At 59.7% G+C, this 115,343-nt stretch carries 106 protein-coding genes and 1 pseudogene (1 of these 107 only partly in view); 68 read left to right on the top strand and 39 right to left on the bottom strand.

The window, feature by feature from the left end:
• The first annotated feature begins 30 nt into the window (after window positions 1-30).
• The 3 genes from B1722_RS20525 (at window position 31) to B1722_RS20515 (ending at window position 3,676) form a co-directional block, all read left to right on the top strand.
• A complete protein-coding gene (locus tag B1722_RS20525) occupies window positions 31-1,089 on the top strand; it encodes a PA0069 family radical SAM protein (RefSeq protein WP_086794113.1) in 1,059 nt (352 codons plus the stop codon).
• Window positions 1,090-1,327: 238 nt separating this feature from the next.
• Window positions 1,328-2,059 (top strand): carbonic anhydrase, encoded by a 732-nt coding sequence (locus B1722_RS20520; protein WP_041074767.1) that lies wholly within the window; start codon window positions 1,328-1,330, stop codon window positions 2,057-2,059.
• A gap of 90 nt (window positions 2,060-2,149) precedes the next feature.
• Window positions 2,150-3,676: a SulP family inorganic anion transporter gene (locus tag B1722_RS20515; protein WP_086794111.1), complete on the top strand. Its 1,527-nt coding sequence runs from the start codon at window positions 2,150-2,152 to the stop codon at window positions 3,674-3,676.
• A gap of 134 nt (window positions 3,677-3,810) precedes the next feature.
• Here B1722_RS20515 and B1722_RS20510 read toward each other — a convergent pair whose 3' ends face one another.
• Entirely contained in the window at window positions 3,811-4,443 is a 633-nt protein-coding gene (locus B1722_RS20510; protein ID WP_027610219.1) for a hypothetical protein, read from the bottom strand.
• A 370-nt stretch (window positions 4,444-4,813) separates the two neighbouring features.
• On the opposite strand from B1722_RS20510, the gene coxB reads away from it, so the two are divergent.
• From coxB to B1722_RS20490, 4 genes and pseudogenes are all read left to right on the top strand, one after another.
• Window positions 4,814-5,941, top strand: coding sequence for a cytochrome c oxidase subunit II (gene coxB / locus B1722_RS20505; protein ID WP_041074770.1), 1,128 nt, complete (start codon window positions 4,814-4,816; stop codon window positions 5,939-5,941).
• An 82-nt stretch (window positions 5,942-6,023) separates the two neighbouring features.
• Window positions 6,024-7,607: pseudogene (gene ctaD, locus B1722_RS20500) on the top strand (cytochrome c oxidase subunit I); the annotation flags it as partial.
• 246 nt (window positions 7,608-7,853) lie between these two features.
• A complete protein-coding gene (locus B1722_RS20495; RefSeq protein ID WP_041073722.1) occupies window positions 7,854-8,405 on the top strand; it encodes a cytochrome c oxidase assembly protein in 552 nt (183 codons plus the stop codon).
• 25 nt (window positions 8,406-8,430) lie between these two features.
• Window positions 8,431-9,318 (top strand): cytochrome c oxidase subunit 3, encoded by an 888-nt coding sequence (locus tag B1722_RS20490; RefSeq protein WP_041073720.1) that lies wholly within the window; start codon window positions 8,431-8,433, stop codon window positions 9,316-9,318.
• Between the two features lie 7 nt (window positions 9,319-9,325).
• On the opposite strand, the gene B1722_RS20485 is transcribed toward B1722_RS20490, so the two are convergent.
• Entirely contained in the window at window positions 9,326-9,529 is a 204-nt protein-coding gene (locus tag B1722_RS20485) for a twin transmembrane helix small protein (RefSeq protein WP_041073718.1), read from the bottom strand.
• Window positions 9,530-9,600: 71 nt separating this feature from the next.
• On the opposite strand from B1722_RS20485, the gene B1722_RS20480 reads away from it, so the two are divergent.
• Genes B1722_RS20480 through B1722_RS20460 form a run of 5 tightly spaced genes read left to right on the top strand, consistent with a single transcriptional unit; the run spans window position 9,601 to window position 13,509 of the window.
• On the top strand, window positions 9,601-10,341 hold the full coding sequence (locus B1722_RS20480) for an SURF1 family protein (protein WP_041073716.1): 741 nt from the start codon (window positions 9,601-9,603) through the stop codon (window positions 10,339-10,341).
• Window positions 10,307-10,900 carry a hypothetical protein gene (locus tag B1722_RS20475; RefSeq protein WP_086794109.1) on the top strand — a complete coding sequence of 198 codons (594 nt, stop codon included), beginning with the start codon at window positions 10,307-10,309 and terminating at the stop codon, window positions 10,898-10,900. Before B1722_RS20480 ends, B1722_RS20475 begins: the two co-directional genes overlap by 35 nt.
• A 10-nt stretch (window positions 10,901-10,910) precedes the next feature.
• A complete protein-coding gene (locus tag B1722_RS20470; RefSeq protein WP_041073712.1) occupies window positions 10,911-11,990 on the top strand; it encodes a heme A synthase in 1,080 nt (359 codons plus the stop codon).
• On the top strand, window positions 11,978-12,877 hold the full coding sequence (gene cyoE, locus B1722_RS20465; RefSeq protein ID WP_047297465.1) for a heme o synthase: 900 nt from the start codon (window positions 11,978-11,980) through the stop codon (window positions 12,875-12,877). Before B1722_RS20470 ends, cyoE begins: the two co-directional genes overlap by 13 nt.
• Window positions 12,874-13,509, top strand: a complete 636-nt coding sequence (locus tag B1722_RS20460; protein ID WP_007962772.1) for an SCO family protein — start codon at window positions 12,874-12,876, stop codon at window positions 13,507-13,509. The genes cyoE and B1722_RS20460 overlap by 4 nt, the downstream gene beginning before the upstream one ends.
• 279 nt (window positions 13,510-13,788) lie before the next feature.
• On the opposite strand, the gene B1722_RS20455 is transcribed toward B1722_RS20460, so the two are convergent.
• The 3 genes from B1722_RS20455 to B1722_RS20445 form a co-directional block, all read right to left on the bottom strand.
• A complete protein-coding gene (locus B1722_RS20455) occupies window positions 13,789-14,559 on the bottom strand; it encodes a MetQ/NlpA family ABC transporter substrate-binding protein (RefSeq protein WP_086794107.1) in 771 nt (256 codons plus the stop codon).
• 78 nt (window positions 14,560-14,637) lie between these two features.
• Window positions 14,638-15,312, bottom strand: coding sequence for a methionine ABC transporter permease (locus B1722_RS20450; RefSeq protein WP_041073706.1), 675 nt, complete (start codon window positions 15,310-15,312; stop codon window positions 14,638-14,640).
• Window positions 15,312-16,319, bottom strand: coding sequence for a methionine ABC transporter ATP-binding protein (locus tag B1722_RS20445; RefSeq protein WP_041073705.1), 1,008 nt, complete (start codon window positions 16,317-16,319; stop codon window positions 15,312-15,314). Before B1722_RS20445 ends, B1722_RS20450 begins: the two co-directional genes overlap by 1 nt.
• 260 nt (window positions 16,320-16,579) lie before the next feature.
• Between B1722_RS20445 and katE the strand changes: the two genes are divergently transcribed.
• A complete protein-coding gene (gene katE, locus B1722_RS20440; protein WP_041073703.1) occupies window positions 16,580-18,721 on the top strand; it encodes a catalase HPII in 2,142 nt (713 codons plus the stop codon).
• A 76-nt stretch (window positions 18,722-18,797) separates the two neighbouring features.
• Here katE and B1722_RS20435 read toward each other — a convergent pair whose 3' ends face one another.
• Genes B1722_RS20435 through B1722_RS20420 form a run of 4 tightly spaced genes read right to left on the bottom strand, consistent with a single transcriptional unit; the run spans window position 18,798 to window position 21,597 of the window.
• Complete coding sequence (locus B1722_RS20435) at window positions 18,798-19,511, bottom strand: PA5502 family lipoprotein (RefSeq protein WP_086794105.1); 714 nt, start codon at window positions 19,509-19,511, stop codon at window positions 18,798-18,800.
• A 37-nt stretch (window positions 19,512-19,548) separates the two neighbouring features.
• A complete protein-coding gene (znuB, locus tag B1722_RS20430) occupies window positions 19,549-20,337 on the bottom strand; it encodes a zinc ABC transporter permease subunit ZnuB (RefSeq protein WP_041073699.1) in 789 nt (262 codons plus the stop codon).
• The gene (znuC, locus tag B1722_RS20425; protein WP_041073697.1) at window positions 20,330-21,115 is read right to left on the bottom strand and encodes a zinc ABC transporter ATP-binding protein ZnuC; all 786 of its coding nucleotides are present in this window, start codon (window positions 21,113-21,115) and stop codon (window positions 20,330-20,332) included. Before znuC ends, znuB begins: the two co-directional genes overlap by 8 nt.
• Window positions 21,115-21,597 carry a Fur family transcriptional regulator gene (locus B1722_RS20420; protein WP_041073695.1) on the bottom strand — a complete coding sequence of 161 codons (483 nt, stop codon included), beginning with the start codon at window positions 21,595-21,597 and terminating at the stop codon, window positions 21,115-21,117. Before B1722_RS20420 ends, znuC begins: the two co-directional genes overlap by 1 nt.
• 66 nt (window positions 21,598-21,663) lie before the next feature.
• On the opposite strand from B1722_RS20420, the gene B1722_RS20415 reads away from it, so the two are divergent.
• Window positions 21,664-22,584 carry a zinc ABC transporter substrate-binding protein ZnuA gene (locus B1722_RS20415; RefSeq protein ID WP_086794136.1) on the top strand — a complete coding sequence of 307 codons (921 nt, stop codon included), beginning with the start codon at window positions 21,664-21,666 and terminating at the stop codon, window positions 22,582-22,584.
• A 127-nt stretch (window positions 22,585-22,711) separates the two neighbouring features.
• On the opposite strand, the gene B1722_RS20410 is transcribed toward B1722_RS20415, so the two are convergent.
• Window positions 22,712-23,665, bottom strand: a complete 954-nt coding sequence (locus tag B1722_RS20410; protein ID WP_041073691.1) for a homoserine kinase — start codon at window positions 23,663-23,665, stop codon at window positions 22,712-22,714.
• A gap of 62 nt (window positions 23,666-23,727) precedes the next feature.
• On the bottom strand, window positions 23,728-24,024 hold the full coding sequence (locus tag B1722_RS20405) for a DUF2782 domain-containing protein (RefSeq protein WP_041073689.1): 297 nt from the start codon (window positions 24,022-24,024) through the stop codon (window positions 23,728-23,730).
• 74 nt (window positions 24,025-24,098) lie between these two features.
• Here B1722_RS20405 and polA point away from each other — a divergent pair, with 74 nt between their 5' ends.
• Window positions 24,099-26,903 carry a DNA polymerase I gene (polA, locus tag B1722_RS20400; protein ID WP_086794103.1) on the top strand — a complete coding sequence of 935 codons (2,805 nt, stop codon included), beginning with the start codon at window positions 24,099-24,101 and terminating at the stop codon, window positions 26,901-26,903.
• 410 nt (window positions 26,904-27,313) lie between these two features.
• Here polA and yihA read toward each other — a convergent pair whose 3' ends face one another.
• Window positions 27,314-27,958: a ribosome biogenesis GTP-binding protein YihA/YsxC gene (yihA, locus tag B1722_RS20395; RefSeq protein WP_086794101.1), complete on the bottom strand. Its 645-nt coding sequence runs from the start codon at window positions 27,956-27,958 to the stop codon at window positions 27,314-27,316.
• Window positions 27,959-28,149: 191 nt separating this feature from the next.
• On the opposite strand from yihA, the gene B1722_RS20390 reads away from it, so the two are divergent.
• From B1722_RS20390 to B1722_RS20360, 7 genes are all read left to right on the top strand, one after another.
• Entirely contained in the window at window positions 28,150-28,455 is a 306-nt protein-coding gene (locus tag B1722_RS20390) for a cytochrome c5 family protein (RefSeq protein ID WP_041073683.1), read from the top strand.
• Between the two features lie 32 nt (window positions 28,456-28,487).
• Window positions 28,488-29,099: a cytochrome c gene (locus B1722_RS20385; RefSeq protein ID WP_041073681.1), complete on the top strand. Its 612-nt coding sequence runs from the start codon at window positions 28,488-28,490 to the stop codon at window positions 29,097-29,099.
• 200 nt (window positions 29,100-29,299) lie between these two features.
• Window positions 29,300-29,941: a thiol:disulfide interchange protein DsbA/DsbL gene (locus B1722_RS20380; RefSeq protein WP_007962741.1), complete on the top strand. Its 642-nt coding sequence runs from the start codon at window positions 29,300-29,302 to the stop codon at window positions 29,939-29,941.
• Window positions 29,942-29,955: 14 nt separating this feature from the next.
• Window positions 29,956-30,834, top strand: a complete 879-nt coding sequence (locus B1722_RS20375; protein WP_047297455.1) for an endonuclease/exonuclease/phosphatase family protein — start codon at window positions 29,956-29,958, stop codon at window positions 30,832-30,834.
• Complete coding sequence (locus tag B1722_RS20370) at window positions 30,831-32,897, top strand: diguanylate cyclase (protein WP_086794099.1); 2,067 nt, start codon at window positions 30,831-30,833, stop codon at window positions 32,895-32,897. The genes B1722_RS20375 and B1722_RS20370 overlap by 4 nt, the downstream gene beginning before the upstream one ends.
• Before the next feature lie 101 nt (window positions 32,898-32,998).
• Window positions 32,999-33,778, top strand: a complete 780-nt coding sequence (locus B1722_RS20365; protein ID WP_086794097.1) for an N-acetylmuramoyl-L-alanine amidase — start codon at window positions 32,999-33,001, stop codon at window positions 33,776-33,778.
• Between the two features lie 76 nt (window positions 33,779-33,854).
• The gene (locus B1722_RS20360) at window positions 33,855-35,468 is read left to right on the top strand and encodes an EAL domain-containing protein (RefSeq protein ID WP_174377010.1); all 1,614 of its coding nucleotides are present in this window, start codon (window positions 33,855-33,857) and stop codon (window positions 35,466-35,468) included.
• Here the strand turns inward: B1722_RS20360 and B1722_RS20355 are convergent.
• On the bottom strand, window positions 35,465-37,255 hold the full coding sequence (locus B1722_RS20355; RefSeq protein ID WP_086794093.1) for a KinB sensor domain-containing domain: 1,791 nt from the start codon (window positions 37,253-37,255) through the stop codon (window positions 35,465-35,467). The genes B1722_RS20360 and B1722_RS20355 overlap by 4 nt on opposite strands.
• Window positions 37,256-37,265: 10 nt before the next feature.
• Window positions 37,266-38,612, bottom strand: coding sequence for a sigma-54-dependent response regulator transcription factor AlgB (algB, locus tag B1722_RS20350; protein ID WP_047297450.1), 1,347 nt, complete (start codon window positions 38,610-38,612; stop codon window positions 37,266-37,268).
• 426 nt (window positions 38,613-39,038) lie between these two features.
• Between algB and B1722_RS20345 the strand changes: the two genes are divergently transcribed.
• The 5 genes from B1722_RS20345 (at window position 39,039) to B1722_RS20320 (ending at window position 43,490) form a co-directional block, all read left to right on the top strand.
• A complete protein-coding gene (locus tag B1722_RS20345; protein ID WP_086794091.1) occupies window positions 39,039-39,323 on the top strand; it encodes a hypothetical protein in 285 nt (94 codons plus the stop codon).
• Window positions 39,324-39,395: 72 nt separating this feature from the next.
• The gene (locus tag B1722_RS20340; protein WP_003177151.1) at window positions 39,396-39,560 is read left to right on the top strand and encodes a DUF1328 domain-containing protein; all 165 of its coding nucleotides are present in this window, start codon (window positions 39,396-39,398) and stop codon (window positions 39,558-39,560) included.
• 2 nt (window positions 39,561-39,562) lie between these two features.
• Window positions 39,563-40,027: an inhibitor of vertebrate lysozyme family protein gene (locus tag B1722_RS20335; RefSeq protein WP_041073666.1), complete on the top strand. Its 465-nt coding sequence runs from the start codon at window positions 39,563-39,565 to the stop codon at window positions 40,025-40,027.
• A gap of 700 nt (window positions 40,028-40,727) precedes the next feature.
• A complete protein-coding gene (gene gltP / locus B1722_RS20325) occupies window positions 40,728-42,059 on the top strand; it encodes a glutamate/aspartate:proton symporter GltP (protein ID WP_041073664.1) in 1,332 nt (443 codons plus the stop codon).
• 201 nt (window positions 42,060-42,260) lie between these two features.
• Window positions 42,261-43,490, top strand: coding sequence for a nucleoside recognition domain-containing protein (locus B1722_RS20320; protein ID WP_041073662.1), 1,230 nt, complete (start codon window positions 42,261-42,263; stop codon window positions 43,488-43,490).
• A gap of 139 nt (window positions 43,491-43,629) precedes the next feature.
• Here B1722_RS20320 and B1722_RS20315 read toward each other — a convergent pair whose 3' ends face one another.
• From B1722_RS20315 to B1722_RS20270, 10 genes are all read right to left on the bottom strand, one after another.
• Complete coding sequence (locus B1722_RS20315) at window positions 43,630-44,253, bottom strand: ABC-type transport auxiliary lipoprotein family protein (RefSeq protein ID WP_086794089.1); 624 nt, start codon at window positions 44,251-44,253, stop codon at window positions 43,630-43,632.
• Window positions 44,250-45,188, bottom strand: a complete 939-nt coding sequence (locus B1722_RS20310) for an MlaD family protein (protein WP_041073659.1) — start codon at window positions 45,186-45,188, stop codon at window positions 44,250-44,252. The genes B1722_RS20315 and B1722_RS20310 overlap by 4 nt, the downstream gene beginning before the upstream one ends.
• A 1-nt stretch (window position 45,189) precedes the next feature.
• Window positions 45,190-45,993 (bottom strand): ABC transporter ATP-binding protein, encoded by an 804-nt coding sequence (locus B1722_RS20305; RefSeq protein ID WP_041073657.1) that lies wholly within the window; start codon window positions 45,991-45,993, stop codon window positions 45,190-45,192.
• A complete protein-coding gene (locus B1722_RS20300) occupies window positions 45,990-47,138 on the bottom strand; it encodes an ABC transporter permease (protein WP_086794087.1) in 1,149 nt (382 codons plus the stop codon). Before B1722_RS20300 ends, B1722_RS20305 begins: the two co-directional genes overlap by 4 nt.
• 54 nt (window positions 47,139-47,192) lie before the next feature.
• Entirely contained in the window at window positions 47,193-48,221 is a 1,029-nt protein-coding gene (locus B1722_RS20295) for a DUF5924 family protein (protein ID WP_086794085.1), read from the bottom strand.
• A gap of 237 nt (window positions 48,222-48,458) precedes the next feature.
• Window positions 48,459-49,853 carry a pitrilysin family protein gene (locus B1722_RS20290; protein ID WP_041073651.1) on the bottom strand — a complete coding sequence of 465 codons (1,395 nt, stop codon included), beginning with the start codon at window positions 49,851-49,853 and terminating at the stop codon, window positions 48,459-48,461.
• A 163-nt stretch (window positions 49,854-50,016) separates the two neighbouring features.
• On the bottom strand, window positions 50,017-51,675 hold the full coding sequence (locus tag B1722_RS20285; RefSeq protein ID WP_086794083.1) for a Na/Pi cotransporter family protein: 1,659 nt from the start codon (window positions 51,673-51,675) through the stop codon (window positions 50,017-50,019).
• Between the two features lie 308 nt (window positions 51,676-51,983).
• Window positions 51,984-52,751, bottom strand: a complete 768-nt coding sequence (locus B1722_RS20280) for a TerC family protein (protein ID WP_041073648.1) — start codon at window positions 52,749-52,751, stop codon at window positions 51,984-51,986.
• 70 nt (window positions 52,752-52,821) lie between these two features.
• Window positions 52,822-54,129: a CitMHS family transporter gene (locus B1722_RS20275; protein ID WP_041073646.1), complete on the bottom strand. Its 1,308-nt coding sequence runs from the start codon at window positions 54,127-54,129 to the stop codon at window positions 52,822-52,824.
• 227 nt (window positions 54,130-54,356) lie between these two features.
• Window positions 54,357-54,701 carry a DOPA 4,5-dioxygenase family protein gene (locus B1722_RS20270; protein WP_041073644.1) on the bottom strand — a complete coding sequence of 115 codons (345 nt, stop codon included), beginning with the start codon at window positions 54,699-54,701 and terminating at the stop codon, window positions 54,357-54,359.
• 83 nt (window positions 54,702-54,784) lie between these two features.
• Here B1722_RS20270 and B1722_RS20265 point away from each other — a divergent pair, with 83 nt between their 5' ends.
• A complete protein-coding gene (locus tag B1722_RS20265) occupies window positions 54,785-55,450 on the top strand; it encodes an NAD(P)-dependent oxidoreductase (protein WP_041073642.1) in 666 nt (221 codons plus the stop codon).
• A 61-nt stretch (window positions 55,451-55,511) separates the two neighbouring features.
• Here the strand turns inward: B1722_RS20265 and B1722_RS20260 are convergent, their stop codons facing one another.
• A complete protein-coding gene (locus B1722_RS20260) occupies window positions 55,512-56,462 on the bottom strand; it encodes a LysR family transcriptional regulator (RefSeq protein WP_086794081.1) in 951 nt (316 codons plus the stop codon).
• Between the two features lie 114 nt (window positions 56,463-56,576).
• Here B1722_RS20260 and betC point away from each other — a divergent pair, with 114 nt between their 5' ends.
• From betC to B1722_RS20245, 3 genes are all read left to right on the top strand, one after another.
• Entirely contained in the window at window positions 56,577-58,091 is a 1,515-nt protein-coding gene (gene betC, locus B1722_RS20255) for a choline-sulfatase (protein ID WP_041073638.1), read from the top strand.
• A 15-nt stretch (window positions 58,092-58,106) separates the two neighbouring features.
• Entirely contained in the window at window positions 58,107-59,027 is a 921-nt protein-coding gene (choX, locus tag B1722_RS20250; RefSeq protein WP_086794080.1) for a choline ABC transporter substrate-binding protein, read from the top strand.
• Window positions 59,028-59,220: 193 nt separating this feature from the next.
• A complete protein-coding gene (locus B1722_RS20245; RefSeq protein ID WP_086794079.1) occupies window positions 59,221-60,789 on the top strand; it encodes a SulP family inorganic anion transporter in 1,569 nt (522 codons plus the stop codon).
• Window positions 60,790-60,914: 125 nt separating this feature from the next.
• Here B1722_RS20245 and aroE read toward each other — a convergent pair whose 3' ends face one another.
• Window positions 60,915-61,736, bottom strand: coding sequence for a shikimate dehydrogenase (gene aroE, locus B1722_RS20240; RefSeq protein WP_086794078.1), 822 nt, complete (start codon window positions 61,734-61,736; stop codon window positions 60,915-60,917).
• Between the two features lie 9 nt (window positions 61,737-61,745).
• A complete protein-coding gene (hemF, locus tag B1722_RS20235; protein ID WP_041073630.1) occupies window positions 61,746-62,660 on the bottom strand; it encodes an oxygen-dependent coproporphyrinogen oxidase in 915 nt (304 codons plus the stop codon).
• 163 nt (window positions 62,661-62,823) lie between these two features.
• On the opposite strand from hemF, the gene B1722_RS20230 reads away from it, so the two are divergent.
• A complete protein-coding gene (locus B1722_RS20230) occupies window positions 62,824-63,801 on the top strand; it encodes an NADPH:quinone reductase (RefSeq protein ID WP_086794075.1) in 978 nt (325 codons plus the stop codon).
• A 65-nt stretch (window positions 63,802-63,866) separates the two neighbouring features.
• On the opposite strand, the gene B1722_RS20225 is transcribed toward B1722_RS20230, so the two are convergent.
• The 4 genes from B1722_RS20225 to B1722_RS20210 all read right to left on the bottom strand — a co-directional run bounded on the left by B1722_RS20225 (window position 63,867) and on the right by B1722_RS20210 (window position 67,600).
• Entirely contained in the window at window positions 63,867-64,541 is a 675-nt protein-coding gene (locus B1722_RS20225; RefSeq protein ID WP_086794073.1) for a hypothetical protein, read from the bottom strand.
• A 240-nt stretch (window positions 64,542-64,781) separates the two neighbouring features.
• On the bottom strand, window positions 64,782-65,339 hold the full coding sequence (locus B1722_RS20220; RefSeq protein ID WP_007962683.1) for an L-threonylcarbamoyladenylate synthase: 558 nt from the start codon (window positions 65,337-65,339) through the stop codon (window positions 64,782-64,784).
• Window positions 65,340-65,394: 55 nt separating this feature from the next.
• Entirely contained in the window at window positions 65,395-66,495 is a 1,101-nt protein-coding gene (gene dprA / locus B1722_RS20215; protein ID WP_086794071.1) for a DNA-processing protein DprA, read from the bottom strand.
• A 79-nt stretch (window positions 66,496-66,574) separates the two neighbouring features.
• Window positions 66,575-67,600: a LysM peptidoglycan-binding domain-containing protein gene (locus tag B1722_RS20210; RefSeq protein ID WP_086794069.1), complete on the bottom strand. Its 1,026-nt coding sequence runs from the start codon at window positions 67,598-67,600 to the stop codon at window positions 66,575-66,577.
• A gap of 159 nt (window positions 67,601-67,759) precedes the next feature.
• Between B1722_RS20210 and def the strand changes: the two genes are divergently transcribed.
• The 5 genes from def to B1722_RS20185 all read left to right on the top strand — a co-directional run bounded on the left by def (window position 67,760) and on the right by B1722_RS20185 (window position 72,471).
• Complete coding sequence (gene def / locus B1722_RS20205) at window positions 67,760-68,266, top strand: peptide deformylase (RefSeq protein WP_027610272.1); 507 nt, start codon at window positions 67,760-67,762, stop codon at window positions 68,264-68,266.
• A 57-nt stretch (window positions 68,267-68,323) separates the two neighbouring features.
• Complete coding sequence (gene fmt, locus B1722_RS20200) at window positions 68,324-69,283, top strand: methionyl-tRNA formyltransferase (RefSeq protein ID WP_086794067.1); 960 nt, start codon at window positions 68,324-68,326, stop codon at window positions 69,281-69,283.
• Window positions 69,280-70,590: a 16S rRNA (cytosine(967)-C(5))-methyltransferase RsmB gene (rsmB, locus tag B1722_RS20195; RefSeq protein WP_086794065.1), complete on the top strand. Its 1,311-nt coding sequence runs from the start codon at window positions 69,280-69,282 to the stop codon at window positions 70,588-70,590. The genes fmt and rsmB overlap by 4 nt, the downstream gene beginning before the upstream one ends.
• Before the next feature lie 22 nt (window positions 70,591-70,612).
• Window positions 70,613-71,989, top strand: a complete 1,377-nt coding sequence (trkA, locus tag B1722_RS20190; RefSeq protein ID WP_003220233.1) for a Trk system potassium transporter TrkA — start codon at window positions 70,613-70,615, stop codon at window positions 71,987-71,989.
• A 167-nt stretch (window positions 71,990-72,156) separates the two neighbouring features.
• Complete coding sequence (locus tag B1722_RS20185; protein WP_086794063.1) at window positions 72,157-72,471, top strand: tetratricopeptide repeat protein; 315 nt, start codon at window positions 72,157-72,159, stop codon at window positions 72,469-72,471.
• A gap of 1 nt (window position 72,472) precedes the next feature.
• Here the strand turns inward: B1722_RS20185 and B1722_RS20180 are convergent, their stop codons facing one another.
• The 3 genes from B1722_RS20180 to B1722_RS20170 form a co-directional block, all read right to left on the bottom strand.
• A complete protein-coding gene (locus tag B1722_RS20180) occupies window positions 72,473-72,712 on the bottom strand; it encodes a PilZ domain-containing protein (protein WP_041073615.1) in 240 nt (79 codons plus the stop codon).
• A gap of 110 nt (window positions 72,713-72,822) precedes the next feature.
• A complete protein-coding gene (locus B1722_RS20175; protein WP_047596996.1) occupies window positions 72,823-73,710 on the bottom strand; it encodes a lysophospholipid acyltransferase in 888 nt (295 codons plus the stop codon).
• 40 nt (window positions 73,711-73,750) lie between these two features.
• Window positions 73,751-74,308 carry a DNA-3-methyladenine glycosylase I gene (locus B1722_RS20170; RefSeq protein ID WP_041073611.1) on the bottom strand — a complete coding sequence of 186 codons (558 nt, stop codon included), beginning with the start codon at window positions 74,306-74,308 and terminating at the stop codon, window positions 73,751-73,753.
• An 81-nt stretch (window positions 74,309-74,389) separates the two neighbouring features.
• On the opposite strand from B1722_RS20170, the gene glyQ reads away from it, so the two are divergent.
• The 4 genes from glyQ to B1722_RS20150 all read left to right on the top strand — a co-directional run bounded on the left by glyQ (window position 74,390) and on the right by B1722_RS20150 (window position 78,800).
• Window positions 74,390-75,343, top strand: a complete 954-nt coding sequence (gene glyQ, locus B1722_RS20165; RefSeq protein WP_003187265.1) for a glycine--tRNA ligase subunit alpha — start codon at window positions 74,390-74,392, stop codon at window positions 75,341-75,343.
• A complete protein-coding gene (glyS, locus tag B1722_RS20160) occupies window positions 75,340-77,394 on the top strand; it encodes a glycine--tRNA ligase subunit beta (protein WP_041073609.1) in 2,055 nt (684 codons plus the stop codon). Before glyQ ends, glyS begins: the two co-directional genes overlap by 4 nt.
• Before the next feature lie 4 nt (window positions 77,395-77,398).
• Window positions 77,399-77,938, top strand: a complete 540-nt coding sequence (gmhB, locus tag B1722_RS20155; RefSeq protein ID WP_174377011.1) for a D-glycero-beta-D-manno-heptose 1,7-bisphosphate 7-phosphatase — start codon at window positions 77,399-77,401, stop codon at window positions 77,936-77,938.
• A gap of 82 nt (window positions 77,939-78,020) precedes the next feature.
• Window positions 78,021-78,800: a 1-acyl-sn-glycerol-3-phosphate acyltransferase gene (locus tag B1722_RS20150; protein ID WP_041073604.1), complete on the top strand. Its 780-nt coding sequence runs from the start codon at window positions 78,021-78,023 to the stop codon at window positions 78,798-78,800.
• A gap of 167 nt (window positions 78,801-78,967) precedes the next feature.
• Here B1722_RS20150 and B1722_RS20145 read toward each other — a convergent pair whose 3' ends face one another.
• Entirely contained in the window at window positions 78,968-80,500 is a 1,533-nt protein-coding gene (locus B1722_RS20145) for a HAMP domain-containing sensor histidine kinase (protein ID WP_041073602.1), read from the bottom strand.
• 168 nt (window positions 80,501-80,668) lie between these two features.
• Here B1722_RS20145 and B1722_RS20140 point away from each other — a divergent pair, with 168 nt between their 5' ends.
• Window positions 80,669-81,388 carry a response regulator transcription factor gene (locus tag B1722_RS20140; RefSeq protein ID WP_041073600.1) on the top strand — a complete coding sequence of 240 codons (720 nt, stop codon included), beginning with the start codon at window positions 80,669-80,671 and terminating at the stop codon, window positions 81,386-81,388.
• A gap of 97 nt (window positions 81,389-81,485) precedes the next feature.
• On the opposite strand, the gene gyrB is transcribed toward B1722_RS20140, so the two are convergent.
• Genes gyrB through dnaA form a run of 4 tightly spaced genes read right to left on the bottom strand, consistent with a single transcriptional unit; the run spans window position 81,486 to window position 87,693 of the window.
• Window positions 81,486-83,903 carry a DNA topoisomerase (ATP-hydrolyzing) subunit B gene (gene gyrB / locus B1722_RS20135; RefSeq protein ID WP_007960764.1) on the bottom strand — a complete coding sequence of 806 codons (2,418 nt, stop codon included), beginning with the start codon at window positions 83,901-83,903 and terminating at the stop codon, window positions 81,486-81,488.
• A gap of 5 nt (window positions 83,904-83,908) precedes the next feature.
• Window positions 83,909-85,012 (bottom strand): DNA replication/repair protein RecF, encoded by a 1,104-nt coding sequence (gene recF / locus B1722_RS20130; protein ID WP_003220208.1) that lies wholly within the window; start codon window positions 85,010-85,012, stop codon window positions 83,909-83,911.
• 14 nt (window positions 85,013-85,026) lie between these two features.
• Window positions 85,027-86,130 carry a DNA polymerase III subunit beta gene (gene dnaN / locus B1722_RS20125; protein ID WP_003220202.1) on the bottom strand — a complete coding sequence of 368 codons (1,104 nt, stop codon included), beginning with the start codon at window positions 86,128-86,130 and terminating at the stop codon, window positions 85,027-85,029.
• Between the two features lie 39 nt (window positions 86,131-86,169).
• Window positions 86,170-87,693 (bottom strand): chromosomal replication initiator protein DnaA, encoded by a 1,524-nt coding sequence (dnaA, locus tag B1722_RS20120; protein ID WP_041073598.1) that lies wholly within the window; start codon window positions 87,691-87,693, stop codon window positions 86,170-86,172.
• Between the two features lie 566 nt (window positions 87,694-88,259).
• Here dnaA and rpmH point away from each other — a divergent pair.
• The 26 genes from rpmH to B1722_RS19985 all read left to right on the top strand — a co-directional run.
• Window positions 88,260-88,394, top strand: a complete 135-nt coding sequence (gene rpmH, locus B1722_RS20115) for a 50S ribosomal protein L34 (protein ID WP_003213577.1) — start codon at window positions 88,260-88,262, stop codon at window positions 88,392-88,394.
• A 16-nt stretch (window positions 88,395-88,410) separates the two neighbouring features.
• Window positions 88,411-88,812, top strand: coding sequence for a ribonuclease P protein component (gene rnpA, locus B1722_RS20110; protein ID WP_218191430.1), 402 nt, complete (start codon window positions 88,411-88,413; stop codon window positions 88,810-88,812).
• The gene (gene yidD / locus B1722_RS20105; protein ID WP_080921994.1) at window positions 88,805-89,050 is read left to right on the top strand and encodes a membrane protein insertion efficiency factor YidD; all 246 of its coding nucleotides are present in this window, start codon (window positions 88,805-88,807) and stop codon (window positions 89,048-89,050) included. The genes rnpA and yidD overlap by 8 nt, the downstream gene beginning before the upstream one ends.
• 2 nt (window positions 89,051-89,052) lie before the next feature.
• Window positions 89,053-90,735 carry a membrane protein insertase YidC gene (gene yidC, locus B1722_RS20100; RefSeq protein ID WP_027610285.1) on the top strand — a complete coding sequence of 561 codons (1,683 nt, stop codon included), beginning with the start codon at window positions 89,053-89,055 and terminating at the stop codon, window positions 90,733-90,735.
• An 81-nt stretch (window positions 90,736-90,816) separates the two neighbouring features.
• Window positions 90,817-92,187, top strand: coding sequence for a tRNA uridine-5-carboxymethylaminomethyl(34) synthesis GTPase MnmE (mnmE, locus tag B1722_RS20095; RefSeq protein WP_086794061.1), 1,371 nt, complete (start codon window positions 90,817-90,819; stop codon window positions 92,185-92,187).
• A gap of 551 nt (window positions 92,188-92,738) precedes the next feature.
• Entirely contained in the window at window positions 92,739-94,637 is a 1,899-nt protein-coding gene (gene mnmG / locus B1722_RS20085) for a tRNA uridine-5-carboxymethylaminomethyl(34) synthesis enzyme MnmG (RefSeq protein ID WP_041073592.1), read from the top strand.
• A complete protein-coding gene (rsmG, locus tag B1722_RS20080; RefSeq protein WP_086794059.1) occupies window positions 94,634-95,278 on the top strand; it encodes a 16S rRNA (guanine(527)-N(7))-methyltransferase RsmG in 645 nt (214 codons plus the stop codon). Before mnmG ends, rsmG begins: the two co-directional genes overlap by 4 nt.
• 18 nt (window positions 95,279-95,296) lie before the next feature.
• Complete coding sequence (locus tag B1722_RS20075; RefSeq protein WP_041073588.1) at window positions 95,297-96,094, top strand: ParA family protein; 798 nt, start codon at window positions 95,297-95,299, stop codon at window positions 96,092-96,094.
• Between the two features lie 9 nt (window positions 96,095-96,103).
• The gene (locus B1722_RS20070) at window positions 96,104-96,976 is read left to right on the top strand and encodes a ParB/RepB/Spo0J family partition protein (RefSeq protein WP_007960777.1); all 873 of its coding nucleotides are present in this window, start codon (window positions 96,104-96,106) and stop codon (window positions 96,974-96,976) included.
• Between the two features lie 148 nt (window positions 96,977-97,124).
• A complete protein-coding gene (locus B1722_RS20065) occupies window positions 97,125-97,532 on the top strand; it encodes a F0F1 ATP synthase subunit I (RefSeq protein ID WP_003229783.1) in 408 nt (135 codons plus the stop codon).
• Between the two features lie 16 nt (window positions 97,533-97,548).
• On the top strand, window positions 97,549-98,418 hold the full coding sequence (gene atpB / locus B1722_RS20060) for a F0F1 ATP synthase subunit A (protein WP_007960779.1): 870 nt from the start codon (window positions 97,549-97,551) through the stop codon (window positions 98,416-98,418).
• Between the two features lie 133 nt (window positions 98,419-98,551).
• Window positions 98,552-98,809, top strand: a complete 258-nt coding sequence (atpE, locus tag B1722_RS20055; protein ID WP_003097235.1) for a F0F1 ATP synthase subunit C — start codon at window positions 98,552-98,554, stop codon at window positions 98,807-98,809.
• Between the two features lie 59 nt (window positions 98,810-98,868).
• On the top strand, window positions 98,869-99,339 hold the full coding sequence (locus B1722_RS20050; RefSeq protein ID WP_011336718.1) for a F0F1 ATP synthase subunit B: 471 nt from the start codon (window positions 98,869-98,871) through the stop codon (window positions 99,337-99,339).
• Window positions 99,340-99,351: 12 nt separating this feature from the next.
• Window positions 99,352-99,888: a F0F1 ATP synthase subunit delta gene (locus B1722_RS20045; protein ID WP_007911956.1), complete on the top strand. Its 537-nt coding sequence runs from the start codon at window positions 99,352-99,354 to the stop codon at window positions 99,886-99,888.
• A gap of 21 nt (window positions 99,889-99,909) precedes the next feature.
• Entirely contained in the window at window positions 99,910-101,454 is a 1,545-nt protein-coding gene (gene atpA, locus B1722_RS20040) for a F0F1 ATP synthase subunit alpha (protein WP_041073579.1), read from the top strand.
• A gap of 50 nt (window positions 101,455-101,504) precedes the next feature.
• The gene (gene atpG, locus B1722_RS20035) at window positions 101,505-102,365 is read left to right on the top strand and encodes a F0F1 ATP synthase subunit gamma (protein WP_007954161.1); all 861 of its coding nucleotides are present in this window, start codon (window positions 101,505-101,507) and stop codon (window positions 102,363-102,365) included.
• A gap of 27 nt (window positions 102,366-102,392) precedes the next feature.
• Complete coding sequence (atpD, locus tag B1722_RS20030; RefSeq protein WP_007954162.1) at window positions 102,393-103,769, top strand: F0F1 ATP synthase subunit beta; 1,377 nt, start codon at window positions 102,393-102,395, stop codon at window positions 103,767-103,769.
• A gap of 45 nt (window positions 103,770-103,814) precedes the next feature.
• The gene (locus tag B1722_RS20025; RefSeq protein WP_007954164.1) at window positions 103,815-104,240 is read left to right on the top strand and encodes a F0F1 ATP synthase subunit epsilon; all 426 of its coding nucleotides are present in this window, start codon (window positions 103,815-103,817) and stop codon (window positions 104,238-104,240) included.
• A 117-nt stretch (window positions 104,241-104,357) separates the two neighbouring features.
• Entirely contained in the window at window positions 104,358-105,725 is a 1,368-nt protein-coding gene (gene glmU / locus B1722_RS20020) for a bifunctional UDP-N-acetylglucosamine diphosphorylase/glucosamine-1-phosphate N-acetyltransferase GlmU (RefSeq protein WP_041073575.1), read from the top strand.
• Window positions 105,726-105,886: 161 nt separating this feature from the next.
• Window positions 105,887-106,663, top strand: coding sequence for a DeoR/GlpR family DNA-binding transcription regulator (locus B1722_RS20015; RefSeq protein WP_041073573.1), 777 nt, complete (start codon window positions 105,887-105,889; stop codon window positions 106,661-106,663).
• A 2-nt stretch (window positions 106,664-106,665) separates the two neighbouring features.
• Entirely contained in the window at window positions 106,666-108,498 is a 1,833-nt protein-coding gene (gene glmS, locus B1722_RS20010; protein ID WP_007960788.1) for a glutamine--fructose-6-phosphate transaminase (isomerizing), read from the top strand.
• Between the two features lie 282 nt (window positions 108,499-108,780).
• Window positions 108,781-109,635, top strand: coding sequence for a TnsA endonuclease N-terminal domain-containing protein (locus B1722_RS20005; RefSeq protein ID WP_042556885.1), 855 nt, complete (start codon window positions 108,781-108,783; stop codon window positions 109,633-109,635).
• Window positions 109,632-111,800 carry a Mu transposase C-terminal domain-containing protein gene (locus tag B1722_RS20000; RefSeq protein WP_042556884.1) on the top strand — a complete coding sequence of 723 codons (2,169 nt, stop codon included), beginning with the start codon at window positions 109,632-109,634 and terminating at the stop codon, window positions 111,798-111,800. Before B1722_RS20005 ends, B1722_RS20000 begins: the two co-directional genes overlap by 4 nt.
• The gene (locus B1722_RS19995; protein ID WP_042556883.1) at window positions 111,797-113,257 is read left to right on the top strand and encodes an ATP-binding protein; all 1,461 of its coding nucleotides are present in this window, start codon (window positions 111,797-111,799) and stop codon (window positions 113,255-113,257) included. Before B1722_RS20000 ends, B1722_RS19995 begins: the two co-directional genes overlap by 4 nt.
• A 16-nt stretch (window positions 113,258-113,273) precedes the next feature.
• Window positions 113,274-114,941: a TnsD family Tn7-like transposition protein gene (locus B1722_RS19990; RefSeq protein ID WP_042556882.1), complete on the top strand. Its 1,668-nt coding sequence runs from the start codon at window positions 113,274-113,276 to the stop codon at window positions 114,939-114,941.
• A 382-nt stretch (window positions 114,942-115,323) separates the two neighbouring features.
• Window positions 115,324-115,343, top strand: partial view of a TnsD family Tn7-like transposition protein gene (locus B1722_RS19985; protein WP_232966725.1) — the beginning only. It continues 1,612 nt past the right edge of the window; the window shows 20 of its 1,632 coding nt (coding positions 1-20); the start codon lies at window positions 115,324-115,326; its stop codon lies beyond the right edge, outside the window.

The raw sequence follows: 115,343 nt of genomic DNA, 5'->3' as shown, positions 1-115,343 counted from the left end.
TGTATATGCACACAGTATCGGGGCGTTTTCATGTCTACTCCATTGCCACCGCGCGGTCGCGGCACCGCGACCAACCCGCACAACCGCTTTGCGCCGAACCGTTCGGTGGCCGAGGACGACGGCTGGTATCAGGAAGTGCCCGAAACGCAGAACACCGAGGTGATGATCGAAACCGCGAAAACCATCATTACCCGCAATACCTCGCCGGACCTGCCCTTCGACCGCTCGATCAATCCCTATCGCGGCTGCGAGCACGGCTGCATCTATTGCTACGCGCGACCCAGCCACGCCTATTGGGACATGTCGCCGGGGCTGGATTTCGAGACGAAGCTGATCGCCAAGACCAACGCCGCCCAGGTGCTGGAAGAACAGCTTGGGAAAAGAGGTTATCAGTGCGCGCCGATCAACCTCGGCTCCAATACCGACCCGTACCAACCCATCGAACGTGAACACCGGATCACCCGCCAGACCCTCGAGGTGCTGCTGCGCTATCGGCACCCTGTGACCATCGTCACCAAGGGCTCGCTGATCCTGCGCGACCTCGATCTGCTCACGGAGCTGGCGCAGCAACGGCTGGTGGCGGTGATGATCAGCCTGACGACGCTGGACGATGAACTCAAACGCATCCTCGAACCGCGTGCCGCGGCACCCAAGGCCCGGCTGCGGGCGATCCGGGTGATGCGCGAAGCAGGCATTCCGGTGGGGGTGCTGTGTTCGCCGATGATCCCGATGATCAACGACAGCGAAATCGAAAGCCTGCTGACCGAGGCACATGCCGCCGGTGCACAAAGTGCCGCCTATATGATGCTGCGCCTGCCGCTGGAAGTGGCGCCGTTGTTCGAGGAGTGGTTACAGGCGCACTATCCGCAGCGTGCGGCCCATGTCCTGAGCCTGATCCGCCAGAGCCGTGGCGGCGAGCTCTACGACAGCCGTTTCGGTGCACGCATGCGCGGCGAGGGGCCGTTTGCCGACCTGCTCGCGCAACGTTTCGCCAAAGCCATTAAACGTCTCGGTTTAAACCACCGTGAGGGCTATAACCTGGACTGCACGGCCTTCTGTCCGCCGGGTCGCCAGATGTCGTTGATTTAGCGTCAATTTGCCTATGGTTGCTGGGTTGGAGTCCTTCCGTCGAAATACCTCAGTCACGTTTTTTGTGACCTGGAACACACGTTCTAGAGCGCTTGATTCAGTTTGAGTTAAGTTTCGGCGGCTACCTTGTTCATCGAGTGACTGACGGGTCGGGATGGCCCGGATGTTTTAAACAGCCACTGGCTTCATACCGGAATACACGGGAACGACTCCCCGAATCCGCCAAAGAGGATGAATCATGAGTGACAAGGATAAACAGCCGTTGGCTGCGTCGGCGCAAGCCGTCCCTGGGGCGGAATCCGCCGATGCAGCGCTGCGAACGATCGTTGACGGCTTTTTGCATTTTCATCATGAGGTCTTCCCGCAACAGGAAGAACTCTTCAAGAAACTCGCCACGGCGCAATCGCCACGGGCAATGTTCATCACCTGCGCCGACTCGCGCATCGTGCCCGAGCTGATCACCCAGAGTTCGCCAGGCGATCTGTTCGTGACCCGTAACGTCGGCAACGTCGTGCCGCCTTACGGCCAGATGAACGGTGGCGTTTCCACTGCCATCGAATACGCGGTACTGGCGCTGGGCGTGCAACACATCATCATCTGCGGCCACTCCGATTGCGGTGCCATGCGCGCAGTGCTCAATCCGGACAGCCTGGAAAAAATGCCGACGGTCAAAGCCTGGCTGCGTCATGCGGAAGTGGCGAAGACCATGGTGCATGACAACTGCAACTGCACCGACGAAAAAGAAAGCATGCCGATCCTCACCGAGGAGAACGTCATCGCTCAACTGCAGCACTTGCGTACCCATCCTTCCGTAGCCTCACGCATGGCGAACGGTCATCTGTTCATCCATGGCTGGGTCTACAACATCGAAACCAGCGAAATCAAAGCTTACGACGCGGATCAGGGACGCTTCCTGCCGCTCGACGGCAGCCATCCGATTCCGGTGGCGACGCCCAAAGCGCGCTTCTAAATCTTCCTAAAAATCTGTGTGGTTTGACGCCAGCCGCTGTTTCAGCGGTGCGGCGAAGCCACGCCTGAAGAAAACTTCGGGAGAGTCACCATGCGTGCTGCTCAATTGAAAGCGGTTCTGCCACGGGAGTTGCTGGCTTCGGTGGTTGTGTTTCTGGTCGCCCTGCCGCTGTGCATGGGTATTGCGATTGCTTCCGGGTTGCCACCGGCCAAAGGCCTGATCACCGGGATTATTGGTGGTCTGGTGGTCGGTTGGCTGGCGGGCTCGCCGTTGCAAGTCAGCGGGCCGGCGGCGGGGCTGGCGGTGTTGGTGTTCGAGCTGGTGCGCCAGCACGGGATCGAGATGCTCGGGCCGATTCTGCTGCTCGCCGGTTTCCTGCAACTGGTGGCCGGGCGTTTGAAGCTCGGTTGCTGGTTTCGGGTGACGGCGCCAGCGGTGGTCTACGGCATGCTCGCGGGGATCGGCGTGCTGATCGTTCTGTCGCAGGTGCATGTGATGCTGGATGCCAAGCCGCAGCCCTCGGGCCTGGATAACCTCACGGCCTTCCCCGGCGCGGTGGCGCAAGCCTTGCCGTCGTTTGGCTGGCAGGCCGGACTGCTCGGGCTGGCGACCATTGCGGTGATGTGGCTGTGGGAGAAATTGCGTCCGCATTCGCTGCGCTTCATTCCCGGTGCGCTGCTCGGCGTTGGCCTGGCCACGGGCGCCAGCCTGCTGCTGGCGTTGCAGGTGAAACGGGTCGAGGTGCCGGAGAATCTGGCCGAAGCCATCGACTGGCTGAAACCGGCGGATTTGCTCAGCCTTGCTGATCCAACCCTGCTGATTGCGGCTTTTGCCGTGGCATTCATCGCCAGCGCCGAAACCCTGTTGTCGGCGGCGGCGGTGGATCGCATGCACAGCGGTGTGCGCTCGGACTTCGACCGTGAACTCTCAGCGCAGGGCGTCGGCAACATGCTTTGCGGACTGGTCGGTGCGCTGCCGATGACCGGGGTGATCGTGCGCAGTTCGGCCAACGTCCAGGCTGGCGCAACCACCCGCTATTCGACGATCTTCCATGGTTTGTGGCTGCTGGCGTTCGTGCTGTTGTTGTCGAGCGTGCTGCAAAGCATTCCGGTGGCGAGTCTGGCAGGCGTGCTGGTGTACACCGGTTTCAAACTGGTGGACCTCAAGGCCTTTCGCGGTCTGGGTCGTTACGGGCGGATGCCGATGTTCACCTACGCCGCCACGGCGCTGGCGATCATTTTCACCGACCTGCTGACCGGTGTGTTGATCGGTTTCGGTTTGACGATGTTGAAACTGGCGTTCAAGGCGTCGCGCCTGAAGATCAGCCTGATCGACCTGCCGCAGGACGGTGAGATGGAATTGCGTCTGGTGGGCGCGGCGACCTTTCTCAAGGTACCGGCACTGACCCAGGTACTGGGCAGCATTCCAGCGGGCACAACGGTGCATGTGCCGCTCAACCACCTGAGCTACATCGACCATTCGTGTCTGGAATTGCTGGAGGAGTGGGGCCGGGCGAATGCGGCAAAGGGGTCGAAGCTGTTGATCGAGTCACGTGGGTTGAAGCGACGACTTGAGGGGCGGGTTCGCACAACAACAGGCATCGGCGCTGCCGGTTAAATCCCTCATATACAAATAAACCCTGTGGGAGCTGGCTTGCCAGCGATGGCGGTCTTTCAGTCACTGAAAATGTCGACTGATCTACCGCTATCGCTGGCAAGCCAGCTCCCACAGGAATTTGTGTGGAACGCGGGTTACGCAGCGGGCTGGTCGAGCTCCAGGCCAACGCCCAGGCGGCGGCCCATGCACGGCCAGCGCTTCCATGCAGCACCAGTGTCCGGGCTGCTCAGTTTGTCGCGGTAGGCTTCTACCGATTCCAGCGCAAAACTCTCGTCGTCGAGCATCTCGTCGATGGTGTGATGCACGACTTCATCCAGTTGATTGGCAAATTCCTCACCGAGCAGCTGGTGAGCAATCAGGTTGGCGACCGTCATGTCCAAGGGGATCAGTGGCTGGCCGAGGTGTTTGATGTACAGGTCGTTGACCTCTTCGACAAAGCGGTGCGCCAGATAGGCTTCGTCCAGCAGGCTGTCCAGACCGACCGGCGGCTGGAGGAAGTACTGCTCGGCGATTTTCAGCACCGGTTTGATCTGCGACTCGATTCCCGCTTCCCTGGCAACTTCATTGGCTGCGTCCAGCATGTCTGGTACTTCATCGATATAGGCGGTGACAAAACTCGTCAACGCGTCTTCGCGATTAGCGTCCGGCAACTGAATGGCCGAATGCAGATGAGGCAACTTGGCTTCCAGCTGACGCTTGAGCCGTCCGGTTTCGTTTTCGGTCTGTCGGGCTTTTTGGATCTGCTCGCGCAATGCGGCGGTGTTCATGAAAACTCCAGGGAACAAGGCAATGAAATAGGGAAGACATAACTTAGCTGGCTTACGAAAAATGCTAAGACGCATTTGTCATAATTATTTCATCCTTGATGCAGCAGCGTTATATCGGTTCGCCACCACTCGTCTGCATCCTTCTCTATTCGTGCCCTTTAGCGCAAGTCCCGGCTGTTTCAGAACATTAACGCCACGACATTGCAATTTCCGGCGGCTGTCTATACTCGCCATTGAATGGAGTTAGCTGATGACGCCCGACTGCCCACGCAGCAAGGCCCGGCGATTCAAGTTCGTAGTCTGATGCAGCCGCTCCCTTGCCGAAGGCGTTGCGCCTACGGGATAACAAGAACGATAAGGGGAACCCGCAATGATGCGACATCCACACGTCTGGATGGGCCTCCTGTTGTGGTCGATTTTCAGCCCGGCTCAGGCGGCCTGGACTGTGAATATGGCGCCTGGAGCGACTGAAATCAGTCACGCAGTATTCGACCTGCACATGACCATTTTCTGGATCTGTGTGGTGATCGGGATCATCGTCTTCGGTGCCATGTTCTGGTCGATGATCGTGCATCGCCGCTCGACCGGGCAGGTCGCCGCAAAATTCCACGAAAGCACCACCGTTGAAATTCTCTGGACTGTCGTACCGCTGCTGATCCTGGTGGCGATGGCCGTTCCGGCGACCGCCACCCTGATCCGCATGTACGACACCAGTGAGCCGGATATCGATATCCAGATCACCGGTTATCAATGGAAGTGGCACTACAAATACCTGGGTCAGGACGTCGAATTCTTCAGCAACCTGGCCACCCCCGCCGAACAGATTCACAACAAGGAAGCCAAGGGCGAGCACTACCTGCTCGAAGTCGACAAGCCGCTGGTGTTGCCGGTCGGCGCCAAGGTGCGCTTCCTCGTGACTTCCGCCGACGTCATCCACTCGTGGTGGGTGCCGGCGTTCGCGGTCAAGCGCGATGCGATTCCGGGGTTCGTCAACGAAGCCTGGACGCGCATCGACAAGCCCGGCCTCTACCGTGGCCAGTGCGCCGAGTTGTGCGGCAAGGACCACGGCTTCATGCCGATCGTGGTCGACGTCAAGGAGAAGGCCGACTACGACAAGTGGCTCGCCGAGCGCAAAGCCGAAGCCGCGCAGCTCAAGGAGCTGACCAGCAAGGAATGGACGCTGGACGAACTCAAGGAACGTGGCGACAAGATCTATCACACCACCTGCGTGGCCTGTCACCAGGCTGAAGGTCAGGGCCTGCCGCCGATGTTCCCGGCGCTCAAGGGCTCACCGATTGCCACCGGGCCGAAAGCCGACCACCTGCACCGCGTGTACTTCGGCAAACCCGGCACCGCCATGGCGGCGTTCGGCAAGCAGTTGTCGGAAGTCGATATCGCAGCGGTGGTGACCTACGAACGTAACGCCTGGGGTAACAACAAGGGCGACATGGTCACGCCAAAAGAAGTGCTTGAGCTCAAACAGGCGGAAAGCAAATGAGCCGGTCTATCGCGAACTTCGTGAATCGGTCGGGGCAATGCGCCCCGGCCCGCCCCGTCCACTCACGTAAAGGAGACCGGCCATGAGCGCTGTAATCGATGACCACGGTCATGCCGACCACGCCCACGGCCCCGCCAAAGGCCTGATGCGCTGGGTGCTGACCACCAACCACAAGGACATCGGCACGCTGTATCTGTGGTTTGCCTTCTGCATGTTCCTGCTCGGCGGCACGTTCGCCATGGTGATCCGCGCCGAGCTGTTCCAGCCCGGGCTGCAGATCGTCGAACCGGCATTCTTCAACCAGATGACCACCATGCACGGTCTGGTGATGGTCTTCGGCGCGGTGATGCCAGCGTTCGTCGGCCTCGCCAACTGGATGATCCCGTTGATGATCGGCGCGCCGGACATGGCCCTGCCACGGATGAACAACTTCAGCTTCTGGCTGCTGCCGGCGGCGTTCCTGCTGCTGGTCTCGACCCTGTTTACCGCCGGTGGCGGGCCGAACTTCGGCTGGACGTTCTATGCGCCGCTGTCCACCACCTACGCGCCGGAAAGCGTCACCTACTTCATCTTCGCCATCCACTTGATGGGGATCAGTTCGATCATGGGCGCGATCAACGTGATCGCCACCATCCTCAACCTGCGCGCCCCCGGCATGACCCTGATGAAAATGCCGCTGTTCGTCTGGACCTGGCTGATCACCGCGTTCCTGCTGATCGCGGTGATGCCGGTGCTGGCCGGGTGCGTGACGATGATGCTGATGGACATCCACTTCGGCACCAGTTTCTTCAGTGCCGCCGGTGGAGGTGATCCGGTGCTGTTCCAGCACGTGTTCTGGTTCTTCGGGCATCCCGAGGTGTACATCATGATCCTGCCGGCCTTCGGTGCCGTCAGCCAGATCATCCCGACCTTCTCGCGCAAGCCGCTGTTCGGCTACACCTCGATGGTCTACGCCACGGCGAGCATCGCGTTCCTGTCGTTCATCGTCTGGGCGCACCACATGTTCGTAGTCGGCATCCCGCTGGTGGGCGAACTGTTCTTCATGTACGCGACCATGCTCATCGCCGTCCCGACCGGGGTGAAGGTATTCAACTGGGCCAGCACCATGTGGCAAGGCTCGCTGACCTTCGAGACGCCGATGCTGTTCGCCGTGGCGTTCGTGATCCTGTTCTCGATCGGCGGTTTCTCCGGGCTGATGCTCGCTATCGCCCCGGCGGACTTCCAGTACCAGGACACCTACTTCGTGGTCGCGCACTTCCACTACGTGCTGGTGCCGGGGGCGATCTTCGGCATCTTCGCCTCGGCCTATTACTGGCTGCCGAAGTGGACCGGGCACATGTACGACGAAACCCTTGGCAAGCTGCATTTCTGGCTGTCATTCGTCGGCATGAACCTGACCTTCTTCCCGATGCACTTCGTGGGACTGGCAGGAATGCCGCGACGGATTCCGGACTACAACCTGCAGTTCGCCGACTTCAACATGGTCTCCTCGATCGGCGCATTCATGTTCGGCGCCACGCAGATCTTCTTCCTGTTCATCGTGATCAAGACCATTCGCGGTGGCGCGCCAGCCCCGGCCAAACCGTGGGACGGCGCCGAAGGCCTGGAGTGGAGCGTGCCGTCGCCGGCGCCGTATCACACCTTCACCACGCCGCCGGAAGTNGGCCAAACCGTGGGACGGCGCCGAAGGCCTGGAGTGGAGCGTGCCGTCGCCGGCGCCGTATCACACCTTCACCACGCCGCCGGAAGTGAAATGAAACGCTCCTCTGTTAACGCGACCCCTGTGGCGAGGGAGCTTGCTCCCGCTTGGGTGCGCAGCGCCCAAAAAATCTTTGGGGCTGCTGCGCAACCCAGCGGGAGCAAGCTCCCTCGCCACAAAGGCTCACCCGCACCTTCGAGGGAGGCATGACTCATGGCTGACTCGATCTCGCTGAAAAAACTGGTCACCCGCCTGCTCGGCGTGGTGGTGGCGATGTTTGTCTTCGGCTTTGCCCTGGTGCCGATCTACGACGTGATGTGCAAGGCCTTCGGCATCAACGGCAAGACCGCCGGGCAGTACGAGGGCGAGCAGGTGGTGGACAGTTCGCGGCAAGTTCGCGTGCAGTTTCTGTCGACCAACAACATCGACATGCCGTGGGAGTTCTACCCCAAACACGATGAGTTGACCGCCAACCCCGGTGCGGTCAACGAGATGATTTTCGTCGCGCGCAATCCCACCGACAAACCGATGAGTGCGCAAGCCGTGCCGAGCATCGCGCCGAGCAATGCGGCGGCGTATTTCCACAAGACCGAATGCTTTTGCTTTACCCAGCAGGTGCTGCAGCCGGGTCAGCAGATCGAGATGCCGGTGCGTTTCATCGTTGACCGCGACATGCCCAAGGACGTGAAGCACCTGACGCTGTCCTACACGCTGTTCGATATCACCGCCCGACATCCTCCGGTGGCTGCAAACACTGGCGGTTAAGCGTGCCCGATAAGGAGAACAATAAATGGCAACTCATGAGCACTATTACGTCCCGGCCCAGAGCAAATGGCCGATCATCGCCACCTTCGGCATGGTCATCACCGTGTACGGCCTGGCGACCTGGTTCAACGATCTGAAGGCCGCGCGCCCGGAATCCCACGGCCCGTACATCTTTTTCGTCGGCGGACTGTTGCTGGCGTACATGCTGTTCGGCTGGTTCGGGGCGGTGATCAAGGAAAGTCGCGCCGGGCTGTACAGCCCGCAGCTCGATCGCTCGTTCCGCTGGGGCATGAGTTGGTTCATCTTTTCCGAGGTGATGTTCTTCATCGCCTTCTTCGGTGCGCTGTTCTACGTGCGGCATATTTCCGGCCCGGCGCTGGGGGGCGAAGGGCCGAAAGGCATCGCCCACATGCTCTGGCCGAACTTCCAGTTCACCTGGCCGCTGCTGCACACGCCTGACCCGAAACTGTTCCCGCCGCCCAAAGAAGTCATCAGCCCGTGGGGCCTGCCGCTGATCAACACGATTCTGCTGGTCAGTTCCAGTGTGACCATCACCATCGCCCACCATGCCTTGAAGAAGGGCCATCGCGGCGCGCTGAAAATCTGGCTGGCGATCACCGTGCTGCTGGGCTGCGGCTTCCTCGCCTTGCAGGCCGAGGAATACATGCACGCCTACCACGAACTGGGCCTGACCCTGGGTTCGGGCATCTACGGCGCGACGTTCTTCATGCTCACCGGTTTCCACGGTGCCCACGTGACCATCGGCACGATCATTCTGTTCGTGATGCTGATGCGCATCATGAAGGGCCATTTCGATGCCGAGCATCAGTTCGGCTTCGAGGCGGCGAGCTGGTACTGGCACTTCGTCGATGTGGTGTGGATCGGCTTGTTCATCTTCGTTTATGTGCTTTGAGCACTGATCACCAAGGCGCGTGCGACACCAATTGGCCGCTGTAGAAGCCCCAGGCAATCAAGCCGACGGTGGCAGCGGCCAGGGCCACCCGAACACTCAAGGCGATTACCAGACGATTGGAGCTGCTGTCGTCCTTGACCAGGAAAAACAGGCCGCTGAACAGGCTGATCACCGTGGCAATCAGCAGCACGACAATGGCTGCTTTGAGCATGGGAAGAACTCCGGGGGACAGGCGATGCAGTTGAGTATAGCGATCGCGACGACTGACTTTGTGGCGCGGCCATGAAGCGCTTCCGCCCGGGCGTGATACCGACCGTGGTGGTGGCGCTGTTGCTGCCGTTGCTGGTGTCGCTGGGTTTCTGGCAGCTCGGTCGGGGCGCGGAGAAAACCGCCCTGCTCGCCAGTTACGCCGAACGCCGCGCGGCCGAGCCGATGGCCAGCAGCGAATTGCTGCACAGCGCCGACCCGGCCTTTCGCCGCGTTCATCTATATGGTCAGTTCGATAGCGCTCACAGCCTGCTGCTGGACAACCGTCAGCGTAACGGCAAGGTCGGCATCGAGTTGCTGCAACCGTTTCAGGATCGGGCCAGCGGCCTGTGGCTGCTGGTCAATCGCGGCTGGCTGGCTTGGCCGGACCGCCGCGTTACCCCGCAATTCAAAACCCCGGCCGATGCCGTGAATATCGATGCCTGGGTGTACGTCGCCCCCGGCGCGACCTTCCAGTTGCACGCCGACCCCGCCAGCAGCACCTGGCCGCAAACCGTCACCGCCGTCGAGCCGGCCAAGCTGTGGAAAACCCTCGAACGCGACGGCTTCGCCTACGAACTTCGCGCCGAACCCGGTCCCGCCAGTTACGAGGCCGACTGGCCGGTGGTGGCCATGGGTCCGGAAAAACACCTTGGATACGCCGTGCAGTGGTTCGCCATGGCCACCGCCCTGCTCGGTCTCTACCTCTACCTTGGATTGCACAACGCAAAGGAGAACCACCATGGGAACGGCCATGAATCCACCCAGCATGTCTGAGGCGAAAACCCCGGCCACCAGCCGCCGTGGGCGGATCCAGCTGTTGCTGATTGTGCTCGGCGTAGTCGGCCCGATGATTCTCGCCACCGGCATGTACAAATTGCAGTTCTGGGTGCCGGAAGGCCGCAGCTATCACGGCGAACTGATCGGCAATGGCCAGACCCGCGCCGACCTCGGCGTGCAGGCCGATGAGCAACGCTGGCAGATGCTGGTCACCGCACCGAAGGACTGCGCGGTGGACTGCCAGCAACTGGTGTACCTCGCCCGGCAGATCCAGATCGGCCTCGGCCGGGATGCCGGGCGCGCCAGCCACGCCCTCGCCGCTGCACAGCCGCTGAGCGCCGACTACGAAGCCAAGCTGACCCGCGAATACCCGCAGCTGCAACGCTACCCGCTGGACAGCGCAGCGTTGAGCAAGGCCACCGGCGACAAGGCCACACCGCAACTGTGGATCATCGACCCGCACGGCAACCTGGTACTGCGCTACGAGCCGAGCGTGAAGGGCAAGGATCTGCTCAACGACCTGCGCCACCTGCTGAAACTGTCGAACATCGGATAAGGGCATCGTCATGGCCAAACCTGGATTTCGCCTCGCGCTGTTTGCCACCCTGCTGGCACTGATCGTCGTGCTGCTCGGCGCCTACACCCGCCTGACCCACGCCGGCCTCGGCTGTCCGGACTGGCCGGGCTGCTACGGCTTTATCAGCGTGCCGAAAAGCGAAGCCCAACTGGCCCATGCCGAACTGCATTACCCCGACTCGCCGGTGGTGGCGCACAAGGGCTGGAACGAGATGATCCACCGCTACTTCGCCGGCACTCTCGGCCTGCTGATTGCGATTCTGGCCGGGCGTGCCTGGGTCAATCGTGGTCATCCGGGACAGCCGCTGAAGCTGCCGCTGTTTCTGCTGGCAGTGGTGTTCGCGCAAGCGGCATTCGGCATGTGGACGGTGACGCTCAAGCTCTGGCCGCAAGTGGTCACCGGGCATTTGCTCGGCGGTTTTGCGACCTTGAGTTTGCTGTTCCTGCTGACGTTGAGGCTGTCCGGCGTGCTGCCGGCGCTGACCGTGCCCAAGCGCTTGCAGTATTGGGCGACGGCGGGGTTGTTGCTGGTGATCGGCCAGATCGCGCTCGGTGGCTGGGTCAGCTCCAACTACGCGGCGGTGGCCTGCATCGACTTCCCGACCTGCCACGGTCAATGGCTGCCACCGGCGGACTTTGCCAACGGCTTTCACCTGACCCAGCACATCGGCCCCAATTATCTCGGCGGCCAACTCGACAGCGATGCACGCACAGCGATTCACCTGACCCACCGCATCGGCGCGCTGCTGGTGACGCTGGTGCTGCTCGGCTTGGCCTGGCAACTGAAAGCCGTCGGCATGACACGTTTGGCCGGGCTGGTCGTCATCGCCCTCGCTGCACAAATCACCCTCGGTATCAGCAACGTATTGTTCCATCTGCCGCTGCCGGTGGCCGTGGCGCACAACGCCGGTGGCGCCGCGCTGCTGCTGAGCATGGTGCTGGTCAATTATCACGCGCGCACCAGTCTGGTCCGGGTCAAACAGCCGGTGCTTGCGCGCTGGCGCCTCAGCCCGCGTAAACACGTGGCGGCGCCCATCACCATTAAAGGAGAAACGCCATGGCGCTTCTGATCGGCGAACGCCCCGCGCAAGCACTGTGGCGTGACTATCTGGAGCTGACCAAGCCGAAAGTGGTAGTGCTGATGCTGATCACCTCGCTGGTCGGCATGTTCCTCGCGACCCGCGCCGGAGTGCCGTGGACGGTGCTGGTGTTCGGCAATCTGGGGATTGCGTTGTGTGCTGGCGGCGCGGCGGCGGTGAATCATGTGGTCGACCGGCGCATCGATGCGGTGATGGCGCGCACGCACAAACGGCCATTGGCCGAGGGCCGGGTTTCGCCGGCAGCGGCGCTGACCTTTGCGCTGGTGCTGGCGCTGCTCGGGCAGGCGATGCTGCTGACGTTCACCAATCCGCTGACCGCGTGGCTGACCCTCGCTTCGTTACTCGGCTACGCGGTGATCTACACCGGCTTCCTCAAACGCGCGACGCCACAGAACATCGTCATCGGCGGTCTTGCCGGCGCCGCCCCTCCGCTGCTCGGCTGGACCGCCGCTACCGGCCATGTCAGCGCCGAACCGTTGCTGCTGGTGCTGATCATCTTCGCCTGGACCCCGCCGCATTTCTGGGCGCTGGCGATTCATCGCAAGGAGGAATACGCCAAGGCCGACATCCCGATGCTGCCGGTGACCCACGGCGAGCACTACACCAAGGTGCATATTCTGCTGTACACCTTCGCGCTGCTCGCGGTGAGCCTGCTGCCGTACGTGATCCACATGAGCGGCGTGCTCTACCTCATCTGCGCCCTCGCCCTCGGCGCAAGGTTTCTGCAATGGGCCGTGGTGCTGTACCGTGGCACTCGGCCGCACGCGGCGATCAACACCTTCAAGTACTCTATTTATTACTTGTTCCTGTTGTTCATCGCCCTGCTCGTAGACCACTACTTACTGTTGAACCTATGACTCGAACCCAGAAAACCGTCTTCATCCTCGTCGCCGTGATCGCGCTGATCCTGGGACTGACCGTCAACAAAGTACTGAGCGGCAAGGGCCAGGGCGACCCCACCGCGCTGATCGACGCCGGCATCATCCTGCTGCCGCAGAGCCGCACGTTGCCGGGCGTGACCATGACCAATCAGGATGGCCAACCGGTCGCCATCGACGAGTTGAAAGGCAAATGGAGCCTGCTGTTCTTCGGCTACACCTTCTGCCCGGACATCTGCCCGACCACCCTCGCCCAACTGCGCCAGATCAAGAGCGAGTTGCCCAAGGATGCTGTGGATAAGTTGCAGATCGTGCTGGTCAGCGTCGATCCGAACCGCGACAACCCGCAGCAGTTGAAGCAGTACCTGGGCTACTTCGATCCGCAGTTCGTGGGACTGACGCCGAAGTCGATCGAAGAGCTGCAGAAAGTCGCGAATGCGGTGAGTATTCCGTTCATTCCGGCCGACACCAGCAAGCCGAATTACACGGTGGATCACAGCGGCAATCTCGCGGTGATCGGCCCGGACGGCACGCAGCGCGGGTTCATCCGGGCGCCGCTGAACAACGCCAAACTGGTGGCGCAGCTGCCAGTAATGCTCAACCGTAAATAGCCAAGATCAAAAGCCACCCCTCACCCTAACCCTCTCCCGGAGGGAGAGGGTTAGGGTGAGGGATGCTGACGAAATACGCCGACCTGTAAGTCCTTTGCCGAATCCATAATCGACCCAATCTTTCAGGTCGATGTACAACGCAAGACACCTCGGTCGGCTCCCTCTCCCTCCGGGAGAGGGCTGGGGTGAGGGGCAAATACACAGCAGGTCCAAAACCGAACACTCGGCCACAAAAAAGGGGACGCCATTGGCGTCCCCTTTTCATTGCAGCAATCTGTATCAGAACGCCGGCAATACCGCGCCTTTGTACTTCTCGGTGATGAATTTCTTCACTTCCGGGCTGTGCAGCGCAGCCGCCAGTTTCTGCATCGCGTCGCTGTCTTTGTTGTCCGCACGGGACACCAGGATGTTCACGTACGGCGAGTCGTTGCCTTCGATCACCAGCGCATCCTTGGACGGATCGAGCTTGGCTTCCAGCGCGTAGTTGGTGTTGATCAGCGCCAGATCGACCTGGGTCAGCACGCGCGGGATGGTCGCGGCTTCCAGTTCACGGATTTTCAGGTCTTTCGTGTTCTGTGCGATGTCTTTCAGGGTCGACAGGATGTTGGTCGGATCCTTCAGGGTGATCAGGCCGGCCTTGGCCAGCAGCAACAGCGCGCGGCCGCCGTTGGTGGCGTCGTTCGGAATCACCACGTTGGCGCCGCTTGGCAGATCCTTCAGATCCTTGATCTTGTTCGAGTAGGCGCCCAGCGGCTCCAGATGCACGCCGGTCACCGCCACCAGGCTGGTGCCCTTGGCCTTGTTGAACTCATCGAGGTACGGCTGGTGCTGGAAAAAGTTGGCGTCCAGGCGCTTCTCGGCCACCTGTACGTTCGGCTGAATGTAGTCGGTGAAGACCTTGACCTTCAGATCCACGCCTTCCTTGGCCAGGGCCGGCTTCACGAACTCGAGGATTTCCGCGTGCGGCACCGGAGTGGCGGCAACGGTCAGGGTTTCGGCGTGGGCCGAAAAAGCGGCTACGGCAGCGAAAGCAGCGATCAGTTTTTTCATTCAGCTAACTCCTTTTCAAAGCGCCCGTGTGGCGCCTGCCAGCGAATGGCCGGCTCATTTCTTGATTACAAAAACCGGTTATTTGCGCGAGAAATGCACGACCAGACGGTCGCCGACCATTTGCAGCACTTGTACCAGAATCAGCAGCAACACCACGGTGACGATCATCACGTCAGTCTGGAAACGCTGGTAGCCGAAACGGATCGCCAGGTCACCCAGACCACCGGCGCCGACCACACCGGCCATTGCCGTGTAGGACACCAGGGTAATCGCGGTCACCGTAATCGCGGCGAAGATGCCTGGACGGGCCTCCGGCAGCAAGGCGTTCATGATGATCTGCCGGGTGGTCGCCCCCATCGATTGAGTGGCTTCGATGATGCCGCGATCGACTTCACGCAGCGCGGTTTCCACCAGACGCGCGAAAAACGGAGTCGCACCCACCACCAGCGGCGGAATCGCACCGGCCACGCCCAGCGAAGTGCCGGTGATCAGCACGGTGAACGGAATCATCACGATCAGCAGAATGATGAACGGCAGCGAACGCAGGATGTTCACCGCCAACGACATGAAGGCGTAGAAGCCACGGTTTTCCAGCAACTGACGCGGGCTGCAGAGGAACAGCAGCACGCCCAGCGGCAGGCCGAGCAATACGGTGAACAGCAGCGAACCACCGAGCATCAGCAGGGTGTCGCCGGTGGCCAGCCAGATTTCCAGCCAATCGATGTTTTCGAAGAAAGCCTTGAGCATTTCCATTAACGCAGCACCTCCATATGAACGTCAGCGGCGGTGAAGCGGGCGAAAGCCGCTTCCATGTCGCCACCGGTGACGGCGAGGGTCAATTGCCCGTAAGGAATGTCTTTGATGCGGTCGATGCGACCGGCGAGGATGCTGTAGTCGACCCCGGTTTCCCGGGCAACGGTACCGAGCAACGGCGCGTAGGTCGCTTCGCCCTGGAAGGTCAGACGCACGATGCGACCCGGTACGTGAGCGAAGTCATCGCGCTGTTCGCTTTCGTCGATCTGCTCGCTTTCCTGGACGAAACGCTTGGTGGTCGGGTGCTGCGGATGCAGGAACACATCGGCCACCGAACCTTGCTCGACGATCACCCCGGCGTCCATCACTGCCACCTGATCGCAGACCCGACGGATCACATCCATCTCGTGGGTGATCAGGACGATGGTCAGCTTCAGTTCACGATTGATCTCGGCCAGCAGTTGCAGAACCGACGCGGTGGTCTGCGGGTCGAGGGCGCTGGTGGCCTCGTCGCACAGCAGAATTTTCGGCTTGGTCGCCAGGGCGCGGGCGATGCCGACACGCTGTTTCTGGCCGCCGGACAGCTGCGCCGGATACTTTTTGGAGTGATCAGACAGACCGACCCGCGCCAGCAATTCGGCGACGCGCTGATTGATCTCGCTGCTCGACAGTTCGCCGGCCAGGGTCAGCGGCAGCGCGACGTTGTCGGCCACGGTCTTGGAAGCGAGCAGGTTGAAGTGTTGGAAGATCATCCCGACCTGCTGGCGGAAACGGCGCAGGCCGTTGGCGTCCAGCGCGGTGACTTCTTCGCCGTCGACGATGATCTTGCCGCCGCTGGAGTCTTCCAGGCGATTGATCAGACGCAGCAGGGTACTTTTTCCCGCACCGGAATGGCCGATCAGGCCGAAGACCTGACCGTTTTCAATCGAAAGACTGGTCGGGTGCAGGGCGGGGATGTCCTTACCGGCGACGCGGTAAGTTTTGTGGACGTTTTGAAACTCGATCACGTAGCGAACCTTGTGGGGCGCGTTAGAAAAGGATCAGCGGTTAGCCGGGCGCGCATTTTAGCCTGTCCGTATAGAGGTTCTTAGCATTTATTTCGCAATTAACCTTCGATTTGGCAATAACAAGATCAAAGGTCATAAAAAAGGAACGCTCGTTCCTGCTCATTGGTCACTAGTTCAGCGACTTGAAACCCTGGGTAACCGTGCCCGGAAACGCTCAAGAGTCCCCGTGGAAACGGGGTCAACCGAGGAGTTTACGTCTGATGAGCAGCAAGAAACCTACCACCGACAAAAGCCAGCTGGCCGGAACCGATACCAAGGATCGCGCCAACACCAACGCCAAACTCGACAGCCTGGAGAAGTTTCGCTCCGACGCTACCGGCCAGGCCCTGCGCACCAACCAAGGGGTAAAGGTCGCCGATAACCAGAACACTCTCAAGGCCGGCCCGCGCGGGCCGTCGTTGCTGGAAGACTTCATCATGCGTGAGAAAATCACGCACTTTGACCACGAACGCATTCCGGAGCGCATCGTCCATGCCCGCGGTACGGGCGCTCACGGTTTCTTTCAGGCCTACGAGAACCATTCGGCGCTGACCAAGGCCGGTTTCCTGCAGGACCCGGGGAAAAAGACTCCGGTGTTCGTGCGCTTTTCCACGGTGCAGGGGCCGCGTGGTTCCGGCGATACCGTGCGTGACGTGCGCGGTTTCGCGGTGAAATTCTTCACCGACGAAGGCAACTTCGACCTGGTCGGCAACAACATGCCGGTGTTCTTCATTCAGGACGCGATCAAGTTTCCCGACTTCGTCCACGCGGTGAAACCCGAGCCGCACAATGAGATCCCGACGGGCGGCTCGGCCCACGACACGTTCTGGGACTTTGTCTCGCTGGTGCCGGAATCGGCGCACATGGTGATCTGGGCCATGTCCGACCGGGCGATTCCGAAAAGCCTGCGCAGCATGCAGGGCTTTGGCGTGCACACCTTCCGCCTGATCAATGCCGAGGGCAAATCGCGCTTCGTCAAATTCCACTGGCGCCCGACCGCCGGCACCTGCTCGCTGGTGTGGGACGAGGCGCAGAAGCTCGCCGGTAAAGACACCGACTACCACCGTCGCGATCTGTGGGAAGCCATCGAGATGGGCGACTACCCGGAATGGGAGCTGGGCGTACAGATCATCGAGGAGGAAAACGAACACGACTTCGATTTCGACATCCTCGACCCGACCAAGCTGATCCCCGAAGAAATCGTGCCGATCACCCCGCTGGGCAAGATGACCCTGAACCGCAACCCGGACAACTTCTTCGCCGAGACCGAGCAGGTCGCGTTTTGCCCCGGCCACATCGTGCCGGGAATCGACTTCTCCAACGATCCATTGCTGCAAGGTCGGCTGTTTTCCTACACCGATACGCAAATCAGCCGACTGGGTGGGCCGAACTTTCATGAGCTGCCGATCAACCGCCCCGTGGCACCGTTCCACAACGGCCAGCGCGATGCCCAACACCGCACGGTGATCGACAAGGGGCGCGCGTCCTACGAGCCGAACTCGATTGATGGCGGCTGGCCGAAGGAAACCCCACCGGCGGCTAAAGACGGCGGCTTCGAGAGTTATCCGGAACGCATCGATGCGAACAAGATCCGCCAGCGCAGCGAGTCGTTCAGCGATCACTTCTCGCAAGCACGGCTGTTCTTCAAGAGCATGAGCGAGCACGAGAAGGAACACATCATTGCCGCTTACAGTTTCGAGCTGGGCAAGGTCGAACGTGAGTTCATCCGTGCACGGCAGGTGAATGAGATTCTCGCCAACATCGACCTGGAACTGGCTAAACGTGTGGCGGCCAACCTCGGATTGCCAGCGCCGAGCAAAGGCACGGTCGAGGTGCGCAAGACTTCGTTCGATCATTCGCCGGCGCTGAGCCAGGCGAATCTGCTGCCAGAGGACATCAAAACTCGGAAAGTGGCGATTCTTGCCGCTAACGGCGTCGATGGTGCGGCGATCGATGCGATGAAGAAGGCCTTGGCTGCACAAGGTGCGCACGCCAAGCTGCTCGGCCCGACGTCGGCACCGGTGAAGACTGCCGACGGCAAAGCCCTGCCAGTGGACGCCTCCATGGAAGGCATGCCTTCAGTGATCTTCGATGCGGTGTTCGTGCCCGGTGGCGCGGCGTCGATCAAGGCGTTGAGCGCTGATGGCGTGGCGCTGCACTACCTGCTGGAGGCGTACAAGCACCTGAAGGCGATTGCGCTGCACGGCGATGCCAAGCAGTTGCAGGATCTGCTGAAGCTAGAGGCGGATGCAGGGTTGCTGCAGGGCAAGGATGTGCCGGGATTGACCAAGCCGTTCTTTGCGGCGATCGGGCAGCATCGGGTTTGGGCGCGGGAGCCTAAGGCCAAGGCCATTCCAGCCTAAAGCAAAAGATCGCAGCCTTCGGCAGCTCCTACAGGGTTTACTTGCACCTGTAGGAGCTGCCGGAGGCTGCGATCTTTTAGGGTTTGGCTGGAATCAAGACCATCTGCGCCGGCACGGTGCGCAGGATCTGTTTCTCAATCTTCAACTCGAAATCCGGATTCAATTTCTTCACACGTTTTTTCAGCAACGTCGCCAGCCAAGGGTAATCCTGAGTCCGCGGCGCCTGAATGCTCACAGCGCACTCGTAATTCACCACATCGGCGGCGATCGCATCCAGTTGCCGGCGAAGTTTGCGGCTGTCGTTGATGTTCAACGCCACCGTGGTGCTTTCGGCAGTCGGATCAATGACCTTGGCTTTCGGTTTGGCTTCGGCCGCCAGCAGCGCCGCTTCGGCTTTTTCCAGCTCGGCTTTGCGGGCTTCGGTGATGGCGCCATTGACGCCACCGGTCAGCGCCGGGGCTTTGGGCATCAGGGCACGGGCGCGGCTCAGCGCGGTGGCTGCCGCATTCACATCACCTTTCTGCAATACGATCTGGCTGCGGCGCAAGTAGGCTTCGGCCAGCTGGCGCTGGTATTGCTCAAGGGACTGATCGTTGGGGTTCTGTGCCTGCAAGGCGGCCAATTGGTCTTCGGCGGTGGCCAGTTCGCTGCTGGCCAGGCTTTGCTCCAGCTGTGCGATGGCCGTGGCCCGCGCGTCGGGGGCGTCGGCCACCGGCGGCGTGCTTTGGCAGGCGCCCAGCAGCACGGAAAATGCGACAAGGAGCAGATAACGGGAGGCGAACGGCTTCATTCCTGCGACTCTCTAATTGCGCAAAAAGCGAGCAAGTCTACACCCCTCGACGGGGCAGAACAAAACTCAGCAGAAACAGTGCGGCCGCCGTCACAACGATGGACGGCCCCGCCGGGGTGTCCTTGAACCATGACAGCGCCAGCCCGCCACACACCGCGAGCATGCCCAGCAGGCTCGCGCCCAGCGCCATCTGCTCCGGCGAACGGGCGTGACGTTGTGCCGCAGCCGCCGGGATGATCAGCAGCGAAGTGATCAGCAACACACCGACGATTTTCATCGCCACCGCGATCACCACCGCAATCAACAGCATCAGCGCCATGCGCAGGCCCGCTACCGGCAGACCTTCGACCTTGGCCAATTCTTCATGCACGGTGATCGCCAGCAGCGGTCGCCACAGCGTCACCAACAACACCAGCACTGCCGCGCTGCCGCCGAGGATCCACGCCAGGTCGGTCGGACTGATCGCCAGCAGGTCGCCGAACAGATAGGCCATCAGGTCGATCCGCACTTCATGCATGAAGCTTAGTACCACCAGGCCAAGAGAGAGCGTGCTCGGTGCAAGAATCCCCAACAGCGTGTCGGAGGCCAGCGGTTGACGCTGCTGCAAGGTCACCAGCAACACTGCCAGCAGCAGGCAGCCGACGGTCACCGCGACCGTCGGGCTGACATCCAGCAGAAAGCCCAGCGCCACGCCCAGCAACGCGGCGTGGGACAGAGTGTCGCCGAAGTAGGCCATGCGCCGCCAGACCACAAACGAACCAAGCGGCCCGGCGACCACCGCCAGTGCCAGACCTGCAAGCAGGGCATACAACAGAAAATCAGCCATGCTTGCAGTGGTCTCCGTGAACGTGGGTGTGGCCCGCACCGGGCGCCTTGACCACCGAACCGTGCAGGTCATGGGCGTGGTCGTGATGGTGGTGATAGATCGCCAGGCTCGGCGCATTCTTGCCGAACAGCTCGACGAACGCCGGATCGCCGCTGACCTGCTCGGGATGCCCGGAGCAGCAGACGTGGCGATTCAGACAAACCACCTGATCAGTGGTACTCATCACCAGATGCAAATCGTGGGACACCATCAGCACGCCGCAGCCGTGACGGTCACGCAGGCGAGTGATCAGGCTGTACAGCTCGGCTTGCCCGGCGACATCGACGCCTTGCACCGGCTCGTCCAACACCAGCAGTTCCGGCTCGCGCAACAGCGCCCGGGCCAGCAACACACGCTGCATTTCGCCGCCGGAAACACTTTGCACCGGGCTGTCGATGACGTGTTCGGCACCGACTTCTTTCAGCGCCGCCAACGCGCGCGGGCGGTCTACACCGGGCACCAGGCGCAGGAAGCGCAGCACCGACAGCGGCAAGGTCGGGTCGACGTGCAGCTTTTGCGGCATGTAGCCAACGCGCAGTTTCGGCTTGCGCCAGACGCTGCCGCTGTCCGGCTTCAGCAGCCCGAGTACGGCGCGCACGAGGGTGGTCTTGCCGGCGCCGTTGGGGCCGATCAGGGTGACGATCTGCCCCGGCTCGACGCTCAGCTCAATGTTGTCGAGCACGGTCTGCCCGGCAAACGTGACAGCAACGTGCTGAAGACGGATCAACGGGTTGCTCATCAAGCCCCCTGGCAACCGGCGCACAGGCCGACCACTTCGACGGTCTGCGCTTCGACAATGAACCCGACGTCTTTGGCGCTGTGGATAATCGCGTCGCTGATGGCTTTTTGTTCCAGCTCGATTGCGGCGTGGCACTCGCGGCAGATCAGGAACTGGCCCTGATGCGCATGCTCCGGATGCACACAGCCAACGAAGGCGTTGAGTGAAGAGATGCGGTGCACCAAACCGTTTTCCAGCAGGAAATCCAGCGCGCGGTATACGGTTGGCGGCGCGGCGCGACGGCCGTCCTGCTCGCTCAGTACCGCGAGAATGTCATAAGCGCCCAGTGGCTTGTGGCTCTGCCACACCAGTTCCAGCACCCGCCGGCGCAGCGCAGTCAGGCGCAGGCCTTTCTGGGCGCACAAGGTATCGGCCTCGGTCAGTGCGCTGTGCACGCAATGAGAGTGGTCGTGGGGACGGCTGGCAATCGGTGTAATAGGCATGGGCGGCGACGAGTTTTGATAGAGACGTTATTATGTTACCCGTTCTCGCCTCCTTGAGTGGTCATCGTGTCCCGACTTTTTTCTGTTTTTGTGGCTTTTGTCGCCAGTTTTCTGCTGATCGGTTCGGCTCAGGCCGAGGTCAAGGTTCTCACCAGCATCAAACCGTTGCAGTTGATCGCTGCAGCGGTCCAGGACGGTGTGGCCATCCCGGAAGTGCTGCTGCCGCCGGGTGCTTCGCCGCATAACTACGCACTACGCCCGTCCGACGTGCGCAAGGTGCAATCGGTGGACCTGCTGTACTGGATCGGCCCGGACATGGAAGGTTTCCTGCCGCGTGTGCTGAACGGTCGAACGCTGCCGAGCGTCGCCGTGCAGGATCTGCCGGGCATGAAATTGCGCCGCTTTGCCGAAGACAGCCATTCCCACGCCGAAGACGCCGACGAGCATGATCACGATCATCGTCCGGGTACGCTGGACGCGCATTTGTGGCTATCGCCGGTCAACGCCCGAGTCATTGCCGGGAAAATGGCTGCCGACCTCAGCGCTGCCGATCCGGCCAACGCCGAACGCTATCAGCGCAACGCCAAGGCCTTCGATGAGCGTCTCGATGCGTTGGACGCGCGGCTGAAGCAGCGTCTGACCAGCGTTGAAGGCAAGCCGTATTTCGTATTCCACGAAGCCTTCGACTATTTCGAAGATGCTTACGGCCTGAAACACACTGGCGTGTTCAGCGTGGCCGCCGAAGTGCAACCGGGCGCGCAACATGTCGCCGCGATGCGCAAACGCCTGCAGGAAGTGGGCAAGACCTGTGTGTTCAGCGAACCGCCACTGCGTCCACGCCTGGCGGAAACCCTGGTGGCGGGCCTGCCGGTGAAGCTGGCGGAGCTGGATGCGCTGGGTGGCTATACGCCAGCGACCGCTCAGGGGTATGAGCAGGTACTGGAGAAGTTGGGCAACGATTTGGCCGGCTGCCTGGAATCGTTGTAGCAACGCAAAACCTGTGGCGAGGGAGCTTGCTCCCGCTTGAGTGCGCAGCACTCACAAAAATCAGACTGATTGCCAGAATTTTGGGGCTGCTTCGCAACCCAGCGCGAGCAAGCTCGCTCGCCACAATTTAAAGCGCGAACGGTAGAGGGGTGCTGACCTGCTGCCGCTGCGCCAACCGCAACTCAAATTCCCGTGGATCATGAATCAGCACGTCCTGCCCGGCAAACTGCTCGGCGGCGATCAACCGTGACAGCCAGAACCGCACACAGGCCACGCGCAGCATGGTCGGCCAGAGTTCAGCTTCAGCGGCAGTGAACGGACGCAGCGCCGCATAGGCGCCAAGGAATGCGCGGGCACGCGGACCATCAATCAGGCCATCCTCGTCCGAACACCAGTCATTCAATGCGATCGCCACGTCGTAGAGCATCGGCCCCGAGCAGGCGTTGTAAAAATCGATCAACCCGGTCAGGTGCGTGCCTTCGAACATCGCATTGTCGCGGAACAGATCGGCATGAATGTTCGCCCGTGGCAACGCAAGAATTTTGTCTTTCTGCAGGGTGATTTCATCCAGCGCCTTGTGCAGCAGCGCACGCGGCTCGTCACTCAAGTGCGAGAGGAACTCGTTACCCTCCTCCAGCATCCAGTCCAGGCCACGATCGGTCTTGCGCTTGATCATGCGCTCGCCCTGGGTCGCCAGGTGCAGATGCGCCTGCAACTCACCGACCTGCGCGCAATGCTGGGCGTTGGCGACCTTGATGTGCTTGCCGGACAGCCGTGGTTGCAGCAGCGCCGGCTTGCCCTTGAGCTCACGCAATGCCACGCCGTCAGTGGTGCGCAGCGCGTAGGGCACCGGCAGATCAGCCTCGTGCAACACGTCGAGCAGGTCGATGAAGAACGGCATTTCCTGCACCGGCCCACGTTCGACCAGGGTCAGGACGAATTCGCCCTGCTCCAGGCTGATAAAGAAGTTGGTGTTTTCGCTGCCGGCGGCGATCCCCTGGAAATCAAGCAGACGGCCAAGCCCGTAAGGGGCAAGAAAGGTTTCCAGCTCTGGCCGAGCCAGGGGGGTGAACACAGACATGGTTAAAAACTGCTCAGTTCGGGCGCCGCGATCAAGCGGCGCCGATTAAAAAGTCAGGAATCTTACTTCCAGGTAAAGATTTCCCACGACGGAATCAGCATATCCGGCTGGTCGGAACGGATGTAGTTCACGTCCGAACCATCGGCGCGCACCAGGAAATACGGTTTGCCGCCCTTCGGCGTGACCTTGATCGCATACACGAAGCCACTGCGGCTGTATTCCTGAATGACCTTGTCGCCCTCGGTGTGCGTGTTAATGGTAACTTCCGGCTCCTTCGACGGCGCATCATCCGCCGCCATCGCGGCCAATGGTGAGACAGCAATCAAACCGACCAGCAGCAAGCGATTTAACGTACGCATGATAACCTTGTCCCTTTGTCGTCAACGGTCCCGCTATTCTAGCGCCGGGCCCGCCGAAAAGGTTGATTCTGCTCATGAGCCAAGCCCCCCTCGTCCTGGTGGACGGTTCGTCTTACCTGTACCGCGCTTTCCATGCACTGCCACCGCTGACCACCTCCAAAGGCCTGCCGACCGGTGCGGTCAAAGGTGTGCTGAACATGCTCAAGAGTCTGCGCAAGCAGTATCCGGACAGCCCGTTCGCCGTGGTTTTCGATGCCAAGGGCGGGACGTTTCGCGATGAGATGTACGCCGAATACAAGGCCAATCGCCCCAGCATGCCCGACGACATGCGCGTGCAGATCGAGCCGCTGCACCAGAGCGTGATTGCTCTCGGCTTCCCGCTGTTGTGCGTGGAGGGCGTCGAGGCAGACGACGTGATCGGCACCCTCGCCCGCAGCAGCGCGGCAGCCGCTCGCCCGGTGATCATCTCCACCGGCGACAAGGACATGGCGCAACTGGTCGACGGCCACATTACCTTGGTCAACACCATGTCCGGTAGCTCGATGGACGTTGAGGGCGTAAAGGAGAAATTCGGCGTCGCTCCGGAGCAGATCATCGATTATCTGGCACTGATGGGCGATTCTTCCGACAACATCCCGGGCGTTCCCGGCATCGGCCCGAAGACCGCGTCCGGCCTGCTGGTCGGCGTTAACGGCGGCCTCACCGAGCTTTATGCAAACCTCGACATCGTCCCGACCCTGCCGATTCGCGGGGCCAAGACTCTGCCGGCCAAGCTTGAAGAGCACAAGGAGATGGCCTTCCTCTCCTATCAACTGGCTACCATCAAGGTCGACGTGCCGCTGGACATTGGCCTCGATGACCTGCAAATGGGCCCGGAAGACCCGGCCAAGCTCTACGAGCTGTACACCCTGCTGGAATTCAAGAGCTGGCTGAATGACCTCGATCGCGACGCCAAGCGCCAGGAGCTGAGCGCAGCCGCCGAGCCTGCGCCGGCTGGCGATCTGTTTAGCGCGCCGCCAGCCGAAGTGCCCGCCGCCCCTGCCGAAGCCGCTTACGAAACCATCCTCGATCAGGCGCGTTTCGATGTCTGGCTGGAAAAACTGAACAACGCCAGGCTGTTCGCCTTCGACACCGAAACCACAGGCATCGACGCGCAACAGGCGCAATTGGTCGGTCTGTCGTTCGCGGTGCAGGCCAACGAAGCGGCCTATATCCCGCTGACCCACTCCTACATCGGCGTGCCCGAGCAACTGGATCGCGACACTGTGCTGCGCGCGCTGAAGCCGATCCTGGAAGACCCGAACAAACTCAAGGTCGGCCAGCACGCCAAGTTCGACATGAACATTCTGGCCAACTGCGCCATTGGCGGCGATCAGAGCCAAGGCATCAATGTGCGCGGGATTGCCTTCGACACCATGCTTGAGTCCTACGTACTCAACTCCACCGCCACCCGCCACGACATGGACAGCCTTGCGCAGAAGTACCTGGATCACACCACTGTGAGTTTTCAGGACATCGCCGGCAAAGGCGCCAAACAGCTGACCTTCGACCAGATCGCTCTGGAGCAGGCCGGCCCATATGCCGCCGAAGACGCCGACATCACCCTGCGTCTGCATCAGACTCTGTTTGAAAAACTCAGCGCGATCCCGAGCCTGGCCAGCGTCCTGACCGACATCGAAATCCCGCTGGTACCGGTGTTGGCGCGCATCGAGCGTCAGGGCGCGTTCGTCGACGCCGAGCTGCTCGGCATCCAGAGCATCGAGTTGGGCAACAAGATGGTCGCACTGGAGCGCGAAGCGTTCGAGATCGCCGGGGAAGAGTTCAACCTCGGCTCGCCGAAGCAGCTGGGCGTGATCCTCTACGAAAAACTCGGCCTGCCGGTGCTGAAGAAAACCGCCAAGGGCCAACCATCGACCGCCGAGGAAGTGCTGGCGAAACTCGCCGAAGACGATCATCGACTGCCGAAAGTGCTGATGGAGCATCGCTCCATGAGCAAGCTGAAAAGCACTTACACCGACCGCCTGCCGGAGCAGATCAACCCGCGCACCGGACGTATCCACACGTCGTACCATCAGGCTGTGGCGTCCACCGGACGCTTGTCTTCCAGCGATCCGAACCTGCAGAACATTCCAGTGCGCACCGCTGAAGGCCGCCGCATTCGCCAGGCTTTCGTCGCGCCGAAAGGCTACAAATTGCTGGCGGCGGACTATTCGCAAATCGAACTGCGGATCATGGCCCACTTGTCCAAGGACGAAGGCTTGATGAACGCCTTCCGCAACAATCTGGACGTGCACACCGCCACCGCTGCCGAAGTGTTCAAGGTCGAGCTCAACGAAGTGACCTCCGACCAGCGCCGTGGCGCCAAGGCGATCAACTTCGGCCTGATCTATGGCATGGGCGCGCAGAAGCTCGGCAAGGACATCGGCGTCGACACCAAGACCGCCAAGGCCTACATCGACACCTACTTCGCCCGCTACCCGGGTGTGCGCGAATACATGGAGCGCACCCGTAAGCAGGCGGCGGATCAGGGTTACGTCGAGACCTTCTTCGGTCGACGCCTGTACCTGCCGGAAATCAACTCGAACAAGCCGCAGGAACGCGCCGCCGCCGAACGCACGGCGATCAATGCGCCGATGCAAGGCACCGCCGCCGACATCATCAAGAAAGCCATGGTGGCGGTGGATAACTGGCTGACAGCGTCCGGGCTGGACGCCAAGGTCATCCTGCAGGTACACGACGAACTGGTGCTGGAGGTTCGCGAGGATCTGGTTGAGCAGGTGAGCCAGGAAATCCGCCTGCATATGAGCGAAGCGGCGAAACTGGACGTACCGTTGCTGGTGGAAGTCGGCGTCGGCAACAACTGGGATGAGGCGCACTAAGGCGTCTGGACCGGGCGTTTGCCGCGACACACTGTCGCGGCAAACGCCCGAAATGGCCTTATTTCGAATCGCGCTTGGGCTTATTCCAAAGCTTTTTGAAAAAAATCTGAACTAATCTGACAACTCACTACTCAGAGATACTGAATGGCTGGTGAAGCCCTTCGATGCTCCTATGTTGTGTTAAGTGTTGGCAGATATCTGAACCCCGCCCTAGCGGTTCGGAACTTAAACCCCGGAACTTCTCCCTCCCCATATGAAGTCCGGGGCTTTTTTTGCCCCAAAACTGCCTATGGCGCAGCCATGCTGCGTTAAAAGCGCAACAAAAAATGCTCATTTAGGTCCCCTAAACTCCGCTTTTTTGTCGCACTTTTGCCTTGCCTGGCAGCACCACAGACAGTTTTGAAAATTTCTTATTCAGCTGTTGTTTCCGAACCCTTGTCCGCGAGTTCCATCCAGTCTGCCAACACAGTGTAGGCCTCTTCCAGGCCCATGCGTTTGGGCGCGGAGAACAGCTGGATCGTCACCTGATCACCCCAGCCCTTGCGGATTTCCGACTGCACCTTGAGCAGCGTGTTCTTGGCGGCGCCGTAGGTCAGCTTGTCGGCCTTGGTCAGCAGAATGTGCATCGGCATGCCGGCGGCAACGGCCCAGTCGAGCATCAACAGGTCGAAGTCGGTCATTGGATGACGGATGTCCATCATCAGAATCAAACCCTTCAAACTCTCGCGGCCACCGAGGTACGCCTCGAGGTGACGCTGCCAGTGTTGCTTGAGCGGGATCGGTACTTTTGCATAACCGTAGCCCGGCAGGTCGACCAGACGCCGTTCATCGTCTAGCTTGAAGAAGTTCAACAGCTGTGTGCGACCCGGAGTTTTCGAGGTGCGCGCCAGGCTGGCGTGAGTCAGGGTGTTCAGCGCGCTGGATTTACCGGCGTTGGAACGACCGGCGAACGCCACTTCGAAGCCTTCGTCGTCAGGGCATTGATCGACTTTGGCGGCACTGAGCATGAACGTGGACTGTTGGCACAGGCCGAGGATGGGATTCTTGAGTTGCATGGGATTTCCGATGTGGGCGGCGCCGGGATTGGGCGCGGAACGCGGTGTCGCTTCCGTTTCAGTGACGCCAGTATATAATGCCGCAGATTTTGTGTGTGCTTTGTCCCAGCGAAGGATGAAGTTCACGAGAGCCAAAGACCTTGATTGCGCATCAGAACGCAGAACGCTCTCAACCCTGAAAAGGTCGTTTTATGACGAAATGGCTGCTGGCTGCCGGAGTCCTGATACCGCTTTGCGGCGCACAGGCTACACAGGAACCGGAAGCCGTGTACAACCGTGTTTGTGGTGCCTGTCATTCCGGCCAACTACCCATGGCGCCCGAAAGAGGCGATCAGGCAGCTTGGACGCCGAGGTTGGCGAAAGGTATGGAGACGCTGGTGCAACACGTGACCCAGGGTTTCAAGGCGATGCCGCCGCGTGGTTTGTGCATGGACTGCAGTGCCGAGGATTACCAGGCCATCATCCTTTGGATGAGCGAGAGTAAACCCGGTCCATAACTCTTAACCCTTAGCCGTAGTTGGATTAGCTGATGAACAAATTGATCGTGAGTCTGCTGTTGACCGTGGGAATCTCCGGCATCGCCCATGCTGCAGGTGATGCAGCAGCCGGCCAGGCAAAAGCTGCCGTGTGCGGAGCCTGCCATGGCCCGGACGGGAACAGCATGGCACCCAACTTCCCGAAACTGGCCGGTCAAGGTGAACGTTACCTCGACAAGCAGTTGCATGACATCAAGTCGGGCAAACGCCAGGTTCTGGAAATGACGGGCCTGCTGACCAACCTGAGCGATCAGGACCTGGCCGATATTGCCGCCTACTTTGCCAGTCAGAAGGGCAGCGTCGGCGCCGCCGATCCAAAAATCGTCGCCCGTGGTGAAGCCCTGTTCCGTGGCGGCAACCTGGACAAAGGCCTGCCAGCCTGCACCGGCTGCCACTCGCCGAACGGTGCCGGCAACGCCGCCGCCGGCTTCCCGCACCTGGGAGGCCAACACGCTCAATACATCGCCAAACAGCTGACCGACTTCCGCAAGGAAGAAGGCGGTCGCGCCAACGACGGCGATTCCATGCCGATGCGCACCATCGCACGCAAACTCAGCGACGAAGACATTGCTGCGGTCGCCAGCTACATTCAGGGCCTGCACTAACCGCCCTGCATCGAGCGTTACCGGTGATGGACATCTCCTGCAACGTTAACGCTCGATTAATCCGTCGCAGCAAGTATAAAAAGGGTGGCTTTGGCCGCCCTTTTTTGTGGCCGCTGCCGTTACACTACAGAACTCATGCCCGCCAGGATCTGTCTGAAAACAGGTCGCGCGAGGCGACCAAAATTGTCCAGGAGTAAAGCATGCGTAATCTGATCATCAGTGCCGCTCTCGTCGCTGCCAGCCTGTTCGGCGTGACCGCCCAGGCCGCCGAAGCACCCGCTGCCCCTTATGTCGAACTGGCCAACCCGGTGCCAGTGGCAGAGCCTGGCAAGATCGAAGTCGTGGAGCTGTTCTGGTACGGCTGCCCGCATTGCTACGCGTTCGAGCCGGTGATCAATCCCTGGGTTGAAAAACTGCCGTCGGACGTCAACTTCGTGCGCATTCCTGCCATGTTCGGTGGCCCGTGGGATGCTCACGGTCAAATGTTCCTGACCCTGGAAGCAATGGGCGTCGAGCACAAGGTTCACGCTGCGGTATTCAATGCGATCCAGAAAGAACACAAGAAGCTGACCGACAAGAACGACATGGCTGACTTCCTCGCCACACAAGGCGTGGACAAGGACAAGTTCCTCGCCACCTTTGACTCGTTCGCGATCAAAGGGCAGATCGTCAAGGCGCGTGAGCTGGCCAAGAAATATGAAATCACTGGCGTTCCAACCATGATCGTCAACGGCAAATACCGCTTCGACATCGGCTCTGCCGGTGGTGCGGAAGAAGCCTTGAAGCTGGCTGATCAACTGGTCGCCAAAGAGCGAGCGGCCAACAAGGCAGCTGCCAACTAAGCGCGGTAATCGCCATGCGCCGCTGGGGCACCGAACGCATCGTTGGCCTGCATGATCCACAGGTCAACGAGCATCACCTGGAGTCCACGGGCCTGCCCGCAGACCATCGTCTGCGCTTGCTCAGCTTCAACATCCAGGTCGGCATCAGCACCGAACGCTATCGGCATTACCTGACCCGCAGCTGGCAGCACCTGCTGCCGCACACCGGGCGCTCAGGCAATCTGCAGAAGATCGGCGACCTGCTTGGCGACTTCGACCTGGTCGCCCTGCAGGAAGCCGATGGCGGCAGCCTGCGCTCAGGCTACGTCAATCAGGTCGAACACCTGGCCCACCTCGGCGCCTTCCCTTACTGGTATCAACAACTCAATCGCAACCTCGGCCGGCTGGCCCAGCACAGCAATGGCGTGCTCAGCCGACTGAAACCGTGGGCGATCGAAGACCATCCGCTGCCGGGCCCGAAAGGTCGCGGCGCGATCCTGCTGCGCTTTGGCGAAGGCCCGGAAGCGCTGGTGGTAGTGATGATGCACCTGGCCCTCGGCGCCCGGGTGCGCAGCCTGCAACTGGCCTACATTCGGGACCTGATCGGTGGCTACAAGCACCAGGTATTGATGGGCGACATGAACACCCACGCCAGCGATCTGCTACAACAGTCACCGTTACGCGATCTCGGCCTGCTGGCCCCGCAGATGCAAGCCACGTTTCCCAGCTGGCGGCCGCAGCGATGCCTGGATCATATTTTGCTCAGCCCGACCCTGACTCTGGAAAAGGTCGAAGTGCTGGCCCAACCCATTTCCGATCACCTGCCGGTCGCGGTAGAGATTCGTCTGCCGGGTTCGCTCACGGCCGATGCATTGCCCGCGTTGAGTCCTGCCCCTCGCGGAACCCCTGAATGAGCGACGACGCCCAGCGCTGGAAAGAGAAGTACCTCAAAAGTATCGAACAGCAGGACAAGCTCGAACGGCGCTGGGCCGCCCGGCTCGACTTGCTGCGCCGCGGTCTGGTACGCAGTACGCTGGCTGCTGAAGGCACCGACAAGGTTGTTGATCAGTGCATGAAAGAGATGCGCGACGTGGTGCGCACCGACGACATGGATGCCGGCCTCGCCGCCCTGCTGCCGCGCCTGGAGAAAGCCGTACTCGACTCCGAGCAGCGCCGCGAGACCCGCATTGATCAGGTCAGCACCGCGTTGACCGCGCTGGTTACCCAACTGCAAGCGTTGCCGCTGCCGCGGGAAGTCGCCCAGCCGCTGAAGAAATTCGCCAAGCAACTGGACAGTCGGGTCGGCCAGGCGCGGGAAATGCCGTTGCTGTTGAGCGAACTCAGCGGTTTGCAGGGCAAAGCGTTGAGCCAGCTGGAAACCCCACCCGCGCCGGACCGCCCGGGCTTTCTGCAACGCCTGTTTGGTAATCGCGAAGCCGAAGAAACGCCAGGGCCGCCAGGCCCGGAGCAAGCTCAAGCGCCTGCGCCAATATCAGCGCCGCCCTCAGCCAACACTGAACCTGATGTCGAGCCCGCACAGACGCCAACAGGCGAACCGACTCCGGCACCGGTCAGCGCCGCGCCGCTGTTGCAACCGGCAGAGGCAAGCCCTCAACAGGCACCTGCAGCGCAACCGCAGGCCGAATCGCCTGTGCTTTCGTTTGTGCCGCCGGTCATTGCCATCGAGACGGCACCCGAACCACTGCCTGAACTCAAACCGCCCCTCGAACCTCTGGCCCTGCCGCTTGCGCCACCAGCCCTCACTGCGGCGATCAACCCTGACGAGTTGATCCACCCGGGCGACGCCCCGGCCCCCTTGCTCCTCGACAGCCTGCCCCTGCCGGCCCCGATTGCCCAAGCCTTGGCTGCCATCGATCCGGAGCAGCCCGAGCAAGACATTCTTTACGCCCTGCCCGATTCGCCGGAGCCATCCTACAGCTCGGTGGCCAAACACATCGAAGACACGCTGATCGGGCTGCTCGACGACCTAACCTTGCCAGAGCGCCATCGCCCTCAAGCCGAGGCCATGCGTGATCGTTTGAAAAATGGCCTGAACTGGTACGAACTTCTGCCCATTCTCGACGACCTTGCCACCTTGATGCTGGCAATCACCGACAGCGGCCAACACGAATTCGAAGCCTATCTGCAGCGGCTCAACGAACGCCTAGAAGCATTCCAAAGCAATTTGCAGGCCGCCAGCGAGGGCCATGCCGACAACAGCTCGGCAGCCCGGGCGATGGACACGCAGATTCGCGAGCAAGTCGACGGCTTGCAAACCAGCGTGCAGGAAGCAGCCGATCTGGATGATCTCAAGCGAGTGCTGGAGAACCATCTCGAAGGCCTGCTCGGTACCATGGACCAGCATCAGCAACAACGCGATGCCCGCGAGCAGGAAGTGGCGGCACGTCTCAAAGGCCTGGCCGAACGTGTGGCGCACATGGAGCAGGAAGCCCTGGGCTTTCGCGAACATCTGGAAGAACAGCGACAGAAAGCCCTGATCGACCCGTTGACCGGCCTGCCCAACCGCGCTGCCTGGAGCGAACGGCTGGAACACGAGATCAGGCAATGGCAACAACACGGCAACACCTTGAGCCTGGCGATGCTAGACCTTGATCATTTCAAGCGCATCAACGACAACTACGGCCATCTGGCGGGCGACAAGGTATTGAAAATCATCGCCACGGTGCTGCGCAAACGTCTGCGTGGGGCGGATTTCATTGCTCGCTTCGGCGGAGAGGAATTCGTTTTGCTGCTGCCAGCCACCACGCCGGCCGTCGGCGCCAAATTGCTGGAAACCCTGCGGGCGGCCATCGAAGCGTGTCCGTTTCACTTCAAGGGTGAACGAGTGACGATCACCATTTCCATGGGACTGGCGTCGTTCAAGCCGGGAGAACACAGCGATCTGGTGCTTAAAAGAGCCGATCAGGCGTTGTACCGAGCGAAAAACGGCGGACGTAACCGGGTCGAACTGGGCTGAGCAAGTTGTTCCAATTTGTTTAAATCAGCCCGTCAGGCGTCGATACGCAAGGCAGTACGTTACACTGTTGCATTATTGTCTTGCGCGTACTGCCTTCTGCCATGAAATTTTTTACCCTCCTCGCGTCGCTGCTCGTTCTGGCCGGTTGTGCCAGCGGCCCGCGTTATGACACCAGCCACCCTTCGGCCAATCACGACAGCCGCGTGCAGTTCGTGATCGTGCACTACACCTCCGCTTCCCTCGCCCGCTCGCTGCAACTGCTGACCCACGGCGAAGTCAGCAGCCACTATCTGATCGGCGACGACAAGGGCGGCACCATCTACAAACTGATGGATGAAAACCAGCGCGCCTGGCACGCCGGCGAGAGCCAGTGGCAGGGCCGTACCTGGCTAAACTCCAGCTCGATCGGCATCGAAATCGTCAATCCGGGCTTCAAGGACACGCCGACCGGGCGCCTGTGGTACCCGTACAGCGAAGCGCAGATTCAATCGCTGATCGTTCTGCTCAAGGACATCAGCCAGCGCCAGGGCATCAGCCCGCGCCATATCATTGGCCACAGCGACATCGCGCCCCTGCGCAAACTCGACCCGGGGCCCTTGTTCCCATGGAAACGCCTGGCCGCCGAGGGCCTGGGCGTATGGCCCAATGAACAAGCGGTGGCTCGGCAGCAAGTGCAGTTCAACGCCGAACTGCCAAGCATCAGCTGGTTCCAGGAACAACTGGCGCGCGTCGGTTACGACACCCCGCAGACCGGCGAGCTGGACGTCGCGACTCGCCATGTCCTGGCAGCGTTCCAGATGCACTTTCGCCCTTCACGCTTCGACGGTATACCGGACGCGCAAACAGCAGCGTTGTTGCAGGTCCTCAATCAGACAAAATAATGACGCCCGCCCGACGGTCAGGGCGAAAGCGTAATCAGCAGCTATAACTCATTGGTAATTCTTCGGATATTCCATGATGGTTGCTACCCGAGCGACGCTGCGTAGCTGGTTTTATCGCCCGTGGTTTTTGGCGATGATCGCGGCTGTCTTCAGTGCGGCATTGCTGATAGCCGGCGGAATGTTCGTCGCCATGCGCCAGATCGAACAGAACGAAAGCCAGGAAATGAACACCCAGGGCGAGCGCTTTCTGGCACGCCTTGAGCAGCTGTTCGGACAACTGCGCGAAAGCCTCGATGACCTCGAAGCGCAGCCGCTGCGCAGTTGCGACGAGGAAATGATCGCCACCCTGCAACAAGTCACCTTCAACTATCGCTTCGTCTATGAAGCGGCCTACATGGATGGTGCGCGGATATGCTCCAACCGGCCCCGCCAGGAAGGACTGTCGGTGGTTCGCGCACCGGATATCAAAGGACCGACCTACAGCTACTGGCTCAACACCACCACCGAACCGGATGAAAACCGTGCTGCGCTGATGCTCGGGCGCGGCAATTTTCGCGTGGCGACATCACGCGGGCATTTGACCGACATGGTCGACCTGCCGCCGGACAGCAGCCTGCTGGTGGTGCTGGACCACGGCAAACGGGCGATTCCGGTGCTGGGCACCGCGCAGACGTGGCCACCAACCGAAGCGTGGCCACCCAAAAGCCGCGCGCCCCTGCAAGTCACCCAGTCACGGCTGATCTACCGCATGCCAACCAACAATCCGGAATACCAGTTGGTGCTGATCACCCCGCGCAGCGGCATGCATATTCCCAGCGTCTGGTGGTGGATGGTGCCGATCTGCCTGCTGCTGGGGGCGTTTGTCGGGTTCTTTGTGTTTTTGCTGGTGCGCCAGCGTCAGTCACTGGACGCCGAACTCCAGGGCGCCATTCGACGTGGCGAGCTGCAAGTGTTGTATCAGCCGATCTTCGATCTCGATAGCCGCAATTGCGTAGGCGCCGAAGCCCTGCTGCGCTGGCGTCGCCCGGACGGCACGCTGACCAGTCCCGATCTGTTCATTCCATTGGCGGAAAACACCGGGCAGATCCGGCAGATGACAGACTTTGTCCTGCAACGGCTGCTGGAACAACTGGGACCGGTGCTGCGCGCCAATCCGCAGCTGTACATTTCGGTCAACCTCGCCGCCTGCGACGTGATGGTGCCGCGCATCGGCCAGGTCATGGCCAGGCTGCTGACGCTGCACCGGGTCGCCGCGCGACAGATTGCCTTTGAAGTCACCGAGCGCGGACTGATCGACGTGGTGGTGGCGCGGGAGAACCTGCAAGCCTTGCGCGATGTCGGCCATCAAGTGCTGATCGATGATTTCGGTACCGGTTATTGCAGCCTCGCCTATCTGCAGACGCTGCCGGTGGATTGCCTGAAGATCGACAAGGCCTTCATCGACGCGCTCGGCCATGATGCGGCTAGCAGCGGCGTTGCGCCGCACATCATTCACATGGCGCAGGCTCTGGAGTTGAAAGTGATTGCCGAAGGCATCGAGCACGAAGCGCAAGCCGTGTTTCTCAGCAGTGAGGGGGTCAAGTTCGGTCAGGGCTGGCTGTTCGCCCAGGCCCTGAGTGCGGTGCAGTTCATCGAACTGATCACCCGTGGGCGGCGCCTCACCGGGCGCCGCCTGGACGACGAAGCCTAGACCGCCAGCGCCATGTAGAACTGCGTGCCCTGCCCCGGCCGCGAATAGACGCCCATCCGCCCGCCATGCAGCTGGACGATTTCCTTGCACAGCGCCAGACCCAGCCCGGCGCCACCCTTCTTGCGCCCGACCTGCACGAACGGCTCGAATATCCGCCCCTGCTGACCGTAGGCAATGCCTTCGCCGTTGTCTTCGACGCTAATGATCACCCGTTCGCCATGCCGCCGTGCCTGCAGGCGAATCTGGCCGTCGCGGGCGGTATGGCGCAGAGCGTTGTCGATCAGGTTGTCGAGCACCCGCTCAAGCTGTGCCTGATCGGCCTGCAGACGCGGCAACGGCCCTTGCACTTCGACGCTCAGGGCAATGCCTTTGCCCGCAGCGCAATCGGCGAAGCGCGACTGCGCCTGCTCCAGCAAATCTTCGATGGAGCACGGCGCCAGGGTGAGTTTCTGCAAGCCGTTCTGATAGCGCGAGAAGTTGAGCAAGTCGTTGATCAACTGCATCAAGCGCTGCATCTCTTCGTTGACCGTGTCGAGCAGGTCCGCCTCGCGTGACTCCGGGGGGAACTTCGCACGTTCGCGAAAAAGGCCGAACGCCATGTGCATGCCGGTGACCGGCGTACGCAGCTCGTGGGAGGCGCGCAGCACGAACTCGCTGCGCACGCGCTCGAAGGCGCGTTGCTCGGTGACATCGTGCAGCACCATCACCGCCCCCAGAATATGCCCCTGGATGTGACTGACCGGGGTCAAGCTGTAGGTCAGCAAGCGCGATTCGCCATCGACTTCAATGCTCAAATCTTCCGGGGCGCGCTCAAGGGTGCCGCCGCGCAGCACCAGTTGCAGTTGCGCGTCGAGCTCCGGGCGCTCGAGCGCGGTGCCCAGGCCTTGGCCGAGACGGTCACTGTCCCAACCCAACTGACGCTGAGCCACTGGATTGAGGTGTTCCAGATGCCCTTCACGGTCGATCATCAACAAGCCGTCGTCGATGCTGTCGAGCACCGCCTGCAGGCGTTGCTGACCGGCCAGCAATTCGTCCACGTTAGTCGCCTGATGCTCGCGCAGCGCCTCGGCCATCAGCCCGAAGCGCTTGGTCAGCTGGTTCATTTCCATCGCCGAGGAAATCGGCAGCGTCACTTCGAAATTGCCTTGGCCGATGTTGTCCGCCGCTTTGGCCAGCGCCTCGATGGGCGCGCCAAAACGCCGGGCAATGGCGTGCGCGGTGACGAAGCCGATGATCAGCACCGCCAATCCCACCAGCCCGAGCAGACCGGAGACCAGCAGAGCCCTTTCCCGGGCGTCATGCTGCACTGCGTTGATGTTGTCCAGTGCGTGCTTGTGCTCGGTAATCAAACCGTTGCGCAAGGTGTTGAAGCGTTCCCTGAGGTCGCTGTTGCCACTGAGCACATTGCCCGGATCACGCGACATCTCGAACGCCTGGAGAAAACTCAGGTAGTCAGCCTTGGCCTGGGTAAACCCGTACTGTCGGCCATCACTCTCTGCCTCTTGGGAAATGCCTTCATCCAGCAATTGCAGGTAGTGCTGCTTTGACGCTTCGAACGCGGCCGGGTCGGGCTTTTCGGCCAGCATCAGCACCAGTTGATCGCCGAGGGTCTGGCGCAGTTTGAGCCCCAGGTCGAGGGTCACGAAGTTGCTGCGGATCGTTGCTTCCTGAGTACCGGCCATCTGCATCACGCTGACCAGCCCGAGCAATAGCCCGAGCAAGGCGACCGTGATCAGCGCAGAGATGCTCAGAAACAAGCGAGTGCGCAACTTCATCGCCAGTTTCATCGTCGGGCGCTCACAGGTTGTACTGCTTGCGCTTGCGATACAGGGTCGACGCGTCGATGCCCAAGGTTTTCGCCGCCTGATCAAGGGTGCCTGCCGTTGCCAGCACCGCGCCGATGTGGGCTTTTTCCAGTTCATCGAGGCTCAGCGCGGCACCGACTCGCGGTGCGTTGTTCGCCGGTTGCTCGGCCATCCCGAGGTGGCTGATTTCCACGCGTTCCTGCGGGCAGATGATGCTGGCCCGTTCCACCACGTTACGCAGCTCTCGGATGTTGCCTGGCCAGCGATAACCCAGCAGCGCCTCGCGCGCCTCGTCACTAAAGCCCCGTGCCGGGCGCGCGTACTCTTTGACGAAGCGCGCGAGAAAGCGGTCGGCCAGGGTCAGGATGTCCTCGGCACGTTCGCGCAATGGCGGCAGATGCAGGGTGATCACATTGAGGCGATACAGCAGGTCTTCACGGAAGCGCCCGTCGCGCACCATGTCCTCAAGATTGAGGTTGGTCGCGGCGAGAATCCGCACATCGGCGCGGCGGGTCACTGGATCCCCTACCCGCTCGTATTCCTTGTCCTGAATAAAACGCAGCAACTTGGGTTGCAAAGTTAGCGGAAAATCGCCGATCTCATCGAGAAACAGCGTGCCGCCGTCCGCCTGATTAACTCGACCCAAGGTGCTCTCACTGGCGCCGGTAAACGCACCGCGACTGTGGCCGAACAGCTCGCTCTCCATCAGTTCCGCAGTCAACGACGGGCAGTTGATGGTCACGCAGGATTTTTTCTCGCGCTTGCTCCAGCCATGAATGGCGCGAGCCAGTTCGCCCTTACCTGTGCCGGATTCGCCAAGAATAAGGATGTTGGCGTCGGTACCGGCGACCTGCCGCGCAGTTTCCAGCACGACTTTCATCGCCGGGCTGTGGGAGTCGAGGCCGTCCTTGGGTTTGCGGATCTCGCCTTCGAGGGCTTCCAGACGCGCCGAGAGCTGACGCACTTCCAGTTGTTTGGCGGTGGCCAGGCGCAACTGGTCGGGGCTGCACGGTTTGACCAGATAATCGGCGGCGCCCGCCTGGATCGCGTCCACTGCGGTATCAACCGCCGAGTGGGCGGTGACAATGACCACGCGCATCCACGGCGCCTGAATGCGCATCTGCGCCAGCACGTCGAGACCGTTGTCCTCACCCAGACGCAAATCAAGGAAGCACAGGTCAAACACCTGACGTTGCAACAATGCCTCGGCCTGAGCCGCGCTGTTGGCGGTGGCCACTGTGTAACCTTCGTCTTCGAGGCAGTAACGAAAGGTTCGCAGGATGGCGGACTCATCGTCCACCAGCAGAATGCGGCCTTGATGCTCAGTGGCAGATTCCATTTTTCCTACGCTCCATAGTGATTGATCTTGGGTTAGTCCCGGAAAAATCGGGCAAGTTGCATGGTTGATTCTGAACGATGCGAGCCATAGGAGGGTAGCTCTCTCCTGCCTTAACGGCCAATCCATTGATTTTGTTGAGTTTTTAAACAATCACCGATTTGCAGAGGATTCCCTGCGTACTTTTCTGACATCCAGGACGTGCTCTCAATTCCATAAGAATGAAATCTCCTACGAAATAATCGTGCATTCCGCACGACCGTAGACGACCCATCGTGCAGGATGCGTCCGTCACTGAATTTTAAGTACTCATAAGCTATTGATTTTATTGAATAATTTTCAATGAAAAAACTGGCATGCAGCCTGCAATACCTCATTCAGCCCGGGCAGATTCCACTGCCCCAACCGAATAAGAGTGAGGAACCCAGGATGACTCGCCAACGTGCCGCCCAAGTGCGTATCTCGCCACTGCATATCCAGCAAGGCCTGTTTGGCGTGCTTGCACTGTTGATCACCCTGATCGCCTGCCAGCAATACCTGAGCTGGGAAAACAGCCAGAAGCCTGAGCCGCTGATCTCGATTAAACACAGCACGCAGACGCACTTCAGCGCCGTCAGCAGCAGTCAGGCCGAAAGCGCCTCGATGCGCATGATGGATGTCGATCAGCCGCAGCCGCGGGATCAACTGCCACGTGAAGAGCGCTGGGTTTTCTGACGAACCAACGAATTCGGGCGCCTGGCGCCAGGACACGCAATATCCCTAAATAGAGAAGTAAGGAGAATCACCATGTTGAGTTGGGCAATTACATTCTTGATCATTGCCATCATCGCCGCCGTCCTGGGCTTCGGTGGTATCGCGGGCACCGCCACGGGTATCGCCAAGATTCTCTTTGTCGTGTTCCTGGTGATGTTCATCGCTTCCTTCTTCTTTGGCCGTCGCGGCCGAGGTTAACGATGATTGCGTTAAAGACACTGGCAGCCGCCCTGCTTCTGGGCGGTAGTGCCATGGCGATTGCGGCCAATGATGGCCAGGCGCGGGTCAACGAGCTGCTCAGCTCCGACCCGCAATACCGGGAAACCTGGCAAGGCGTTGTGAAGCATGAAGAGCGCCTCCCGGAATGGGTGATGAACCTGTCCGGTACGCCAGAGCAGCAGATGAATGCCGTGACCGAAGATGGCGACAAGTATCTGGTCGGCCCGCTCTGCGAATCCGCAGACAAGTGCCTCAACCACCGCTTGATCGTAGCGTTCAGCTTCGACAAGAAAGATGCCTACGCCATGCTCGTCGATGTGCCCGAAGGACTGCCGGCCGACAAGTCGCCCACGCGACATGCCACCTACCGCTTCCTCGGCAAACCGAATCAGGGCATGCAGAACCTGCTGATGGAAACGCTGAAGAAAGACCCTAAGTGGTATTGATTCGAACATGAGGGCAGCGCCCCGCTGCCCTTTATTGCGCCTGCCCGAGGAAGGCCGGCGCATGACCAGGGGGCCGGGACGTTCTGACTGTTGCAGGGTCGGAGTGACCTACGGGTACAGGGAGTGCCTGCGCAAGGGCCGGGTCAGGGTAAAAGCTGCGACGCAGGTTCGCCGACCCTCAGCGGCTCGACGGACTTGCGCTGAGCTTTGCGCGATACAAAACATTGATCCAGAGCGTCCTGCTCGCCTTTTTATGGTTCAGACTGCGCGCGAAAACATTTCGCCGTGTTTCCTGGCGACCGTATATCGAGAAAGAGCCCCTTTAAACTGTGGGACTTCTAGTCTGCAAATGTAGGCTTTTTCCTGAATTTTTCGATGAATTCACTCGTTCAAAAAACAACCAACCTAAGCTGAAATGGCCGGTTCACGGCACTTATGCCGGCTGAAATGTCGTAATCGAACCGCTTGGGACGCCAGTTTCATTTAAAAAATCTCATGCCGATTCGGCATAGGGTAGGCGTTTACGGCATTAGACGGCGCAACCTTGCATCGGAATAGTTGCGCCTTTTTTCGCCTGCCGAAGAGCCGTAAATACGCGCTTCGGGGCACCTTATACGGAGGCAGATGCACAGACTTTTCCGCTAAAGAGCGTTCCAGTTGCTGCATGTGCCTGAGTCAAACGCAAGTAAGGGTAAAGATAATGAAGAAGGCAAAACTCAGCCTCGCCTGGCAGATCCTCATCGGTCTGGTTTTAGGGATTGCAATTGGTGCGTTGCTCAACCACTTCAGTGCCGAAAAAGCCTGGTGGATCAGCAACGTCCTGCAACCGGCAGGCGATATCTTTATCCGTCTGATCAAGATGATCGTGATTCCGATCGTCATCTCCTCCCTGATCGTCGGCATCGCCGGCGTGGGCGACGCCAAGAAACTCGGGCGTATCGGCCTGAAGACCATCATCTACTTCGAAGTCGTCACCACCATCGCGATCATCGTCGGCCTGCTGCTGGCCAACCTGTTCCACCCGGGTGCCGGCATCGACATGAGCACCCTGGGCACCGTGGATATCTCCAAGTACCAGGCGACCGCCGCCGAAGTACAACATGAACACGCGTTCATCGAGACCATCCTCAACCTGATCCCGTCGAACATCTTCGCGGCCATGGCCCGCGGCGAAATGCTGCCGATCATTTTCTTCTCCGTACTGTTCGGTCTCGGTCTGTCGAGCCTGCAGTCGGACCTGCGCGAGCCGCTGGTGAAGATGTTCCAGGGCGTCTCGGAAAGCATGTTCAAAGTCACCCACATGATCATGAACTACGCCCCGATCGGCGTTTTCGCCCTGATCGCGGTGACCGTGGCCAACTTCGGTTTCGCCTCGCTGCTGCCGCTGGCCAAGCTGGTGATCCTGGTTTACGTCGCCATCGCTTTCTTTGCTTTCGTGGTGCTGGGCCTGATCGCCAAGCTGTTCGGCTTCTCGGTGATCAAGCTGATGCGCATCTTCAAGGATGAGCTGGTCCTGGCTTACTCCACCGCCTCCTCGGAAACCGTGCTGCCACGCGTCATCGAGAAGATGGAGGCCTATGGCGCACCGAAAGCCATCTGCTCCTTCGTGGTCCCGACCGGTTACTCGTTCAACCTCGACGGTTCGACCCTGTACCAGTCGATCGCAGCGATCTTCATTGCCCAGCTGTACGGCATCGACCTGTCGATCAGCCAGCAACTGCTGCTGGTGCTGACCCTGATGGTCACCTCCAAAGGCATCGCCGGCGTACCGGGCGTGTCCTTTGTGGTGCTGCTGGCGACGCTGGGCAGCGTCGGTATCCCGCTGGAAGGCCTGGCGTTCATCGCCGGTGTCGACCGCATCATGGACATGGCCCGTACCGCACTGAACGTGATCGGCAACGCCCTGGCGGTACTGGTTATCGCACGTTGGGAAGGCATGTACGACGACGCCAAGGGCCAGCGCTACTGGAACTCCCTGCCGCACTGGCGCAGCAAGGAAAAACTGCCGGCTGGTGAAATCTCGAAGCCGTAATGCAAAACCTGTGGGAGCTGGCTTGCCAGCGATGAGGTCGGCACATTCAACATTTATGCTGAATGACATACCGCCATCGCGGGCAAGCCCGCTCCCACAGTGACTGATGCAAGCCTTACCGACAAACCCCGGAGAAATCCGGGGTTTGTCGTTTCTGGCGACCCCGCTATCATTCGCCGCATCTTCCGGGGGATTTGACTGATGCTTAATGGCCTGTGGCTTGGCTTCTTCGTCGTGGCAGCAATATCTGCGCTGGTGCAGTGGCTGGTCGGCGGCAACGCCGGGATTTTCGCAGCGATGGTGGAAAGCATTTTTGCCATGGCCAAACTCTCGGTCGAGGTCATGGTGCTGCTGTTCGGCACGCTGACCCTGTGGCTGGGCTTTCTGCGCATCGCCGAAAAAGCCGGGATCGTCGAGTGGCTGGCAAAAGTGCTGGGCCCGCTGTTCCTGCGGCTGATGCCGGAAGTCCCGGCCGGGCACCCGGCGCTCGGTTTGATCACCCTGAACTTCGCCGCCAACGGCCTGGGCCTGGACAACGCCGCCACCCCAATCGGCCTCAAGGCCATGAAGGCGCTGCAGGAGCTCAACCCCAGCGCGACCATCGCCAGCAACGCGCAGATCCTGTTCCTGGTGCTCAACGCCTCATCGCTGACCCTGTTGCCGGTGACCATCTTCATGTACCGCGCCCAGCAAGGTGCGCCGGATCCGACCCTGGTATTCCTGCCGATTCTGCTGGCGACCAGTTGCTCGACTATTGTCGGCTTCCTTTCGGTGGCGTTCATGCAACGCCTGCGCATCTGGGACCCGGTGGTGCTGGCCTATCTGATTCCCGGCGCACTGATCCTCGGCGGCTTCATGGCGCTGCTGGCGACGATGTCGGCCACGGCGCTGGCCGGGCTGTCTTCGATCCTTGGCAACCTGACGCTGTTCGGCCTGATCATGCTGTTCCTGGTGATCGGCGCATTACGCAAGGTCAAGGTCTACGAGGCATTTGTCGAGGGCGCGAAGGAGGGCTTCGACGTCGCCAGGAACCTGCTGCCGTATCTGGTGGCGATGCTCTGTGCGATTGGCGTACTGCGTGCCTCGGGAGCGCTGGACTTCGGTTTGGATGGCATTCGGCATCTGGTGCAGTGGGCCGGTTGGGATACGCGGTTTGTCGATGCGTTGCCGACGGCGATGGTCAAACCGTTTTCCGGCAGCGCCGCACGGGCGATGCTGATCGAGACAATGAAGACCTCCGGCGTCGACAGCTTCCCGGCGCTGGTGGCGGCGACGGTGCAGGGCAGTACCGAAACCACGTTCTATGTGCTGGCGGTGTATTTCGGTGCGGTGGGGATCCAACGCGCAAGGCACGCCGTTGGATGCGCGCTGCTGGCCGAACTGGCCGGCGTACTCGGCGCCATCGGCGTCTGCTACTGGTTCTTCGGCTGACCACAAGAGCTTCGGGCAACCAATTTCTCTGTGGCGAGGGAGCTTGCGCCCGCCGGGGCGCGAAGCGGCCCTGAAAGATGGGGCTGCTACGCAGCCCAGCGGGAGCAAGCTCCCTCGCCACAAAAGCAATATTGATCGATCAGGGTCTCTGAGGGGCGACTTTCTGGCCTTGATCTACCGCCCACGCAACAACCTTGGCCGTCAGCCGATCACTGGCCTGTCCAAACCCTGCCACCACTGCCGGCACCTGCACATCGCTCAGCGGTTGGCGCTCTTCAAAGCGCCGACTGGCGAGAATCTTCTGATCATAACCGCGCACCAGCAGCGCATCGACGCGCACCACGACGCTGGCCTGATTGCCCTGATACTCGGTCTGAAACGCCTGCAAACTGCCGCCCAGCTCCAGATCCGCAGCGAAGTTGCTGTCATCGGTACTGAGTAGCGTCACCCGACCATCCCGGGCAAAACCATCGAGCAGCCGATTACGCAGCAGCACCGGCGCCGGATCGCTCCAGCGCGAGGCCTTGTAGCTGCTGATCACGTCACCCTGTGGAATCACCGCGATGTTCGGCCGGTTCAGCGCTTCGCTGGCCTGTAGCTTGTTCAGGCGCAGCGACCAGTGCTGGGTCGCCGATGAACTGGCCGAGGCGGACGCTTGCGCGGCGGGCAGGCGATAGACGTCCGAAGGTTCGGCCTTGGGCAGGATCGAGCACGCCGAGAGCAGCGAGAAACTGGCGAGGAAGGCGAAGTGAGTCAGCTTCATGGGGTGAATTCCTTGTTCTTGTCACTGCCCAGCAGGTAGCCGCTGGGGTTGGCCTCAAGGCGTTGGGAAATGCCGCGCAGCGAGGTCAGGGTTTCGCGCAGTTCGCGGATCGCCGGCGCCAGGCCATTGAGGCCCTGCATACCGTTGTCGAGCGAGTTCTGGTTCTTGCTCAGCAGGCCGTTGATGGTGGCGCTGCTTTGCTCCAGCGACTTCATCGCCTGCTCTGCACTGCCCAGCGCCTGCTTGCCCTGATCGTTGAGCAGGCCGTTGGCGTTGCGCATCAGCGCCGAGGTTTGCTCGAGCATGCTGCCGGCTTGCTTGCCGACGCTCGCCAGTTGCTGCATGGCCTGACGCAAGTCGCCGCGCTGATCGTTGATCGAACCGGTGGTCTGTTCCAGATGCGCCAGGGTGTTGCTGACGCGCTCGACGTTCTCCGGAGAAAACATCTGGTTGGCATTGTTCAACAGGGCGGTGACGCCGGTCATCAGGTCGTTGCTGTCGTTAAGCAGCCGGGAAATGGGCGAAGGCGCCGCGACGATGGTCGGCAATTCGCCGTCGTGTCCGCGCAGTTTCGGACTCTCCGGGGTGCCGCCGCTGAGCTGGATGATCGAAGTGCCGGTGATCCCGGCCAGCGCCAGTTTGGCCTGGGTGTCTTCCTTGACCGGGGTGTCACCACCCAGACGAATCCGCGCCAGCACCCGGCGCGGGTCTTTCGGGTCGAGGCGCAGGCTGACCACGTCACCGACCTTGATCCCGCTGTACTGCACAGGGCTGCCCTTGGACAGACCGCTGACCGCCTCATTGAAGACGATTTCATAATCCTTGAACTCGCTGTCGACGCTGGACTTGGCCAGCCACAGACCGAAGAGCAGGGCGCCCGCAACGACAATTACGGCGAACAGGCCGATCAACACATGATGGGCTCGGGTTTCCATGTCAGACCTCGTTGAGCAATTTGGCGGCGTCCAGCGCCGAGCGGCCACGCGGGCCGTGGAAGTATTCGTGAATCCACGCGTCATCGGTTTCCGAGACCACGTCGATCGGGCCGGCGACCAGTACCTTCTTCTGCGCCAGCACCGCCACACGGTCGGTGATGGTGTAGAGCGTGTCGAGGTCGTGGGTCACCAGAAACACGCTCAGGCCCAGCGCATCACGCAGGGTCAGGATCAGTTGATCGAACTGCGCCGCGCCAATCGGATCGAGGCCGGCGGTGGGCTCGTCGAGAAACAGGATGTCCGGATCCAGCGCCAGGGCCCGGGCCAGCGCGGCGCGCTTGATCATCCCGCCGGACAGCGACGCCGGGTATTTGTCCGCCGCCGACAGCGGCAGCCCGGCCAGCGCCAGTTTCACCGCCGCCAGATGCTCGGCGTCGTTGCGGCTCAGACCGGCGTGTTCGATCAGCGGCAGGGCGACGTTTTCGGTCACCGTCAGCGAGGAAAACAGCGCGCCTTTCTGGAACAGCACGCCGAAACGCCGCTCGACCAGTGAGCGCTCATGCTCGGACAGGCTCGGCAGGTTCTGGCCGAAGACTTTCACGTTGCCTTCGCTGGGCCGGCGCAGGCCGACAATGCTGCGCAGCAGCACCGATTTGCCGCTGCCGGAACCGCCGACCACGGCGAGGATTTCGCCCTTGTACAGATCCAGGTCGAGATTCTCGTGCACGCTCTGGCTGCCAAAGCGATTGCACAGGCCACGGACTTCGATCACCGCCTCCGAGGGCGCACGGGGTAAACGACTCACCAGCCCATCTCCATGAAGAACAGCGCAGCCACCGCGTCGAGCACGATCACCACGAAAATCGACTGCACCACGGCGGACGTGGTGTGCGCGCCGACCGATTCGGCGCTGCCACTGACCTTGAAGCCTTCCAGGCAACCAATGGTTGCAATCAGGAAGGCAAACACCGGCGCTTTGACCAGCCCAACCAGAAAGTGCTGAATGCCGATGTCGCTCTGCAACAGCGAGAGGAACATCGCCGGCGAAATCCCCAGCGACACCGCGCACACCACGCCGCCGCCAATGATCCCGCAGAGCATCGCCAGAAACGTCAGCATCGGCAGCGCCACCAGCATCGCCAATACCCGCGGCACTACCAGCAGCTCCATCGGATCAAGGCCGAGGGTGCGGATTGCGTCGATCTCTTCGTTAGCCTTCATCGAACCGATCTGCGCGGTAAACGCGCTGGCGGTGCGTCCGGCCATCAGGATTGCCGTGAGCAGCACACCGAACTCACGCAGGAAGGAGAAGCCCACCAAGTCCACGGTAAAGATCGTCGCACCGAAGCTGGCCAGCACCGTGGCACCGAGAAACGCCACCACCGCGCCCACCAGAAAGGTCAGCAGCGCGACAATCGGCGCGGCGTCGAGGCCGGTCTGTTCGATGTGGGCGACGACGGGGGTGATGCGCCAGCGCTTGGGACGAAACAGGCTGCGGGCGATGGTTTCGAGGATCAGGCCAATGAAACCCAGTATTTGCAAGGTGTCCTGCCAGACCGTTTCCACCGCGCGCCCGATGCGGGTCAGCAGTTGCACGCTGACGCTGACTTCCGGCTCCTTGATCGGCACACAGAAGTCGGTCAGCGAGCGATACACCGTTTGCAGCAGCGCGCGGTCAGCCTGGGAAATCGTGCAGTCAGGATGTTCGGCGGAGCGGCCCAGACGCTCGGAACCGAGCAGCTCCACCAGCAACGAAGCGCCCGCAGTGTCGAGGGCACCGAGGCTGTTGAGGTCGACCACGGTGTTGGCGTCGTACTGGCCGGTCAGTTGTTCGGTCAGGTGCTTGAGGTCGGCGTAATGGGCAAGCGTCCAGTCCCCGGAAACCCGCAGGCGGGCAGGGCTGATTGACGTGTCCAGCTGGGCATTACCGCTCATTGAGCTGCTGATCATAAGCTCCGTGCTTGTTCGGCTATTAAGCGAACTAACGTAATAGCACGAACCGGATTACTTTTCTTTGATCGCTGTGCTGTCTGTCACTTCGAAACGCAACACGCCGATCACCTGACCGTCTTCAGTCAGCACCCGCACCTGCCACTTGCCCGCCGGGTTGCCGGGGAAGTTCTGCTTGTGGGTCCAGGCACGGTAGCCTTCCTTGCGCCCGCCGTGGATGTCGAGGGCGATGCGGTCGACTTCCTGGCCGTTGAACTGCCACACGTGGTAGATCCGCTCATCCAGCCCGCGCGGCGCATTGATGGCGGTGTAGGCGTAGAGGCCGCCATTGCGAATCTGCTCGGCGCTGACCTCGTCGAGGCTGGCGCCAGGCGTGCGGTCCTGCAACTGCGTGCTGATCGCCACGTCGGTCATCCACAGCGTCGCCGGCGGCACCCACGAGCGCAGGGTCCAGCCGACCGCGCCGATGCCGACGGTGATGCACAGAATGGCCAACGCGTTGCGCACGGTGCGGATCGGAAAGATCGACGCCAGACTCGGGAACGACAGCACCACCGCCGTACCCAGTGCCCATTTGAAACTCTGTGCGGTGGTCAGGTGCATGATCACCGGCAGCGCAGTGAGCAGGGCGGCGAACAGGGTCAGGGTGTGCAACGCGAGAAACGCCCAGCGCCGTGGCGCCAGCCATTTGTAATAGAGCGGATCGACAATCGAGATCAGCGCGGCGATGCACAGCAGGCCGGTGAAGATCAGTTGGCCGCTGTTCCACGTAGTCGTGATGAAGAAGAACGGCAGGACGAAAAACAGACTTTCCTGGTGGATCATCTGCGTCGCGTAGCGCAGCAGTGGCTGGGGGATTTCGCGCTTGAAGATGCGCGTGAACAGCCCGGTCAGGGTGTTTTCCAGCATCAGCCAGATCCAGCTGAGCAGCATGATGATGGTGATCCAGCTCGCCAGCCCCTGCTGCCGATCGACCAGAATGAAACTGCCGACCCCGGAGATGAAACCGCCGAGCGCAATCACCCCGGGATAGCGCTTCATCAATTCGAGGATGCGCTGGATCAGGAGGGGGATTTTCTGCATGGTGGCGGTTCACGACTGGATAGGGAAAAACCTCGACAGAGTACCGTCCGCCGGGCGAGGTGGCGAGGCTCCCGGTCAGTAAAGCCTCTTATTTCTGTGGCGAGGGAGCTTGCTCCCGATCGACTGCGCAGCAGTTGCAAAACCTCAGTGCGCGGTGTTCCTGAAACATCTGAGTCGTCGGTATTGGGTCTGCTTCGCAGCCCAGCGGGAGTAAGCTCCCTCGCCACAGGATTCTCTTCATCCTTCGTCTTTGTGTTTGTCCCGGCGGTGCAGGCGCCAGCCGATCAAGATCAACAGCAGAACCCCGAGACCACCGGCAATCAGCCACAAAACTTCATCATCACTGAGCAACGGCTTTTCGATCCGCAGATACCCCGGCTGCAACAGCAACTCGCGCATGGCCTTGTTCGCCGTTTCCAGGGTCACGCCTTGCAACTCGCGGGCAGGGTTGGCAAAGCGTCCGTCCTCGTAATCGCCGAGCGCACTCCAGTAATAGTCGGCCATCGCGCTGTTGCCCTGTACCGCCCAGGCCTGATGGGCGATGGCGGCCTGTTTGATCCGGGCGAAGGTGTCGGGGTCGAGGCCGTTTTTCAGCAGGTCGGCCTTGAGGTCTTCCAGCACCTGTCTGGCCTCGACGAGATCATCGCGATCGACATCGGCGTTGAGGCTCATGAAACCGACCCCGCCGAACACTTCACGCTCGGCCCACGGCCCGTAGGACAAGCCATGGTTCAGGCGAATCTGCCGGTACAGTGCCCAGTCGAGGTAGTCCTTGAGGATGTCGAAAGTCTCGTCGTACTGATCGTCGAGCATCGGCTCCGGCACCAGCCAGTGCAATTTGGCGCTGTCGCCGATGAAGCCGCGGGTAAGGGTGCGTTCATGGGCGGCGCTGGTGCGGATGTCCGGCAGCTCACGGTGCTCGGCCGGATCCACCGCTTCGAGCGCGCCCCAAGTGCGTTCCAGATAGGCCGGCAGCAGTTTGTCGAGTTCGCCGACGACGATCAGCGTCATATTGTTCGGCGCGTACCAGGTCTTGCGCACCTTCTCCAGTTGCTGCTGGGTCAGGTGCCCGACCTCAGCGCGTTGCGGGCATTTCAGGCCCAGCTCCACCGCCAGCTGATTGCTGGCGGTGTGGCCCAGGTCCTGGCGGTCGAGAAAACGTTGCAGACGCGTGTAATGGCCACCGTCCTCGCGCTCGACCACGCGTTTGGCGGCGTTGATCGCATTGTCGTCAATGCGGGTCTGGGTCAGCAGACCGAGCAGCAGGTCGAGCACTTTGCGCTGATTCTTCGCCGGGGCTTCGATGACGAACGTGGTGTCGGCGTTGCTGGTGAACGCGTTCCACTCACCGCCCAACGCCTGCATGCGCTCCTCAAGGCCACCTTCGCCAGTGGCGTCGACGCCGCTGAACAACAGGTGCTCGAGCAGGTGCGGCAGCTCTTTTTCATCGCAATCGAAATCGTCGAGGCCGACGCCGACCACCAGACGAATCGCCACATGCCCGCGTTCAGTGCCGGGTTTGAGCAACAGCTGCAATCCGTTGGGCAGCGCGTAGCCTTCGACCTGAAAGCGATCAACGGCGAAGACGGGCAGGGAACCGAGCAACAGACAGGCGAACAACAGGCAACGCATAACAGGCTTCCGTACGGCTGATTTGGAGATCCGTGTCGCTATTCAGGCCGCTTTCGCGAGCAGGCTCGCTCCCACCTTGAAATGCATTCCCTGTGGGAGCGAGCCTGCTCGCGAATATCTTGCGGCTGAATCAATGTTACTGACTGACCCCAGCCCCAGACGTTCAAGGCGAATGCGTAATGTCGGCAATATCATCCGCTTCCAGCGCTCCGGTATCTGCCGTTTCCAGCACCACGTAAGCACTGCTGCAAAACAGCGAATTCAAGCGCTTCATATCGGCAATCAGCTCCAGGTGCAGCGAACTGGTTTCCAGACTCTGCACGATCTTACGTTGCAAACGGCTGACATGGGCATGGGCCAGACGCCGTTCCTGTGCGCGAAAGCGACGTTTCTCGCGCAACAGCTGACGGGCGCTTTCCTTGTCACCGCTGAGGAACACCGACAGGCCCAAGCGCAGGTTGGCGATCAGTTGCTGATGCAACCCGGCCAGATCCTCCAGGCCTTCTTCGGAAAACGACCGACGCTGGGAAGTTTTCTGCTGCTGCACTTTGCGCAGCATGCGTTCGATCAGGTCGCTGGCCAGTTTCAGGTTGATCGCCAGTTCGATGGTCTCTGCCCAACGCCGACTGTCCTGCTCGCCGAGATCCTCGCGGGGCATTTGCGCCAGATACAGCTTGATCGCGCTGTACAGCGCTTCGACGTCATCGGTCAGTCGGCGCATTTCCTGGGTAATGGCGGTCTGCTTGCCGCGCAGCACATCGAGCATCGCGTCGAGCATGTTGTCGATCAGATCGCCCATGCGCAGGGTCTCGCGGGCCGCGTTGGCCAGCGCCAGGCTAGGTGTCGACAGTGCCGTCAAATCAAGGTGACGCGGCTTGGCGGCGCCGTTGACTTCCGGGCGCTCCGGCAGCAACCAGGCGCACAGCCGCGCCATCGGGGCGACGCTGGGCAGCAGGATCAGGCAGCGCGCGGTGTTATAGAGCAGGTGGAACCCGATGACCATTTCTTGCGGGCTGAAGTCGAGCCCGTCCATCCAGTGCACCAGCGGATCAAGCACCGGAATGATCAGCAACAGCCCGATCAGTTTGTACAGCAGGCTGCCCAGCGCCACTTGCCGCCCGGCCGCGTTCTGCATGCTGGTGCTCATGAACGCCAGCACGCCGCTGCCGATGTTGGCGCCGATCACCAGACCGATCGCCACCGGCAGGCTGATCACACTGGCACCGGCCAGCGTCGCGGTTAGCAACACAGCGGCGAGGCTGGAGTAGGAAATCATCGCGAACAACGCACCGACCAGGGCGTCGAGGAGGATATCGCCGGTCAGCGACGCAAAGATCACCTTCACGCCTTGGGCGTGGGTAATCGGTGCAGCGGCTTCGACGATCAGTTGCAAGGCGAGAATGATCAGGCCCAGACCGATACTGACCCGGCCCATCTGCCCGAGGCGCGTCTGTTTGCGCGACAGAAAGAAAATCACCCCGAGGAAAATCAGCAGCGGCGACAGCCACGACAGGTCAAAGGTCAGCACCCGCGCCATCAGCGCCGTACCGACGTCGGCGCCAAGCATGGTCGCCAGCGCCGGGGTCAGCGCCATCAAGCCCTGACCGACGAAGGAGGTGACGAGCATGGCCGTGGCGTTGCTGCTCTGCACCATCGCAGTCACGACGATGCCGGCGACGAACGCGAGCCAGCGTTTGGACATGTTCTGGCCGATCACATGGCGCAGATTGGTGCCGTACACCCGCAGGATGCCGGTTCGGACGATGTGCGTGCCCCAGATCAGCAGGGCCACGGCAGACAGCAAATTGAGCAGGGTGAGCATGCAGACCCCCTGTAGTAGCAGCGCCCCAAAGGGGCAAGTTGACGGTACCGCGCGGTTTCTACGTTTTTGATACTTAAGCTGTAGTTGGCTAACGGACTGGGCGCCAGCATTGCACAGCTAAAGTGCGGATTGAAACAAAAGTGTCATGAAAACAGCTTTATCCACACCCCGCGCAATCACCCCAAATCCCTGTGGGAGCTGGCTCGCCAGCGATGACGGCAGCACTGGCGACATTGATGTTGCCTGACACGCCACTATCGCTGGCAAGCCAGCTCCCACAGGTTTTGTATTGCTGTCGGACTACCGGGTTACTGCCCCGGCACGTCCTTGCGCAGCTTCACCGGGTCCTGTTGTTTTTTCTTTTTGGCGATCGCGGTGCGCATCTTGATGTTGATCGCTTCCACCGCCAGCGAGAACGCCATGGCGAAGTACACGTAGCCTTTTGGTACATGCACATCGAACGCCTCGGCGATCAGTACGGTACCGACCACCAGCAGGAACGACAGCGCCAGCATCTTCAGCGACGGGTGCTTGTCGATGAACTCGCTGATCTTGCCCGAGGCCGCCATCATCACCAGCACCGCGACGACGATTGCCGCGACCATCACCGGCACATGGGAGACCATGCCGACGGCGGTGATCACCGAATCCAGCGAGAACACGATGTCGATGATCGCGATCTGGATGATGGTGTAGAGGAAGTTGCCGCCCTTGCCCGAAGGCTCGTCGCCGCTTTCGTCTTCGCCTTCCAGCGCGTGGTACATCTCTTGCGAGCTCTTCCACAGCAGGAACAGGCCACCGAAGAACAGGATCAGGTCGCGCCCGGAAATGCCCTGGCCGAACACCACGAACAGGTCGGCGGTGAGGCGCATGACCCAGGTGATCGACAGCAGCAACAGGATCCGCGTGATCATCGCCAGACCCAGGCCGAAGATCCGCGTGCGCTGCTGCATGTGCTTGGGCATGCGGCTGACCAGGATCGAAATCATGATGATGTTATCGATGCCCAGAACGATTTCCAGGGCGGTCAGAGTAAAGAAGGCAACCCAGATTTCGGGGTTGGTCAGCCAATCCATGTGTATTCCTTTGAGCGAGTGTTAAACCATGACGCCAGCAAGCAGCTGGCGTCATGGTGAGTGAATGCCGTTACATCGTGCTGAACAGCGGGAATGTCCCCAGCAGCAAGGCGGCCACCAGTATGCACAGGCAGACCAGCACTGCCCACTTCAGGGTGAAACGCTGGTGGTCACCGAACTCGATACCGGCCAGCGCCACCAGCAGGTACGTCGACGGCACCAGCGGGCTGAGCAAGTGGACGGGCTGACCGACGATCGAGGCACGGGCCATTTCCACCGCGGTGATGCCGTAATGGCTGGCCGCTTCGGAGAGCACCGGCAATACGCCGTAGTAGAACGCGTCGTTCGACATGAAGAACGTGAACGGCATGCTCACCAGCGCCGTGATCACCGCCAGGTACGGGCCGAGGAAGTCCGGAATCACTGCCAGCAGACTTTTCGACATGGCGTCGACCATGCCGGTTCCGGACAGGATACCGGTGAAGATACCCGCAGCGAAAATCAGACTGACCACCGACAGCACGCTGCCGGCATGGGCCGCCACGCGGTCCTTCTGCATTTGCAGGCACGGGTAGTTGACGATCATCGCGATGCTGAACGCCACCATGAACAGCACCGGCAGCGGCAGCAGGCCGGCGATCAGGGTGCACATCAGCGCCAGGGTCAGCAGGCCGTTGAACCAGATCAGCTTCGGACGACGGGCATCGGGGAACTGCGAGACGCTGATTTCGCTGTGGTCGATCTCGTCGCCGATCAGGTGCAGCTCACCCAGACGCGCACGCTCACGTTTGCCGTAGAAGTAGGCAATGATCAGGATCGCCACCACACCGGCAGCCATCGCCGGGATCATCGGCACGAAGATGTCCGACGGGTCGACGTGCAGCGCACTGGCCGCGCGAGCGGTCGGGCCACCCCACGGGGTCATGTTCATCACGCCACCGGCGAGGATGATCAGACCGGCCATGATCCGCGGGCTCATGCCGATGCGGCTGTACAGCGGCAGCATGGCGGCCACGCAGATCATGTAAGTGGTCGCGCCGTCACCATCGAGGGAAACGACGAGCGCCAGCACGGCGGTACCGACCGAAACTTTCAGCGGGTCGCCCTTGACCAGTTTGAGGATCTTGCGCACGGCCGGGTCGAACAGGCCGGAGTCGATCATCAGGGCGAAATACAGAATGGCGAACATCAGCATCACGCCGGTCGGCGCAAGCTTGGTAATACCTTCGAGCATCATCGGGCCGATCTTCGGCGCGAAACCACCGAACAGGGCGAACAGGATCGGGATGATGATCAGGGCGATCAGCGCAGACAGGCGCTTGGTCATGATCAGGAACATGAACGTGATGACCATGGCGAAGCCAAGGAAAGTCAGCATGGGATTACTCCAGGCGTAGCGCGGCTAATTGAGTGAGCGGATCGGAGGGGATCAGCGCAGAACGGGAAGCACGAGACGTACGGGCGGAGTTTCAGCGAGAAGGCGGGCTACAGAGGACATCAGAATCACCATTGTTGTTGTTAATTGGGCCTGACGTGCGAGCGATCACACGCGTTGGCCAACCGGTCTGTTGCCGGTAGTGGCGGCGATCCTAATCGGGCAACCTTTCAGCTACCTTTCGTTGACCGGAAAACAGACAGGTCCAGCGGCCGCATCGCGCCCATCCAGATTGCGTGCTCGGTGTGATCGAGCAAATCGTCGCCGGTGTCGGGGTGAAGGAACACCACCAGGCCCTTGCGATTGAGCGCCAGCCACGGCAATACCTCGCCGATCATCTGCGGGCCGAAGGCCAGCTGGCAGCTCCAGTCAGGGTGCGGGCCGACCGGGCGTTCATGGACGCGGCCCATCTTCAATGGAAACAACTGCGCGGCTTGCTCACACAACGCGCGTGCCTGATCGATGGTATCGGCATCGAAATAGACGTGGGCGTGGTAGCCCTTGATCGCTGGCATTTGAAACCCTCGGAAATCGGTTCGAACCCTGGGCGGTACCCATATGTCACACGCCATACAAGGGATTATAAAAAGGATCAGCCATGAAAAATGCCGAAACCCCGACGGTGAAAGTGGTGCTCTATGGTGCCATGGCCAGCCTGGGCGGTGCGTTGATGGCTGAGTTGCTGCGACGCCAGCACGAAGTCATCACGATTCTCGACGATTTGAACGTACTCGCGCCACGTCCCGGCCTGCGCACCAAAAGCGGCGATTTGTTCGATGCCGAGCGGGTCAAGCAAAGCGTAGCGGGCAGCTCGGCAGTGATCTGTCTGCTTGATGCACCGGGCTTGCCGTTCAGCAGCGACCATGTGGAACGGTCGGTGGTGCTTGGGCCGGTGGAACAAGTGCTGGCGGTCGATGCGCTGGTCGACGGCCTGCAGGCAGCCAATGTTTCACGGCTGTTTCTGGTGGGGAATTTTGCCGTGCTCGACGAGCCGGAACTGGACGACGGCCTGCAACGCCACGCCGCCGAAGAAATCCGCGAAGCCCTGCAAAGCAGTCCATTGCAGTGGACACTGGTGAACGCGCCTCACGGCGTGGCGGGGCTGACTATCGAGCATTTCAGCCAGGTCGGCGGCAATCTTGAGCCGGGGCTGGCGGAGCCGCTGGAACGGCTGAATCGGGTCGCGGTGGGGATTGCCGATGAGCTGCGGCTGAACCTGCATGTGGGGCAGCATGTGAATTTTGTCGCGACGTCGGATACGTAAAAAGATCGCAGCCTGCGGCAGCTCCTACAGGGAATTGCCGCAGGCTGCGATCTTTTTCTATTCACACCGCAATCGAAGGTACCTCCAATCCAGTCAGAGATTCGGCGCTACTGGCCTGTTCGGCCATCAACCAGTCGACAAATTGCTGAATCAACGCGCCCCGGCGTTTGCGTTGCGGCAGCACCACGTAATAACCCAGGCGCGACAACGTGGTCTCGGTGATCGGCCGACACAGCAAGCCCTGGGTCAGCAAGTTATCCACAAGGTGGCGCCAGCCGATGGCCACGCCTTGGCCGCCAATCGCCGCTTGAATCAACAGCGTGTAGTTGTCGAAGCGCAATTGCCCCGGCGCCGGCGGGGTAGTGATGCCCAGTTCGCGAAACAGCCCGCTCCAGTCAAACCAGTTGCTGCTGTTTTCCCCGCGCAAGTGCAGCAGCGGGAACTCCAGCAACGTCTGGGCAGGCAAGGGCAGGGCACGCTCCTTGAGCAGTTGCGGGCTGCACACCGGGAATACTTCTTCGCTGAACAGCCAATGGCTTTCGCCCTGTTTAAAGCGCCCGTCACCAAACAGGATCGCGACATCGATGTCAGTGCGCAGCATGTTGTGGTTGCGCTCGCTGGTGACCAGGCTGACATCGACGTTCGGGTTGGCTTCGTGGAAGCGGTGCAGACGTGGCATCAGCCAGTAGGCGGCGAAAGCGAAATCGGTGGCGACCTGCAATACCTCGTGTTGTTGCTGCGTACTGATCGCACTCAATCCTGCGTCGATATTCTGCAAACCGAGCTGAACCTGCTCGAACAGGATCGCGCCGCCCTCGGTCAGTTCGATGCCGCGATAGATCCGGTCAAACAGTCGTGCTCCCAGCTGTTCTTCCAGACGCTTGATCTGCTGGCTGATCGCTGGCTGCGTGGTGCCCAGCTCAACCGCCGCCGCAGTAAAACTGCGGTGACGGGCCGCCGCTTCGAAAGCGCGCAACAGGTCGAGAGACAGATTGCCGAGGGCTTCATACATAAGCTGTGCTTATCCTAGTCATTGTCCGGCGCGGGCTTTACCCGACAGAGCATGGACTCCATGCTCGATCGCAGCAATGTCGCATAACTGTTCACTATGGAATGCCGCGATCACATGAAGCGCAAGAACATTCTTTTCATCATGGCCGATCAAATGGCCGCGCCAATGTTGCCGATCTACGGCCCGTCGCCGATCAAACTGCCGAATCTTTCGCGCCTCGCCGCCCAAGGCGTGGTGTTCGATGCCGCTTACTGCAACAGCCCGCTGTGCGCGCCGTCGCGTTTCACCCTGGTCAGCGGCCAGTTGCCGAGCAAGATCGGCGCCTATGACAACGCCGCTGATTTCCCTGCCGATATTCCGACCTACGCCCACTACCTGCGCCGCCTCGGCTACCGCACCGCGCTGTCAGGCAAGATGCATTTCTGCGGCCCGGACCAATTGCACGGCTACGAAGAGCGTCTGACCAGCGACATCTACCCGGCCGACTACGGCTGGGCGGTGAACTGGGACGAGCCGGACGTGCGCCCGAGCTGGTATCACAACATGTCGTCGGTGCTGCAGGCCGGGCCGTGCGTGCGCACCAATCAGCTCGACTTCGACGAAGAGGTGGTGTTCAAGGCCCAGCAATACCTGTTCGACCACATTCGCGAGGACGGCGACCAACCGTTCTGCCTGACCGTGTCGATGACGCACCCACATGACCCGTACACCATCCCCAAGGCGTTCTGGGATTTGTACGACGATGCGGATATCCCGCTTCCGACGACACCGGATCCACATTCCCTCGATCCACACTCGCAACGCCTGCTCAAGGTCTATGACCTGTGGGACAAGCCACTGCCTGTGGATAAAATCCGCGACGCACGGCGAGCATACTTCGGTGCTTGCAGCTATATCGATGCCAACGTCGGCAAACTCCTGCAAACCCTCGAAGATTGTGGGCTGATGGAAGACACCGTCGTCGTCTTCTCCGGCGACCATGGCGACATGCTGGGAGAGAAGGGCCTCTGGTACAAAATGCATTGGTTCGAGATGGCCGCTCGCGTGCCCCTGTTGATAAGTGCACCCGGTCAGTTCAAATCGGGCCGTGTCAGCTCTGCCGTCTCCACTGCCGACCTGTTACCGACCTTCGTCGAACTGGCCGGCGGCAGCCTGGAACCGAATCTGCCGCTGGACGGCCGCTCCCTGCTGACGCACCTGCAAGGGCAGGGCGGGCATGACGAAGTGTTCGGCGAATACATGGCCGAAGGCACGGTCAGCCCGCTGATGATGATCCGCCGTGGCGCGTACAAATTTATCTACAGTGAAAGCGACCCGTGCCTACTCTTCGATGTGCACAACGACCCGCGTGAACTCGAAGAACTCAGCCAGTCGCCGCAACATCGCCAACTGTTCGACGATTTTCTCGCCGAAGCGCGGGCAAAATGGGACATGCCGGCCATTCACCGCGAGGTCCTCGCCAGCCAGCGCCGTCGTCGTTTTGTCGCCGATGCCCTGACCATCGGCAAGCTGAAGAGCTGGGATCACCAGCCGCTGGTGGACGCCAGTCAGCAGTACATGCGCAACCACATCGACCTCGACGATCTGGAACGCAAGGCCCGTTATCCACAACCCTGCCAAAACCAATAATGTAAGGGGAAGTCCATGCGCAAGTTATCCACAGCACTGACGATAGGCCTGCTGGCTCTGGGCAGCGCCTCGGCATTTGCCGAGCAAAGCTGCGACACCGTGAAAATGGCCGATCCGGGTTGGAGTGACATCGCCGCGACTAACGCCATCACCGGGTTTCTGCTGGACGGCATGGGCTACAAGGCCAAGGTCGACACCCTCGCGGTGCCGATCACCTTCGGCGGTTTGAAGGACGGCCAGGTGGATGTCTTTCTCGGTAACTGGATGCCGGCGCAGCAGGGCTTCTACGACAAGTTCGTCGCCACCGGCGACGTCACGCAACTGGCGAAGAACCTCGACGGCACCGAGTTCACCCTGGCCGTCCCGGATTATGTGTGGGATGCCGGTGTGCATAACTTTACCGACCTGAACCAATACGCCGACAAGTTCGACAAGAAAATCTACGGCATCGGCTCCGGTGCACCCGCGAACATTTCGCTGCAGGAAATCATCAAGAAGAACGACTTCGACCTTGGTCAGTGGAAGCTGATCGAATCCAGCGAACAAGCGATGCTCGCCGAAGTCTCGCGGGCCGTGAAGAAGCAGAAATTCGTCACCTTCCTCGGCTGGACCCCGCACCCGATGAACGTGCAGCTGAAGATGCATTACCTCAAGGGCGGCGAGAAGTATTTCGGCGACACCGGCAGCGTCTACACCCTGACGCGCAAGGGCTACGCCGAGGCTTGCCCGAACGTGGGCAAGTTGCTGACCAACCTGTCGTTCACCCAGGACATGGAGAACAGCATCATGGCTGAGGTGGTGAACAAGAAAGTCAGCAATGCCGAAGCGGTAAAGGCATGGATCAAGGCCAATCCGGCGGTGCTGGATAAATGGCTGGATGGGGTGAAGACGCTGGATGGCAAGGATGCGTTGCCTGCGGTCAAAGCCAAACTCTGACGCACTTTTGTGGCGAGGGAGCTTGCTCCCGCTGGAGTGCGCAGCGCTCCCAACTGGGCTGACCAGGTTTTCGCAGACAAACCGAGTGGTCTGGTTTGCGACTGCTGCGCAGTCGAGCGGGAGCAAGCTCCCTCGCCACAGTGATTGACGCGTCCTGATAACCTTGCATTAAACCCACACACCAAGAGGCCCCATGGCCCTGCCCAGTCGCCACTCACTCTTCCCCTTCCTGACCTGGCTGCCGCGGCAAACCCGCGCCAGCGTCGGCCGGGATCTGGTCGTTGGCCTCAGCGGTGCCATTCTCGCGCTACCGCAGTCAATCGCCTACGCGCTGATCGCCGGCCTGCCCCCGGAATACGGCCTCTATGCGGCGATTATCCCGGTGCTGATCGCCTGTTTGTGGGGTTCGTCGTGGCATCTGATCTGCGGCCCGACGGCGGCGATTTCGATTGTGCTGTATGCCAGCGTCAGCCCTTTGGCCGTGCCCGCGTCGCAGGACTACATCACGCTGATTCTGCTGCTGACCTTCCTTGCGGGAATTTTTCAGTGGCTGCTGGGGTTGCTGCGCTTCGGCGCTTTGGTGAATTTTGTCTCGCATTCAGTGGTGCTCGGTTTCACCCTCGGCGCGGCAGTCGTGATTGCCATCGGCCAGTTACCCAATCTGCTGGGGCTGGATCTGCCGGCCAAAGCCACGGCGCTGGCCAGTCTGATGGATTTGTTGAACCACCTCAGGGCTGTGGATAAACCCTCTTTGCTGCTCGGCCTGGCCACCGTGGTGGTTGGCGTGGTGCTGAAACAACTGCTGCCGCGCTGGCCGACGTTGTTGATTACGTTGGTGTTGGCCAGCCTGCTGGTGTGGCTGTGGCCATCAATGTTCGGCCATGTACATCGGGTCAGCGCCTTTGTCGGGCGCTTGCCGCCGTTCAGTAGCTTGCCACTGGATCTGGATCTGATCCTGCGCTTGCTGCCGAGCGCGGTGGCGGTGGGTATGCTCGGGCTGGTCACCAGCCTGTCGATTGCCCGTTCGATTGCCGCGCGTTCGCAGCAGTTGCTCGATGCCAATCAGGAAGTCCGCGCGCAAGGTTTATCGAACATTGTCGGGGCGTTCTTTTCCGGATCGTTGTCGGCCGGCTCGTTCACCCGCTCGGGCCTGAGTTACGAAGCGGGTGCCTGCTCGCCGCTGGCCGGGGTGTTTTCGGCGATCTGGGTCGCGCTGTTCGCGATTTTCGGCGCCGGGCTGATTTCGCACATTCCCATTCCGGCCATGGCCGGGAGCATTCTGCTGATTGCCTGGGGTTTGGTGGATCATCGCGGGATCCGCTCATTGCTGCGGGTCAGTCGCGCCGAGTTCGTGGTCATGGCGCTGACCTGCCTCGCCACGCTGCTGCTGGAATTGCAGACGGCAATCTATGCCGGGGTGCTGGCGTCGCTGTTCTTCTACCTCAAACGTACTTCGCAACCGCGGGTGCAGCATTGGCGCGAGGGCGAAGAGGACGTGCTGCGGGTCGGCGGCTCGATCTTCTTTGGCGCCAGCCATTACCTGCAAGTGCGCCTGCAACGGCTGCACGGCACGCGGGTGGTGATCGAAGCGCAGCAGATCAACTTCATCGATTACTCGGGAGTGGAAATGCTGCATCAGGAGGCGCGGCGCCTGCTGCGTCAGGATCGCAGCCTGACCCTGCGCCGGGCGCGGCCGCAGGTGGTAGAGGAATTGCGCAAGCTGGAAGGGCCGGAAAAATGCCCGATCCGGTTTGAGGACTGACCTGCTGGCCATACCAGACCTCTGTGGCGAGGGAGCTTGCTCCCGCTGGCTGCGCAGCAGCCCAAAGCCGGTTGCGGGCGCTTCGCACCCGAGCGGGAGCAAGCTCCCTCGCCACAAAGGCTCTGTTATTGCGCCAACTGGCGGCGCAGCTCGGCCAATACCGGCGCTGTATCCGGACGCACTCCGCGCCACAGGAAAAACGCCTCGGCAGCCTGTTCAGCCAGCATCCCCAGACCATCCATCGACACCGCCGCGCCATGCTCGCTGGCCCAACGGCAGAACGCGGTCGGTTCCTTGCCGTACATCATGTCGTAGCACAGGGTCTGGCCTGGCTCGATCAAACTTGCTGCAATCGGCGGCACGTCGCCGGTGAGGCTGGCGGAGGTGGCGTTGATAATCACGTCCACCGGCTCCCGCAACCAGTCGAAACCACTGGCCGACACCGGCCCCAGATCACAGAACAACTCCGCCAGCAGCTCGGCTTTGTCCACCGTACGATTGGCGATAATCACCGACGCCGGTTTCTCAGCCAGCAATGGCTCAAGCGCACCACGCACCGCGCCGCCAGCGCCGAGCAGCAGAATGCGCTTGCCGGTCAGGCTGAACCCGGCATTCACCGTCAGGTCACGCACCAGACCGGCGCCGTCGGTGTTGTCGCCCAACAGCGAACCGTCGGCCAGTTTGCTCAAGGTGTTCACCGCACCAGCGCGTTGTGCACGGGCGGTCAGGCTGTTCGCCAGACGATAGGCCTCTTCCTTGAACGGCACGGTGACGTTGGCGCCACGACCTTCCTGGAAGAACGCCGTGGCGCAGGCACTGAAGTCGTCCAGCGGCGCCATCAGGGTGTTGTAGTCCAGGCGCTGCCCGGTCTGTTCGGCGAACAGTTTGTGAATCATCGGCGACTTGCTGTGGCCGATCGGGTTACCGAAAACGACGTAACGATCCATCAACAGTCCTCAGGCCTGGGCCAGCCAGTCGCGGTCTTGCAGGAAGTAGTCGGTCAGGCGCGCTTCCTCGCTGCCGGGCTCGGCCTTGAAGTCATAGGCCCAGCGCACTTGCGGCGGCAGCGACATGAGAATCGACTCGGTACGCCCGCCCGATTGCAGGCCGAACAGCGTGCCACGGTCGTACACCAGGTTGAACTCGACGTAACGGCCACGGCGGAATTCCTGGAATTCACGCTGTTTGGCGCTGAACGCCTCGTGCTTGCGGCGCTGCACGATCGGCAGGTAAGCGTCGATGTAGGCGTCACCGATGGCGCGCATGAAGGCGAAACTGGTGTCGAAGTCCCACTCGTTCAGGTCATCGAAAAACAGGCCGCCGATGCCCCGCGGTTCGTGGCGATGCTTGATGTGGAAGTAGGTGTCGCACCACGCCTTGTAACGCGGATAGACGTCTGCCCCGAACGGCGCGCAGGCTTGCTCGGCGACGCGGTGCCAGTGGATGCAGTCTTCTTCGTTGCCGTAATACGGGGTCAGATCGAAGCCGCCGCCGAACCACCAGACGGGTTCTTCACCTTCCTTCTCGGCGATGAAAAAGCGCACGTTAGCGTGGGACGTTGGCACATGCGGATTGTGCGGGTGAATCACCAGCGACACGCCGAGGGCTTCGAAACCGCGACCGGCCAGTTCCGGACGATGGGCGCTGGCCGACGGCGGTAGACCACTGCCGAACACGTGGGAAAAGTTGACGCCACCCTTTTCGATCACCGCACCGTTCTCGATCACGCGGGTACGACCGCCACCACCGGCAGGCCGGCTCCAGGCGTCTTCGACGAAGCGCGTGCCGCCGTCCTCGGTTTCCAGCGCGGCGCAGATGCGGTCTTGCAGGTCGAGCAGATAGGCCTTTACGGCGTCGGTGCGGGTCGTCATGGCTTCACCTTGAATCGGGCATAACTACGCGCACGCCCCGCAGGCAGGGGGCGGCGCAAATGGGCGCGTAGCATAACACCGCAGGCAAGCGTGCCGCAGTTGACGAAGATCAAGCAGGGGAGTTGGATAGGGGGCTTACAAACGACCCAAGGAGAGCAGGCAGATGGCAAAGCGTATCCAGTTCCGTGCCCATGGCGGTCCCGAAGTGCTCGAGTATGTTGACTACCAGCCCGCCGCGCCCGGCCCGAATCAGGTGCGTGTGGCCAACAAGGCGATCGGCCTGAACTTCATCGACACCTATTACCGCAGCGGTCTGTATGCCCCGCCAGCCTTGCCGTCCGGCCTGGGCGCGGAAGGTGCCGGCATCGTCGATGCGGTGGGCAGCGACGTCACCCGGTTCAAGGTCGGCGACCGCGTCGCCTACGGTAGCGGCCCGTTGGGTGCCTACAGCGATTTGCACACCCTGCCCGAAGCCAATCTGGTGAAGCTGCCGGACGAGATCAGCTTCGAGACCGCTGCCGGGGTCATGCTCAAGGGCCTCACCGTACAGTATCTGCTGCGCCAGACCTATGAACTCAAGGGCGGCGAAACCATTCTGTTCCACGCCGCTGCCGGGGGTGTCGGTTCGCTGGCCTGCCAATGGGCCAAGGCGCTGGGCGTGAAACTGATCGGTACGGTCAGCTCGAAGGAAAAAGCCGAACTGGCCAAGGCCAACGGCGCCTGGGCGACCATCGATTACAGCCACGAAAACGTGGCAGAGCGGGTGCTGGAGCTGACCGATGGCCAGAAAGTCCCGGTGGTGTACGACGGCGTCGGCAAGGACACCTGGCTGACCTCGCTCGACAGCGTCTCGCCGCGCGGACTGGTGGTGAGTTTCGGCAACGCCTCCGGTGCAGTGGACGGGGTCAATCTGGGGATTCTCGCGGCCAAGGGTTCGCTGTACGTGACCCGGCCAACCCTGGCGACCTACGCCAACAACGCCGAGAACCTGCAGCGCATGGCCGACGAGCTGTTCGAGATGATCATCAGCGGCAAGCTCAAGGTCGACATCAGCCAGCGCTATTCACTGGCTGATGCAGCGAAGGCGCAGACCGAACTGTCGGCGCGACGCACCACCGGCTCGACCATCCTGCTGCCCTGATCCACCTTCGGCGGCTTGCCAGTCAGGGTTGCAACTTCCTGGCTGGCAACACCCTTCGAACGCGTTCAACACCTCGGCAGATGACACTCCAGCGGTTTCTGCACCAAATGGCCAACCGTCGCGTGATCCGGCGGTTGAACCGCCGCGAGGATTTGCCGCCATTCGGCTGACACCACCCAGTAATCGCCGAGTGCGCGCTGTTCGATGTGCAGCGCGTTGGAGGCGATCGGCATCAGCCCGAAACGCTGGTAAAAGCGCAGCTGTTGCGATCTGCACAACGCGGTCACGCCCTTATAGCCGCGTTTGATGGCCCATTCGGTAGCGGCGGCCAACAGACCATTGACCGCGATGGGTAGCTGATTGGGTGTGTAGGAGATCAAGCGGCTGAATTCGACATGGCGCGACAGCGCCGCCGTGGGAGAAACGTGTTGCTGCGCCAGCGATACCCATTCGAACGGTGCCGGAGTCGCCCTCAGTACCGCCAGCAGTTGATCGTGGCGATACAGCAGAAAGTGAGTACTGCGCGACTTTATCGCCAGTCTGGTTTCGAGCATCCGCGCCCGTGAAGTCAGCATGTAATGCTGCAGCCGAAGCCGAAATTGTCGATCGATAAACCGGTCGAACTCCTGAGTATCCGCCCCCGCCTCAAGCATCACGATGCGACACCCGTCATGGTGACTCTTCAACGTCACCTGAAGCGCCCGCAGGTAATCCGTGAGTTGCAAATTCGTAGTGTCCATTCTTTCTCCGCAGACCTTAACTTATCGAAGTGTTTCAAGTGCAGGGAAAGGATGGTTGCTTTTGGCAATTCCGCCACGCCAGAAAGTCTGATAATCAGGTGGGAAATATCAATGAATACGGACACTTGGCGACTTTTCCGACATGGAAAACAGCGTCATTGCAGGATAAATCGCAGGCAGGCGTAGTCTTCCTCGCCATTCAGGCGAAGAAGACTCACGGTAAAGGTTTTCGACGCAGGATCAGTCGGGACGAATGACCTTGCCGGTTGCCAGATCGCGGATCACGCTGGGGTTCTTGCGCCCACCCAGTTGGCCGCCGAGGATCAGATCGATCTGCCCACGGAAATACTGCTCGACGCGCAACCGCGTGCGCGCCGCCGGCCGCCCCTGCGGGTTGGCCGAAGTCGAGATCAACGGCCCGACCATCGAGCACAGATCCCGCACCTGCGGATGATCGCTGACCCGCAAAGCCACGGTGTCATGCACGCCCGTCACCCATTCCGGCAACAGGTTCTGATGCGGCACCAGCCAGGTGTTCGGCCCCGGCCAGGTGCTGGCCATGCGGTCGATCCATTCTTGCGGGAAATCTTCGAACAGGAAGTCGAACTGACGGATATTGTCGGCGACCAGGATCAGGCCCTTGTCCACCGAACGGTTCTTGATCGCCAGCAGTCGATCCACCGCCTCTTCATTCCACGGGTCGCAACCCAGCCCCCAGACGGCTTCGGTTGGATAGGCAATCACCGCCCCGGCGCGAATCTCTCGTGCGGCTTGTTGCACACGCCAACTGTTGACCATGAAAAAACTCTCCGCAAACAGGTTTTGCGCAGTTTACCGATCTTCCCTGTAAAACCTAGCGTGTCCTGGCCAGCCAGCGACCGTTTTCACACACCGCACGGCCGTCCATTTCCAGTTCGGTCAGCGCCGCCAGCACTTTGGGCAACGCCCAGCCACAGCTGTCGGCCAACGCCTCACTGGTGTGCGGCGCTGCATGCAGCAAGGCAAGCAACGGGTGTCCGGCCTCCGGCATATCTGTGGATAATGGCAGCTGCTGCCAGCCGCGCAGGGCTTCGAGGATGTGTTCGATGGTTTCCACCAGCACCGCACCGTCGCGGATCAACTGGTGACAGCCGCGCGCGCCGGGGTGGTGAATCGAGCCAGGAATCGCATAGACCTCGCGGCCCTGTTCCGCCGCCAGTCGTGCGGTGATCAGCGAACCGCTGGCGACACTGGCCTCTACCACCAGCACGCCCAGGGACAGACCACTGATGATCCGGTTGCGTCGGGGAAAATTGCTCGCCGTCGGGCCGGCGTCCAGGGGAAATTCTGAAAGCACCGCACTGCCGGAGGCGATCATTGCATCTGCAAGGCGTCGATTGCGCTGTGGATAAAATTTTTCCAGTCCCGTGCCAAGCACGCCGACGGTTTGTCCGCCGACGTCCAGCGCTGCTTGATGGGCCGCCGCATCGATACCCAAGGCCAGACCACTGGTGATGACAAAACCGGCCCCGGCCAGGCTACGGGAAAACGCTGCGGCGGTGTCCATTCCCGGACGTGAAGCACGGCGACTGCCAACCATCGCCAGTTGCGGTTTTTCCAGCATCAGCGGATTGCCGGCCACAAACAACAGCGGTGGCGGGTCGGGAATCTGCGCCAGCAACGCCGGATAATCCGCTTGATCCCACATCAGCACATGCTGCTGCGGCTGCTCTAGCCAGCGCAATGCATGGCTCGCGCCGTCGCGCACTTCGCAACTGCGCCGAGCGTCACTGCACGCCGCCGGCAAACCCAGCGCACGCCAGGCACTGCCTGGCGCACTGATGGCTTTTGACGCCGAGCCGAAGGCTTCAAGCAGCTTGGCAAAACGTTTTGGGCCGATTTCCGGCAAGCGGTGCAGGCGCAAACGCGCTTCCAGTTCCGCAGGGGAAATGGAGGTACTGGCAGACAGCATCATGGATCATCCTTGATCGTTATAAGTCCCGAACCATTCGGAACAAGCTGTGGATAACTCTGTTGGTAACTTGTTAAGCCTGCTAAGGATTTCGCACCTTGTCGAGCACCGCCAACGAGCGTGATGCGTTGAGTACGAGGCCGTAACTGAGCTTGTCGTAGGTCCGGAACACCATCAGCAGACCGGCCCGTTCGTCAGGAATTTTCAGTGGCTGGCCGGTGATCCGGTCACGCACGGTTTCCCCGGTTTTCATCACCACCAGCACATTGCCTTCGGCGAGGCCGTCGCGCCTGCCCTTGTTCAGGGTGACCACGTCCATTACGCCGATCTGCGTGACACCACGCGGCACGTCGATGATCAGTCCATTGATGTGGGTGCTCGGGGCGCTGGGCATGAAGGTCGAATTGATCGAGCGCTCTTCGCCGCTGAACAGACGGTCGCCCAGACGTACTTCCTGGGTGGTGCGTTGCAGGGCGAGGGTGGCGACGTCGCCTTCGGTGGCGACGATTTCACCGCCACCGATATCGTCGGCGTTGATCCCGAGAAACTCCTTGGTCTGCGGGTCGGTATAGACCTTGCCCTGGCGGAAGATGCCGTACACCGGCTGGTTCGGGTCAAAATGCCCGCGAGCGAAGATTCGGTCACCGGTGCCGCTCAACACGCGCTCGGCATCGCCGGCGACGATGTACGGCGCCTTGTCGAAGTCCTCGACCTTGTCGACGATGCGGTTGCTCAGCAGAAAGCTGTTGATCGATTTCAGCGGAATGCTCGGAATCGCCTCGGCCACCGGGCTGGTGCGGATGCGTGGCGACAGCTTGATGGTGCCCCGTGACTCGCCGCGCTTGAGCGTCAGTTGCGGCTGGCCGTTGACGTAACTGAGCGTCAGCGTGTCGCCGGGGTAGATCAGGTTGGGGTTTTCAATTTGCGGATTGGCCCGCCACAGCTGTGGCCATTGCCAGGGCTCGCGCAGGTATTTGCCGGAAATGTCCCAGAGGGTGTCTCCCGAAACCACCGTGTATTGCTGTGGAAAACCATCCCTGAGTTGCACTTGCCCTTGCGCAGCCGCGGCCGAAGCCAGAAGCAGCAGGGCGAGTAGTGTTTTCCTCATGCAGCGAATCCCTTTATCATGTGCGTTCGCGTGAACCGTCAGAGCCCCCGTGGCTCGCTACTGCAAATTGCATTAGCTACGCTTCACAACGGTAGCCTGCATCTTCGGACCTGCCAGGCCATCGACCCGACTTTACTCAATACGTGCAGCAATCAGCCTATGGCCATTTTAAACATCCTCGAATTCCCGGACCCGCGTCTGCGTACTATCGCCAAGCCTGTGGCTGTAGTGGACGACGAAGTGCGTCAGTTGGTCGATGACATGTTTGAAACAATGTATGAAGCGCCGGGCATCGGCCTCGCCGCGACCCAGGTCAACGTGCACAAACGTATCGTCGTGATGGACCTTTCCGAAGACCGCACCGAACCTCGGGTGTTTATCAACCCCGAGTTCGAATCGCTGACCGACGAGATGGATCAATACCAGGAAGGCTGCCTGTCGGTGCCGGGTTTCTACGAAAACGTCGACCGCCCGCAGAAGGTCAAAATCAAGGCACTGGACCGCGATGGCCAGCCTTACGAACTGATCGCCGAAGGCCTGCTCGCGGTGTGCATCCAGCACGAATGCGACCACCTCAACGGCAAGTTGTTCGTCGATTACCTGTCCACGCTCAAACGCGACCGGATCAAGAAGAAACTGGAAAAGCTGCACCGCCAGAACGCTTGATGCCCCTCTTCAAAGGCTTGCTGCGGCAAGCCTTTTTCTTTTTATGAGACTCCTTTCATGACTGAGCCACTGCGCATCGTTTTTGCCGGTACCCCGGAATTTGCCGCCGAACACCTCAAGGCCCTGTTGAACAGCCCTTACGAGATCGTTGCGGTCTACACCCAACCGGATCGTCCGGCCGGTCGTGGGCAAAAACTGATGCCGAGCCCGGTTAAGCAGTTGGCGCAGGAAAATAATATCCAGGTGTTGCAGCCGCCGACCCTGCGCAACGCTGAGGCTCAGGCTGAACTCGCCGCACTGAAGCCGGACTTGATGGTGGTGGTCGCCTACGGCCTGATCCTGCCGCAAGCGGTGCTGGATATTCCGCGCCTTGGCTGCATCAACAGCCACGCTTCGCTGCTGCCACGCTGGCGCGGTGCGGCGCCGATCCAGCGCGCCGTGGAACACGGTGATGCCGAAAGCGGCGTGACCGTGATGCGCATGGAAGCGGGCCTCGACACCGGGCCGATGCTGCTCAAGGTCGTGACCCCGATCAGCGCCGACGACACGGGCGGCACGCTGCACGACCGTCTCGCCGAAATGGGCCCGCCCGCCGTGGTTCAGGCAATTGCCGGCCTGGCCGCCGGAACCCTCGAAGGCGAAGTGCAGAACGACGAGCTCGCCACCTACGCCCACAAACTGAACAAAGACGAAGCGCGCCTCGACTGGAGCCGTCCGGCGGTCGAACTGGAGCGTCTGGTCCGTGCTTTCAACCCATGGCCGATCACCCACAGCACCCTCAACGGTGAAGCGCTGAAAGTGCTGGCCGCAACGTTGGCTGACGGCAATGGCGCACCGGGTGAAATCCTCAGCGCCAGCAAGGACGGCCTGATCGTCGCTTGCGGTGAGCAGGCACTGTGCCTGACCCGCCTGCAACTGCCCGGCGGCAAGGCGCTGAACTTCGCCGATCTGTTCAACAGCCGCCGCGAGAAATTCGCCGTCGGCACCGTGCTCGGCGCCGTGGTGGACGCACAATGAACCCGCGTCTGGCCGCCGCCAAGGCACTCGCCGCCGTGCTCAGTGGCAAGGCATCGCTGAACAGCTCCCTGCCGACGCAACTGGACAAGGTCGAAGACCGTGATCGCGGTTTCACTCAGGATCTGGCGTTCGGTACTGCGCGCTGGCAGCCACGGCTGTCGGCACTGGCGGAAAAGCTTTTGCAGAAGCCGTTCAAGGCTGCCGACGCCGATGTCGAGGCGTTGCTGCTGGTCGGTCTCTATCAACTGCTCTACACCCGCGTGCCGCCGCACGCGGCCATCGGCGAAACCGTCGGTTGCGCCGATAAGCTGAAAAAGCCGTGGGCCAAGGGGTTGCTCAATGCCGTGCTGCGCAACGCCCAGCGCGAAAGCGAGACGATTTTCGCGGAACTTGAGCGCGACCCGGTGGTGCGCACCGCCCACCCGCGCTGGCTGCAAAAATCCCTGAAAGCCTTCTGGCCTGAGCAGTGGGAAGCGATCTGCGCGGCGAATAACGCGCACCCGCCGATGATCCTGCGGGTCAACCGCCGGCATCACGACCGCGATGCCTACCTCGGCTTGCTCAGCGACGCCGGCATCGCTGCCACGCCGTGTGTTTACAGCCGCGACGGCATCGTCCTCGAAGCCGCCACCGACGTGCGCAGCCTGCCGGGTTTTGCCGAAGGCTGGATCAGCGTGCAGGACGAAGCGGCGCAATTGGCCGCCGATCTGCTCGATCTCGCCCCCGGCCAGCGCGTACTCGACGCTTGCTGCGCTCCGGGTGGCAAGACCTGCCACATCCTCGAAGCCGAATCGGCGCTGGCCGGCGTGGTGGCCGTGGATCTGGAAGCCAAACGTCTGGTGCGGGTGAAGGAAAACCTTGAGCGACTGGGCCTGAGCGCCGAACTGATCGCCGCTGACGGACGCGACACCGCAGCGTGGTGGGACGGCAAGCCGTTCCAGCGCATCCTGCTCGACGCGCCATGCTCGGCCACCGGCGTGATCCGCCGCCACCCGGACATCAAGCTGACTCGTCAGGCCGACGACATCGCTGCCCTCGCACAGCTGCAAGGCGAGCTGCTCGACGCCCTGTGGAAAACCCTCGAAGTCGGCGGCATTTTGCTCTACGCCACTTGCTCGACCTTGCCAACCGAGAACACCGACGTCATCGCCGCGTTTCTCGAGCGCACGCCGGGTGCCCGCGAACTGGATCTGGCGACCACCGCCGGGATCAAACAGCCCCACGGTCGCCAATTGCTGGCCCAGCAGGGCGGGCATGACGGGTTCTACTACGCCAAGCTGATCAAGATCGCTGCCGCGCGCGGCTAAACGGATTCAACGGAGTGACTGGATGAAAATCATCATCCTCGGTGCGGGGCAGGTCGGCGGTTCGCTGGCCGAACACCTGGCGAGCGAAGCCAACGACATCACCGTGGTCGACACCGACGGCGAGCGCCTGCGCGACCTCGGCGACCGTCTCGACATCCGCACCATTCAGGGCCGCGGCTCGCTGCCGTCGGTATTGCGTCAGGCCGGCGCCGACGATGCCGATATGCTCGTGGCGGTGACCAACAGCGACGAAACCAACATGGTCGCCTGCCAGGTCGCGCACACGCTGTTCCACACCCCGACCAAGATCGCCCGGGTGCGCGAAGCGTCCTACCTCAATCGCGAAGAACAGCTGTTCCAGAATGAAGCGATTCCGGTCGACGTGCTGATCAGCCCCGAGCAAGTGGTGACCAACTACATCAAGCGTCTGATCCAGCATCCGGGCGCGCTGCAAGTGATCGATTTCGCCGAAGGCCAGGCGCAACTGGTGGCGGTGCGCGCCTATTACGGCGGACCGCTGGTGGGCCAGCAACTGCGCCAGTTGCGCGAGCACATGCCGAATGTCGAGACGCGTGTCGCGGCGATTTTCCGCCGTGACCGACCGATCCTGCCGCAGGGCGATACGGTGATCGAGGCCGATGACGAAGTTTTCTTCATCGCCGCCCGTGAGAATATTCGCGCGGTGATGAGCGAAATGCGCCGTCTCGACGAAACCTACAAGCGCATCGTGATTGCCGGTGGCGGGCAGATCGGCGAGCGTCTGGCCGAGGCCATCGAAAGCCGTTATCAAGTAAAGATCATCGAAATGAACCCGGCACGCTGCCGTTATCTCTCCGACACCCTCGACAGCACCGTGGTGTTGCAGGGCAGCGCGTCGGACCGTGATCTGCTGCTGGAAGAGAACATTGCCGACGCCGACATCTTCCTCGCGCTGACCAACGATGACGAAGCCAACATCATGTCGTCGCTGCTGGCCAAACGGCTGGGGGCGAAGAAGGTGATGACGATTATCAACAACCCGGCGTACGTCGACCTGATTCAGGGGGGCGACATCGACATCGCCATCAGTCCGCAACTGGCGACCATCGGCACTTTGCTCGCTCACGTACGGCGTGGCGATATCGTCAGTGTGCATTCACTGCGTCGGGGTGCGGCGGAAGCCATTGAGGCGATTGCCCACGGCGATGCGAAGTCGAGCAAGGTCATCGGCCGGCCGATCGAGAAAATCGGCCTGCCGCCGGGCAGCACGATCGGTGCGATCATCCGCAACGAAGAAGTGATCATCGCCCACGACGATACGGTGATCGAAACGGGTGACCATGTGATTCTGTTCCTTGTGGATAAAAAGCATATCCGCGATGTGGAGAAGCTGTTTCATGTGGGTCTGAGCTTCTTCTGATCCTGAATGAGCGGTGCCTTCATTGGCCCCATCGCTGGCAAGCCAGCTCCCACAGGTTTTTCGGTTGTTCACAAATGTGATGTGCACCCGAGATCCTTGTGGGAGCTGGCTTGCCAGCGATGGCGGCACCGCAGATCTTTCTGACGCACTAGAAAAGGACTCCACCGATGCTCGAATCCCTGGAAAAAATGCTCGCCAAGGGTGTGGATAACTCATTGCTGCGCTTTGGCCTGGGCAAGGGTTATCTGGATTTGGGAGAGAACGCCAAGGCAGCCGAGCATTTCCAGCGCTGTGTCGGTTTCGACCCGAAGTACTCGGCGGCGTGGAAACTATTGGGCAAGGCTCAGCTTGCACTGGGCGAGTACGCCGCCGCGCGGCAGGCGTGGGAGCAAGGTCTGGAAGCCGCCCGCGCCCATGGCGACAAGCAGGCGGAGAAGGAAATGACCGTGTTTCTGAAGAAGCTCGACCGCCAGGCGCAATAAGCTAGAGATAACGCAGGCCAATGCCCTCGGCATCCACCGTGACCACTTCCATTCGCACCCGTGGCGCGCCTGTGGGTAAACCTTGCACCTGACCATAAACCACCGCGCCTTTGGGCAACGAAGCCAGGCCTGGATGCTGGACATACACGCCGGTGGCCGACAGATTGCGCGTCTGCCCCAGGCACTCACCGAAGCTGTCGTGGGTGATCTTGATGCGGAAGGATTTGCGTTGTTCGGACATCTTTATGCGCCCTTGTATGAACGAGGCTGTGGATAAGCCGCAGAAGCTGGATCAAAAGATCACAGCCTGCGGCAGCTCCTGCAGGTTATCCACAGAGTGTGCCAACTTGCTCAGTACCAGCGCGCTTCGCCCGGCGGGCGTTTCTTGAAGCGCTTCATGCTCCACATGTACTGGCTCGGATACGCCGCGACATAGCGCTCGACCACTTTGCTCATGGCCGCACAGGACTCCTCGGTATCGGTGCTGTACATGGCTTCGGGCGCCGCCTCGAGGATCACTTTGTAGCCGGAACCGTCCGGCAGACGCAGGGCATGCAGGAACACGCCGACCGCTTTGCCGCCGGCGAGCATGTTCGGCACGAATTTGCTGGTCAGCGCCTGGGTGGCGAAGAACGGCACGAAAATCCCGGCGGACTCGGCCGGTTCCGGGTCAGCCGGAATGCCCACTGCACCACCTTTGCGCACTTCCTTGATCACGCTGAGGATGCCTTCCTTGGTGGAAGCAGCGACTTTGTTGCCCAGTTGCACGCGTTGCTTGCGCAGCAATTCATCCACCGCCTTGAGCTTCGGCGGGCGGTAGAAAATGATCGGTTTGCACTGGCTGCAATAAAAATGGTTGAGCACTTCCCAGTTGCCCAGATGGCTGGTGATGCCGACCACGCCTTTGCCCGAGGCCAGCGCATCCTTGAGGATGTCGAGGCCTTCGACTTCGCGCACCAGATCGATCGAACGCTGGGCCGGCCAGATCCAGGCGCACGCGCTTTCGGTCAGGGATTTGCCGATGTCTTTCAGGCTCTGGCCGACCAGGCGCTCGCGCTCGGCCGGGTCCATCTGTGGAAAACATTTGGAAAGGTTGATCCGCACCACGTCGCGGGAACGGTTGGGGGTTTTCCACATGATCCAGCCGATCGCCGAACCCACGGCCTGCACGGCCCGCCATGGCAGCAGGGCAAACAGCCGCAGAGCGCCTACCAGCAAGGCGCCTTTAAACTTTTCCACAGGTCACTCCTGATTTTGTGCTGTGCGCGAGGCGGCCATTCTAACCGCCGTTGACCAGCTGCGCGTAGCGGTCACAGTCCTGAGTGTGATCCATGACCATGCCCGAAGCCTGCATCAGTGCGTAGCAAATGGTTGGGCCAACGAAGGTGAAGCCGGCCTTTTTCAGGGCCTTGCTCATGGCCAGCGCTTCGGGCGTGATCGCCGGGACTTCGCTGCGATCCTTGAAATGATTGATGATCGGGCGGTCGCCGACAAACGACCAGAGGAAGGCCACCGGGTCTTCCAGCGCCAGCCAGGCCTGGGCATTGCGCCGGGCGGCATTGAGTTTGAGGCGGTTGCGGATGATCCCCGGATCGAGCATCAGTTCATAGATCTCGGCGTCGCTCATCTGCGCCACGCGCTGCACGTCGAAGCCGTACAACACCTCGCGGTAGCGCTCGCGTTTACGCAGCACGGTGATCCACGACAGCCCGGCCTGGAACCCTTCGAGCAAAAGCAACTCGAACAAACCCTGCGCATCGCGTAGCGGCGTGCCCCACTCCTGATCGTGATAAGCCATGTACAGCGGATCTTCGGTACACCAAAAGCAGCGTGGCATAAGGCTCCAGGGGGTGGAGGTGCGACTGAATCGGGTATACTCCCGCTCTTTAAATCGCAGCCCAAGAAACAGGTGAATTTCGTGAGCCAGCCTACGCCAGCCGTGCGTACCTTCCAAGACTTGATCCTCGCGCTCCAGCAATACTGGGCCGAGCAAGGTTGTGTGGTACTTCAGCCCTACGATATGGAAGTAGGCGCCGGCACTTTCCACACCGCGACCTTCCTGCGCGCCATCGGCCCGGAAACCTGGAACGCCGCGTACGTGCAGCCAAGCCGCCGTCCGACTGACGGCCGCTACGGGGAAAACCCGAACCGTCTGCAGCACTACTATCAGTTCCAGGTGGTCCTGAAGCCGAACCCGGACAATTTCCAGGAACTGTACCTGGGCTCGCTCAAGCATGTCGGCCTGGACCCGCTGGTCCACGACATTCGCTTCGTCGAAGACAACTGGGAATCGCCGACCCTCGGCGCCTGGGGTCTGGGCTGGGAAGTCTGGCTCAACGGCATGGAAGTGACTCAGTTCACTTACTTCCAGCAGGCTGGCGGCATCGAGTGCTACCCGGTGACCGGCGAGATCACTTACGGTCTGGAACGTCTGGCCATGTACCTGCAGGGCGTGGATTCGGTCTACGACCTGGTCTGGGCTGACGGTCCGTTCGGCAAAGTGACCTACGGCGACGTGTTCCACCAGAACGAAGTGGAGCAGTCCACCTACAACTTCGAACACGCCAACGTCGACAAACTGTTCGAACTGTTCGACTTCTATGAAAGCGAAGCCAAGCGCCTGATCGAACTCGACCAGCCGCTGCCGTTGCCAAGCTACGAAATGGTCCTGAAGGCCTCGCACACCTTCAACCTGCTGGATGCGCGCCGGGCGATCTCGGTGACCGCGCGTCAGCAATATATTCTGCGCGTTCGCACCCTGGCGCGTTCCGTTGCGCAAGCCTACCTGCTGGCGCGCGCCAAGCTGGGCTTCCCGATGGCGACCCCGGACCTGCGTGACGAAGTACTGGCCAAGCTGGAGGCTGCACAATGAGTGCTCAAGATTTTCTGGTTGAACTGGGCACCGAAGAACTGCCGCCAAAAGCCCTCAACACCCTGGCTGAAGCGTTCCTCGCCGGTATCGACAAGGGCCTGCAAGCTGCCGGCCTGAGCTACGAAAGCAAAACCGTCTACGCCGCGCCACGTCGTCTGGCCGTGCTGATCACGGCGCTGGCCACCCAGCAGCCGGATCGCAGCATCAACCTCGACGGCCCGCCACGTCAGGCCGCCTTCGACGCTGAAGGCAATCCGACTCAGGCCGCCCTGGGCTTCGCCAAGAAGTGCGGCGTCGAGCTGAGCGAAATCGACCAGAGCGGTCCGAAACTGCGCTACAGCCAGAACATCGCCGGCAAGCCGACCGCGAGCCTGCTGCCGACCATCGTCGAAGATTCGCTGAACGACCTGCCGATCCCGAAACGCATGCGTTGGGGGGCGCGCAAGGAAGAGTTCGTGCGTCCGACCCAGTGGCTGGTGATGCTGCTCGGTGACCAGGTCATCGACTGCACCATCCTCGCGCAGAAGGCTGGCCGCGACTCCCGTGGTCACCGTTTCCATCACCCGGAAAGCGTGCGCATCGGTTCGCCGTCGAGCTACCTGGCCGACCTGCGTGCTGCTTATGTATTGGCCGACGCCAACGAGCGTCGCGAGATCATCAGCAAGCGCACCGAAGAGCTGGCGACCCGTCAGGAAGGCACTGCAATCGTGCCTCCGGCGCTGCTCGACGAAGTGACCGCGCTGGTTGAATGGCCGGTGCCGCTGGTGTGCTCGTTCGAGGAACGTTTCCTCGACGTGCCGCAGGAAGCGCTGATCACCACCATGCAGGACAATCAGAAGTACTTCTGCCTGCTGGATGCCGAGGGCAAGTTGCTGCCGCGTTTCATCACCGTGGCGAACATCGAATCCAAAGACCCGCAGCAGATCATCGCCGGTAACGAGAAAGTGGTTCGCCCACGTCTGACCGACGCCGAGTTCTTCTTCAAGCAAGACAAGAAGCAGAAACTCGAAGATTTCAACCTGCGCCTGCAGAACGTGGTGTTCCAGGAAAAACTCGGCAGCGTCTACGACAAAGCCGAGCGCGTTTCGAAACTGGCGGCATACATTGCCGCGCGCATCGGCGGCAACGCTTCGTGGGCGGCCCGTGCCGGCTTGCTGTCGAAGTGCGACCTGGCCACCGAAATGGTCGGCGAGTTCCCGGAGATGCAAGGTGTCGCCGGTTACTACTACGCGCTCAATGACGGCGAGCCGGAAGATGTCGCGCTGGCGCTGAACGAGCAGTACATGCCACGCGGTGCCGGTGCTGAACTGCCGGCGACCCTGACCGGTGCCGCTGTCGCGATCGCCGACAAACTCGACACTCTGGTCGGTATCTTCGGTATCGGCATGCTGCCAACCGGCAGCAAAGACCCGTATGCCCTGCGCCGTGCGGCGCTGGGTGTGCTGCGCATCCTGATCGAGAAACAACTGGATCTGGACTTGAACGACGCCGTGGCCTTCGCCGTGACTGCGTTCGGCGCCAAGGTCAAGGCTGCCGGTCTGGCCGATTCGGTGCTGGAGTTCATCTTCGACCGTCTGCGGGCGCGTTATGAAGACGAAGGCGTGGATGTTGCCACCTACCTGTCGGTTCGTGCCCTGAAGCCGGGTTCGGCGCTGGACTTCGACCAGCGTGTGCAAGCGGTACAGGCCTTCCGCAAACTGCCGGAAGCGGCGGCGCTGGCGGCGGTCAACAAGCGTGTATCGAACCTGTTGAGCAAAGTCGAAGGCTCGGTGCCGACCGTGGTCGAGGCCAAATACTTCGACAACGCCAACGAGTTCTCGCTGTATTCGGCGATCCAGCAAGCGGATCAAGCGGTGCAGCCAATGGCCGCAGCGCGTCAGTACAACGAATCGCTGGCGCGTCTGGCGGCATTGCGCGAACCGGTAGATGCGTTCTTCGACGCCGTCATGGTCAATGCCGAAGACGCCAAGGTCCGGGCCAACCGCTACGCGCTGCTGGCGCGCCTGCGTGGTCTGTTCCTCGGGGTTGCCGACATTTCGCTGCTGGGTTGAGGGACTGCTGTTGAAACTGCTGATTCTCGATCGGGACGGAGTGATCAATTACGACTCCGATGCTTACATCAAGTCGGTGGAAGAGTGGATTCCGCTGCCCGGCTCGATCGCAGCGATTGCGCAGTTGAGCAAGGCCGGCTGGACGGTGGCGGTGGCCACCAACCAGTCGGGTATTGCTCGCGGCTATTACGACCTCGCCACCCTCGACGCCATGCACGCGCGCTTGCGCGCGCTGGTGGCGGAGCAGGGCGGTGAAGTCGGGCTGATCGTGTATTGCCCGCACGGGCCGGATGAAGGTTGCGACTGTCGCAAGCCGAAACCGGGGATGTTGCAAACCATCGCGGCGCATTACAACGTGGCGCTGACGAATGTCTGGTTCGTCGGCGACAGCCTTGGTGACCTGGAGGCCGCCAAAGCCGTCGATTCACAGCCCGTTTTGGTAAAGACCGGGAAAGGCGAAAAAACTCTGGGCAAGACCCTTCCGGTCGGCACCCTGATTTTTGACGATCTGGCGGCGATTGCCGCAGAACTTATCCACAACTAGAGTGCTTCTGAAGTTCCTGACCAGGGATTGATCGGGAGTGCGCTTGAACAGTCGGGCAGTGCCCGTAACGGTAAACGTCGCCATGTCGATACTGCAGGCCATCAGAATTTTTCTCTTTTACCTGCTGCTGGGCACCACTGCCTTGCTGTGGTGCAGCCTGAGCTTTTTTATCGCGCCCTTTCTGCCGTTCAAGGCGCGTTATCGTTTTATCAACGTGTACTGGTGCCGTTGCGCCTTGTGGTTGACCAAGGTGTTTCTCGGCATTCGTTACGAAATCAAAGGCGCGGAAAACGTGCCGGACCGGCCCTGTGTGATTCAGTCGAACCACCAGAGCACCTGGGAGACGTTCTTTCTCTCCGCTTATTTCTCGCCCTTGAGCCAGGTGCTCAAGCGTGAATTGCTGTACGTGCCGTTCTTCGGCTGGGCCATGGCCATGCTGCGGCCGATCGCGATTGACCGCGACAACCCGAAAGCCGCACTCAAGCAAGTCGCAGCCAAAGGTGATGAACTGCTCAAGGACAACGTCTGGGTATTGATCTTCCCGGAAGGCACCCGCGTTCCCCACGGCACTATTGGCAAGTTCTCGCGCAGTGGCAGCGCCTTGGCGGTGAATGCGGCGCTTCCGGTCCTGCCGATTGCACACAATGCCGGCAAGTTCTGGCCGAAAATCGGCTGGGGCAAGACGCCGGGTGTGATCACCGTGGTCATCGGTCAGCCGATGTACGCCGAAGGCACTGGACCTCGCGCCATCGCCGATCTGAACGACCGGGTACAGGCCTGGAACGAACAGACTCAGCGCGAAATGGGTTCGCTGCCACCGGCGCCGCAGGCACCTGCCGCGAATGATCAGCTGGCTGTCTGAGATTTTGTGGATAACCTGTGTACGGTTTTGTAGAAAAAGCCTGAATATTGAAAGTAACTTATTGATTTACTTATATATTTCTCAAGCTCATAAAATACCGTAAAAGGTGCATAAGTTTTTTTCGGAAGTAAAGAAACCGGCTGATATAGCCGGTTTTTTGTGCCTGTTCACTCGGCCATCAACGGTAGCTGCAGCCGGAACGTAGTGCCTTGATCGACGATGCTGTGGCACTCGATGCGACCGCCATGATGATCAATCACTGCCTTGACCATCGACAGCCCCAGCCCGATACCATCAATTCCCTGCGCCGATGAAAATCGTCGGTATTGAGTGAACAGATCCGGCAGTTCCTCGGCGGCAATGCCTTTGCCCTGATCGGTCAATTCACAGCACAGCCACTCGCCTTGGCAACTGACGCTCAACTGAATCGTGGTGCCTGCCGGGCTGTACTTGATGGCGTTTTCCAACAGGTTGAACAAGGCCCGGGTCAACAGGCCTTGATCCGCGCTGATCAGGCGTTCCTGGGATTGCTCATCCATCGCGTGCAACAGTTTGATGCTTTTCTGCTGAGCAATGGGCAGCGCCTGATCCAGCACGTCCAGCACCAGCATCGCGAACAGACTGGGTTGAAACTGGTAAGCCTCGGATTCCGCACGGGCCAGCAACACGAAACCATCGGTCAATTCCAACGCGCGGCGTACCTGGCGCTCGATCTGTTCGAACAGCGGTGAGTCCGCTCCGGCTTGATGGCGATGCACATCGAGCAGGGCCAAAATCGCTGAATGTGGGGCGCGCAGGTCGTGGGAAAGAAACCGCAACAAGACCCCACGCTGTTCTTCGGCGGCGCGTTCGGCACTCAGGTCTGTGAGGCTCAGCAGCCAGCCGATGGGGGTATCGCCATCCACCGGCAGCAAAGCCGCCCGTTCCAGACGCAAGCTGCGTTCCTTGTGATCGCGAAACTCCAGCAGCGCCAGGGTGGAAAGCGCCGGACGTGGTTCTGTGGACAACTCCGGATAACCGAGGCGGGCCAGATGCTCGAGGACGTCGTCGCCAACCAGCGGGTGATCAAACAATACCCGCGCCTTGCGATTGCCGAGCAGTATCTGCCCCTTGGGATCGCTGATCAGTGTCGCCACCGGCAGGTATTCCAGACCGTCGGCAATGAAGCGCCGGGTATCGCGCGTGCGGCTCATGGCTTGCTCCAGTGCCATGATTTGGCCCTGCAGCTGGTCAGCGCTGGTGAATTGCGCGCGGCGCCGTTCCGGGAATACTTTCGGCTCGCGATCCAGCCGTGCCAGCTCCCAGCCAAAGTACGTCAGCACCACGCTCAGGCGCCGCCAGTTCCAGACCAGGTAGCCGAACAATATGCCAAGCGCTGCCGGCGTCGGTGACCACCAGTGACGAACTTCCGCTAGTGCGGCGCTGGTGAGCAACACACCCGCCACCCCACCCAGCGTTACCCAGATCGCCCAGCGCGGACGCCACGGCAGCAAACCGAGGACAACCGCCACCCATCCCGCCGAAAGCAACGCGCTCCAAACCGGTGACGCATCGTGCAGATTAATCTGCGCGCGATACGACAACAGGGCAGTCAGCGGCAACAGCACTAGACTTATCCACAACCACTCACGCACCAATCGCCGAAACAGGCGCTGAACCTGACTCGGCTCGCGGCTTTCACGCCGACGCGGGCTAATCATGACAAACAGGGCAGGGGACAGTGAATGGTTTCATGGGCCACAGGTCTGAGGATGTAGATCCGAAGAATCATAGCGGACGTCGACCGATGGTGAACGGCTTACTTTTATTGCTCAGGCCGAGCCGTTAACGTGGCCGGCCACTGCCCAAGCAACAAGGAACCCACGCGTATGCGCGTTGCGATACTGGATGATGAACCCGCCGAACTGCGTCGGGTCGAGCAAACCCTGCAGCAGATGGCTGCAGTGGGAGAGCAGCCTTGGTCGCTGCACAGCTTTGAACGGGGTGAGGACCTGTTGCGCCAGTTGCGTCGGGACACCTTCGACTTGCTGATCCTCGACTGGCAACTGCCCGACATCACTGGCCTGGCGCTGCTGCGCTGGACCCGCGAACACATGGAGTCGCCGCCCGCCGCGATCATGCTGACCAGCCGCGACGGCGAAAGCGATATCGTCCAGGCGCTGAACGCCGGTGCCGACGATTACGTCAGCAAGCCTTTCCGCCCCAACGAGCTGAAAGCCCGAGTCGCCGCCGTCCTGCGCCGGCACAGCCAGCCACGCAGCAGTGCTGCCGAAGTCCTGACCTTCTATGACCTGACCTTCGACGATGCCGAACTGAGTGTCACCCGCGAGGGAAAGTCAGTCGTCATGACCGAACGTGAGTACCGCCTGGCGCGGTGCCTGTTCAGTAACCTGGGTCGGCCGTTATCGCGGGAGTATCTGTACGAACGCTTCTGGCCGCATGAAGAAGTCGCGTCATCACGGCCGCTGGATACGCACATCTATCGCCTGCGCAACAAACTGGGGCTGACGGCAGATCGAGGTTGGCAGTTGCTGACGATTTATGGGTATGGGTATCGGTTGGAGAGTGTGGCGGTTGCATCCGAGTAAAAATCAAAAGATCGGACCGCGTTCGGACGATCTTTTGATCGGCCAATAAAAAGGCCAACGCTTGAGCGTTGGCCTTTTTGTTTGACGCCGACCGGGATCAGAAATCCAGGTTGGATACCGCCAACGCATTGCTCTCGATGAAGTCACGGCGAGGTTCGACCGCATCACCCATCAGGGTGTTGAAGATCTGGTCTGCGCCAATGGCGTCTTCGATGGTGACTTTCAGCATGCGGCGCACGCTTGGGTCCATGGTGGTTTCCCACAGCTGATCCGGGTTCATTTCGCCCAGACCTTTGTAGCGCTGGATGGTGTGGCGCTTGGTGCTTTCAGCCATCAGCCAGTCGAGGGCTTCCTTGAACTCGGTGACGGCTTTCTTGCGCTCGCCGCGCTGGATGTACGCTCCTTCGTCGAGCAGGGTGCTCAGTTGAGCGCCGAGGGTGACGACGGTCTTGTAGTCGTTGCTGCCGAAAAAGTCGCGGTTGAAGGTGACGTAGTTCGACAGACCGTGGGAGATCAGCTCGACCTCCGGCAGCCACACGCCACGTTCACGGTCTTCACGCAGGCTGGCCTTGTAGACCAGGCCCGACTTCTCGACGGTGCGTAGACGCACTTCGTACTGGGCCAGCCAGTCTTGCATCTTGGCGTGGTCGCCGAGCATTTCCAGGCTCACGGCCGGCAGGTAGATGAAGTGCTCGGTCAGCTCCTGCGGGTACAGGCGCGACAGACGCTTGAGGGTTTTCATTACCATGCGGAAGTCGTTCACCAGACGCTCGAGCGCTTCACCGGAAATGCCCGGGGCCTCTTCGTTCAGGTGCAGGCTTGCATCTTCCAGGGCCGACTGCGTCATGTACTCTTCCATGGCGTCGTCGTCTTTGATGTATTGCTCTTGCTTGCCTTTCTTGACCTTGTACAGCGGCGGCTGGGCGATGTAGATGTAACCGCGCTCGATCAGCTCCGGCAACTGACGGAAGAAGAAAGTCAGCAGCAGGGTACGGATGTGCGAACCGTCGACGTCAGCATCGGTCATGATGATGATGTTGTGATAGCGCAGCTTGTCGATGTTGTACTCTTCGCGACCGATGCCGCAGCCCAGTGCGGTGATCAGGGTGCCCACTTCCTGGGACGAGATCATCTTGTCGAAGCGTGCTTTCTCGACGTTGAGGATCTTGCCCTTCAGCGGCAGGATCGCCTGGGTCTTGCGGTTACGTCCCTGCTTGGCAGAGCCGCCCGCGGAGTCACCTTCCACGAGGTACAGTTCGGACAGCGCCGGGTCTTTTTCCTGGCAGTCAGCGAGCTTGCCCGGCAGGCCGGCGATGTCCAGCGCGCCTTTGCGGCGGGTCATCTCACGGGCCTTGCGCGCCGCTTCACGGGCACGCGCCGCGTCGATCATCTTGCCGACGACCAGCTTGGCTTCGTTAGGGTTTTCCAGCAGGAAGTCGGAGAAGTACTTACCCATCTCCTGCTCGACCGCGGTCTTCACTTCGGAAGACACCAGCTTGTCTTTGGTTTGCGAGCTGAACTTCGGATCCGGCACTTTCACCGAGATGATCGCGGTCAGGCCTTCACGGGCATCGTCACCGGTGGTGGCGACTTTGTGCTTCTTCGCCAGACCTTCCTGCTCGATGTAGTTGTTCAGGTTACGCGTCAGTGCGGAACGGAAACCCACCAGGTGAGTACCGCCATCGCGCTGTGGAATATTGTTGGTGAAGCACAACAGGTTCTCGTTGAAGCTGTCGTTCCACTGCAGAGCGATTTCCACGCCAATGCCGTCTTCACGCTGGATGTTGAAGTGGAACACCTGATTGACCGCAGTCTTGTTGGTGTTCAGGTATTCAACGAACGCACGCAGGCCGCCTTCGTACTTGAACAGCTCTTCCTTGCCGCTGCGCTCATCCTTGAGGACGATGCCGACACCGGAGTTGAGGAAGGACAGTTCACGAATGCGCTTGGCCAGGATGTCCCAGCTGAAGTGAATGTTCTTGAAGGTTTCGCTGGACGCCTTGAAGTGGATCTGGGTGCCGGTGGTTTCGCTGTCGCCAACGATCGCCATCGGTGCCTGAGGCACGCCGTGAACGTAGGTCTGTTCCCAGATCTTGCCGCTGCGGCGTACGGTCAGTACCAGCTCTTCGGAAAGGGCGTTCACGACCGACACACCTACACCGTGCAGACCGCCGGAGACCTTGTAGGAGTTATCGTCGAACTTACCGCCAGCGTGGAGGACGGTCATGATGACCTCGGCGGCGGAAACGCCTTCCTCTTTGTGCACGTCTACCGGGATGCCACGGCCGTTGTCTTTGACGGTGATGGACTCATCCGGGTGGATGATGATGCTGATGTCGTCGCAGTGGCCGGCGAGGGCTTCGTCGATCGAGTTGTCGACCACCTCGAACACCATGTGGTGCAGACCGCTGCCATCGTCGGTGTCACCAATGTACATACCGGGACGTTTGCGTACGGCATCCAGGCCTTTCAGCACTTTAATGCTCGTTGAGTCGTACGTATTTTCTTCGCTCAATGCCTTCACTCCCGATGGTCGTGGGTCTGGGTGATACGGCCCTGTTCCACGTGGAACAGAGCGACTGGCGTTTCCGTCTGCCAGCCTTCCCTCAATAATTCGTGATCTACACAGGTGATGAAAACCTGGCAGCGTAAGTCTTCCAGCAAGCGGCACAGCGCGCGACGGTGGCTCTCGTCCAGCTCGGACGGCAAGTCATCCACCAGATAAATACACTGGCCGCGTCGGGCCTGGCTCACCAGATGCCCCTGGGCAATTCGCAAGGCACAAACCACCAGCTTCTGCTGACCCCGGGACAAGATGTCCGCGGCATTGTGTGCGCCCAATCTAAGACGCAAATCAGCCCGTTGCGGTCCGGCCTGGGTATGACCCATTTGCTGGTCCCGTTGCACGGAGCCAGCCAGTACGGCACTCAATTCCCGGTCCTTGTCCCAGCCTCGGTAATAGCTGAGCGTCAAACCTTCAAGCTCAACCAGTTCGCTCAAGGTTTGTTCAAAGACTGGTTTCAAGGCTTTGATGTAAGCGCGGCGGTATTCATCGATTTCAGCGCTGGCCTGGCACAGTTCCCTGTCCCAAACCGCTTGCGAAACGGCGTCAAGTGTACCATGCCGCAGCCAGGAGTTTCTCTGGCGCAAGGCCTTCTGCAAACGCTGCCAGGTCGCCATGAAACGCGGTTCGACGTGGAACACGCCCCAATCGAGAAACTGCCGGCGAATCTTCGGCGCACCTTCGAGCAAGCGGAAGCTATCGGGGTTGATCAACTGCAGTGGCAGGATCTCGGCCAATTGCGCAGCGCTGCGGGCGTTCTGCCCGTCGATGCGAATCTGAAACTCACCCTGACGGTCGCGAGATATGCCCAACGCACTGTGGCCACCCTCGGCCAATTCGACCTGACCGAACACCGTGCAGGCGAGTTGCTCGTACTGGATGACCGGCAACAGCCGCGTGCTACGAAACGAACGGGCAAGCCCCAGCAGATGAATGGCTTCCAGAACACTGGTTTTGCCGCTGCCGTTGGCGCCGTAAAGAATGTTGATGCGGGGGGAGGGGGAGAAGGTCACCGGGTGCAGATTGCGCACCGCGGTGACCGAAACACGACTTAACGACATCCAGGATCAGCTGATTACAGACGCATCGGCATGACAACATAAGCCGAGTCGTCATTGTCGGACTCTTGCACCAGCGCACTGCTGTTGGAGTCGGACAGGATCAGGCGAACCTGTTCGGTGGTCATCACGCCCAGCACGTCGAGCAGGTAGCTCACGTTGAAGCCGATTTCCAGCGAACCGCCGTTGTATTCAACGCCCACTTCTTCTTCGGCTTCTTCCTGCTCCGGGTTGTTGGCCTGGATCTTCAACTGACCGTTGGCCAGTTGCAGACGGATACCACGGTATTTCTCGTTGGACAGAATTGCGGTACGGCTGAAGGCTTCACGCAGTGCCTGACGATCGCCCAATACCAGCTTGTCGCCGCCCTTAGGCAGAACGCGCTCGTAATCCGGGAACTTGCCGTCGACCAGCTTCGAAGTGAAGGTGAATTCGCCGGTGGTGGCGCGGATGTGGTGCTGACCCAGAACGATGCTGACGTTGCCGTCCGGCTCGGTAAGCAGACGCGCCAGTTCGAGGATACCTTTGCGCGGCACGATCACCTGGTGGCGATCCGGCTGACCGATATCCGCCTGCATCGAGCACATCGCCAGACGGTGACCGTCGGTGGCCACGGCACGGATCACACCAGCCGAGACTTCCAGCAGCATGCCGTTGAGGTAGTAGCGCACGTCCTGCTGAGCCATGGCGAAGCTGGTGCGTTCGATCAAACGACGCAGTTTGCTCTGCTCCAGGCTGCAGGTCAGCGAACCCGGGCCTTCTTCAACCGTCGGGAAATCGTTGGCCGGCAAGGTCGACAGGGTGAAACGGCTACGACCGGCCTTCACCACCAGTTTCTGCTCGTCGACCTTGATGTCGATCAGTGCGTCGTTGGGCAGGCTCTTGCAGATGTCCATCAGCTTGCGCGCAGGCACGGTGATGGACCCGGTTTCGGCCGGTTCTTCGAGTTGCACGCGCCCCACCAGCTCGACTTCCAGGTCGGTACCGGTCAGCGACAGCTGCTGGCCGTCGACGACCAACAGCACGTTGGACAGTACCGGCAAGGTCTGTCGGCGCTCGACGACGCCTGCGACCAGTTGCAGGGGTTTCAACAGGGCTTCGCGTTGAATGGTGAAATGCATGGTCTAGTCCCTTGCCTTAATAAGCTGCGCTGGTGTTCATCAAGTGGTCAGTGTACGCAGCAGGTTCTTGTAGTCCTCGCGGATGTCCGCGTCGGATTCCTTAAGTTCGTTGATCTTGCGGCAGGCGTGCAACACCGTCGTGTGGTCGCGACCACCAAACACATCGCCGATTTCCGGCAGGCTGTGGTTGGTCAGCTCCTTGGACAATGCCATGGCCACCTGACGCGGACGTGCCACCGAGCGCGAACGACGCTTGGACAGCAGGTCGGAAATCTTGATCTTGTAGTACTCGGCGACGGTGCGCTGAATGTTATCCACAGAGACCAGTTTGTCCTGCAGTGCCAACAAGTCCTTCAGGGATTCGCGGATCAACTCGATGGTGATGTCGCGGCCCATGAAGTGCGAGTGGGCGATCACGCGTTTCAGCGCGCCTTCCAGCTCACGGACGTTGGAACGAATTCGTTGGGCGATGAAAAAAGCCGCATCGTGAGGCAACTCGACTTTGGCCTGATCAGCCTTCTTCATCAAGATCGCCACGCGGGTTTCCAGCTCCGGCGGCTCGACGGCAACCGTCAGGCCCCAGCCGAAGCGGGACTTGAGGCGCTCTTCAAGGCCTTCGATTTCTTTCGGGTAGCGGTCACTGGTGAGAATGACCTGCTGGCCACCTTCAAGCAGGGCGTTGAAGGTGTGGAAAAACTCTTCCTGGGAACGCTCTTTACGGGCGAAGAACTGAATGTCGTCGATCAGCAGGGCGTCCACCGAACGGTAAAAACGCTTGAACTCGTTGATCGCGTTCAGTTGCAGCGCCTTGACCATGTCGGCCACGAAACGCTCGGAATGCAGGTACACGACCTTGGCATTCGGGTTCTTCTTTAATAGATGGTTACCCACCGCGTGCATCAAGTGGGTTTTACCCAGGCCGACGCCGCCATACAGGAACAGCGGGTTGTAACCGTGCTTGGGATTGTCCGCCACCTGCCAGGCCGCCGCGCGGGCGAGCTGGTTGGACTTGCCTTCGACGAAATTCTCGAAAGTGAAGGTGCGGTTCAGGTAACTGGTGTGCTTGAGCGCGCCTTCGACCTGCACTGTGCGCTGTTCGGCGCGAACCGGGGCCTGTTGCGAAGCCGCACCGGCCATCGGGTCAAAGCTGTCGCGGGACGGCTCTTCACTGACTTCCTCGGTTTTCTGCGTCGAGCGCTTGGCCGGAGCTGCACTTGGAGCCGGGGCTGGCGCGCTGGCCGGCGCGGTATTGGCCTGCGCCTGGGACACCTGCGCAGCGGCCAACGGCGCATTCGGCGCGGCACGCGGTGCCGAGCTGCGTTTGCTGCCTATTAATAAGGAAAGCGCTGGCGCCATTCCGTTGCCGTGCTCATCCAGCAGTTCAAGGACGCGACCGAGGTACTTTTCGTTGACCCAGTCCAGCACAAAACGGTTCGGTGCGTAGACGCGCAACTCGTCGCCTTCGGCTTCGACCTGTAGTGGACGGATCCAGGTGTTGAATTGTTGGGCAGGCAGCTCTTCGCGCAAAAGCTCCACGCACTGCTGCCAAAGTTCCACTGACACGGATATCCCCTAAGTTGAAAGCCGGTGAGGCAAAAACAAGCGGCCATTGTAGCGGCGAGCCGTCCACTTATCCACATGCAGGTTGTGTGGTGACCATGATTAATCAATGCGTTAACCGGTAAAAAGGCGACCAACGGTGTGTGCATAAGCTCTGTGGATAACCGCCTCTGAGGGCACTGGACAACTGGGGGTGGAACTCGGTGGATAACCAGCCTGTGGATAACAGGCCATTCCACACACAGGTTATCCGACAGCGCAGCACAGGCTGAACACGGTTTTCCACTGTAGTTGTCATTCTCTGTACATCAAGCTTTATAAGGGCTGAGCATGGTTATCCACAGAAGAGGGGCGCCCTAGCTTTTACAAGCTTTACAGAAAAGCTTTAAATAATTCCTTTCTTTATTTTTATGTCTGGCAAACAGGATTTCGCTTCCGCAAGCTCCAGAGATCTATTTATAAGGAAACGCTGGTTGGAAATTGACCTGAGGGCTTGCTTTCTCTAGAATCCCCGGTCTCTTAAAACGGGGGCCATTCCGGCCCGTTGTGGACGAACCAGGTAACACGACATGAAACGTACTTTCCAACCAAGCACTATCAAACGCGCTCGTACCCACGGTTTCCGTGCTCGCATGGCTACCAAGAACGGTCGCGCTGTCCTGTCGCGTCGTCGCGCCAAAGGTCGTGCGCGTCTGGCAGTTTGATAATCCGGTACTGGAGGTGAGTCAGGACTTCAGTCGGGAAAAGCGTCTGCTTACCCCCCGGCATTTCAAGGCAGTCTTTGACTCCCCTACCGGCAAGGTTCCGGGGAAAAATCTCCTGCTCCTTGCGCGCAACAACGATCTTGATCACCCCCGTCTCGGGCTGGTTATCGGGAAAAAGAGCGTAAAGCTCTCCGTTGAGCGCAATCGCCTCAAACGTCTGATGCGCGAATCGTTCCGTCTGCACCAGGATTCTCTGGTCGGCTGGGACATCGTTATCGTCGCGCGCAAAGGTTTGGGCGACGTAGAAAACCCCGAATTGATTCAGCATTTCGGCAAACTCTGGAAGCGCCTGGCCCGTAACAAGCCAGTTTCAGCAGTCAAAACCGAAACTGTAGGGGTAGACAGTCCAGATGCGTAAACTGGCCCTCGTTCCGATCCAGTTTTATCGCTACGCCATTAGTCCTTTGATGGCCAATCACTGTCGTTTCTACCCCAGTTGTTCTTGCTACGCGTATGAAGCCATCGAAAATCATGGCCTTCTGCGCGGTGGCTGGCTGACCTTTCGTCGTTTAGGTCGCTGTCATCCGTGGAATCCCGGTGGTTATGACCCGGTTCCACCTATCCCTACCTCCCGTTCTTCTTCGATGGCCGAGTAATCATGGATATCAAACGCACGATCCTGATCGTCGCCCTGGCAATCGTGTCCTACGTCATGGTTCTTAAATGGAACCAGGATTATGGCCAGGCTGCCCTGCCGACTCAGAATGTTGCTTCCAGTACGACTGCATCCGGTTTGCCGGACACCGTTCCTGGCAATAACGCTTCCGCCAGTGACGATATTCCGCGTGCCGCCAGCGATACCAGCGCACCTGTGGAAACGCCAGTCGCTGCCAGCAAGGATCTGATCCAGGTCAAAACCGACGTGCTCGATCTGGCGATCGATCCACAGGGCGGTGACGTTGCTCAACTGACTTTGCCACTGTATCCACGTCGTCAGGATCGTCCTGATGTACCGTTCCAGCTGTTCGACAACGGCGGCGAACGTACTTATCTGGCACAAAGCGGCCTGATCGGCACCAACGGTCCGGACGCAAGCCCGGCCGGTCGTCCTGTTTATGCTTCGGAGAAGAAAAGTTATCAACTGGCTGACGGTCAGGATCAACTGGTTGTCGACCTGAAGTTCAGCAAGGACGGCGTCAATTACATCAAGCGTTTCACTCTGAAACGCGGCCTGTATGACGTGACCGTGACCTACCTTGTGGATAACCAGAGCGCTCAGCCTTGGTCGGGTTCGATGTTCGCCCAGCTGAAGCGCGATGCCAGTGCCGACCCTTCGTCGACCACTGCCACCGGCACTGCGACTTACCTGGGCGCTGCCCTGTGGACAAGTTCCGAGCCGTACAAGAAAGTGTCCATGAAAGACATGGATAAAGGTCAGCTCAAGGAAACCGTCACCGGTGGCTGGGTAGCCTGGCTGCAGCATTACTTCGTGACTGCGTGGGTTGCGCCGAAAGGCGAAAACAACATCGTTCAGACGCGTAAAGACAGCAAAGGCAACTACATCATCGGTTACACCGGTCCTTCGCTGACCGCTGCACCGGGTGCGAAAGTTGAAACCAGCGCCATTCTGTACGCCGGGCCGAAAAGCCAGGCCGTGCTGAAACAGTTGTCCCCAGGTCTGGAACTGACGGTCGACTACGGCATTCTGTGGTTCATCGCTCAACCGATCTTCTGGCTGCTGCAACACATTCACGCGATTGTGGGTAACTGGGGCTGGTCGATTATCTTCCTGACCATGCTGATCAAAGGGATCTTCTTCCCGCTGTCGGCCGCCAGCTACAAATCCATGGCGCGCATGCGTGCCGTTGCGCCGAAACTGGCTGCATTGAAAGAGCAACATGGCGATGACCGGCAGAAAATGTCGCAAGCCATGATGGAGCTGTACAAGAAAGAGAAGATCAATCCGCTGGGCGGCTGCTTGCCGATCCTCGTGCAGATGCCGGTTTTCCTTTCGCTGTACTGGGTTCTGCTGGAAAGCGTGGAAATGCGCCAAGCGCCATTCATGCTGTGGATCACTGACCTGTCGATCAAGGATCCATTCTTCATCCTGCCGATCATCATGGGCGCGACCATGTTCATTCAGCAGCGTTTGAATCCGACTCCACCGGATCCGATGCAGGCGAAGGTCATGAAAATGATGCCAATCATCTTCACCTTCTTCTTCCTGTGGTTCCCGGCTGGTCTGGTGCTGTACTGGGTTGTGAACAACTGCCTGTCGATTGCCCAACAGTGGTACATCACGCGTAAGATCGAAGCGGCGACGAAAAAAGCCGAGGCGTAACTTACTCTGTGGATAACACCACTCAAAACGCCCCCTAGTGGGGCGTTTTGCTATCTGCCACTTTTGTCTGGATTCCGGTTTATGAGCGCACCTCGTGAAACCATCGCCGCTGTCGCCACCGCTCAAGGTCGCGGCGGTGTCGGCATCGTCCGTATTTCCGGGCCGTTGGCCAGCGTCGCAGCCAAAGCCATCAGCGGCCGTGAACTGAAACCGCGTTACGCGCATTACGGTCCGTTTTTCAGTGATGATCAGCAAGTGCTGGACGAAGGACTGGCTCTGTATTTCCCGGGGCCGAACTCGTTCACCGGCGAAGACGTGCTGGAGCTGCAGGGCCACGGCGGCCCGATTGTTCTGGATATGTTGCTCAAGCGTTGCCTGGAACTGGGTTGCCGTCTGGCCCGCCCCGGCGAATTCAGCGAGCGCGCGTTCCTCAACGATAAACTCGACCTGGCTCAGGCCGAGGCGATTGCCGATCTGATCGAAGCCAGTTCTGCACAGGCTGCACGCAATGCCTTGCGCTCGCTGCAGGGAGCGTTTTCCCAGCGTGTGCATAACCTCACTGAACAACTGATCGGCCTGCGCATCTACGTGGAAGCTGCCATCGACTTTCCGGAAGAGGAAATCGACTTTCTTGCCGATGGCCATGTGTTGAGCATGCTGGACAAGGTACGTGAAGAGTTATCCACTGTGCTGCGGGAAGCCGGACAGGGTGCCTTGTTGCGCGACGGTATGACCGTAGTGATTGCCGGTCGTCCGAATGCCGGCAAGTCCAGCCTGTTGAATGCCCTGGCGGGACGTGAAGCCGCGATCGTGACTGAGATCGCCGGTACCACGCGGGACATTCTGCGCGAACATATCCACATTGATGGCATGCCGTTGCACGTGGTGGACACCGCCGGTCTGCGCGATACCGATGATCAAGTGGAAAAGATTGGTGTTGAACGAGCGCTGAAGGCGATCACTGAAGCCGACCGGGTGTTGCTGGTGGTCGATGCCACTGCGCCGGAAGCGGCTGATCCGTTTGCCCTGTGGCCGGAATTCCTCGAAACCCGGCCAGATCCGGCCAAAGTCACCTTGATCCGCAACAAGGCTGACCTGACGGGTGAGACGATTGCCCTGGAAGTCAGTGACGATGGCCACGTGACCATCAGCCTCAGCGCCAAATCCGCCGGCGAAGGTCTGGAATTGCTGCGCGACCACCTCAAGGCCTGCATGGGCTATGAGCAAACCTCGGAAAGCAGCTTCAGTGCCCGTCGCCGCCATCTGGAAGCACTGCGCCATGCCAGTGAAGCGCTGGAACATGGTCGTGCACAGCTGACGCTGGCAGGTGCCGGTGAACTGCTGGCCGAAGATTTGCGTCAGGCACAGCACTCACTGGGCGAAATCACCGGGGCATTCAGCTCCGATGACCTGCTCGGCCGGATCTTTTCCAGCTTCTGTATCGGTAAATAAGCCCTCTGCTGTAAGCAGACAGGCCCATTCGCGGCCTGTCTGCACCCTCATTTCCAATTCCTTTCTCCAGTGCCGGGCAGATTCCCTCTCCCTCAGCGGATTTCACTCGGCCGTCGTACAGTCACTCAGCGGATTTCTGTGGATTAAGCCCTGTGAATAACTGCCACTGAGGACAGTTGATAACAGGGCGCCAAAACTGGATATAACTGCCTCTGTGGATAACCACCTCATTCATCCACAGGCTTAAACCGGTTATCCAAGGGCCTCATTGGCACCTGGTCACAGGGTTTTTAAACGCTGTACACATTGAAATATATAGCCTGTAGCGATCTATCCACAGAAAGGATGGTCAGTAAGAATAAACATAAAAACAAAGGTTTTATAAATTTCTCTCTTTTTTATTCTTTTGATCTCGAGTTCTCCACAGCTGGTTAAATTTTGTGCAAAGGGTTCTTTAGGAAGGGCGAAGTCCCTATACTTGTCGACCAGGTTCAGAAACCTGATCTCAAACTATTCCTGAATGACCTACTTAAGCAGGCACGAGGTGCGTGGTGGATTTCCCTTCCCGTTTTGAAGTGATCGTCATCGGCGGCGGTCATGCCGGTACCGAGGCAGCACTGGCCTCAGCACGTATGGGGGCAAAAACCCTGTTGCTGACGCATAACGTGGAAACCCTCGGTGCCATGAGCTGCAACCCGGCCATCGGTGGCATTGGCAAAAGCCATCTGGTCAAGGAAATCGATGCCCTCGGCGGCGCGATGGCCGTGGCAACCGACCTGGGCGGTATCCAGTTTCGTGTGTTGAACAGCCGTAAAGGCCCGGCCGTGCGTGCAACCCGTGCCCAGGCGGACCGGATTCTGTACAAGGCCGCTGTCCGCGAAATCCTGGAAAACCAGCCGAACCTGTGGATATTTCAGCAGGCTGCTGACGACTTGATCGTCGAGCAGGAACAGGTGCGTGGTGTGGTCACACAAATGGGTCTGCGCTTCTTCGCCGATTCCGTGGTACTGACCACCGGAACGTTCCTCGGTGGACTTATCCACATCGGTTTGCAGAACTTCTCCGGCGGTCGTGCCGGTGATCCGCCATCGATTGCCCTCGCACATCGTCTGCGTGAACTGCCGCTGCGTGTCGGTCGCCTGAAAACCGGTACCCCACCGCGTATCGATGGCAAGTCTGTGGATTTCTCGGTGATGACCGAGCAACCAGGCGATACGCCGATCCCGGTGATGTCGTTCATGGGCAACAAGGAACAGCATCCACGCCAGGTCAGTTGCTGGATTACTCACACCAACGCCCGCACCCACGAAATCATTGCGGCGAACCTCGACCGTTCGCCGATGTATTCCGCTGTCGGCGAGATCGAGGGCATCGGCCCGCGTTACTGCCCATCGATCGAAGACAAGATTCATCGCTTTGCCGACAAGGAAAGCCATCAGGTGTTCATCGAGCCGGAAGGCCTGACCACCCACGAGCTGTATCCGAACGGGATATCCACAAGCCTGCCGTTCGACGTGCAATTGCAGATCGTGCAATCGATTCGCGGCATGGAAAACGCGCACATCGTGCGTCCGGGTTATGCGATCGAGTACGACTACTTCGATCCGCGCGACCTGAAGTACAGCCTGGAAACCAAAGTCATCGGCGGTCTGTTCTTCGCCGGGCAAATCAACGGCACCACCGGTTACGAAGAAGCCGGTGCCCAAGGTTTGCTTGCCGGGGCCAACGCTGCGCTGCGCGCCAAGGGCAAAGAAGCCTGGTGCCCGCGCCGCGATGAGGCGTACATCGGCGTACTGGTCGACGACCTGATCACCCTCGGTACCCAAGAGCCGTACCGCATGTTCACTTCCCGTGCCGAGTACCGCCTGATCCTGCGTGAAGACAACGCCGACCTGCGTCTGACCGAAAAAGGCCGCGAACTGGGTCTGGTCGATGACGCGCGTTGGGCGGCGTTCTGCAAGAAGCGCGAAAACATCGAACTGGAAGAGCAGCGCCTGAAAAGCACCTGGGTTCGCCCGGGCACGCAGCAGGGTGATGCGATTGCGGAAAAATTCGGCACACCGCTGACTCACGAATACAACTTGCTCAACCTCTTGAGCCGTCCGGAAATCGACTACGCTGGTCTGGTCGAAGTGACCGGACAGGGCGCCGAAGATCCACAGGTCGCCGAACAGGTTGAAATCAAGACCAAATACGCCGGTTACATCGACCGTCAACAGGACGAAATCGCCCGTCTGCGCGCCAGTGAAGACACGAAACTGCCTGTGGATATCGATTACACCAACATTTCCGGTCTCTCCAAGGAGATCCAGAGCAAGCTCGGTGCGACGCGTCCGGAGACGCTCGGCCAGGCTTCGCGGATCCCGGGCGTGACCCCGGCAGCGATTTCGCTGTTGATGATTCATTTGAAAAAACGCGGCGCGGGCCGTCAGTTGGAGCAAAGCGCTTGAGTTCTAAGGTCACTTCGCAACACGCCGAAGAGTTATCCACAGGAGCCCGCGAGCTCGGTGTCAATCTCAGCGCAGCCCAGCACGAATTGCTGCTGGGTTACCTGGCCCTGTTGATCAAATGGAACCAGGCCTACAACCTGACTGCAGTTCGCGATCCTGACGAAATGGTTTCGCGGCATTTGCTCGATAGCTTGAGCGTTATGTCGTTCATCGAAAACGGCCGTTGGCTCGACGTCGGCAGCGGCGGCGGCATGCCGGGGATCCCGTTGGCGATCCTGTATCCGGACTCGCACGTCACCTGTCTGGACAGCAACGGCAAGAAAACCCGCTTCCTGACTCAGGTCAAACTCGAACTCAAACTGGATAACCTGCAAGTTATCCACAGTCGCGTCGAAGCTTTCCAGCCTGCCCAGCCATTCAACGGGATCATTTCCCGGGCATTCAGCAGCATGGAGAACTTCACCAACTGGACTCGCCACCTCGGCGATGCCGACACGCGCTGGCTGGCAATGAAGGGCGTTCATCCGGCCGATGAGCTGGTAGCATTGCCGGCAGACTTCAAACTCGATAGCGAACACGCCCTGGCCGTCCCCGGTTGCCAAGGCCAACGCCATCTGCTGATACTGCGCCGCACGGCATGATTGGGAACACAAGCAAGAATGGCTAAGGTATTCGCGATAGCGAACCAGAAGGGTGGTGTGGGCAAGACCACCACCTGCATCAACCTCGCAGCATCCCTGGTCGCGACCAAGCGCCGGGTGCTGTTGATCGATCTCGATCCACAGGGCAACGCCACCATGGGTAGCGGTGTGGATAAACATGGCCTGGAAAACTCGGTCTACGACCTGCTGATCGGCGAATGCGATCTGGCCCAGGCCATGCACTTCTCCGAGCACGGCGGTTATCAACTGCTGCCGGCCAACCGCGACCTGACTGCGGCCGAAGTGGTCCTGCTGGAAATGCAGATGAAGGAAAGCCGTCTGCGCAGCGCGCTGGCGCCGATCCGTGAAAACTACGATTACATTTTGATCGACTGCCCGCCGTCGCTGTCGATGCTCACATTGAACGCACTGGTCGCCGCTGACGGGGTGATTATCCCCATGCAGTGCGAATACTTTGCGCTCGAAGGCTTGAGCGACCTTGTGGATAACATCAAGCGCATCGCCGAATTGCTGAACCCCAACCTCAAGGTCGAAGGTCTGCTGCGCACCATGTACGACCCGCGGCTGAGCCTGATGAACGATGTTTCGGCGCAGCTGAAGGAACACTTTGGCGAGCAGCTGTACGACACGGTGATCCCGCGCAACATCCGCCTGGCCGAAGCACCGAGCTACGGTATGCCGGCACTGGCCTACGACAAGCAATCGCGCGGCGCGCTGGCCTATTTGGCCCTGGCGGGCGAGATGGTTCGCCGTCAGCGCAAAAATTCACGCATCGCCGCTGCCCAGCCAACTTAAGGAATCCCCATGGCCGTCAAGAAACGAGGTCTCGGACGTGGACTGGATGCACTGCTGAGTGGTCCGACCGTCAGCGCGCTGGAAGAACAGGCGGCGCAGGCCGATACCCGTGAACTGCAACATCTGCCGTTGGACCTGCTGCAGCGTGGAAAATACCAGCCACGCCGCGACATGGATCCGCAAGCGCTGGAAGAGCTGGCGCAGTCGATCAAGGCGCAAGGCGTGATGCAGCCGATCGTGGTGCGCCCGATTGGCGGTGGCCGCTTCGAAATCATCGCCGGTGAACGCCGCTGGCGCGCCAGCCAGCAGGCCGGCCAGGAAACCATTCCGGCGATGGTTCGTGATGTGCCGGATGAGACCGCGATCGCCATTGCGCTGATCGAGAACATCCAGCGTGAAGACCTGAACCCGATTGAGGAAGCCGTCGCCTTGCAGCGTCTGCAGCAGGAATTCCAGCTCACTCAACAGCAGGTGGCCGAGGCTGTGGGTAAGTCCCGCGTGACTGTGGCTAACCTGTTGCGACTTATTGCACTGCCGGAAGTCATCAAGACCATGCTGTCCCACGGTGACCTGGAAATGGGTCATGCCCGTGCTTTGCTCGGTCTGCCGGACAATCAGCAGGTGGAAGGGGCGCGACATGTTGTCGCACGCGGCCTGACTGTGCGCCAAACCGAGGCACTGGTTCGTCAGTGGTTGAGTGGCAAACCGGAGCCTGTGGAAGCGGCCAAACCCGACCCGGATATCGCCCGGCTCGAACAGCGTCTGGCCGAGCGCCTAGGCTCTGCGGTGCAGATTCGCCACGGCAAGAAGGGAAAAGGTCAGCTGGTGATCGGTTACAACTCCCTCGATGAGCTTCAAGGTGTGCTCGCACACATCCGCTGAAACATTTCCTCATGTAGCGCGCAGTCGGAAATCACTACCTGACAGTTGAATAGGGGCAGAACCGCCCCTATACTCTGCGCGCATTTTGTCGGCACAAATTATGCCAAGTTATTGAATTCTGGCAGCCGACCATTGGAGAGCAAACGTGATGGAAACCCGCAAGCCAAACCGCCTGCCGTTCCATCGCCTGGCGGTTTTTCCGGTGTTGATGGCTCAATTTGTCATTTTGCTCATTGCCGCTTTGGCGCTCTGGCAATGGCACGGAGTCGTTGCCGGATACTCGGGACTTTGCGGAGGCCTGATAGCCTTGCTGCCCAATGTTTATTTCGCTCACAAGGCATTTCGGTTTTCCGGCGCCCGAGCAGCCCAGTCCATCGTCCGGTCATTTTATGCCGGCGAGGCAGGCAAACTGATTTTGACGGCAGTGCTGTTTGCACTGGTGTTTGCAGGTGTGAAGCCATTGGCGCCGATCGCAGTATTCGGCGCTTTCGTGCTGACTCAGTCGGTCAGCTGGTTCGCTCCCCTGCTGATGAGAACAAGACTTTCGAGACCTTAGGGCGTTTGAGGCAACCATGGCAGAAACAACCGCTTCGGGCTATATCCAGCACCACTTGCAGAACCTGACCTTCGGTCAGCTACCTAACGGCGGCTGGGGCTTTGCCCATACCGCAGCAGAAGCCAAGGAAATGGGCTTCTGGGCTTTCCACGTCGATACCCTCGGCTGGTCGGTCGCGCTGGGTCTGATCTTCGTTTTCCTTTTCCGCATGGCGGCAAAGAAAGCAACATCGGGTCAGCCAGGTGCTTTGCAGAACTTCGTTGAAGTATTGGTCGAATTCGTCGATGGCAGCGTGAAAGACAGCTTCCATGGCCGTAGCCCGGTGATCGCACCGTTGGCACTGACCATCTTCGTCTGGGTGTTCCTGATGAACGCCGTCGACCTGGTACCGGTCGACTGGATTCCTCAGCTGGCCATCCTGATCACCGGCGACCACCACATCCCGTTCCGTGCCGTGTCGACCACCGACCCGAACGCGACCCTGGGCATGGCGTTCTCGGTTTTCGCACTGATCATTTTCTATAGCATCAAGGTCAAGGGCATCGGCGGCTTCATCGGCGAACTGACCCTGCACCCGTTCGGCAGCAAGAACATCTTCGTTCAGGCCCTGCTGATCCCGGTGAACTTCCTGCTGGAATTCGTGACCCTGATCGCCAAGCCGATCTCTCTGGCCCTGCGTCTGTTCGGCAACATGTATGCCGGCGAGCTGGTGTTCATTCTGATCGCTGTGATGTTCGGCAGCGGCCTGCTCTGGCTGAGTGGCCTGGGCGTTGTTCTGCAGTGGGCGTGGGCTGTGTTCCACATCCTGATCATCACCCTGCAGGCGTTCATCTTCATGATGCTGACCATCGTCTACCTGTCGATGGCGCACGAAGAAAACCATTAAGAGCAGCCTCGGCTGATCTGATGTCCCTCCCGGTCAAACGGGAGGGGGCTCTTAACCGGGCCTCTGAAACGATTTGTTTTACCGCTTTAATCTAAAAAACCTAAACCATACGACGTAAAAGTCGGGAGGAAAGATGGAAACTGTAGTTGGTCTAACCGCTATCGCTGTTGCACTGTTGATCGGCCTGGGCGCACTGGGTACCGCAATTGGTTTCGGCCTGCTGGGCGGCAAGTTCCTGGAAGGCGCAGCGCGCCAGCCAGAAATGGTTCCAATGCTGCAAGTTAAAATGTTCATCGTTGCCGGTCTGCTCGACGCCGTAACCATGATCGGTGTTGGTATCGCTCTGTTCTTCACCTTTGCGAACCCGTTCGTTGGTCAGATCGCTGGCTAATTACCCGGATTCTTCCGAGTAATTTGGTGTGATGGACAACGTAACTGCGAGGTGTTGGCGTGAACATTAATGCGACCCTGATTGGCCAGTCCGTTGCGTTCCTGATTTTTGTACTGTTCTGCATGAAGTTCGTATGGCCTCCGGTCATCGCTGCTCTGCACGAACGTCAAAAGAAGATCGCTGATGGTCTGGACGCTGCCAGCCGTGCAGCTCGCGACCTGGAGTTGGCCCAAGAGAAAGCGGGTCAGCAACTGCGCGAAGCGAAAGCTCAGGCAGCTGAAATCATCGAGCAAGCCAAGAAACGCGGTAACCAGATCGTTGAAGAGGCTGTTGAAAAAGCCCGTATCGACGCTGACCGTGTGAAGGTTCAGGCTCAAGCCGAGATCGAACAGGAACTGAACAGTGTCAAAGACAAGCTGCGCGCCCAAGTGGGCTTGCTGGCTGTCGGCGGCGCCGAGAAGATCCTGGGTGCCACAATCGATCAAAACGCGCACGCAGAGCTGGTTAACCAACTGGCTGCTGAAATCTAAGCGAGGGCGATCATGGCAGAACTGACCACGTTGGCCCGACCTTACGCTAAGGCGGCCTTCGAGCACGCTCAGGCCCACCAGCAACTGGCCAATTGGTCAGCCATGCTCGGCCTGGCAGCAGCGGTGTCGCAAGACGACACCATGCAGCGCGTGCTCAAGGCCCCGCGACTGACGAGCGCAGAAAAGGCCGCCACGTTCATTGACGTGTGCGGCGACAAGTTCGATGCCAAGGCACAGAATTTCATCAATGTCGTTGCCGAAAACGACCGTCTCCCGCTTCTGCCGGAGATCGCCGCTCTTTTCGACCTGTACAAGGCCGAGCAAGAGAAATCGGTAGACGTTGAAGTGACCAGTGCTTTTGCATTGAACCAAGAACAGCAAGACAAACTCGCCAAGGTTCTCAGTGCACGACTCAACCGGGAAGTGCGCCTGCAAGTTGCGGAGGATGCTGCCCTAATAGGTGGTGTCGTTATCCGCGCCGGCGACCTGGTTATCGATGGCTCGATTCGCGGCAAAATCGCGAAACTTGCCGAAGCATTGAAATCTTGAGTTTGAAGGGGCAGCAGAGCAATGCAGCAACTCAATCCTTCCGAAATAAGTGAAATTATCAAGGGCCGCATCGAAAAGCTCGATGTGACCTCCCAAGCCCGTAACGAAGGCACTGTCGTCAGCGTATCTGACGGCATCGTGCGGATTCACGGTCTGGCCGACGTCATGTACGGCGAGATGATCGAGTTTCCGGGCGGCGTCTACGGTATGGCCCTCAACCTGGAGCAAGACTCCGTAGGTGCCGTTGTACTGGGCGCATACACCAGTCTGGCTGAAGGCATGAGCGCCAAGTGCACCGGCCGCATCCTCGAAGTTCCGGTAGGTAAGGAACTGCTGGGTCGCGTAGTCGACGCACTGGGTAACCCTGTTGACGGCAAAGGTCCACTGGGCAACACCGAGACCGACGCGGTCGAGAAAGTTGCACCGGGCGTGATCTGGCGTAAGTCGGTAGACCAGCCTGTACAGACTGGCTACAAGGCTGTCGATGCCATGATCCCTGTCGGCCGTGGCCAGCGTGAGCTGATCATCGGTGACCGTCAGATCGGTAAAACCGCTCTGGCGATCGACGCGATCATCAACCAGAAAGACAGCGGCATTTTCTGCGTCTACGTGGCAATCGGTCAGAAGCAGTCGACCATCGCCAACGTGGTTCGCAAGCTGGAAGAAAACGGTGCACTGGCTAACACCATCATCGTTGCAGCGAGCGCTTCGGAATCTGCAGCACTGCAATTCCTGGCTCCGTACTCCGGTTGCACCATGGGTGAATTCTTCCGCGACCGCGGTGAAGACGCGCTGATCGTTTATGACGATCTGTCCAAGCAAGCAGTGGCTTACCGCCAGATTTCCCTGCTGCTGCGCCGTCCACCAGGCCGTGAAGCTTACCCAGGCGACGTGTTCTATCTCCACTCCCGTCTGCTGGAGCGCGCATCCCGCGTTTCGGAAGAGTACGTAGAGAAGTTCACCAACGGCGCAGTGACCGGCAAAACCGGTTCCCTGACCGCACTGCCGATCATCGAAACCCAGGCTGGCGACGTTTCCGCGTTCGTTCCGACCAACGTGATTTCCATCACCGACGGTCAGATCTTCCTGGAATCGGCCATGTTCAACTCGGGCATCCGCCCTGCAGTGAACGCCGGTGTTTCGGTATCCCGTGTGGGTGGTGCCGCTCAGACCAAGATCATCAAGAAGCTGTCCGGTGGTATCCGTACCGCTCTGGCTCAGTACCGTGAACTGGCGGCATTCGCCCAGTTCGCTTCTGACCTGGACGAAGCGACCCGCAAGCAACTTGAGCATGGTCAGCGCGTTACCGAGCTGATGAAGCAGAAGCAATACGCACCGATGTCGATCGCTGACATGGCGCTGTCGCTGTATGCCGCTGAGCGTGGGTTCCTGACTGACATTGAAATCGCCAAGATCGGCAGCTTCGAACAAGCGCTGATTGCTTTCTTCAACCGCGATCACGCCGATTTGATGGCCAAGATCAACGTTAAAGGTGACTTCAATGACGAAATCGACGCTGGCCTCAAAGCCGGTATCGAGAAGTTCAAGGCCACCCAAACCTGGTAAGCCGCAGCGGGAGCCGCAAGGCTCCCGCTTGCTAACCTGATAGGTGTTACATGGCAGGCGCAAAAGAGATTCGCAGTAAGATTGCGAGCATCAAAAGCACGCAAAAAATTACCAGCGCCATGGAAAAAGTGGCGGTCAGCAAAATGCGCAAGGCACAAATGCGCATGGCTGCTAGCCGTCCTTATGCGGAACGTATCCGCCAGGTAATTGGGCATCTGGCCAACGCCAACCCGGAATACCGCCACCCGTTCATGATCGACCGTGAAGTAAAGCGCGTCGGTTATGTCGTAGTGAGCAGTGACCGTGGTCTGTGCGGCGGCTTGAACACCAACCTGTTCAAGGCCCTGGTCAAGGACATGGCGGTAAACCGCGAAAACGGCGTCGAGATTGATCTGTGTGTTGTTGGTAGCAAGGGTGCGGCCTTTTTCCGCAACTTCGGCGGTAACGTCGTTGCAGCTATCAGCCACCTGGGTGAAGAGCCGTCGATCAATGATCTGATCGGCAGCGTTAAGGTGATGCTGGATGCCTACCTGGACGGCCGTATTGACCGCCTGTCCGTGGTATCCAACAAGTTCATCAACACCATGACGCAACAGCCTACCGTGGAGCAGTTGATTCCACTGGTGGCGACCCCGGATCAAGAACTCAAGCACCACTGGGACTACCTCTACGAACCAGACGCCAAAGAGCTGCTAGACGGCTTGATGGTGCGCTACGTGGAGTCGCAGGTGTACCAGGCGGTGGTCGAGAACAACGCGGCCGAACAAGCTGCGCGGATGATCGCGATGAAGAACGCTACCGACAACGCCGGTGATTTGATCAGCGATTTGCAGCTGATCTACAACAAGGCGCGTCAGGCTGCGATCACCCAAGAGATCTCGGAAATCGTCGGCGGCGCTGCCGCGGTTTAACGGTTCAAATATTCAGAGGATCCAGCTATGAGTAGCGGACGTATCGTTCAAATCATCGGCGCCGTTATCGACGTGGAATTCCCACGCGACAGCGTACCGAGCATCTACGACGCCTTGAAGGTTCAAGGCGCCGAAACCACTCTGGAAGTTCAGCAGCAGCTGGGCGACGGCGTGGTACGTACCATTGCGATGGGCTCGACCGAAGGCTTGAAGCGCGGTCTGGACGTCAACAACACTGGCGCAGCCATCTCCGTACCGGTCGGTAAAGCGACTCTGGGCCGGATCATGGACGTACTGGGCAACCCGATCGACGAAGCTGGCCCGATCGGCGAAGAAGAGCGCTGGGGTATTCACCGCGCCGCTCCTTCCTTCGCTGAACAAGCTGGCGGCAACGAGCTGCTGGAAACCGGCATTAAGGTTATCGACCTGGTTTGCCCGTTCGCCAAGGGCGGTAAAGTCGGTCTGTTCGGTGGTGCCGGTGTAGGCAAAACCGTAAACATGATGGAACTGATCCGTAACATCGCCATCGAGCACAGCGGTTATTCCGTGTTCGCCGGTGTGGGCGAGCGTACTCGTGAGGGTAACGACTTCTACCACGAGATGAAGGACTCCAACGTTCTGGACAAAGTGGCCCTGGTTTACGGTCAGATGAACGAGCCGCCGGGAAACCGTCTGCGCGTAGCACTGACCGGCCTGACCATGGCCGAGAAGTTCCGTGACGAAGGTAACGACGTTCTGCTGTTCGTCGACAACATCTATCGTTACACCCTGGCCGGTACTGAAGTATCCGCACTGCTGGGCCGTATGCCTTCGGCAGTAGGTTACCAGCCGACTCTGGCTGAAGAGATGGGCGTGCTGCAAGAGCGCATCACTTCGACCAAGCAAGGTTCGATTACTTCGATCCAGGCGGTATACGTACCTGCGGACGACTTGACTGACCCGTCGCCAGCGACCACCTTCGCCCACTTGGACGCCACCGTCGTTCTGTCCCGTGACATCGCTTCCCTGGGTATCTACCCAGCGGTAGACCCACTGGACTCGACTTCGCGTCAGCTGGATCCGAACGTGATCGGCAACGACCACTACGAAACCGCTCGCGGTGTTCAGTACGTGCTGCAGCGCTACAAAGAGCTGAAGGACATCATTGCGATCCTGGGTATGGACGAGCTGTCGGAAGCCGACAAGCAGTTGGTAAACCGTGCTCGTAAGATCCAGCGCTTCTTGTCGCAGCCGTTCTTCGTGGCTGAAGTCTTCACCGGTGCTTCGGGTAAATACGTTTCCCTGAAAGACACCATTGCTGGCTTCAAAGGCATCCTCAACGGTGACTACGACCACCTGCCAGAACAAGCGTTCTACATGGTTGGCGGCATCGAAGAAGCGATCGAGAAAGCCAAGAAACTGTAATCCCGGCGCCCGGCAACGGGCGCTAATTTAGGTTGAGGCAATCAGATGGCTATGACAGTCCATTGCGATATCGTCAGCGCGGAAGGGGAAATCTTTTCCGGCCTGGTCGAGATGGTGATTGCGCACGGTGCACTGGGTGATCTTGGTATCGCTCTGGGTCACGCGCCGCTGATCACTAATCTGAAGCCAGGTCCGATCCGCCTGATCAAGCAAGGCGGGGAAGCCGAGGTGTTCTACATCTCCGGTGGTTTCCTCGAGGTTCAGCCGAACATGGTCAAGGTGCTTGCCGATACCGTGCAACGTGCCGCCGACCTGGATGAAGCTCAGGCTCAAGCAGCCCTCAAGGCTGCCGAAGCTGCTCTGCACGAGAAGAGCGCAGATTTCGATTACGGAGCTGCGTCCGCACGTCTGGCCGAGGCTGCAGCTCAGCTGCGCACCGTCCAGCAGATCCGCAAGAAGTTTGGCGGTTAATCCGTCAGCCAATTGTTGTGCGATTGATAAAAAAGGGTAGCCTCGGCTACCCTTTTTTCTTTTCCGATTTTTACAACCCGGTCGCAGTTGCTGACCGCCCAGGATTGGTAGCCAGTCATGTCTCTCGAAATCGTTATTCTCGCGGCCGGTCAAGGCACCCGTATGCGATCGGCGTTGCCGAAAGTGCTGCACCCGGTTGCCGGCAACTCCATGCTTGGGCATGTTATCCACAGTGCACGGCAGCTCGATCCACAGCGCATTCATGTGGTGATCGGCCACGGTGCCGACGTGGTGCGCGAACGTCTGGCGGCTGACGACCTGAATTTCGTCCTGCAGGACAAGCAATTGGGCACAGGACATGCCACGGCTCAGGCGGTCCCGTTCATCAGTGCTGATACCGTACTGATCCTTTACGGTGACGTGCCTTTGATCGAAGTCGAAACCCTGCAGCGTCTGCTCAAGCACGTCGTACCGGGGCAGATGGGCCTTCTGACCGTTGAGCTGGAAGACCCGACCGGTTACGGCCGCATCGTGCGCGGCGCTGACGGCAAGGTTGCTGCCATCGTCGAACACAAAGATGCCAGCGAAGCCCAGCGCGCGATCACCGAAGGTAATACCGGCATCCTGGCTGTCCCGGCCAATCGTTTGGCCGACTGGATGAGCCGCCTGTCAAACAACAACGCACAAGGTGAGTACTACCTGACCGACGTGATCGAAATGGCGGTCAACGATGGTCTGGTGGTGGCCACTGAGCAGCCACACGACCCGATGGAAGTGCAAGGCGCCAATGATCGCAAGCAACTGTCGGAACTGGAGCGTCATTACCAGCTGCGCGCCGGCCGCCGCCTGATGGCGCAAGGTGTGACCCTGCGTGACCCGGCGCGTTTCGATGTGCGTGGCGAAGTCACCGTCGGTCGCGATGTGCTGATCGACGTCAACGTGATTCTCGAAGGCAATGTTGTCATCGAGGACGACGTGGTGATCGGCCCGAACTGCGTGATCAAGGACAGCACCCTGCGTAAAGGCGTGGTGATCAAGGCCAACAGCCACATCGAAGGTGCGGTGTTGGGTGAAGGCAGCGATGCCGGTCCTTTCGCCCGTTTGCGTCCCGGCACGGTTCTGGAAGCGCGCGCGCATGTGGGTAACTTTGTCGAACTGAAAAACGCGCGCATGGGCGAGGGCGCCAAGGCCGGGCATCTGACCTACCTGGGCGACGCGGAAATCGGTGCACGCACCAACATTGGCGCCGGCACCATCACCTGTAACTACGATGGCGCCAACAAATGGAAAACCGTGTTGGGCGAAGATGTATTCATCGGCTCCAACAACTCGCTGGTCGCGCCTGTGGATATCTCGTCCGGTGCAACCACGGCGGCTGGCTCGACCATTACCCAGAATGTGGATAACGCGCAATTGGCCGTTGGTCGGGCGCGGCAGAAAAATATCGATGGCTGGAAGCGGCCGGAGAAGATCAAGAAGAGCTGAGTTTTCCACAGCAGTTTTAACATCAAAAGATCGCAGCCTTCGGCAGCTCCTATAGAGGAGGGTGCCGGGGGTTGCGATTTTTTTATGGCCTGAGCTTGACGATTGAAGGGCAATAGGTTTTGATTGCTTACGTTATCTTTCGAAACGAAACTTAAGCCGCCATGTCGAAACGCAATACACCCCAGCGCCGCCACAACATTCTCGCCTTGCTCAACGAGCAGGGCGAAGTCAGTGTGGATGAACTGGCCAAGCGCTTCGAAACCTCGGAAGTTACGATCCGCAAGGATCTGGCTGCGCTGGAAAGCCATGGTCTATTGCTGCGCCGTTACGGCGGGGCAATCACGATGCCGCAGGAGCTGGTGGCGGAACCCGGCCAAAGCGTTTCGAAGTACAAACAGGCGATTGCCCGCGCTGCCGTCAAACGTATCCGCGAGCACGCCCGCATCATCATCGACAGCGGCAGTACCACCGCCGCCATGATCCCCGAGCTGGGCCAGCAGCCGGGTCTGGTCGTCATGACCAACTCGCTGCATGTCGCCAACGCCTTGAGCGAACTCGAGCACGAGCCGGTGCTGCTGATGACTGGCGGCACCTGGGATCCGCATTCGGAGTCCTTCCAGGGCCAGGTGGCGGAGCAGGTACTACGCTCTTACGACTTCGACCAGTTGTTTATCGGCGCCGATGGCATCGATCTGGTGCGCGGTACCACCACATTCAACGAGTTGCTCGGTTTGAGCCGGGTGATGGCGGAAGTGGCGCGGGAAGTGATCGTGATGGTCGAGGCCGACAAGATCGGCCGCAAGATTCCCAACCTGGAGCTGCCGTGGAGCAGCGTCCATACCCTCATTACCGATGATCGCCTGCCACAAGAGGCCCGCGATCAGATTCAGGCCCGCGGTATCACATTGATTTGCGCGGCTGTCAGTCAGGAGAAATAAGCATGTGTGGAATTGTCGGCGCAGTTGCTGAACGTAACATCACCGCCATCCTGCTTGAAGGCCTCAAGCGCCTTGAATACCGCGGCTATGACAGTGCCGGGGTGGCAGTTTTCACCAACGACGAAAAGCTCGAGCGCATGCGCCGCCCGGGCAAGGTCAGCGAGCTGGAAGCAGCATTGGCCGCACAGCCGCTGGTTGGCCGTCTCGGTATCGCCCACACCCGTTGGGCGACCCACGGTGCACCATGCGAGCGTAACGCGCACCCGCATTTCTCCGGTGATATCGCCGTGGTGCACAACGGCATCATCGAGAACCACGAAGCCCTGCGTGAGCAACTGAAAGCGCTGGGTTACGTGTTCACTTCGGACACCGATACCGAAGTCATCGCGCACCTGCTGAGCCACAAACTCAAGGATCAGCCTGACCTGACCGTCGCGCTGAAAGCCACCGTCAAAGAGCTGCACGGCGCCTACGGTCTGGCCGTGATCAACGCACAACAGCCGGATCGTCTGGTTGCCGCGCGCAGTGGCAGCCCGTTGGTGATCGGTCTGGGCCTGGGTGAGAACTTCCTCGCCTCCGACCAGTTGGCCCTGCGCCAGGTCACTGACCGCTTCATGTACCTGGAAGAAGGCGATATCGCCGAAATTCGCCGCGATAATGTGCAGATCTGGGACGTCAATGGCAACGCCGTCGAACGCCAGACCGTGCAGTACAGCGATGGTGCCGAAGCCGCCGACAAGGGCGAATTCCGCCATTACATGCTCAAGGAAATCCACGAACAGCCCGTCGTGGTGCAGCGTACCCTCGAAGGTCGTCTGAGCAACAATCAAGTGCTGGTGCAGGCCTTCGGCCCACAGGCTGCCGAATTGTTCGCCAAAGTGCGCAATGTGCAGATCGTCGCCTGCGGTACCAGTTACCACGCCGGCATGGTTGCGCGTTACTGGCTCGAAGAACTGGCCGGTATTCCGTGCCAGGTCGAAGTCGCCAGCGAGTTCCGCTACCGCAAGGTGGTGGTGCAGCCGGATACCCTGTTCGTCACTATCTCGCAGTCCGGCGAAACCGCCGACACCCTGGCCGCGCTGCGCAACGCCAAAGAGCTGGGCTTCCTCGCCAGCCTGGCAATCTGCAATGTGGGCATCAGTTCGCTGGTGCGTGAGTCCGACCTGACCCTGCTGACTCAGGCTGGTCGCGAAATCGGTGTGGCTTCGACCAAGGCGTTCACCACGCAACTGGTCGGCCTGCTGTTGCTGACCCTGTCGCTGGGGCAGGTGCGCGGCACGCTGGGTAAAGACGTTGAAGCCACGCTGGTGGAAGAGTTGCGTCGCCTGCCGACCCGTCTGGGTGAGGCACTGGCCATGGACAGCACCGTGGAAAAAATCGCCGAACTGTTCGCCGAGAAGAACCACACCCTGTTCCTCGGCCGTGGTGCGCAATTCCCGGTGGCGATGGAAGGTGCCTTGAAGCTCAAGGAAATCTCCTACATCCACGCCGAAGCCTACCCGGCTGGTGAACTGAAGCACGGCCCGCTGGCGCTTGTGGATAACGACATGCCGGTGGTCACCGTGGCGCCGAATAACGAACTGCTGGAGAAGCTCAAGTCCAACCTGCAGGAAGTCCGTGCCCGTGGCGGTGAACTGATCGTATTCGCTGACGAGAAGGCCGGGATGACCAACGGCGAAGGCACCCACGTGGTGCAGATGCCGCATATCCACGACATTCTTTCGCCGATCTTGTACACCGTCCCGCTGCAACTGCTGTCGTACTACGTCGCGGTGCTCAAGGGCACCGACGTCGACCAGCCGCGTAACCTGGCGAAGTCGGTGACGGTGGAATAAGTTATCCACAGCTGACATTGACCTGTGGCTTTGAACAATAAAGATTGACACAAAACAATAAAGTTTGACACTCATGAACATAGATTGACACAAGGCTCAAACCCCCGTATCTACGGGGGTTTTTCCTTTCCAGGCTTTCCCTTTGGTCTGGATTCATCGCTTCAACTCTCTGCGGGTGTAGTCTAGAAAATGCTTTGAATATGGCCGCTACGGCGGTCGTGTTCTTCTACGACTTTTCTCGGCGTGAGGTGAAGCGGTCCGCATCGACTGAGGAGGCGTGGGTTGCGAGGTCGTAAGTTTGCATCACAGCAGGACATTGAACGGCACATTGCAAATGGATTTGGCGAAGGCGCCGGGGCAAGCTACGTGCCTTGGCTGCGGGTACAAGATGTCCCGTCGATAGGTCGTTCGCACAAAATCCAAGGTGTGAAGATCGAGAGGATTCATCACCTACTGTCAGATCTCGAGCGTTCGTACTTCCTTGTGTGTGAATTTTCTGAAGACGTCGTGGATATCCGTGAGCAATATCCGTTACTACCCACAGAGCGCGCGCAAGCGATAGCGTCGGCAATAGATGTACGTTATCCCAGATACCCTAGAACGACACTGCCCTATGTAATGACAACAGATTTCCTGCTAACCGTTAAGGACTTGAGCGGAAACTTTAAGTCGGTAGCTAGAACGGTGAAGTATCGATCCGACCTAGTTGGCAAAGGAAGTAACCGCACGCTTGAAAAACTTGAGATTGAAAAGCGCTTTTGGCAAAGCCAAGGTGTTGATTGGAAAATCGTCACAGATGAATTTTTTACACGAGATTTGATAAAAAATCTTGGACTAATCAGAAAATACTCGAAGCTCCCTCGCGATTTAATGAAAGTCCCTTTGCATTCGAGTTTTATCGAGTGCCTAGCAAACAGCCGGGAATATTCGTGGACTTTGGCCACCTGTCTAAGAAAAATAGCGTCCCTTCTGTCCATCTCTTATCTAGACGCTCAGGCAATTTTCTTCCATCTGGTTTGGAACAAGGTACTGAAAATAGATTTGATTAACACTCCTCTCCACCTTACTAGTCTAGTTCCTGAATTCGAAGTTTTCCAGATCCCTGTCCAAGGATCGTTGAAGGAGAAAATGTCATGACTGTCCTCGTTAATGAGGTTTTTGAGCCTGTTACCGATCTGTCGGTCATCGCTACGATAGCTAGGCTCATTTACCAAGATGAAACGCATGACTTGGCTGTGGTGATAGATCTAGCAGACCCACCCCGGCAGCCCTACGCCATTGGTCTCGAAGAGTTGCGTCGTTCGTTAGCGTCTGGTCACACGAAACCAGCAGCCATTACCACACCCGAGTTTATGCTTGTGCTTGAGGACCAGCTGGATGAGAGAGCCAAGCAAGGCCGGGACGAAAAGTGGGCGGTCATAGCCCCGCTGCTAGATCCTGAATATCCAGGACAAATATTTGTACGGGGAGAGTTAGGCCGGCTTGTTACCAAACGGGCGTCAGAGCTCGGAATTCAGCGAAAAACGATCTATCGGCTTCTTTACCGATATTGGTTTTATGGTCAAGTTCGAAACTCATTACTTAATAATTACTCGGCGGTAGGAGTTGCCGATAGAAAATATGATCCGAGTAGGCCTCCAGGGCGAAAACCTACGTTTCAAGGCGTTCTCACTGCGCCTTCCAAGATGCTCAGTGCGGTTGATAAACGATGCATACGAGTTGGATATGCCCTTTATGTAAAAGATAAGAAATCTTCTATTTCGAGCGCATATGACGAAATGTTGAGAAGATTCTACTCGGTTCGAGACATCTCTAAAAACAGTGAAGAAGAGCTTCGTTTGCTACCTAGCTTAGAGCTGCCCAGCCTGAGGCAATTCAGATATTGGGGACAGATTTTTTTCGACGAAATTGAAACCGAGCGTGGCCGTAAAGGGTTGAGGAAGTGGTTAAAGGACTGCCGTCCGCTTTCAGGTACCGTTCGCGATTGGCTGCGTGGACCGTGTCATCAGTTTGAAATCGACGCAACTATTGCCGATATTTATTTGGTCAATAGCTACTCTAGACGGATGCTTATTGGCCGGCCCGTAGTTTATATCGTTGTGGATAGTTTCTCCGGAATGATTGTTGGCCTCTATGTAGGATTGGAAGGTCCCAGTTGGAACGGGGCGAGGCAAGCGCTGTTCAACGCGTTTACCCCCAAAGTCGAGTTCTGCGCTCAGAACGGCGTTGAAATCAATTCAGATGATTGGAATTGTCACCACCTGCCCCACCAGATTTACGCCGACAGGGGAGAGATGTTGTCACTGGCAGCAGAGGGGCTATCGTCAGGCTTGGGAATTGAGATGGGCACGGCTCCGCCTTATCGGCCTGATTGGAAGCCTATGGTAGAAAGTCGGTTTGGCATTTTGAATGATTTGACGGGTATCAGATGGCTACCTGGCGGGGTAGCTGCGCGAGACAAAGAGCGAGGCGAGCGAGATTACCGGCTCGATGCCACGCTAAACCTCAAAGAGTTCACCCAGATCCTCATCAATTGCGTGCTCCACTATAACCGGCACCATCGACAGCCTGACCGACTGACTCAGGCGATGATGAATGACGGTGTTGAACCTACGCCCAACGGGATATGGAATTGGGCCTGCGAAAACGACCTGATCGAATCCAACAAACGTCCCGACGAGCTGGTTTACCTCCATCTCTTGCCGCGCGAGCGCGCGACCGTTCAAAAGGGCGGCGTGATGTTTCGCGGCATGCACTACGTTTGTGATATGGCCATAGAGAAAGATTGGTTTGCCAAGGCTCGCAAAGGGGGCGTTTGGTCAATAGAGTGTTGGTTCGATCCGAACTCTGCGGCGCACATCTGGATCCAGGGAGAGGCCAAGCAGTTTATCCGCTGTGATCTTCGACGATCGGATGCCGGTTACGCGAATTACCGCTCGGACGAGATTTTTGATCTGCTCGAAGCCTATCGCCAAAAACCGCCTACTCACCGGCGAGCCGAGCTGGAAAGCCGTGTGCAGCTTAGCGATCAGGTCCACCAGATCATCAGCCATGCGCTCGCAGAACGAAAATTGGAACCTGCTCCGCCCACCAAGGCGGAGGCCACTGGAAACATCCGCGAGAACCGCGCAGAAGAACGTCTCCGTGAGCGTGAAAATGCGGCTGTTCCTGAAGGCGTCAGGGCGGAGCCAGCTTCACTTCAATCTGAATCGACACCGAAAGCGCATGACTCATATGCCGGCGAGCGCACTGCGCAAGTTATCGATTTGCTCAAAAGAATTCGGCCAGGACAGGCAAAATGAAAGGTGCGCAGACGTTTGCCAATTACGTCAAACAGGACATAAGTGAGTATGCGGGCAATCCGCTTATCGAAGCTTTGCCTCCTATATTGTCGGAGGCGGCGGCTATTGAGCTGATCTCGAATTTTCCTCAGCCGGTGGATCCGAAAGAGCTGACCCTCGAAGGATCCACTCGAATTCACTGTATCGACCGATTAAGAACCGTGGTACAGCCGTTTTTGTTACACCTGGAACTGGAGGCCCTGTTTTCACTGCTCATCCGTCGAGGGTATGTTGGGCGTAACCCGATGTCGCCCGCTACCGTCCGGCATTTGCATTCTTTATCGGGGGCTCAGCGTTACCACGATGCGTTCAAGTCCACTGCTGAAACGTTTACCGTCGTCGGCCTGAGCGGTATTGGCAAGTCGACGGCACTCCACGCCATTTTGAGCCTTTATCCACAGACAATCCGTCATGAGCGCTATGAGGGAAAGCAGTTTGTTCATACCCAAATCACTTGGCTGAAGCTTGACTGCCCTCGGGATGGATCGCTGGCTGGATTTTGCCAGCAGTTTTTTTATGCGGTTGGTGACGCTCTAGGAGACAAGGACTATCACAAGCGCTACAGGCATCGAAATATCAATGATGCGCTGCAACAGATGGAGCAGGTGGCCAGCACGTTTTTCATCGGCGCCTTGTTAATCGACGAGCTGCAAAACCTCCACCTGGCGAAAACCGGTGGTAAGGAGAGCATGCTGAATTTCTTTCTGCACTTGGTTAACAACATTGGTATCCCGGTCGTTTTCAGTGGCACGAACTCTACGATTAGCCTGTTCTCAGAAGCCATGCGGACTGCCCGCCGAGTCTGTGGTGCCGGTACGCTGGAATTCAAACGATTCGAAAAAGAGGATGAGGAGTGGCGGTTGTTAGTCGAAAATCTCTGGAGCTATCAGTGGTGCAAGCAGACTGCTGAGCTGACTGACGAGATTTTCGACACGCTGTATGAGCACACTCAAGGCGTCACAGATTTCCTGGTCAAGCTGCTGGTATTGAGTCAGCGTTATGCGGTCCAGAGTGGCTCGGAGTGTTTGACTGCCGAGGTCCTGGTGAAGGTAAGCAACTCAAAAATGCAGATTCTAAAGCCAGCCCTTTCAGCTCTGCGTAGCCGAGATCCGAAGCGGATGCGGCAGTTCGACGATTTGCTGCCGATTGAGGATCAACTGAGCGAAATGATGGTCTTCGACGGTTTGGCACGAGAGGATCGCCTCGCCTTGCTTCGAAGCGTTGTGTCCCGTGAGAAGCCGGCAGACCAATCTCCAACCATTCTTGCGAAGGATCACCCATCGCCTATTGCAACTGGTGTGGAAAACTCAGAGGCTAAAGCCCTAAGCGAACAGGACGCTCCCCTCGATGCTCTGCGAGCTGCGGGCTGGCTCAACGAGGACTTGTTTGAGTTCTCACCGATGTATCACAAAGCGTGAGTCGGGGGGTGGCGAAGTGCACCTTAAACTCCATTTCTTCCCCACCGCGTTCCCCGATGAGACGCTGCACAGCGTGATATCTCGCTATGCCCGTCTTTGCGGTGTTCGTAATTGCCAAGCAGCATTTGCCGGCCTGAAATCGGCGGCAGCATTTTCGCAAAATGTGGCATTCCCAAGTCATTTAGGGGAGTTTGTCGACGCGCTACCCAGCGGTACCGAGCTATCGATAGCCGAGGTCCTTATGCGTCACACGCTATTACCCTACTATGCGCCGTTTTTGACTATGAGCCAGGTAGAACACGCTCGGACGCTGATGACTGCCGATGGGAAGGGTTTGATGTTGAAGCTGGGCGTCAACGCGAGCCGTATTGGATTCGCCTCCCGAGTGCGGTTATGCCCAGAATGTATCGCCCAAGATCAGGCCCAACGGGGAGTTGCTTACTGGCACAGGGTTCACATGCTTCCAGGCGTGCTGGTATGTCCGCATCACGGGACGTCACTTAGTATCCTTGATCCTCGCTGGTCCAGCCGCAGCTCTCGACAACTCAATCTGCCGAGTGATGAGAATGTGCAAGCTCACACGTTACGTCTCGATACCCCGTCGCTGAGCATGCCGCCGCTTCACGAAATAGCGTTGCGCTCACTTCAGGTCATCGAGTCTGAAGTCAGTGCTTTGTCAGCGGAGGCGGTGCGCTACACGTTTTTACAAAGGGCAACGCAGCTTAACCTTGCCTCTGATAACCATCGCTTGCACATGCACATGCTGGCGCAGCACATGGCCGATTTTTTTGCCGCACTCCCGCAAGAATGGGAATTTTCCATACTCGGAGAAGTTCGTGCAGGTACACCCGCCTCGTGGGTCACGAAGCTGCTTCGTACGCCAATAACCTCCCACCACCCGCTCAAATACATTTTATTGGCCGGTGCTCTGGGCATTGACATGGTGAACTTGCTGCATGGTCAACGCCCGGTGAAACAGGCGGTGGCGTGTGGTCCGATAGCTCACATTCAACTTCACACGCGCCTTTCTCCGGTGATGCCCGGTGAAGGCATGGACTGTTCGTCAGCCGCTGTGTGGAAACATGCTCTTGAGGGCGCTGATGCCAAAAAGATCGCTGCCGTTCTAGGCGTTTCATTGGCGTATGTCTATCGTCACATCCGAAATGTAGCCGGCGGGCAAGGTGCTTGGAGTGAGGCAAGATTTCACATTGAGCTATGCGCAAGACGCACGGCTTTCGAGGCTGATTATCGTTTTTACAAAGCACATGCATGCAGGGGGTATGCGTGGCTGTATCGCCACGATAGGCGGTGGCTTTCGGAGTCAACTGTAAACCCAAGCCCCCATCGTACGCCCCGTCTAAATAGCGCCGAAATGTTCGCTGCCCTCGATGCGAGACTGGCCGGCGAAGTCCGTCAGTGTGCTGAAGCGCTTTATGCTCTTGCGGGTAAGCCTGTCCGCATCTCGCGTACCAGAATTGGCCGGGAGCTTCATGTTCTGTCTCGCTTCGAAAAGCAGCTCTGCAAGCTTCCTCTCTGTGCAGCAATGCTCGACAAAGTATGTGAATCAATCGAAGGCTTCCACGATAGGCGTCTGCGATGGGCTAGAAGCAAATTGCTCTCGGAGGGCAAGCCTATATCACGTTCTTCGCTTTACAGGGTCGCGAGCATTCGGCCCACGCTGTAATCCAGCCAGCCATTCCCTCGATCTAAAAAAGTTCTGAATTTAATTCAACGTAAACACATTATTTTTCTGTTAATGAATATTTGCACCTTCCAGAATAGCTACGGCATACGCTGGATGACCACGATCAGCAAGTAAAACGTACTAACCCGCGATCAACAGAAATAGTTTTGCAATTGCCATGGGCTGACCTGCGCAGGTTATCGATACGTGTTTTGTATTCAAGAGTACGATCGCGGCAGGGCTTAGATGAATTCACTACGGTTAAAAGTTGAGCGGCTGGGTATCATTTCCAAATCGATACCGGATACAGAATTTGACGGGTTGCATATATACTGCCCCCGGATGCATATTCTCTTCGAGCCCTACCTTTAATCGGTAAATGATGTCTGATCTATTGTTTTT

The sequence above is a fragment of the Pseudomonas sp. SCPG-7 genome, from assembly GCF_002156405.1.
Taxonomy (GTDB): Bacteria; Pseudomonadota; Gammaproteobacteria; order Pseudomonadales; family Pseudomonadaceae; genus Aquipseudomonas; species Aquipseudomonas parakoreensis.
Note: the sequence above shows the minus strand (reverse complement) of the source record. Positions and strands in the feature narration are given on the sequence as shown.

Bases quoted from the DNA above. Each gene is read 5' to 3' on its own strand.
- B1722_RS20525 (WP_086794113.1), top strand. From the start codon at position 31: ATGTCTACTCCATTGCCACCGCGCGGTCGCGGCACCGCGACCAACCCG.
- B1722_RS20520 (WP_041074767.1), top strand. From the start codon at position 1,328: ATGAGTGACAAGGATAAACAGCCGTTGGCTGCGTCGGCGCAAGCCGTC.
- B1722_RS20515 (WP_086794111.1), top strand. From the start codon at position 2,150: ATGCGTGCTGCTCAATTGAAAGCGGTTCTGCCACGGGAGTTGCTGGCT.
- B1722_RS20510 (WP_027610219.1), bottom strand. From the start codon at position 4,443: ATGAACACCGCCGCATTGCGCGAGCAGATCCAAAAAGCCCGACAGACC.
- coxB (WP_041074770.1), top strand. From the start codon at position 4,814: ATGATGCGACATCCACACGTCTGGATGGGCCTCCTGTTGTGGTCGATT.
- B1722_RS20495 (WP_041073722.1), top strand. From the start codon at position 7,854: ATGGCTGACTCGATCTCGCTGAAAAAACTGGTCACCCGCCTGCTCGGC.
- B1722_RS20490 (WP_041073720.1), top strand. From the start codon at position 8,431: ATGGCAACTCATGAGCACTATTACGTCCCGGCCCAGAGCAAATGGCCG.
- B1722_RS20485 (WP_041073718.1), bottom strand. From the start codon at position 9,529: ATGCTCAAAGCAGCCATTGTCGTGCTGCTGATTGCCACGGTGATCAGC.
- B1722_RS20480 (WP_041073716.1), top strand. From the start codon at position 9,601: ATGAAGCGCTTCCGCCCGGGCGTGATACCGACCGTGGTGGTGGCGCTG.
- B1722_RS20475 (WP_086794109.1), top strand. From the start codon at position 10,307: ATGGGAACGGCCATGAATCCACCCAGCATGTCTGAGGCGAAAACCCCG.
- B1722_RS20470 (WP_041073712.1), top strand. From the start codon at position 10,911: ATGGCCAAACCTGGATTTCGCCTCGCGCTGTTTGCCACCCTGCTGGCA.
- cyoE (WP_047297465.1), top strand. From the start codon at position 11,978: ATGGCGCTTCTGATCGGCGAACGCCCCGCGCAAGCACTGTGGCGTGAC.
- B1722_RS20460 (WP_007962772.1), top strand. From the start codon at position 12,874: ATGACTCGAACCCAGAAAACCGTCTTCATCCTCGTCGCCGTGATCGCG.
- B1722_RS20455 (WP_086794107.1), bottom strand. From the start codon at position 14,559: ATGAAAAAACTGATCGCTGCTTTCGCTGCCGTAGCCGCTTTTTCGGCC.
- B1722_RS20450 (WP_041073706.1), bottom strand. From the start codon at position 15,312: ATGGAAATGCTCAAGGCTTTCTTCGAAAACATCGATTGGCTGGAAATC.
- katE (WP_041073703.1), top strand. From the start codon at position 16,580: ATGAGCAGCAAGAAACCTACCACCGACAAAAGCCAGCTGGCCGGAACC.
- B1722_RS20435 (WP_086794105.1), bottom strand. From the start codon at position 19,511: ATGAAGCCGTTCGCCTCCCGTTATCTGCTCCTTGTCGCATTTTCCGTG.
- znuB (WP_041073699.1), bottom strand. From the start codon at position 20,337: ATGGCTGATTTTCTGTTGTATGCCCTGCTTGCAGGTCTGGCACTGGCG.
- znuC (WP_041073697.1), bottom strand. From the start codon at position 21,115: ATGAGCAACCCGTTGATCCGTCTTCAGCACGTTGCTGTCACGTTTGCC.
- B1722_RS20420 (WP_041073695.1), bottom strand. From the start codon at position 21,597: ATGCCTATTACACCGATTGCCAGCCGTCCCCACGACCACTCTCATTGC.
- B1722_RS20410 (WP_041073691.1), bottom strand. From the start codon at position 23,665: ATGTCTGTGTTCACCCCCCTGGCTCGGCCAGAGCTGGAAACCTTTCTT.
- B1722_RS20405 (WP_041073689.1), bottom strand. From the start codon at position 24,024: ATGCGTACGTTAAATCGCTTGCTGCTGGTCGGTTTGATTGCTGTCTCA.
- polA (WP_086794103.1), top strand. From the start codon at position 24,099: ATGAGCCAAGCCCCCCTCGTCCTGGTGGACGGTTCGTCTTACCTGTAC.
- yihA (WP_086794101.1), bottom strand. From the start codon at position 27,958: ATGCAACTCAAGAATCCCATCCTCGGCCTGTGCCAACAGTCCACGTTC.
- B1722_RS20390 (WP_041073683.1), top strand. From the start codon at position 28,150: ATGACGAAATGGCTGCTGGCTGCCGGAGTCCTGATACCGCTTTGCGGC.
- B1722_RS20385 (WP_041073681.1), top strand. From the start codon at position 28,488: ATGAACAAATTGATCGTGAGTCTGCTGTTGACCGTGGGAATCTCCGGC.
- B1722_RS20380 (WP_007962741.1), top strand. From the start codon at position 29,300: ATGCGTAATCTGATCATCAGTGCCGCTCTCGTCGCTGCCAGCCTGTTC.
- B1722_RS20375 (WP_047297455.1), top strand. From the start codon at position 29,956: ATGCGCCGCTGGGGCACCGAACGCATCGTTGGCCTGCATGATCCACAG.
- B1722_RS20370 (WP_086794099.1), top strand. From the start codon at position 30,831: ATGAGCGACGACGCCCAGCGCTGGAAAGAGAAGTACCTCAAAAGTATC.
- B1722_RS20365 (WP_086794097.1), top strand. From the start codon at position 32,999: ATGAAATTTTTTACCCTCCTCGCGTCGCTGCTCGTTCTGGCCGGTTGT.
- B1722_RS20360 (WP_174377010.1), top strand. From the start codon at position 33,855: ATGGTTGCTACCCGAGCGACGCTGCGTAGCTGGTTTTATCGCCCGTGG.
- B1722_RS20355 (WP_086794093.1), bottom strand. From the start codon at position 37,255: ATGAAACTGGCGATGAAGTTGCGCACTCGCTTGTTTCTGAGCATCTCT.
- algB (WP_047297450.1), bottom strand. From the start codon at position 38,612: ATGGAATCTGCCACTGAGCATCAAGGCCGCATTCTGCTGGTGGACGAT.
- B1722_RS20345 (WP_086794091.1), top strand. From the start codon at position 39,039: ATGACTCGCCAACGTGCCGCCCAAGTGCGTATCTCGCCACTGCATATC.
- B1722_RS20340 (WP_003177151.1), top strand. From the start codon at position 39,396: ATGTTGAGTTGGGCAATTACATTCTTGATCATTGCCATCATCGCCGCC.
- B1722_RS20335 (WP_041073666.1), top strand. From the start codon at position 39,563: ATGATTGCGTTAAAGACACTGGCAGCCGCCCTGCTTCTGGGCGGTAGT.
- gltP (WP_041073664.1), top strand. From the start codon at position 40,728: ATGAAGAAGGCAAAACTCAGCCTCGCCTGGCAGATCCTCATCGGTCTG.
- B1722_RS20320 (WP_041073662.1), top strand. From the start codon at position 42,261: ATGCTTAATGGCCTGTGGCTTGGCTTCTTCGTCGTGGCAGCAATATCT.
- B1722_RS20315 (WP_086794089.1), bottom strand. From the start codon at position 44,253: ATGAAGCTGACTCACTTCGCCTTCCTCGCCAGTTTCTCGCTGCTCTCG.
- B1722_RS20310 (WP_041073659.1), bottom strand. From the start codon at position 45,188: ATGGAAACCCGAGCCCATCATGTGTTGATCGGCCTGTTCGCCGTAATT.
- B1722_RS20300 (WP_086794087.1), bottom strand. From the start codon at position 47,138: ATGATCAGCAGCTCAATGAGCGGTAATGCCCAGCTGGACACGTCAATC.
- B1722_RS20295 (WP_086794085.1), bottom strand. From the start codon at position 48,221: ATGCAGAAAATCCCCCTCCTGATCCAGCGCATCCTCGAATTGATGAAG.
- B1722_RS20290 (WP_041073651.1), bottom strand. From the start codon at position 49,853: ATGCGTTGCCTGTTGTTCGCCTGTCTGTTGCTCGGTTCCCTGCCCGTC.
- B1722_RS20285 (WP_086794083.1), bottom strand. From the start codon at position 51,675: ATGCTCACCCTGCTCAATTTGCTGTCTGCCGTGGCCCTGCTGATCTGG.
- B1722_RS20280 (WP_041073648.1), bottom strand. From the start codon at position 52,751: ATGGATTGGCTGACCAACCCCGAAATCTGGGTTGCCTTCTTTACTCTG.
- B1722_RS20275 (WP_041073646.1), bottom strand. From the start codon at position 54,129: ATGCTGACTTTCCTTGGCTTCGCCATGGTCATCACGTTCATGTTCCTG.
- B1722_RS20270 (WP_041073644.1), bottom strand. From the start codon at position 54,701: ATGCCAGCGATCAAGGGCTACCACGCCCACGTCTATTTCGATGCCGAT.
- B1722_RS20265 (WP_041073642.1), top strand. From the start codon at position 54,785: ATGAAAAATGCCGAAACCCCGACGGTGAAAGTGGTGCTCTATGGTGCC.
- B1722_RS20260 (WP_086794081.1), bottom strand. From the start codon at position 56,462: ATGTATGAAGCCCTCGGCAATCTGTCTCTCGACCTGTTGCGCGCTTTC.
- betC (WP_041073638.1), top strand. From the start codon at position 56,577: ATGAAGCGCAAGAACATTCTTTTCATCATGGCCGATCAAATGGCCGCG.
- choX (WP_086794080.1), top strand. From the start codon at position 58,107: ATGCGCAAGTTATCCACAGCACTGACGATAGGCCTGCTGGCTCTGGGC.
- B1722_RS20245 (WP_086794079.1), top strand. From the start codon at position 59,221: ATGGCCCTGCCCAGTCGCCACTCACTCTTCCCCTTCCTGACCTGGCTG.
- aroE (WP_086794078.1), bottom strand. From the start codon at position 61,736: ATGGATCGTTACGTCGTTTTCGGTAACCCGATCGGCCACAGCAAGTCG.
- hemF (WP_041073630.1), bottom strand. From the start codon at position 62,660: ATGACGACCCGCACCGACGCCGTAAAGGCCTATCTGCTCGACCTGCAA.
- B1722_RS20230 (WP_086794075.1), top strand. From the start codon at position 62,824: ATGGCAAAGCGTATCCAGTTCCGTGCCCATGGCGGTCCCGAAGTGCTC.
- B1722_RS20225 (WP_086794073.1), bottom strand. From the start codon at position 64,541: ATGGACACTACGAATTTGCAACTCACGGATTACCTGCGGGCGCTTCAG.
- B1722_RS20220 (WP_007962683.1), bottom strand. From the start codon at position 65,339: ATGGTCAACAGTTGGCGTGTGCAACAAGCCGCACGAGAGATTCGCGCC.
- dprA (WP_086794071.1), bottom strand. From the start codon at position 66,495: ATGATGCTGTCTGCCAGTACCTCCATTTCCCCTGCGGAACTGGAAGCG.
- B1722_RS20210 (WP_086794069.1), bottom strand. From the start codon at position 67,600: ATGAGGAAAACACTACTCGCCCTGCTGCTTCTGGCTTCGGCCGCGGCT.
- def (WP_027610272.1), top strand. From the start codon at position 67,760: ATGGCCATTTTAAACATCCTCGAATTCCCGGACCCGCGTCTGCGTACT.
- fmt (WP_086794067.1), top strand. From the start codon at position 68,324: ATGACTGAGCCACTGCGCATCGTTTTTGCCGGTACCCCGGAATTTGCC.
- rsmB (WP_086794065.1), top strand. From the start codon at position 69,280: ATGAACCCGCGTCTGGCCGCCGCCAAGGCACTCGCCGCCGTGCTCAGT.
- trkA (WP_003220233.1), top strand. From the start codon at position 70,613: ATGAAAATCATCATCCTCGGTGCGGGGCAGGTCGGCGGTTCGCTGGCC.
- B1722_RS20185 (WP_086794063.1), top strand. From the start codon at position 72,157: ATGCTCGAATCCCTGGAAAAAATGCTCGCCAAGGGTGTGGATAACTCA.
- B1722_RS20180 (WP_041073615.1), bottom strand. From the start codon at position 72,712: ATGTCCGAACAACGCAAATCCTTCCGCATCAAGATCACCCACGACAGC.
- B1722_RS20170 (WP_041073611.1), bottom strand. From the start codon at position 74,308: ATGCCACGCTGCTTTTGGTGTACCGAAGATCCGCTGTACATGGCTTAT.
- glyS (WP_041073609.1), top strand. From the start codon at position 75,340: ATGAGTGCTCAAGATTTTCTGGTTGAACTGGGCACCGAAGAACTGCCG.
- B1722_RS20150 (WP_041073604.1), top strand. From the start codon at position 78,021: ATGTCGATACTGCAGGCCATCAGAATTTTTCTCTTTTACCTGCTGCTG.
- B1722_RS20145 (WP_041073602.1), bottom strand. From the start codon at position 80,500: ATGATTAGCCCGCGTCGGCGTGAAAGCCGCGAGCCGAGTCAGGTTCAG.
- B1722_RS20140 (WP_041073600.1), top strand. From the start codon at position 80,669: ATGCGCGTTGCGATACTGGATGATGAACCCGCCGAACTGCGTCGGGTC.
- recF (WP_003220208.1), bottom strand. From the start codon at position 85,012: ATGTCGTTAAGTCGTGTTTCGGTCACCGCGGTGCGCAATCTGCACCCG.
- dnaN (WP_003220202.1), bottom strand. From the start codon at position 86,130: ATGCATTTCACCATTCAACGCGAAGCCCTGTTGAAACCCCTGCAACTG.
- rpmH (WP_003213577.1), top strand. From the start codon at position 88,260: ATGAAACGTACTTTCCAACCAAGCACTATCAAACGCGCTCGTACCCAC.
- yidD (WP_080921994.1), top strand. From the start codon at position 88,805: ATGCGTAAACTGGCCCTCGTTCCGATCCAGTTTTATCGCTACGCCATT.
- yidC (WP_027610285.1), top strand. From the start codon at position 89,053: ATGGATATCAAACGCACGATCCTGATCGTCGCCCTGGCAATCGTGTCC.
- mnmE (WP_086794061.1), top strand. From the start codon at position 90,817: ATGAGCGCACCTCGTGAAACCATCGCCGCTGTCGCCACCGCTCAAGGT.
- B1722_RS20075 (WP_041073588.1), top strand. From the start codon at position 95,297: ATGGCTAAGGTATTCGCGATAGCGAACCAGAAGGGTGGTGTGGGCAAG.
- B1722_RS20070 (WP_007960777.1), top strand. From the start codon at position 96,104: ATGGCCGTCAAGAAACGAGGTCTCGGACGTGGACTGGATGCACTGCTG.
- B1722_RS20065 (WP_003229783.1), top strand. From the start codon at position 97,125: ATGGAAACCCGCAAGCCAAACCGCCTGCCGTTCCATCGCCTGGCGGTT.
- atpB (WP_007960779.1), top strand. From the start codon at position 97,549: ATGGCAGAAACAACCGCTTCGGGCTATATCCAGCACCACTTGCAGAAC.
- atpE (WP_003097235.1), top strand. From the start codon at position 98,552: ATGGAAACTGTAGTTGGTCTAACCGCTATCGCTGTTGCACTGTTGATC.
- B1722_RS20045 (WP_007911956.1), top strand. From the start codon at position 99,352: ATGGCAGAACTGACCACGTTGGCCCGACCTTACGCTAAGGCGGCCTTC.
- atpA (WP_041073579.1), top strand. From the start codon at position 99,910: ATGCAGCAACTCAATCCTTCCGAAATAAGTGAAATTATCAAGGGCCGC.
- atpG (WP_007954161.1), top strand. From the start codon at position 101,505: ATGGCAGGCGCAAAAGAGATTCGCAGTAAGATTGCGAGCATCAAAAGC.
- atpD (WP_007954162.1), top strand. From the start codon at position 102,393: ATGAGTAGCGGACGTATCGTTCAAATCATCGGCGCCGTTATCGACGTG.
- B1722_RS20025 (WP_007954164.1), top strand. From the start codon at position 103,815: ATGGCTATGACAGTCCATTGCGATATCGTCAGCGCGGAAGGGGAAATC.
- glmU (WP_041073575.1), top strand. From the start codon at position 104,358: ATGTCTCTCGAAATCGTTATTCTCGCGGCCGGTCAAGGCACCCGTATG.
- B1722_RS20015 (WP_041073573.1), top strand. From the start codon at position 105,887: ATGTCGAAACGCAATACACCCCAGCGCCGCCACAACATTCTCGCCTTG.
- glmS (WP_007960788.1), top strand. From the start codon at position 106,666: ATGTGTGGAATTGTCGGCGCAGTTGCTGAACGTAACATCACCGCCATC.
- B1722_RS20000 (WP_042556884.1), top strand. From the start codon at position 109,632: ATGACTGTCCTCGTTAATGAGGTTTTTGAGCCTGTTACCGATCTGTCG.
- B1722_RS19995 (WP_042556883.1), top strand. From the start codon at position 111,797: ATGAAAGGTGCGCAGACGTTTGCCAATTACGTCAAACAGGACATAAGT.